The sequence below is a fragment of the Atlantibacter sp. genome, from assembly GCF_032062175.1.
Classification (GTDB): domain Bacteria; phylum Pseudomonadota; class Gammaproteobacteria; order Enterobacterales; family Enterobacteriaceae; genus Atlantibacter.
In genome coordinates, this window is sequence record NZ_DAMBQK010000001.1 from 286,135 (window position 1) to 401,477 (window position 115,343).

The window sequence follows — 115,343 nt, forward strand, 5'->3', positions numbered from 1 at the left end:
TAAAACGGCTTGTTTAAATTTTTTACCCGTCGATACGCCTTTATATAAATAAGGTGATGAACTATCAACTTCTTTGATTAGAAAATAATCATTATGTATGCGCTTGCTGGTGTTTCTACCCGTTTGATTATCTATAGGTAATTCCACGTTATGCATAAACTCGACTATTTCAATAGCGCCTTCACGATCTTTTACATCGACACAACCTTTTACCCTGTTGCCACCATCATCGTTCAACCATAAATAAACCGGGATCGCCATAATATTTCCTTAACTAACCAGAACCATAAAAAGAGCATTCGGCTCTCTTTCCGGGAATCCCTATGCTCATTACGAACCTAAACGAAAATAACACGGTGTGAGCAAGGGCTTGATAACTACAGGCGAGTGTAAAACGACCATTAATAATGTCACATATTGATGTGTGTTTTTTTAGATTTATTTGCGCGCGGATGTTTCAAAGATGGATGCCAATGATTAATTACACGTCATGCTGCTTATGAATAAATAAAAATACCTCCGTGTACCTTCAACGCAAATTGGTATCGAAGATGCCCATACTTACATGGGCATTATTGCGATGAGATTTACATTAAACGACAGGCGTCTGCTTCCCAGCGATACCCCACGCCGTACACTGCGCGGATAAACGACTGTTCTTCGTCGAGGGCTTCCAGCTTGCGGCGCAGGTTTTTAATATGGCTGTCGATAGTGCGGTCAGTCACCACCCGGTAATCGTCATACAGCTGGTTCAGTAACTGCTCGCGGGAAAATACTTTACCCGGCTCGTGCGACAGGGTTTTCAGCAGCCGAAATTCAGCGGGCGTCAGGTCTAATACTTTATTGCGCCAGCTCGCCTGGAAACGCCCTTCGTCTACCACCAGCGGGCTTTCGGCATCCTGCTTCGCCAGATCTTTTTGCGGTTTGCAGCGGCGCAGAATCGTTTTCACCCGCGCCACCACTTCCCGTGGGCTGTACGGCTTGCAGATATAATCATCCGCGCCAATTTCCAGCCCCAGCAGGCGGTCAATCTCTTCGATTTTGGCGGTGACCATCACAATTGGCACCTCGGAAAAACGGCGGATTTCCCGGCATAGCGTCAGCCCGTCGACGCCCGGCAGCATCAAATCCAGCAGGATCAGCGACGGCGGCGTCTGGCGCACATAATTTAATACCTTATCGCCATGATCGATAAGCGTCGGCGCATAGCCTGCCGCCCGCAGATAGTCGATTAACAGTTGCCCCAGCTTGGGCTCGTCTTCCACGATCAGTATGCGTGGCGTATTTTCATCTATCGGTAGCTCTGTCATGCGTCTCTCGGTAATTCGTCGTCGAGGGGTAGCGATACAGTAACGCTAATCCCCCCTAAAGGGGAGTGGTCGGCGCGCAGCGTGCCGTTATGGGCGGCGACGATATTAGCGCAGATCGCCAGCCCCAGCCCGGAGCCGCCGCTGGCGCGGTTGCGCGATCCTTCGGCGCGGTAAAAGCGCTCAAACAGCTTGCCGAGCTGCGCGTCGGTGACGCCGGGGGCGCTGTCGGAAAAGGCCAGCGCCAGGGTGTCAGTATCTATGCGCCCGTGGATCTGCAATCCGCCACCCGCATCGGTATAACGCAGGCTGTTCTCCAGCAGATTATTGAATAGCTGCATCAGGCGGTCGCCATCGCCAAACACCACCGCATTGTCGGGGAGCGACAGCGAAATCGTCAGCCCGCGCGCCAGAAAACGCTCGCGGAACGCGCCCGCCGCCACTTCCAGCAGGTTGACGATATCCACCGGCGCTTTCTGGTACGCCAGCGCGCCTTCGTCGGACAGCGAAAGCTGGTGCAAATCATCCACCAGCTTGGTGAGGGTGCCCACTTCCGCCTGCAACGACGCCACCGACTCCGGGGTAAACTGACGCACGCCGTCCTGAATCGCCTCCAGTTCGCCGCGCAGCACCGCCAGCGGGGTGCGCAGCTCATGGGAGATATCCGCCATAAAGTCGCGGCGCATCTGCTGGTTTTTCTCCAACGTACTGGCGAGCTGGTTAAAATCCTGGGCCAGTTTGCCGAGTTCATCCTGGCTGTTGGTGGTGACCCGGGTCGAGAAATTCCCGGCCGCCAGTTGATGGGTGCCTTCCACCAGCCGCTTAACCGGAGCCAGCAGACCGCGTGCCAGCAGCAGCGTGGCCGCCGCCGCCAGCAGCGTTGATAGCGCGACAATCAACCAGCTGGTGCGCCGCTGCTGTTTATCGAAATTGATATCGGTGGAGCGTGTCAGGCGCTCCACCGGTGAGGCGATCACCCAGCCGACGCTGGCGTTATTCACGGTAATCGCCCGGCGCATCCCGTCCGGCGGCACCGGCGAGCGCGGGCCAACCAGCACGGTCTGGTTTTCATCGACCACCCAGAACTGGGTGCGCCAACCGTGGGGCGGCAGACCGGTCGGGCGGCCACGCTCCTCGTCGGAATCCCGTTCGAGCGAGCGCAGGATTTGAAACACGAAGCGGTCGTTATGGCGTAAAAAATGCCAGTTGCCGTGTAGGGCATACTGCTCGCCCAGCGCGTCGCTCAGCAGTTCCAGACGCTGAGCGTTACCGTGTTTGATGTAATCAATAAAGCCGCGCTCAAAGCTAAACCGCACCGCCCAGTGCATGGTGATCAGCAACAAAATACAGGTGGCGAAAATCGCCAGAAACAGCTTTCCCGTAATGCCGGGCCGCCACAACTTCATTACTGACTCCTTCTGCGCCGGGCGATCACCACGTTTTTACGGGCATCGTCAGGAACGCGGGTAAACACCAGCGCGGGCAGCGCAATAATCACCGCCATGCTGAGATAGGTATAAAGAAACACGCTGTGCGCCGAGTCCGGCGTCAGATGCTGATGGCCGAACGCGCCGAGCAGTAGCCCGGCGACGGTGACGCCGAGGCTCATGGAAAGCTGCATCACCATCGACAGCAGGCCGTTGCCGCCGCTGGCAAGCTGATCGGGCAGATCTTTCAGCGTCAGGGTATTCATGGTGGAGAAGCGAATCGCGTTGATCACGCCCTGCAACAGCAGTACCACTGGCAATACCCAAATCCAGCCCAGCAGCGCAGTGCCCATAAACAGCAGCGTCACCAGCGCCAGCGCGAGAGTAGAGAACACCAGCACCCGGCGGTAGCCGACGCGGTTAACGATCTGCACCACGATGCGCTTAATCCCCATGCTGCCGAGCACCATCGGGATCATCATTAACCCGGCGTGAAACGGCGAGAATCCCAGGCCGATTTGCAAAAAAACTGGCGTCATAAACGGCAGCATCCCGCTACCGATGCGCCCGACTAAACTGCCCAGCAGCCCGATGGAAAAACTGCGCGTCTGGAACAGCTCCAGCCTGAACAGCGCCCGCTCGTTGCCCTGGGCGTGTTTGATGTACAGCCCCAGCGCCAGCAAACCGCCTGCCGCCATCAGGCCGATCCAGGCCACAGAGATGCCGAGCGTTTTTTGCCCGTCCAGCGCCAGGGTTAACGCCGCCATCCCGAAGGCCAGCAGCAGGAAACCGGAGAAATCGAAGCGCCGGGTTTGCATGGTGTAATTGGGCATCAGCCACAGCGTGGCGATGGCACCGACAATCCCCACCGGCAGGTTAATTAAAAAGATCCAGTGCCACGAGGCGTATTCCACCAGAATACCGCCCAGCGCCGGGCCGAGCAGCGGGCCGATTTGCCCCGGCAGGGTAACGAAGGTCATGGCCGCCATATACTGCTCGCGCGGCACGATTTTCATCACCGTCAGCCTGCCTACCGGCACCATCATCGCGCCGCCGATCCCCTGCACCACGCGCGCCATAATCAGCCCGTCCAGCGTGCTGGCCTGGGCGCAAAACAGCGAGCCAAGCGTAAACAGCACGATGGCGCTAAAGAAGATATTGCGTACCCCCACGCGGTCGGCGAGCCAGCCGCTGGCAGGCAGCATCACCGCCACCGTCAGCACATAGGAAACAATCACCATATGCATATGCAGCGGATCTTCACCAAGACTCCGCGCCATCGAGGGCAGGGCGGTGTTCACAATGGTGGTATCCAGCGTTTGCATAAAGAAACCAAACGCCACAATCCACAGCTGCCAGCGTACGCTTTTGGGCAATTCCGTCATCGGCTATTCACTCGTCGTTATGGCTTCACCTTCACGACGTTGACGCGTAAAGCGCAGTCGCAGTCGGTCAAAAAACAGATAAACCACCGGCGTGGTGTAGAGCGTCAACAGCTGGCTCATCACCAGACCGCCGACAATAGTGATGCCCAGCGGCTGGCGTAGCTCCGCGCCATCACCGCTGGAAATCACCAGTGGCAGCGCGCCAAACAGCGCCGCCAGCGTGGTCATCATGATTGGACGAAAGCGTAGCAGACAGGCCTGGAATATGGCCTGTTCCGGCGACAAATCGCCTTTACGCTGCGCTTCGATAGCAAAATCTACCATCATGATGGCGTTCTTTTTCACGATCCCGATCAACAGCATAATGCCGATCAACGCGATCAGGCTGAACGGCGCGCCGAACAGCGCCAGCGCCAGCAGCGCGCCGACGCCCGCCGAGGGCAGGGTAGAGAGAATGGTTAGTGGATGCACATAGCTTTCGTACAAAATCCCCAGCACGATATACACCGTGGCGATGGCCGCGAGGATCAGCAAAACCTGCGAGTTCATGGTGTCCTGGAACACCTGGGCGGTGCCTGCGTAGCTGCCGCGCACCGTGGATGGCACGCCGAGCGAAGTCATGGTGCGGTCGATGGCGTCGCTGGCCTCGGATAACGACACGCCGGTGGGCAGGTTAAACGCGATAGTCGAGGCCGCCGACAGGCCCTGATGGTTCACCGACAGCGGCGCGTTCGCCGGTTGCCAGTGGGCGAAGCTGGACAACGGGATCGGTTTGCCGTCGCTGTTGATGACAAACATCTGGTTCAGGGCGCTGATATCCTGGGTATAGCGCGGGTCGACCTGCATCACCACTTTGTACTGGTTCAGCGGCTGGTAGATAGTAGAAATTTGCCGCTGACCGAAGGCGTTGTTGAGCAGGCCGTTGGCATCCTGCACGCTGATCCCCAGCCGCGCCATGGTTTCGCGGTCGTAAATCAGGCTCATTTCCGCACCGTTGTCCTGCTGGTCAGAGTTAACGTCCGCCAGTTCCGGCAGTGTCGACAGCGCCTGGCGGATTTTCGGCTCCCACTCGCGCAGCGCGGCTAAATCATCGGACAAAAGCGTGTACTGATAGCTGGCGTTAGACTGCCGTCCGCCGACCCGGATATCCTGCACCGCCATTAAAAACAGGCTGGCGCCCGGCTCTTTGGCGAGCTTTTTACGCAGCCGGTCAATCACCTGCTGCGAGGTTTCATGGCGCTCGCCCAGCGGTTTCAGGGAGATAAACATCATCCCGCTGTTCACCCGCGAGCCGCCGGTAAACCCGGTGACGTTATCCACCGCCGGATCGTCGCGGATAATCTTCATAAAGTCTTCCAGCTTGCCGCGCATCGCCTGGAAGGAAATGCTCTGATCCGTCTGGATGCCGCCCATCAGGCGGCCGGTGTCCTGCTCCGGGAAAAAGGTTTTCGGGATGGCGATATACAGCCAGATATTGAGCGCTATGGTCGCGAGCAGCACCACGCCCACCAGCCGGGTATGGCGCAGCACCCAGTGCAGGGATGTGGCGTAACCCTCCTGCAAGGCGGTGAGCACCCGGCCAACCCCGCGCTTACGCGGCTGGGACTGGGGTTTGTTGGCTTTCAGCAGCCAGCCGCACATCATCGGCGTCAGGGTCAGGGACACCACCAGCGAAATGCCTATCGCCACCGAGAGCGTGACGGCGAATTCCCGAAACAGGCGGCCCGGCAGCCCGCCCATCAGCAACAGCGGCAGGAACACCGCCACCAGCGACAGGCTCATGGACAGCACCGTAAAACCCACTTCCCGCACGCCCTGGAGCGCCGCCTGAAGCGGCTTAACCCCCGCCTCCAGGTGGCGGGAAATATTCTCCAGCACCACGATGGCATCATCCACCACAAAGCCGGTGGCGATGGTCAGCGCCATCAGCGACAGGTTATTCAGGCTAAAGCCACACAGGTACATCGCCGTAAAGGTGCCGATTAACGACACCGGCACCGCAATGGCCGGGATAAAGGTCGCGCGCCCGGAGCGTAAAAACAGAAACACCACCAGGATCACCAGCGCCACCGAGATCACCAGTGTCTGCTCTACTTCTTCAAGAGAGGCGCGAATGGTCGGCGAACGATCCTGGGCGATTTGCAGATCGATAGAGGCGGGGATGATTTCCCGCAGCTCCGGCACCCTGGCGCGGATGCGGTCCACGGTTTCGATAATATTGGCTTCCGGCGCTTTACGGATCATCAGCAAAATCGCCGGTTTGGCGTTGGTCATCCCGGCGTTGCGCACGTCCTGCACCGAGTCGGTGACCGTTGCCACGTCCTGAAGTTTCACCGCCGCGCCGTTGTGGTAATGGATAATCAGCGGCTGGTATTCCGCGGCAGTTTTCAGCTCGTCATTGGTCTGGATCTGCCAGCGCCGATCGTTATCTTCCAGCGCGCCCTGCGGGCGGCGCACGTTGGCGTTGCTGATGGCGGTACGCACCGCGTCCAGCGACACGCCCTGATTAAACAGCGCCTGCGGGTTGAGATCGACGCGCACCGCGGGCAGGGAGCTGCCGCCGACGTCCACATCCCCAACGCCTTCAATTTGCGCGATGGTTTGCGCCAGTTGGGTCGAGGCGAAGTCGTACAGCGCCCCCTGGGACAACGTATCGGAGGTCAGCGTCAGAATGATGATCGGCGAATCGGACGGGTTAGCCTTGCGGTAAGTCGGGCGGCTCGGCATCCCGCTCGGCAACAGGCTCTGGGCCGCGCTGATCGCCGCCTGCACGTCGCGCGCCGCACCGTTGATATCGCGGTCAAAATCAAACTGTAAAATGATCCGGGTACTGCCGAGCGAGCTGGACGAGGTCATCTCGTTGACCCCGGCGATGCGCCCAAGCGCGCGCTCCAGCGGCGTCGCGACCGATGACGCCATCGTTTCCGGCGACGCGCCAGGCAGCGAGGCGCTGACCATAATCACCGGGAAATCCACCTGCGGCAGCGGGGCCACCGGCAGCAGTCGGAAGGCCAGCACGCCGCACAGCGTGACTGCCAGCGTCAGCAGGATGGTGGCGACAGGCCGGTAGATAAACAGGGCGTAAAATCGCACTTACGCCTCCTCGGTTTTACGGCTAAAACGCGCCCGGGTGTAATGAGACAGGCGGTCAAACAGCAGGTAAATTACCGGGGTGGTAAACAGTGTCAGCACCTGGCTCACCAGCAGCCCGCCCACCATGCCAATGCCCAGTGGGCGGCGCAGTTCCGCGCCAACCCCGGTACTCAACATCAGCGGCAACGCGCCGAGCAGCGCGGCGAGCGTAGTCATCAGGATCGGACGAAAACGCAGCAGGCAGGCCTGGTAAATCGCGTCATAAGGAGACAACCCCTGCTCACGCTCCGCCGCCAGCGCAAAATCGATCATCATGATGGCGTTTTTCTTGACGATGCCGATCAGCAGGATGATGCCGATAATCGCGATCACGTCCAGCTCGCTACCTGCCAGCATCAGCGCCAGCAGCGCGCCGACCCCCGCCGTAGGCAGGGTAGACAGAATGGTAATCGGATGAATAAAGCTCTCATACAGCACGCCGAGCACGATATACATCGCCACCACCGAGGCCAGGATCAGCCAGATGGTGTTGCCCAGCGCCGACTGGAAGGCGAGGGTGCTGCCCTGGAACGAGGTGGTGATGTCCGCCGGGAATTCAAGGGTTTTCTCGGCGTCCAGAATCGCGTTCACCGCCTGCTCCAGTGAGTAACCGTCCGTCACATTGAATGAAATGGTGGTGGAAGGGAACTGATCGAGATGGTTAATCGACATCGGCCCGTGGCGCTGTTCAACGTTCGCGATGGCGCTTAACGGCACGATGCCGCCGTCGGCGCTGGTCAAACGCACGGTGTCCAGCCCACTGATGCCCGGCGTGGTGTGGGTATCGTGCTCCAGCACCACCCGATACTGGTTCGCCTGGGTATAAATGGTGGAAATCAGCCGCTGACCGAAAGCGTTGTACAGCGCGTTGTCCACGTCGCTCATGCTGATACCGAGACGGCTGGCGCTGTCGCGGTCGACATTGACATACGCCACCAGCCCCTGATCCTGCCAGTCGCTGCTCACGTCCGACAGCGCGGGCAGGGTAGCGAGCTTGTCCATCAGCGCCGGAACCCAGGTGCTGAGCGCCTCCAGCGAGTTGGCCTGAAGGGTAAACTGGTACTGGGTGCGGCTGACCTGGGTATCAATAGTCAGATCCTGGGTGGGTTGCAGATACAGCGCCACCCCCGGCACGTTCGCTACCGCCTGTTGCAGCCGGGCAATCACCGGTTGAATACGGTCGTCGCGCTCATCCAGAGGTTTGAGATGGATTTGCAGACGGGCGCTGTTCAGCGAAGCGTTGGTGCCGTCCACGCCGACGAACGACGTCAGGCTTTCCACCGCCGGGTCTTTTAAAATCACGTCCGCCACCCGCTGCTGGCGCTCCGCCATACTGGCGAATGACGCCGACTGCGGGGCCTGTAATGTACCCTGAATAATGCTGTTATCCTGCACCGGGAAAAAGCCTTTGGGGATCATCATCCACAGCAGCGCCGTCAGCGCCAGGGTGCCCAGCGCCACGCCGAGGGTCAACCACGGATGGCTCAGCACCCGTCTTAATCCGCGTCCGTAGCTTTCAATCACCCGGTCAAAGAAGCGCTCGCTGGCGCGGGAGAAGCGGTTTTGTTTGCGCAGCGATTCGTGGCTTAACATGCGGGCGCACATCATCGGCGTCAGCGTCAGGGAGACGATTGCCGAGATCAGGATCGCTACCGCCAGGGTAATGGCGAATTCACGGAACAACCGGCCGACGATATCGCCCATAAACAGCAACGGGATCAGCACGGCGATTAAAGAGAACGTCAGGGAGATAATGGTAAAGCCGATTTCTCCCGCGCCTTTTAACGCGGCGGCGAGCGGTTTTTCACCTTTCTCGATATAGCGCGAAATGTTCTCGATCACCACGATGGCGTCATCCACCACAAAGCCAGTGGCGATAGTCAGTGCCATCAGCGTCAGGTTGTTGATCGAGAAATCGAAAAAGACCATCACTGCGAAGGTGCCGACCAGCGACAGCGGCACCGCTACGGCGGGAATAATGGTCGCCGGCACGTTGCGTAAAAACAGATAGATAATCATCACCACCAGCGCGATCGCCAGCATCAGCTCGAACTGGGTGTCGGTCACCGAGGCGCGGATATTGGTGGTGCGGTCGGCCAGCAGTTTCACTTCCACCGATTTCGGCAAGCTCTGCGTCAGCGTGGGCAGCATCTGACGCACGCTATCGGCGGTGGCGATAATATTTGCGCCGGGCTGGCGCTGAATATTCATCACGATGGCCTGCTGCTTGTTGGCCCATGCGCCGAGCCAGCGGTTTTCCGCGCCCTGTTCGATGATCGCCACATCGCCTAAGCGGATCGCCGCGCCGTTCTGGTAAGCGATAATCAGGTTGCGGTATTCATCTGCCGACTTCATCTGGTCATTGGCGGAAAGAGTGATGGCGCGCTCCGGGCCGTCGAGACTGCCTTTCGCGGAGTTGACGTTGGCATTGCTGATGGCGGTACGAACGGTTTCGCTGGTTACACCGAGAGCGGCCAGCGCCTGAGCATTAAGTTTGACCCGCACCGCCGGGCGTTGCCCGCCGGACAGCGTGACCAGCCCGACGCCGGAAACCTGGGAGATTTTCTGCGCCACCCGGGTTTCCACCATGTCTTCTACCTGGGTCATCGGCAGCGCACCAGACGTTACCGCCAGGGTCATAATCGGCGGGTCCGCAGGGTTCACTTTGCTGTACACCGGCGGGTTTGGCAGATCGTTGGGCAGCAGGTTGGTGGCGGCGTTAATGGCCGCCTGCACTTCCTGTTCCGCGACGTCCAGCGCTAACGAAAGCTGGAACTGGAGGGTGATGACGCTGGCACCCCCGGCGCTTTGCGAGGCCATCTGCTTCAGGCCGGACATCTGGCCAAACTGGCGTTCCAGCGGCGCGGTAATCGCCGAGGTCACCACATCCGGGCTGGCACCCGGATACAGCGTCACCACCTGGATGGTGGGGTAATCCACTTCCGGCAGCGCCGAGACCGGCAGAAAACGGTAACCCAACACGCCCGCCAGCATAATGGCGATCATCAGCAGCGTGGTGGCGACCGGGCGTAAGATAAACAGCCGCGACGGCCCGCCGGTAGCGCTCGGAGGTAACACCTGCATCAGGACTGCGCTCCCTGTCTTTTCTGTGTCGGGGCGTCTTTCGGCGAATCGGCCTGGGCGTTATGCGCTTCTACCACTTCCACACTGGCCCCTTCGGTCAGACGATCGATCCCGTCAGTGACGACGCGATCGCCTGCCGACAGCCCGGCAGTAATCACCACTTTTTCACTGTCCTGAATGCCGGTGGTCACTGTGTGTTTGCTGACTTTGTTATCGCTGTTCAGCACCCAGACGAAATGGCCGTCGTTGCCCATTTGCAAAGCGGCGGTGGGGATAACGATGGCGTCCTGTTGGGTATCTACCAGCATCCGGGCGTTAACGAACTGGTTAGGGAATAGCGCGTCATCCTGGTTATCAAAGCGGCCCTTCAGCTTAATGGTGCCGGTAGTGGCGTCGATTTGGTTATCCAGGCTGAGCAGGGTGCCGGTACTGAGTTTCTGTTTGTTGGTGCGGTCCCAGGCTTCTACCGTCAGGGTTTTCACGGCTTTTTGCGCCTGTACGATGGTAGCGATATCGCTTTCCGGCAGGGTAAACAGCACATCGATAGGATGCGTTTGGGTCAGCACCACAATGCCGTTGGTGTCGCCGCTGGAAATCTGATTGCCGATATCCACCTGTTTTAGCCCGACGCGCCCATCGACCGGGGCGGTGATGCGGCTCCAGGTCAACTGCAACTGTGCGCTGGCAACGGCGGCTTCATCGGCTTTAAGGGTGCCGAGGGTTTCATTCACCAGCGCCTGTTGGGCATCGAGTTCCTGGCGCGAAACCAGATTAGTTTTGCTCAACTGCTGATAGCGCGCTAAATCGCGCCGGGCATTGGCGAGCGTGGCTTTATCGCGGGCCAACTGGCCTTCGGCCTGGGCCAGCGCCACCTTAAACTGGCTGGGATCGATTTCTGCCAGCAGATCGCCCGCTTTCACCTGCTGCCCTTCCTGGAAGTGCAGCGCCATTAATTGCCCATCAACCCGGCTGCGCACGGTAACGGTGTTTGCTGCCGTGATGGTGCCAAGCCCGGAAAGATAGCGGGGAACTGCTTCACTGACCGCCGTTGCCGCCTGTACCGGGGCGAGCGCCCCGCGCATGCCAGGGCGGCCACCGCCCGTTTTACGCTGCTGGCCGGAAGCCTGCTGACCCGACGCCGCGTCTGGTTTTTGAGCGTGCCAGTACCACAAGCCCGCTACGATGGCGATAACAATAACGATGGGCCACATCCAACGCGATAAACCAGTACCTTTCATAAGTTAAACGTCTTCTTATCCTGAAACGATTAGGCGTAATGATACTAGTTTAGAGATTAGCGCCGGGAGAAAAATGGAGGAAATATGGAACAGGTTCAGGATTCCTCCTAATCAGCGCTTTTGTTCGAGATTTCTCGCAGGATCGACACGGGAATCAGCAGTACAAATTTTGACAGTTTAGAGTGTGGTTTAGGCAATAAATATAAATTACACTTTATGAGGTGGTTATGACATGGACGGTTGTATTTACGCCAGAGTTTGAGCAGTGGCTTTATGATCAGGAGCCTGGGTTGCAGAATCGTGTTAACGCAGCGCTAATAAGCCTTGAGTTAACCGGCCCGGCACTGGGTCGACCACGGGTGGATACGCTCTTCGGCTCCTTCTATCCCAATATGAAAGAATTACGCCTGCACTATGCTGGCGACCCATGGCGGATTTGTTTCGCCTTTGATGAGAGCCGACAAGCGATAATGCTTTACGGCGGAAAGAAAACGGGGCAGAAGCGCTTTTACTCAACATTGATTAAGCGGGTTGACGCGATTTTTGCGCGCTATCTTGCCCGCAAAAAGGATTGGGAATGAAAACATTACAGCAGCATCTTGCAGAACTTACCCCTGAACATCGGGCTGAAATCGAGCGTTTAGCCGAAGAGTTCGCCGCCGAAAACGGTTTGCCAACCATCCGGGAAATGCGCGCCATGTCGCAGCAGGAGCTTGCCGAACGGCTGGGCGTAACCCAGCCTGCGGTGGCGGCCATGGAGCGGCGCGGGGATGACATCAAAGTCTCCACACTGAAGCGCTATGCAGAAGCCTTAGGCGGTGAACTGAAGATCAGCATCGAACTGCCCGAAGGAAGCCGGGTGATTTCACTCTAAACGTCCTCCGGCAACTCAAGCCTTACCGAAACACCACGTTTGCCCAGCGCGCCAGCCCGGCGGTGACCGAGCCAAAATCGTCGCCGCCGCGGATCGGTGTTCCTGGCAAATACGCCGCCAGCAGATGACGAATCAACGGTGAGCGGGCGCTGCCGCCGGTGAGATAAATCACGTCCGGCGTGATATGGCTGGCTTCCAGCGCCAGCGTCACCTGTTCGATGATGCGTTGCAGCGGCTGCGTCAGCGCCTTTTCCAGTTCGATTTGCGAAATGGCGGCCTGCAAGCCGTCGCTGATAAACGGCATCCGGGCAAGGTGGTGATCATCGGAGGAGAGCGCGATTTTGCTCTCCTCAGCGACCCGCACCAGCCGGTAGCTCAGACGCTGCTGCCACACTTTACGCAACCTGGCGACCTCGTCCGGCGCTTTGGCGTCGCGAATTAAATCCAGCAGCAACCGGCCATTGGCGGCGCTGTAAAAATCGCTTTGCGCCGGGACGTCGTTAATCGCCACCGCGTTCCACCACGGTAGCGTCGGCAGGGCGATGCCTTTCTGAGTTTCGCCGCCCATGCCTAATAGCGGCATCAGCTGTTTAAAAGCAAGGGCGATATCCAGATCGTTACCGCCAATGCGACAGCCGCTGTGGCCTAACAGGCTGGCTTCACGATCGGATTGCATAGCCCACTGCGGCCCCATTAGCAGTACCGAGCAGTCGGTGGTGCCGCCGCCGATATCGACCACCAGCACCCGCGTTTCCTGGGTCAGGGTCGATTCAAAATCCAGCCCGGCGGCCACGGGCTCGTACTGGAAAACGACATCGCGAAAACCGGCGCGCTGAGCTGCGCGTTCGAGAATGCCCTGCGCCTGGGCGTTGGCATCGTCACCCCCCAGACCCTGGAAGTTAATCGGCCTGCCGATGACTGCCTGGTCAATGGCTTCGCCAATTTGCGTGGCAGCGGCATTACGGATATGCAGCATCATCGCGCACACCAGATCCTCAAATAGCGCCACCTGCTGCGGCTTCAGGCCACTTGCGCCGAGGAACGACTTCGGGGATTTAACGAACCAGACCTCTTCCGGGTCATCCATATAATGCTGCAAGGCCGCCAGCCCAAACTGTACGCTGGCCTCGGTTACCCGAATATCTTCCTCGCGATTGGCATTAATTGCCCGGCGCAGCAGCGCCTGGTTTTCCGCGCCCGGTGCCGGGGCATCGTGACAGCGGTACAGCCATTCGCTCACCGCCTCGCGGGTGGGTGCGCACAGCATTGACGGCAGCAGCGGCGACCCGTTTTCCAGCGTCAGCATCTGCGGTGCGCCGTCGCGCATCATCGCCACCGAACAATTCGCGGTGCCGTAATCAAAACCAATAAACATTTTCATCCCCATGCCTGTGAAGAAGGGGGGCGACTTTAGCCGAATGTGGTCCTGGCGGCAAACGGAATATGAAAGCAAGGCGAAACTGCTGGGATCAGGCTACCCTGAATCCAGTTATTCAAGGAGATAGCATGTTCATTATTGATTATCGCGGCCCGTATGACTGGCCGTGGATGTGCGGTTTTCTGCGCCACCGTACCGTCGAGGGCGTCGAGATCATTCACGACGATAGGCTGCAAAGGGTAATGGCCTTTGGCGATGCCCAAGGGCTGGCGACGATGGCTATCACCGGGAATAATCGGCTGCACGTCACCCTGAGCGACGGTCTGTTGCCGGTTGCCGACGAGGTGCTGGCGCGGCTGCGGCGCTGGCTGGATTTAGATACCGACCCGCAACCGATCATTGAAACCCTGGGCGAACTTGCCGCGCCGATACCGGGTTTGCGGCTACCCGGCTGTGTTGACCCGTTTGAGCAGATGATCCGCGCGGTATTAGGGCAACTGGTGAGCGTCGCGATGGCGGCGAAACTGACCAGTAAACTGGTGCAGGCCTACGGCGAGCCGCTGGACGGGGAGCCAGGCTGGCGTCGGTTCCCGGATGCGCAGATCCTTGCCAATGCCCGCTGGGAGGATTTAAAAGCCCTGGGGATGTCGAAAATGCGCGCCGACGCCATTATCAACCTGGCGCAGCTGTGTCTGGATGGGCAACTGATGCTGTCCCGCCCGGAGAATGTCGAGCACGGCATCAAAGCGCTAATGAAACTGCCGGGGATTGGCCGCTGGACGGCAAGCTATTTCGCGCTGCGCGGCTGGCAGAGCCCTGACGTGTTTTTGCCGGATGATTACGCGATCAAATTACGTTTCCCTGGCCTGACCCCGGCGCAGATCCGCCGTTACGCCGAGCGCTGGTCGCCCTGGCGCTCGTATGCGTTATTGCACATCTGGTATAACCACGGCTGGCAGCCGGATCAGTTAATCGCGAAATAGCCCTGGTTGAGTAGCATATCCAGCGGCTGGGTTTGGGCGATGGTATCGCCCCAAATCATATCAATGCCGATGCCGGAGAGCGTGTCCATAATCAGCGCCTGATCCGCCGGGCCTGCGATGCACTTCAGCCCCAGCCGCTGAGCGTGGCCCTGAATAATCGTCACCATCATCTCGTCCATCAGGTTGGTGTGAACATCGGTGACCAGTTCAGGCTCAATCATGATGTAGTCGCACATCTGGCGCGTCAGCTGGTTAAAAATCTCCATATCGCGCCCGACCTGGCTGACGATAACGCGGCAGCCGGCGTTACGCAGTTTGATCATGTTATTTTTTGCACGATCGTCCTCCGCCAGCAGAACGTCGCTGTGTAGGGTGAAATGGAGCAATCGCGGCGGCAGCGCACTGGTGCTCAGCGCTGCCAGCATCTCGTTGATCGTTTCATCATTGGCGATGCCCTGTGGCGATAAGGGCAGGGCGACGCCGAAGCCTTTCAGGGTGATGGCGGTCGCGTGGTTGCGCAGGAAATCTGTAAATACGCGGCGGTCCAGCTCGCACGCCAGTGCCGGGTCGCTCAGGCCGGAGCGAAACGCCGATTCTTCGAGTACGTTGCCTTCACTGGTCCACAGGCGCAGCGACAGCAGCCAGAAGTTAGTGGATTCAGGAATACGCGGCGACGCCACGGCGCGGGCCAGCAGCATCATATGGTTGTCGTTGATAATCCGCGCCTGCTCTTCATGGGCCAGCAACGTGCGCTGCTGTTGCAAATGCTGCTGCTGCGGCTCATAAACCGTCACCACGCCACGCCCCTTATTTTTCGAGGCGTAACAGGCGATATCCGCCTGAGACATGACTTCCGAGGCCAGATTGTTATTGGCGTCGATAAGCGTGATCCCGGCGCTGGCACCGATGCGGTGCAGGCGGCCTTCCCACATAAAGTGATAGTCGTTGACCGCCTGAATCAGCCGCGTGGAAATGGTATACGCGTTTTCAATGCCGCAGTCCGGCAGCAGCAGGCCGAATTCGTCGCCGCCGAGGCGCGCCAGAATATCGGTGGTGCGCAGCATCCCCAGCATCAGCGACGCCAGTTCACGCAGCAGGGCATCGCCTGCCGCATGGCCTGCGGTGTCGTTTACCGCTTTAAAACGGTCAAGGTCAATGCACACCAGCGCGTGGCGCTGATGGCTTTCGCCCACGCTTTGCAGCAGGCGTTTAAGATTATTTTCAAAGCTGACGCGGTTTGCCAGGTGGGTGAGGGCGTCGTGGGAGGCGCTGTAGCTTAACTGGCGCAGCATCTTGCGTGATTCGGTGACGTCCTGGATAACCAGCACCGAGCCGATGTTTTGCCCGTCCAGCGTGCTGAGCGGCGTCACGGTGTAGTGAATGTCGTAGCTTCCACCGTTGCGGCAGTGCAGTACCACGTCCTGTTCGATGGCGGTACGGCTGACGTCGCCGCTGTGGATGTTTTCCATCAGCGGGCCTTTATCGCCGAAGGTGATGCGCAACACCGACAGCAGCGGTTGGCCGATGGCCTGCTCCTGCGACCAGCCGCTCATTGTCTCGGCGACCGGGTTCATAAAGGTCACATTCATATCCACGTCGGTACAAATTACCGCTTCGCCGATGGAGTCGAGCGTAATATGCAGGCGCTCCTTTTCCTGGAATAGCGCTTCGTTAAGCTGCTTCACTTCGGTCATATCCATATTTACGCCCAGCAGGCGTTCCACGTCGCCCTGCTTATTAATGACGCGGTTGGCGAGGGCGCGAATATGGCGAATGCCTTCGCTGACCTGAATACGGAATTCGATTTTAAACGGGACGCGCGCTTTTAGCGCATCGCGGATAGTCATTTCCACCGACCCGAGATCTTCTTTTACCACCCGGGACGCCCAAAGTTGGTAGGTAGGCTTAATATGCGGCGGAATATCGTACAGTTCGAACATCCGTTTATCCCAGCTAATGATGTCCGGGCCGAGTTCCCATTCCCAGATGCCGATGCCGCCCGCTTCATTCGCCAGCGTAATACGCTCCATTAAGCGTTTATTCATCCACTCGGTATGTTTGAGATCGTTAATATCTTCAACCTGGGCGATGAAATAGAGCGGCACGCCGTTATTATCCCGGACCACGGAAACCGACATCAGCGCCCAGACCACGTCTCCGGCATGGTTAAAGTAGCGCTTTTCCATCGAGTAGCTGTTGATATCGCCTTTAATCAGGCTCTCTAACTGTTCCAGATCGTCATGCAAATCTTCCGGCCAGGTGATTTGCTGGAAGGTCATGCTGCACATTTTTTCCGGCGTATACCCCAGAAACTGGCACAGAGATTTATTGACCTGCAACCAGTGGCCGTCAATCGACACCAGCGCCATGCCGATGGAGGAATACTCCATGGCGTTGCGAAAACGGGTTTCGCTCTCGGAAATATGTTTGCGCTCTTCGCGAAACGCGTACATCACCATCGTCATGACATTGGCAGGCAGCAGAATCAGCAAAAACGGCAGCCAGGGCGCGTTCGCCATCACTGAGGGATGCGGAGCGATGAGCATTTCTGGATTGCGGGTCAGCGTCAGGGAAACCACCATCACTGTTGCCAGGAATATGGTGAACGCCTCCAGGCGCGGCAAGCGGATGGCGCTCCACATCAACAGCACAATAATGAAGGTAAACGGCCAGGGCAGAAAATGTAGCGCCAGCCAGCTCAGCACCAGCGTAATGCACAGCGACACAAGGGTTTCGATGAGCAGCCGGGGGTTGCGATGGCGCAGCAGATAACGGGATTTAAACAGCAGGCCAATCGGCACCAGCGCGATGGCGGCAATCGACTCCGATAATACCCAGACAAAAAACGTCCGTAGATTTTCGTCGTTTGGCGTAAAAATAACCGCCAGAACCGCGCCAAATAAGGGGGGAATAACCGCGCTGCCAATCGCCAGTTTTACCCAGTTGTTGAGATTTTGTAATGGATTGGCGGAGGGCAGAAGTTTACGCAGTAATATAGCCCCGAGCAGGGCTTCAAGAATATTGATAACAGGAAACGTTATTACAATTCGGCTTGAGGGAAATAAAACCAGTGACGCAAGTAAATTACCGGCCACGCACGCCACGGCGATTGCGGGCCAAAAAGAGGCCGGATGCCGATAAAAAGCCACCATCATAATGGCGGTGGGAAACCACAGCGGCGCAAGGGATGAGCCTAACAGCGTCAACTCAAGAGAAAAAAGGGTAAATAAGAAACTTAATAGCCCCAGACTTAGCAACCGTAATACGGGATGAGGCGTAGAAACTTCAACGCGCATGTTCTTTTTAATCATTACCGCTAATCCGTTATGGCATTGCCGCCAGGAGCAAAGCCCGGACGCATTATTCGACGTATCGGGCTATGCTAGTACAAACAATTTACAATTCCTATGCCGCCGACTGATAAATTCTCACTCCAGCAAGCTTTATTGTTTTAATCGCAATAGCCTGAATTATTAACTGAGATTATGGTTAAAAAAATGCGTTCCGGTGCCACTCTTTAAAAAAAGTTATTCACAGTGGCGCGACTGCGCACCTGCGACTGGTATCGGGGGGGCGAAGTCCCTATAATTGCCGCGTTTGGCGCTGCGGCGTCGTCCTTCCCCCTTATTCAGAAACCAGGTCGCTACATTTATGACTGACAAGTCTCATCAATGCGTCATCATCGGCATCGCCGGCGCATCCGCCTCAGGCAAAAGCCTTATCGCCAGCACACTTTATCGGGAGCTGCGCGACCAGGTCGGTGACGAACACATTGGTGTCATTCCAGAAGACAGCTACTACAAAGATCAGACCCATTTGTCCATGGAAGAACGGGTTAAAACTAACTATGACCATCCCAACGCCATGGACCACAGTCTGCTGTTTCAGCACCTGCAAACGCTGAAGTCCGGCAAGCCGATTGAACTGCCCGTCTATAGTTATGTCGAACATACGCGTACCCAGCAAACGGTACATATCGAACCGAAAAAAGTGATCATCCTGGAAGGGATCCTGCTGCTCACGGATGCGCGCCTGCGCCAGGAGATGAACTTCTCAATTTTCGTCGATACGCCGCTGGATATTTGCCTGATGCGCCGCATCAAGCGTGACGTGAACGAGCGTGGCCGCTCCATGGATTCGGTGATGACCCAGTACCAGAAAACGGTACGCCCGATGTTCCTGCAGTTTATTGAGCCATCGAAACAGTATGCTGACATCATCGTGCCGCGCGGCGGTAAAAACCGCATCGCGATTGATATTCTCAAAGCGAAAATCAGCCAATTCTTTGAATAACACGCAGTTAGCGTGTACCGTTCTAAGAGTCATTACTTATCTCCCGGCGCATTGCGGCCGGGAATTCAAGCACAACAGAGGAGCGTGCGATGCGTCTTTGCGACCGTGATATTGAAGCCTGGCTTGATGATGGCCGTTTAGCGATTACCCCGCGTCCTCCGGTAGAGCGCATCAATGGCGCGACGGTGGATGTGCGTCTGGGTAATAAATTCCGCACCTTCAGCGGCCATACCGCCGCGTTTATTGATTTGAGCGGGCCGAAGGCCGAAGTCAGCGCCGCGCTGGATCGCGTGATGAGCGATGAAATCGTGCTGGCAGAAGGCGACGCGTTTTTCCTGCATCCTGGCGAACTGGCGCTGGCGGTCACGCTGGAATCGGTAACTTTACCTGCGGATTTGGTGGGCTGGCTGGATGGCCGTTCGTCGCTGGCGCGTCTGGGGCTGATGGTCCACGTGACCGCGCACCGTATCGATCCCGGCTGGCAGGGCTGCATCGTGCTCGAGTTCTACAACTCCGGCAAACTGCCGCTGGCGCTGCGTCCGGGGATGGTGATCGGCGCGCTGAGTTTCGAGCCGCTCTCCGGGCCTGCCGCACGTCCTTATAATCGTCGTGAAGATGCCAAGTATCGGGATCAGCAAGGTGCGGTAGCCAGCCGTATCGATAAAGACTAATCCGGTTACTGACTGAGGATGCCATGAGACGACTTCTGACGACGCTAATGATTTTGCTGGTGGTAATCGTCGCCGGCCTGTCCGCATTAGTGCTGTTGGTCAACCCCAACGATTTTCGCGACTATATGGTTCGCCAGGTTGAGGCGCGTAGCGGATACCAGCTAAAGCTGGAAGGGCCGCTGCGCTGGCACGTCTGGCCTCAGTTAAGCATTCTTTCCGGGCGCATGAATCTCACCGCGCCGGGCGCGACCCAGCCGATGGTGACTGCCGATAACATGCGCCTCGACGTCAAACTGCTGCCGCTGCTGTCGCATCAACTGCACGTCCGCCAGGTGATGCTTAAAGGCGCGGTGGTTCAGTTGACGCCCGAAAGCGAAGCGCGTCATCCTAAAGACGCGCCGATTGGCCCGCAGGGGGGCGCTGCGCCCACCGACACCGATCGCGGCTGGAGCTTCGATATTTCTCGCCTGAAAGTGGCCGACAGCGTGCTGGTTTTCCAGCATGAGGGCGATGAGCAGGTCACGGTGCGCAACCTGAATCTTCAGATGGAGCAGGATGAGAAGCGCCAGGCACAGATAGATTTCAGCGCCCGGGTGTTGCGCGATCAGCGCACGCTGGATCTCTCATTCACCGCTGCGCTTAACGCCGCTGAATATCCTGAGGATCTCGCCGCCAACATCAGCAATCTCCAGTATCAGTTGAAAGGGGCTGATTTACCGTCTCAGGGCATAACCGGACAGGGCGCGTTTAACGCCAACTGGCAGGAAGGACAGAAAAAACTTAGCTTCAGCGAACTGCAACTTACCGCGAATGACAGCCAGTTAAGCGGCGACGGCAGCGTGATCCTGAAAAAGAACCCGGACTGGTTGCTGAATCTGGCTTTTGGCAAACTTAATCTGGAAAACCTGCTGCCAACCCAGACGGCCTCCGCCGCGCCGGTCGCCCAGCAGGCGCAGAGCCAACCTGTACTGCCGCGCCCGGTGATTGCCGATAACGCGTCTGAGCAGGATTACTCGGCGCTGCGCGGTTTTAATGCCAAAGCGAACATCACTGCGGCAAACGTGCTGTGGCGCGGGCTGAACTTCAGCAACGTGCGCGCGGCGCTGGCTAACAACAGCGGCTTGCTGACAATCTCGACCCTGGAAGGCAGTTTAGGCACAGGCCATATTTCCCTACCGGGCAGCCTGAATACCCGGCAACAGCCTGTGCAGGCGAAATTCATCCCAACGATTCAGAACATCGAAATCAGCCAGGTGCTTAAGGCCTTTAACTATCCGATAGCCCTGAGCGGCGCGCTGTCGATGACCGGCGATTTTTCCGGGGCGCAAATTGATGCCGACGCGTTCCGCCAGAACTGGCGGGGCGAGGCCATCGTTGAAATGACTAACTCGCGCCTCGAAGGAATGAACTTCCAGCAAATGATCCAGCAGGCGGTGGCGCGTAATAACGGTTCAGTGCAGGCTCAGCAGTTCGAAGAGAACGCCACCAAACTGGAGCAATTTACGACGGATGTGTCCCTCGACCACGGCAAACTGACGCTGAACAAAATGGAAGGGCGTTCATCAATGCTGGCGCTGAATGGCGAAGGCGCTATGGATCTGGTCAGCGAACAGTGCGATACCCTGTTCCAGGTGCGGGTACTGGATGGTTGGAAAGGCGACAGTAACCTGGTGGAATTCCTGAAGCAAACGCCGATCCCGCTGCGGGTTTACGGCTCCTGGAAACAGTTGAATTACTCGCTCCAGGTGGACCAGGTGCTGCGTAAGCATCTCCAGGATGAAGCCAAACGGCGCCTGAACGACTGGGCAGAACGCCACAAAGACAGCAGCAAGTCGAAAGACGTGAAAGAACTGCTGAAAAAGCTGTAATAAAAAACGGGGCCGAATGGCCCCGTTGGTTTTTGCGCTTAGCGGGCTTGCCAGCAGCGGCTCGCTTCGCCGTTGATCAGCAGGGTGCGGTGTTCTCCGGGCGGCAGGCTGACAGCCAGTTCGCGCCACGCAGGCTGATAATCGCCCCGGGTCGCGATATCCAGGCGAAGGGTGTTCGCGTCGCAGGTCATTTCCCACTCCAGCCACAGCGCATTGCCGTCCTGATAACCCCAGCTTTCGCCATCGTCTTCAAACAGCAGCCCGTTACTGACGCCGCAGCCCTTCAACGGGAACAGTTTCAGCTCACGGAAGGTATCGTCCGCCGGGCGGGTGTGCGCCAGGCGCGCGCTCATCGGCAGGCCCGCGCCTGCGCGTACCAGCAGCGGCAGCGTTTCCAGCGGTGCTGCCAGCGTGATCCACTGCCCGCCGCTGTACCAGCTTCCGCTGTAAAAATCGTACCAGCCATCGATATTCGCCGGCAGCCACAGGGTGCGCTCGCGTGCGCCTGGCTCGACGACGCTGGCGACCAGCAGATCCTTGCCGAGAATAAACTCGTCGCATTCCTCAAAGGTCTGCGGATCGTGCTCGTGATCGAGGAACGTCGGGCGCAGCATCGGCTCGTCATCGGCATGGGCCTGCCACAGCAGGGTGTAGAACCAGGGTAGCAGGCGGTAGCGCAATTCAATGGCGCTGCGAATGGCCGGCGTGATCGTCGGGTACATCCAGGGTTCATTGACGGTTTGGTCGTCATTCCAGGAGTGGATAGTGAAACGCGGGTGCATCACGCCATTTTGTACCCAACGCACAAACAGCTCCGGGTCAGGGCGATCCCCTGAGAACCCGCCCACGTCGTGGCCGACGTTATACAGCCCGGACAGGCTCATGCCTACGCCCATGCGGGTGTTAAAGCGCAACGTCTCCCAACTGGTGCGGTTATCGCCGCTCCAGGTTTGCACATAGCGCTGCATCCCGGCGCAGCCGGAGCGGGAAATCAAATACGGGCGTTTTTCCGGCGCGAAGCGCTGCTGCGCTTCCAGCGAGGCTCGCATCATCAGCAGCGGCATCACCGGGCGAATATATTTAATTGCAATCGGGTTGCCGAAGCCGTGGCAGCGCGCTTCCCCATCCCACACCTCAAACTCGTTGTTGTCGTTCCACGTGGAGTCGATGCCCATTTCCAGCAGTTGCGTGGTGACGCCGTTCTGCCACCATTTGATGGTATCCGGGTTAGTGAAATCGAGGTGGGAGCCTTCGTCGTCCCAGAAGCTGGAACGTTCTGGTTTATCCGACTCCGAATCACGAATAAACAGCCCCTGTTCCGCCACGTCGTTATAGCGTGGATGGTCCTGCAACAGGCAGGGCTTGATATTGGCCGCCAGCCGCAGGCCCGCATCGTGAAACGCCTGGCTCATCACTTTCGGCTGCGGCACTTTGTCGTAATTCCAGTTGAACACGTAGCGCTTGTTATTAATGGACGTATAGCCGGACGACAGCTGGAATGAATCGCATGGAATAGCGTGCTCTTTGCACAGGCGGATGAAATTCATCAGCTGCTGCTGGGCGTCCGGCGCATCGGTGTAGTGCATGGTCGAGCCGCTGTAGCCCAGGCTCCATTTCGGGCCAAAGAGTGTTTTCCCGGTCAGCCGCACGAAAGCCTTAGTGATATCCAGTACCCGCTTGCCGACGAACAGGTAGTAATCGATATCGCCAGCTTCCGCCTGCCAGCGCCGATAGGGGCGGTGGTAGTTGTCGATCTCTTTACCCATATCGAACCAGCAACTGCTCAGATTATCGTAAAACAGCCCGAAGCTCACGCCAGGACGTTGGGTGATGGTAAACGGAATATGCTTGTACAGCGGATCGGTATGGGCGGCGTTATAACCCATTGCATCCAGGTTACGCATCTCGTAGCGCTTACCGTTGCGCTGAAGCGGCCCCGCTTTTTCACCCAGCCCGTAATAGCGGTCACCCTCCAGCCTGTGCTGGTAGTGCGCCACGCCGTCGCCGTGAGCATTGATTAAATAGGCGCTGGTGGCGCGGTCGCTGGCCAGCAATTGCCACTCGCCCCGTTCGTCTTTGTAATGCCATTCGAGCCACAGCGGCTGATGCACCGTCACGCGCAAGGTGTCGGTAGCCACGACCAGGCGATCGTCCTGTTCCTCAATACGGAAGCCCGGGAGAGAAAAGCCGCTCAGATCGTCGCGGCTGCGCCCTTCCCACGGGACGTCCTGCTGCGGCGCAATGCTCCAGGTTTTATCCAGCGCCCAGCCGGTATTGCGGGAAATCGCCACGCGAAACAGGCCATCTTCCAGCACATACAGCGCCAGTCGGTAGCGGTTATCAATTTGCAGCGTGACGTGTGCGTGGTCTGCGTTAAGCAGGGTCCAGTTTTTCAGCGTTTTCATAATGTCCCTTATCTTCAGGCGCGACGCGCGCGGCGTTCAGCGATAAATGCCACCAGGAAGAAGGCCCCGATGAGATCGAAGAAGCCCATGGCGATAAACAGCGGGTTAAAACCGATCTTGTCGGCGGTAACGCCGATAAGCAGCGAGAACAGGAAGCTGGCGATCCATGCGCAAGAGCCACGCATGCCGTTAACGGTCGCCATCTGGCCTTTATCGAACGACTCCACCACCAGTGCGCTGAGCATGCAGGAGATGATCTGGTGCCCGAAGCCGCCGATGGAGATCAGAATGATGGTGATATACGGATCGCGGGTCAGGGCGACGATGGCCAGCGAAACCATTAAAAACGCGCCGGTGACCGAGCTGGCGACCACGGAGTTAACCCGGCTACAGCCAAACCAGCGCGTATAGAGCCGGGTTAAATAGCCGCTGGCGACGCTGCCGAGGTCGGCGGCTAAAAATGGCAGCCAGGCAAACATGGCGATCTGTTTCAGATCCATACCGTGCTCTTTCGCCAGATACAGCGGCACCCAGAAGCTCATCACCGCCCAGGCCGGTTCGGCCATAAACGCCGGAATAGCGATCCCGTAAAAGCGCTTGTTCTTGCCCACGGTTTTCAGGGCGGTAAAAAAGGGGAGTGTGACGGCAGGCGGTTCGTTATCCTGCTGGATATACGCCAGCTCATCTTTACTCAGGTTGGGATGCTTTTCCGGGTTATGGTAAAACAGCCACCACAGCAGCACCCACAGCAGCGCCAGCACGCCGGTAAACATAAACGCGCCTTGCCAGCCGAATGAGGCGTGGGCGAAATAAATAATCGGCGGTGCCAGCATCGCGCCAATCGAAAAACCCACGCCTGCCCAGCCCGCAGCAACCGGGCGCTCCTTTTTCGGGAACCATTCGCCGAGTGTTTTGGCATTGGCGGGCGTGGCTGCCGCACCGCCCATTACAAAGCGCAGCATCGCCAGTTGCAGCCAGCTTCCCGCACCGGCATGGAAAATACAGGTTAGCGCCCAGATGGAGGCGCAAATCAGAAAGCCGATTTTTAATCCGATGACGTCAATCAGCCAGCCGCAGAGGGGCTGGAAAACGGTATACGCCAGCTGGAACGCGCCGACAATCCACGAATACTGCTCAGTGGTAATGCCCAGGCTGTCTTTTAATTCCGGGGCGAGGATCCCCAGCGAGTTACGGGTGATGTAGTTAACCGTCACCCCCATCAAAAACAGGACTAGCACCCACCAGCGCAGGTTTTTCACAACGCGCCGGGTTTTTCCGGTCGCTAACGGTTCGTTCACACCCTGACTCATAACGGTCTCCAGACAGCGTTAATACGGTTTATTGGTATGACAACTCGCGGAACGGGGTTAACCGGACGGCACCGCGTGGATTTCATGTTCCTTTGAATTAGTGTTGATATCGGTCACACATACTGCGTATTGGTTGACCAATGTGAGACTAGTTAACGGTCTGGCGAGTAAAAAGCGGAAATTGTGCAAAAATTCTCATTAATGAGCCAAATTCCACGTTAAGTTATGTTAACCAATGAAAATTGGCTTATTTTTTGCGTGAAAATTTTTTCATTTCATGAACGGGCATGGATCACACAATGAGTAAAAACCTAAAAATCAGCCTGATTGCCCAACAAACGGGTTTGTCGATCAGTACGGTTTCGCGGGTACTGGCCGGGAAATCAAACACCAGCGAAGCGGCACGGGCGCGGGTGATGGACTGCGCCCGCCAGGTTGGCGTGCTTGAGGGAATGGCGGCGGGGCGGCTGTTGTTGAATAACCTGCTGGTGTTCGCGCCGCAGCACGCCTTTGATGAGCGTTCCGATATTTTTTATTACCGGGTGATCCAGAGCATCAATAAGGCGCTGGCTCCCCATGATGTGCGGTTGCGCTACTGTGCGCTGGAAGAAGAGGACAGCGACGCCAACTTGTTTCTGGCGCGGATGAACGAGCCGGATACCCAGGCTGCCCTCCTGCTGGGTATCGACAGCGCGCATATCCACGATCTGGCTGCCGATATCGGCAAACCCTGCGTGTTGATTAACTGCCGCGACCCGAAGATGCGCCTCCCGGCGGTGGCACCGGATCACCGCTCTATTGGCGAGGCCGCTGCCCGGTATCTGTTCGAGATGGGCCATAAGCAGGTGGTCAACCTGTTGTGCTTACGGCGTTACACCATGGATCTCAGACTGGCGGGCATTAAAGAGAGCTGGGAAGCGCACAACCTGACGTTTGATGACTCCCGGCACCTGATTGCCGCCAGCAGTTTCAGCGCAAAAGAGAGCGAGGCGCTGATCGGTGATTTTCTGGCGAACAATGCCGGACCGTTGCCCAGCGCGATTCTGGCGGGTGGCGACTTTATGGCGGCGGGTGCGGTCACGGCGCTGCAAAAAGCCGGGTTGCGGGTGCCTCAGGATATCTCCGTAATGAGCATCGACGCGTTTAACCTGGCGGCTATTCAGGATGTGCCGTTGACCGCAATGCATGTGCCGCGCGATGAGCTGGGGGAAGAAGCGGTGTTGATGCTGCAACAGCGGCTTATCCGGCCTCATGCGCCGTGCGGCACGCTGTTATTGAATGGCACTCTGGCGGTTAGAGAGTCGGTGCGCCGTATCCGCAGCGGCAAACACGCCGCCGGAGTACGGCACAACGGCTTATATGACGATTAATGGCCGCACACCTCGCACTGCGGGTTGCGCGCCAGCTTGATCTCGCGGAACTGGCAGGTCATGGCGTCATACATCACGATTTTCCCTGCGGCGCTTTTGCCGTACTGGGCAAGAATTTTGATGGCTTCCATGGCCTGCATCGCGCCAATCACCCCAACCAGCGGGGCCATCACGCCCGCTTCCACGCAGCTTAACGCGCCGTCGCCGAATAGCCGGCTCAGGCAGCGGTAGCAGGGCGCGTTTTCGCCCCAGGTAAATACCGTGATTTGCCCTTCCATGCGGATCGCCGCGCCGGAAACCAGCGGGATTTTTTCGGCGAACGCCAGCCGGTTGAGCTGATTACGCACCTCGACATTATCAGTGCAGTCCAGCACCAGGTCGTGGGCGGCGATTTGTTTCGCCATCGCCGCGTCGTCCAGCAGGATGGCGACGGTATCAATCACGGCGTTGGGATTGATGGCGGTGAGCTGTTCGCGCGCTGAATCCACTTTCAGCAGCCCGACTGTGGCGTCGCGGTGCAGCGTCTGGCGTTGGAGATTGGATACCGAAACCGTGTCGAAATCGAGCAGGGTTAACTGTCCGACGCCCGCTGCCGCCAGATACTGGCTGGCGGCGCAGCCCAGCCCACCCAGCCCGACAATCAGCACCCGCGCGGCTTTCAGGCGCTCCTGGCCTTCAAAATCGAACCCGCGCAGCACGATTTGCCGGTTATAGCGCATCATTTCCTGGTCGGTGAGCTGCTCCATGGTTAGCCTCCGAACAGATGATTGAACGGCTGGACCTCGACCCATTCACCGGCTTCTACGTTGCCGCGCTCGCGCTCCAGCACGACAAAACAGTTGCCCTGGCTGAATGAGCTGAAAATATGCGACCCCTGATGTCCGGTAGTGACCACTTCCGGCGTGCCGTCCGTGCCGCGCTGCAAAATGCCGCGCTGGAAGTCGAGGCGTCCGGGGGATTTTTTAAAGCGGCCACCGGCGCGTACCCGCAGGGTTTGCGGCAGGGAAGGCGAATGCTGACCGTTCAGCTTAGCCAGTAACGGGATCACCAGTTGATAGAACGTCAGCGCCGCCGAAACCGGGTTGCCCGGCAGGCCGCAGAACCAGCTATCCGGCAGGCGGCCAAACGCGAAGGGTTTGCCCGGCTTGATCGCCAGTTTCCAGAAAGTAATTTCCCCCAGTTCTTCCAGCAGGGTTTTGGTGTAATCCGCTTCGCCCACCGAGACGCCGCCGGAACTGAGCACCAGGTCCGCCTGGCTGTCGGCCTTGATAAACGCCGCGCGCAGCGCATCTTGATCGTCCGGGATAATCCCGAGGTTGATCACTTCGCAGCCGAGCTGTTCCAGCATCACATGGACCGCGAGGCGGTTGGTGTCATAAATCTGGCCGTCGCCGAGCGGCTGGCCCGGCAACTGAAGTTCATCGCCGGTGGAGAAAATCGCCACTTTGGTTTTACGCACCACATCCACATTCGGGATGCCGAGCGACGCCAGCATCGGCAGTTCGCCAACGGTGAGTTTGGTCCCGGCGGTCAGTACCGCCGCATCGCGCTGGATATCCTCCCCGCGCAGGCGAATGTTTTGCCCAGCGCGCACCGGATGCGGGAAACGCACGCCCGCGTCGTTGGCGTCGGCTTCTTCTTGCATGATCACCGCGTCGCAGCCTGCCGGAACCGGCGCGCCGGTCATAATGCGGATGCAGGTGCCCTGCGGCCATTCGCCCTGGAACGGCTGCCCGGCAAACGCTTTGCCCGCCACCGGCAGCACCGCGCCGTCTTTAACATCGCCCAGGCGCACCGCGTAGCCGTCCATTGCCGAATTATCGAAACCGGGAACGTCCATCGGCGAGGTCACATCGCGCGCCAGCACCCGGCCAAATGCCTGTTGCAGCGGTAAGGTTTCGGTATCGGTCAGCGGCGTAATACGGGCAAGCATCTGTCCACGGGCGTCATCAAGCGCCATCAGTCCAGCGGTGAAATCCATGAGCTCTCTCCAGGCGGGAAATAAAGGGTGCATTATGTCAGAAATCGCACGCCAGCGGGATGCCCCATCTGGGGGGAGGGGGCCAGGGCGCTTTACATCACATGTGGCACTTTCTATATTCAAATTCGATATGAATAAATTGCAACGATAATGATATTTATAAAGAAAACGTGGCAATGCCTTATTGATGCAGGATAAAGAGAGCATGGGAAAAGCGGTTATTGCCATACACGGCGGCGCGGGCGCGATTGCCCGGGCCAGCATGAGTACGGAGCGGGAACGGCAGTATATCGCCGCATTAGGCTCGGTTATTGAAGCCGGACAGGCGATTCTGGAGGCGGGTGGCAGCGCGCTGGATGCGGTTACCGAAGCCGTGCGGCTGCTGGAGGAGTGCCCGTTATTTAATGCCGGGATCGGCGCAGTATTCACCCGGGACGCCACCCACGAACTGGACGCCTGCGTGATGGAAGGCCATACCTTAAAGGCGGGCGCGGTGGCGGGAGTAAGCCATCTGCGTAACCCGGTGCTCGCAGCGCGGCTGGTGCTGGAGAAAAGCCCGCACGTGCTGCTGATTGGCGACGGGGCGGAAGCCTTCGCCCGCCAGCACGGGATGGACAGCATCTCGCCGGATATTTTTTCTACCCCGGAGCGGTTGGCGCAACTGCATCAGGCACAGGAACAGAACGCGGTTCAGCTTGACCACAGCGCGCCGCTGGATGAGCGGCAAAAAATGGGCACCGTCGGCGCGGTGGCGCTGGATCGCTACGGCAATCTCGCGGCGGCCACCTCAACCGGCGGGATGACCAATAAATTACCGGGCCGGGTAGGGGATTCACCGCTGCCGGGCGCAGGGTGCTATGCCAATAACGCCAGCGTGGCGGTCTCCTGTACCGGTACTGGCGAAGTCTTTATTCGCGCCCTGGCGGCCTATGATATCGCTGCGCTGATGGAGTACGCCGCACTCAGCCTGCCTGAAGCGGCGGAACGGGTAGTGATGGAGAAGATCCCGGCCCTCGGCGGCAGCGGCGGGCTTATTGCCATCGACCGGGAAGGCAACGTGGCAATGCCGTTTAACAGCGAAGGCATGTACCGTGGCTACGGCTATGTCGGCGATGCGCCTACGGTGGGTATTTATCCCGAAGCAGGAGGCCCTGGTGTCACAGAATGAAACTTTGGCGGACGACGACGTTCTCTCGGTTGAGGATCTCAATATTGCCTTCCGTCAGGAGCAGGGCGTTACCCAGGCAGTCAGTGGGCTGAATTTCTCGCTGCGGCGGGGTGAGACTCTGGCGATTGTCGGCGAGTCCGGTTCCGGGAAATCGGTCACCGCGCTGGCGCTGATGCGGTTAATTGAGCAGGCGGGCGGCGAAGTGACCAGCGGTCCGATGCGGCTGCGGCGGCGCAACGGCCAGATACTGGATCTCTCTACCGCCAGTGCGGGGCGGATGCGCGAAGTGCGCGGGGCGGATATGGCGATGATTTTCCAGGAGCCGATGACCTCCCTGAACCCGGTGTTTCCGGTGGGCGAGCAAATCGCCGAGTCTATTCGTCTGCACCAGGGGCTAAGCCATAACAGCGCGCTGGCGGAGGCGAAACGGATGCTCGATCTGGTGCGCATCCCTGAAGCCCAGTCGATCCTCTCCCGCTATCCGCACCAGCTTTCCGGCGGGATGCGCCAGCGGGTGATGATTGCAATGGCGCTCTCCTGTAAACCGGCAGTGCTGATTGCCGACGAACCGACCACCGCGCTGGACGTCACGATTCAGGCGCAAATCCTCCAGCTAATCCGCGTATTGCAGCAGGAGATGTCCATGGGGGTGATTTTTATCACTCACGACATGGGCGTAGTGGCAGATCTGGCGGATCGGGTGCTGGTGATGTATCAGGGCAAGGCGGTAGAAACCGCCCCGGTTAACGATATCTTTAGCCATCCTCAACATCCCTACACCAAAGCGCTGCTGGCGGCAGTGCCGCGTCTGGGGTCAATGAAAGGCCATCCGCTGCCGCGTAAATTCCCGCTGCTCAACGACGCGGCCGGCGATGAGAAGCGCCCGGAACGCGATACGGTGATTACCGATGAAGGCCCAATTTTGCAGGTGCGTGATCTGGTAACCCGCTTTCCGGTGCGCAGCGGCATTCTCAATCGCGTTACCCGGGAAGTGCATGCCGTCGAGCAGGTTAGTTTTGATCTGTGGCCCGGCGAAACGTTAGCGCTGGTAGGCGAATCCGGCTGCGGGAAATCCACCATCGGGCGCTCGCTGTTAAGGCTGGTAGAGAGCGAATCCGGCAGCATCACCTTCGAAGGCAAGCGCATTGACCGGTTAAGCCCGTCGGAAATGCAGCCGGTCCGCCGGGATATTCAGTTTATCTTCCAGGATCCTTACGCCTCTCTCGACCCGCGCCTGACGGTGGGGTATTCGATTATGGAGCCGCTGCTGGTGCATGGGCTGATGAAGGGCGAAGCCGCCGGGCAGCGCGTCGCCTGGCTGCTGGAGCGCGTGGGGCTCAAGCCGGAACACGCCTGGCGTTATCCGCATGAGTTTTCCGGCGGCCAGCGCCAGCGGATTTGTATCGCCAGGGCGCTGGCGCTCAACCCCAAAGTGGTGATTGCCGACGAGTCGGTTTCCGCGCTGGATGTGTCGATCCGTGCGCAGATCATCAACCTGCTGCTCGACTTACAGCGTGAATTCGGTATCGCCTTTTTATTTATTTCGCACGATATGGCGGTGGTAGAGCGCATCAGCCACCGTGTGGCGGTGATGTACCTCGGGCAGATTGTCGAGATCGGCCCGCGCCAGGCGGTATTTGAGAACCCGCAGCATCCGTATACCCGAAAACTGATGGCCGCCGTTCCGGTGGCTGACCCGGCGCACCGTCGACGCCAGCCGGTGCTGTTATCCGATGAAATACCCAGCGCCACCCGCAGGCGTGGCGATAACCCCTTTGTTGCGCCGCTGGTATCGGTCGGGCCTGACCACTTTGTGGCGCGCCATACCGTCGGTAACACGTAAATCTAACGATAAAAATGCAGGGATAATGAGGAAATAACATGACACAACCTATCACCCGTAAGTTACTGGTCGCAGCCAGCATCAGCGCGGCGCTGTTCGCCGGCTGTGCCTTCGCCGCGAAGGATGTCACCGTGGCGGTGGCGTCTAACTTCACGACGCTCGACCCGTATGACGCCAACGACACCCTGTCCCAGCAGGTCGCCAAATCGTTTTATCAGGGGCTGTTTGGCCTGGATAAAGAGATGAAAGTGAAAAACGTCCTGGCGGAAAGCTACACCGTTTCCGATGACGGGCTGGTATACACCGTCAAACTGCGCCAGGGCGTGAAATTCCAGGACGGCACTGACTTCAACGCCGACGCGGTAAAAGTGAATCTCGATCGCGCCAGCAACCCGGATAACAAACTCAAGCGCTACAACCTGTATAAAAACATCGCCAGCACCGAGGCGGTCGATCCTGCTACCGTGAAGATTACCCTGAAGCAGCCGTTCTCGGCGTTTATTAATATCCTCGCCCATCCGGCGACGGCGATGATTTCTCCGGCGGCGCTGGAGAAATACGGAAAAGAGATCGGCTTCCATCCGGTGGGCACCGGGCCGTATGCGCTGGACACCTGGAACCAAACCGATTTCGTCAAAGTGAAAAAGAATGATGGCTACTGGGAACAGGGGCTGCCGAAGCTTGATACCCTCACCTGGCGTCCGGTGGTCGACAACAACACCCGCGCGGCGATGCTGCAAACCGGCGAAGCGCAGTTTGCTTTCCCGATCCCTTACGAGCAGGCCGCTGTGCTCCAGAAGAACGACAAACTGGATCTGGTGACCACGCCGTCAATCATGCAGCGCTACATCAGCATGAACGTCACCCAGAAACCGTTCGACAACCCGAAAGTGCGTGAAGCCATTAACTACGCCATCAACCGCGATGCGCTGGTGAAAGTCGCCTTTGCCGGGTTTGCGACACCGGCAACTGGCGTGGTGCCGCCCGCTATCGCCTTCGCCGAACCGTTTAAAGCCTGGCCTTACGATCCGGCCAAAGCGCGCGCATTGCTGAAAGAGGCGGGGTATCCGAACGGTTTTGAAACCACTCTGTGGTCGTCCCATAATCACAGCACCGCGCAGAAAGTGTTGCAGTTTACCCAGCAGCAGTTGGCGCAGGTGGGCGTGAAGGTGAAACTCACCGCTATGGATGCCGGGCAGCGCGCAGCGGAAGTAGAAGGCAAAGGCCAGAAAGAGAGCGGCGTGAGAATGTTCTACACCGGCTGGTCGGCGTCAACCGGTGAGGCCGACTGGGCGCTGTCGCCGCTGTTTGCTTCCCAGAACTGGCCGCCGACGCTGTTCAACACCGCGTTTTACAGCAATCCGCAGGTCGATAAAGACCTGACCGAGGCGCTGAAAACCACCGATAATGCCCAGAAAGCGAGCCTGTATCAAAACGCCCAGCAAATTATCTGGAAAGAATCGCCGTGGGTGCCGCTGGTGGTGGAAAAACTGGTTTCCGCGCACAGCAAAACGCTCAGTGGTTTTTACATGATGCCGGACACCGGCTTTAGTTTCGAAGACGCGGATATTAAATAATGGCGCCCCCCCCGCAACGGGGGAGACGCACGCTAAAGGATCGCGATGTTCAGTTATGTGGTGAAACGCCTGCTGGGATTAATCCCGACGCTGTTTATTGTGGCGGTGCTGGTGTTTTTATTTGTTCACCTGTTGCCCGGCGATCCGGCGCGGCTGATTGCCGGGCCGGAGGCCGACGCACAGGTCATTGATATGGTGCGCAGCCAGTTGGGTCTCGATAAGCCTCTCTGGTCGCAGTTTTTGAGCTATATGGGCAACGTGGTCCAGGGCGATTTCGGCACCTCACTGGTGTCGCGCCGTCCGGTTTCTGAGGAGATCGCCAGCCGCTTTATGCCCACGCTGTGGCTAACGATCACCAGTATGGTCTGGGCGGTATTGTTTGGCCTGGCGGCGGGGGTGATTGCGGCGGTATGGCGCAACCGCTGGCCGGATCGCCTGAGTATGACCCTGGCGGTATCCGGCATCTCCTTCCCGGCGTTTGCCCTCGGGATGTTGCTGATGCAAGTGTTTTCCGTGGAGCTGGGCTGGCTGCCGACGGTGGGGGCCGATAGCTGGCAGCATTACATTCTGCCGTCCATCACCCTGGGCGCGGCGGTGTCGGCGGTAATGGCGCGCTTTACCCGCGCGTCGTTTGTCGATGTGCTGGGTGAAGACTACATCCGTACCGCGAGGGCCAAAGGCGTCAGCGAACGTTGGGTAGTAATGAAACATGCGCTACGCAACGCCATGATCCCGGTGGTCACCATGATGGGGCTTCAGTTTGGCTTCCTGCTTGGCGGCTCGATTGTGGTGGAGAAAGTGTTTAACTGGCCGGGGCTCGGGCGCTTGCTGGTCGATTCGGTGGAAATGCGTGACTACCCGGTGATTCAGGCGGAGGTGCTGCTGTTTTCTCTGGAGTTTATTCTTATCAACTTAGTGGTGGACGTGCTTTACGCCGCCATTAACCCGGCTATCAGGTACAAGTAAGGATGCGACTTTTTAACTGGCGCCGACAGGCGGTACTCAACGCGATGCCAACCCTGCATCCTCATCAGGTGCGAACCCCGTGGTCGGAATTCTGGCGGCGGCTCAAGCGCCAGCCGGTGGCGATGATCGCTGGCGGTTTTGTGCTGTTGCTGATTGTGCTGGCAGTAGCGGCCCCGTGGCTGGCACCGTTTGATGCAGAAAACTACTTCGACTATGACCGGCTCAACGACGGCCCGTCGTTAATGCACTGGTTCGGCGTCGATTCCCTGGGGCGCGATATTTTCAGCCGGGTGCTGGTCGGTTCGCGCATTTCACTGGCCGCCGGGGTGCTGGCGGTGCTGGTAGGCGCGGCGATTGGCACGGTATTTGGCCTGCTGGCGGGGTATTACGAAGGCTGGTGGGATCGCATCATCATGCGCATCTGCGATGTGCTGTTCGCTTTTCCGGGGATTTTACTGGCCATTGCCGTGGTGGCGGTGATGGGTAGCGGGATGACCAACGTGATCATCGCGGTGGCGATCTTCAGCATTCCGGCCTTTGCCCGCCTGGTGCGCGGTAATACCCTGGTTCTCAAACACCAGACTTTTATCGAATCGGCACGCAGCATTGGTGCATCGGATTTTACCCTCCTGTTCCGCCATATTTTGCCGGGCACGGTATCGTCGATTGTGGTCTATTTCACCATGCGTATCGGCACCTCAATTATCTCCGCTGCCAGCCTGTCGTTCCTCGGTTTAGGCGCGCAGCCGCCCACGCCGGAATGGGGCGCGATGCTCAATGAGGCCCGCGCCGACATGGTGATTGCACCGCACGTGGCGCTATTCCCAAGCCTGGCGATATTCCTGACGGTGCTGGCGTTTAATTTATTAGGCGACGGACTGCGGGATGCGCTGGACCCGAAAATAAAAGGATAAAAAAAGGCTGCCCCGGCAGCCTTTTTTGAGGGTAGCGCGCTTAAACGCGACTGCCCCACAGATCGTATTCGTCAGCGTTTTCCACTTTCACGCGGATAATATCGCCCGGCTTGACGCCAGTTTCGCCGTTCAGGTAGACCGCACCGTCGATTTCCGGGGCGTCCGCCATGCTGCGGCCAATCGCGCCTTCTTCGTCCACTTCATCAATAATAACCATGATTTCGCGGCCCACTTTTTCCTGTAGACGCTCGGCAGAAATCTGCTGCTGCAACTGCATAAAGCGGTTCCAGCGCGCTTCTTTCACCTCTTCCGGGATTTGGTCCGGCAGTTCATTAGCGCCAGCGCCTTCAACCGGGCTGTACTTGAAGCAGCCAACGCGGTCCAGACGGGCTTCTTTCAGGAAATCGAGCAGCATCTGGAAATCTTCTTCGGTTTCGCCAGGGAAGCCGACGATAAAGGTCGAGCGCAGGGTTAGTTCCGGGCAAATCTCACGCCACTGTTTAATGCGCTGTAGCTGGCGATCCACCGAACCTGGGCGCTTCATCAGTTTTAAAATACGCGGGCTGGCGTGCTGTAACGGGATATCCAGGTAAGGCAGCACTTTGCCTTCGGCCATCAGCGGGATCACATCGTCGACGTGCGGATACGGGTAAACGTAATGCAGGCGCGTCCAGATACCCAGTTTCGCCAGCTGTTCACACAGGCCGACCATACTGGTTTTCACCGGCTCGCCGTTGTGGAAGCCCATACGGTGTTTCACGTCGACGCCGTAAGCGGAGGTATCCTGGGAGATCACCAGAATCTCTTTCACGCCCGCGTCCGCCAGACGTTTGGCTTCCGACAGCACCTCGCCAATCGGGCGGCTAACCAGATCGCCGCGCATCGACGGGATAATGCAGAAGGTGCAGCGATGGTTACAGCCTTCAGAAATTTTCAGATACGCATAGTGGCGCGGGGTCAGCTTGACGCCCTGTTCAGGCACCAGGCTTAAAAATGGGTTGTGCTTCGGTTTCGGCACATAGTGATGCACATGTTCCAGCACCTGCTCGTAGCTGTGCGGCCCGGTGATTTCCAGCACCTTCGGGTGCACTTCGCGGATCTGGTCTTCTTTCGCGCCAAGGCAGCCGGTCACAATAACTTTGCCGTTCTCGTTTAACGCTTCGCCAATGGCTTCCAGCGACTCCTGCACCGCGCTGTCGATAAAGCCGCAGGTATTGACGATCACCATATCGGCGTTGTCATAGCTCGGCACCACGTCATACCCTTCGGTACGCAGTTCAGTCAGGATACGTTCAGAGTCCACCAGATTTTTCGGGCAGCCCAGGGAGACGAAGCCGATTTTCGGCTGGTGTGATACATTGCTCATAAGGTCAAAAAATAGTCAGTTATCGAATAGTCAGGGCAAGGATTGTACGGATTTCCTTGATGAATTTATACAGATCTGTGCGTTAAAGCGGTGAAAGCCGTTGAGCGCCGCTGTGCTTTCAAATGAAGCGCGATATCAAAGCGTTAACCGGGCAGTAAAACGCGTATTTGTTCAAAGAGTTAGCCATTAAGTAATACTTATTTCGCCTTTGCGTTTCACTAATGGGTTTATGAGCGTAAGCAGGTTACTTTGTATTCAGTCACCCACGCTTACGAGGTACTTAATGAAAAGTTTAGATTTACTGGCGAAATTAGAAATGGCAAAAACGCTTCATAACCACGGGGTTGATTTAATTCAAATCGCAACCGCGACGGGGCTAACGCGACCTGAATTAATCGCTGCGCTTAAAATTATTTTCAGGGATGAAATAGACAGCCATCGGAAACAGGCTACCCATGCCGCTTCTGCTGTAGCGCAGGCTTAATTAACCTTACAGGCTGGTTAGTAACCACTGCACCATTTTATTGGTTTCTTTACGGGAGGAACAAAAAAGACTGAATTGCGGTAAAGGGAAGGGCGTTTCCAGTTTTCTTAATTGATACATTTCGGCATAGGTGGCGAATACCTTTTCCGGGATAATCCCCAAACAATTGGTTTTAGAAACGATCAATAGCAGAGAGGAAAATGATGTCGTCAACAGGCATCGTTCACTCGATCTAAATTTTTTATCAACGATGCTACGGTGGTAAATGATTTTTTCGTTTTTAGTATTATAACCAATCAGATTGGCATCTTTAAACAACGCCTCAGTAACCGTATCACCATAGTGTTGATTCTGTTGTGAGACAATCACTACCAGTTTCATATCAGCCAGCTTCTGGCAGGTGATATGACTGTTCTCTACCGCAAACGTGGAAAAAACGACGTCAGCCTGGCGCATATTTAACAGCTCTGTGATCTTATGTTCATTGAGATCGGCAGTGCGGTGCAACAGGCTGATGTCGGAATGCGTCGTGATGATTTTCTGCGTTAATTCAGGAATGACCAGCGGTGAAATAAATGATTCGGTATACAGCGTTAATCTTTTCTTTTTAACGAATGTCGATAGCGGAAGTAAATTCGACAGGTTATCCAAAACAGGCAAGATATTATCGTAGAGCTCATCGGCATAGACGGTGGGCAGCAGCATATTCCCGCTACGAACAAATAAATTGTCGCCCATTAACTCTCGCAATTTTTTCAGCGACTGGCTGACGGCCGAGGCGGAAATGTCCAGCATATCTGCAACCTTGCTAATACTCCCCATGCTGTAAATCAAACAGAAAATCGCCAGTAGGTTGAGGTCAATTTTCGTTAATGCGCAGGTTTGTTCTGAAACTGAATTAATGGACATAGATCCCTCAGCATCGACATGGGTGGACTGCCGGGCATGTTTTTTAACATAGCAGAGAATAACACCGCCGATGGGGTCAGCGGTCGAAAGAGTTACGTCGGTTAGAGAACGCTACAATTCATTCATTCCTGGTATTGACCCCAAACGGTGAGTGGCTTCGCTTCCTGCCGCTTCGCTAAGGTTGTGTCAATGTAAATAATGTTAATGTGTGATAGAAACTTGATTTAAAACATGTGAACGGTCAAAAATTAGCCATACTCTGTCTGTGCATGATAGATGTCGCACAGGGAGGATACCGTTATGTCCGTTGCCAGACTCAAACACGATCTTTACCAGAAGTTGATCGTGGCCAGAAATGCACTTTCTGCGTACCTGAAGTTGAGAAAAGCGAAGGGATATATGTCGGTGGCTGAGAGCAATCATCTGCGCGATAGTTTGTTCGATTTATGCGCTATCTGGCGGGAAAAATACCCGCGTTTGAAACTGGCGCTTCGCGAAGATGAACTGGCGGCATTACACCGCGGGCTGGATGCCATATCCAGCGCGGCGGTGTGTTTAATGACCGGCAGCCACGATTGCCCGCTCTATATTACGGTAGATGCCGATAAGCTGGAGCGCACCATCGACACATTGAACCTGAGCATTCATCAACTCACCCACCATCAGGCTCCCGCAGAGGCCTGACCCCGGGGGAGCGTAGCTCCCCCGATTTGTTAAAGGTTTTGTAAAAATCCCGCCCTCCGCCGGCACGCTGGCTAACCTTATCGAAAACTGAGGAGAGAGCCATGAAAGCGCGCGTGTCCATTCTTGCCGCCCTGTTATTCGTCAGTGTTTCCACCCAGGCGCAGGACGTAAATGTTGAGGTCCTGCAAAGTAAGCTCGATCATCCGTGGTCGCTGGCGTTTTTACCGGATAATCAGGGCATGCTGATCACGCTGCGCGACGGTCAGCTTAAGCGCTGGCAGCCAGGGGAAGGGCTCTCCGATCCCATCGTCGGCGTGCCCGATGTCTGGGCCGAAGGGCAGGGTGGGCTGCTTGATGTGGTACTGGCACCCGATTTCACCCAAAGCCGCCGGGTCTGGCTGAGCTATTCGGAAGCGGGCAGCGACGGCAAAGCGGGCACCGCCGTGGGCTATGGCCGCCTGAGCGATGACGTTAAACGGCTGGAAAATTTCACCGTGGTATTCCGCCAGAATCCAAAGCTCTCGACCGGCAATCACTTCGGCGGGCGAATGGTGTTTGACGGCAAAGGCTATTTGTATATTGCCTTAGGTGAAAATAACCAGCGCCCAACCGCCCAGGAGTTAGATAAACATCAGGGCAAGCTGATCCGCCTGACCGATCAGGGCAAAGTGCCGGACGATAATCCGTTCGTCAATCAACCGGGCGCGAAACCGGAAATCTGGGCGTACGGCATCCGCAACCCGCAGGGGCTGGCGATGAACCCGTGGAGCAACGCCCTGTGGCTTAACGAACATGGCCCGCGCGGCGGGGATGAGATCAATATTCCTGAACGCGGCAAAAACTACGGCTGGCCCATTGCTACCTGGGGCATCAACTACAGCGGGTTAAAGATCCCGGAAGCCAAAGGTGGGAAAGTGGCGGGCACCGAGCAGCCAATTTTCTGGTGGGAGCACTCCCCGGCGCTCAGCGGTATGGCGTTTTATAACGTCGATAAATTCCCGCAGTGGAAAAACAAATTGTTTATCGGCGCGCTGAAAGACAAGAATCTGATTGAAATGACGGTTAACGGCAACAGCGTTAAAGAGGACGGGCGCTTGTTGGATACGCGCAAACAGCGTATCCGCGATGTGCGCGTCGGGCCGGATGGTTATTTGTATGTGCTGACCGACGAATCCGACGGTCAGCTTTTGAAGCTATCGCCGAAAAGCTAATCAGCTTACCGGGATCATCACGGTATGACGGAACGCCGCGCGCTCGCTAAGCTGCTGATACCAGCGCTGCAGATTAAGACGCGGCGTAAGCTCGATATCGATATTCCACAGATTGTAAACATAGGGCGCAACAGCGATGTCGCCCGGTCCGAACTGATCGCCGGACAACCACGGCAGATGGGCCAGTTCGGCGTCCAGCATCCCCAGCAGTTTATCGCATTGGGCAATGCCCTCTTCGATTTGCGCCATATTGCGCTGCTCCGGCGGGGTTCTCACCAGGCCAAACAGCACAATACGGTGGGCGGGCGGCAAGGTCGACGCCGCCCAGTCCATCCATTTTTCGCCCTGGGCGCGGACGGCGGGCGAATCAAACCAGATACGGTTTTGCCCATATTGCGCGGCTAAGTAACGCACAATGGTATTCGATTCCCACAGCGTAATGCCGGTTTCGTCATCACGCAGGCAGGGAATCAGCCCGTTGGGGTTCATCGCCAGATACGCCGGCTCGTTATTGAGGCCAAACTTTCCGCCTGCGGGGATGGCGTGATAAGGGAGTTCCAGCTCTTCCAGACACCACAGTACCTTTTTCACATTGGTGGAATTCTCTCTGCCCCAAACGGTAATCATGGTTCGCTCCTTAGATGCGCAATAAAGTGTCAACATCATACTCTGCCATGTTCGCCTCTGGCGTGAAAGAACGCGAACAATTCATCAACACACGCTAAAAAAATGACCCGCGCGGCGGCATCGTCGCGTTAATTCGCATAAACTTTAAAAACTTTACCAACACAGTGTTTCTTTACGAGGATGAGTGGGTGACACTCACCGCTCATTGCGATGCATTTGATTTAATTTGTTTTGTTGAAAGGATACTCGGGTGGTACCTATGAACCAGAAAACGCGACTGACAATGATGCGTGTATGGGCTGCGGGCTCTGCGCTGTTACTGATTTCCTCCACGGCGGCCTATGCCGCAGAACAGGTTCAAACACCCGATGCGCCACCGGTGGAAGCCAGGGCGTGGATCCTGATGGATTACGCCAGCGGCAAAGTGCTTGCCGAAGGCAATGCCGATGAAAAACTCGATCCGGCCAGCCTGACCAAACTGATGACCAGCTACGTGGTGGGCCAGGCGCTGAAAGCGCAGAAAATTCATCTTAACGATATGGTTACCGTAGGCAAAGACGCATGGGCGACGGGTAACCCGGCACTGCGCGGTTCTTCGCTGATGTTCCTGAAACCGGGCGACCAGGTCTCAGTGGCGGATTTGAACAAAGGGGTGATTATCCAGTCAGGCAACGATGCCAGCATCGCCATTGCGGATTATGTGGCGGGCAGCCAGGACTCGTTCGTCAGCCTGATGAACAGCTATGCGACCAAACTGGGGCTGACCAACACCACCTTCAAAACGGTTCACGGCCTGGATGCGCCGGGCCAGTTCAGTACCGCGCGGGATATGGCGCTGCTGGGCAAGGCGCTGATTCACGATGTGCCGGAAGAGTACGCCATCCATAAAGAGAAAGAGTTTACCTTCAATAAAATCCGCCAGCCAAACCGTAACCGGCTGCTGTGGAACACCACCATGAACGTCGACGGCATGAAAACCGGCACCACCGCCGGGGCGGGTTATAACCTGGTCGCGTCTGCAACCCAGGGCGACATGCGTTTGATTTCTGTGGTGCTGGGCGCGAAAACCGACGGCGTGCGTTTTCGCGAATCTGAAAAACTGCTGACCTGGGGCTTCCGCTTCTTCGAAACCGTGACGCCGATTAAGCCGGACGCCACTTTTGTGAACCAGCGCGTCTGGTTTGGCGATAAATCTGAGGTGAAACTGGGTGCGGGCGAAGCCGGTTCAGTGACTATCCCGAAAGGCCAGCTGAAAAACCTGAAAGCCACCTACACCCTGACCGAACCGCAGCTCACCGCACCGCTGAAAAAAGGCCAGGTGGTGGGCAATATTGATTTCCAGTTGAACGGCAAATCGATTGAACAGCGTCCGCTGATGGTGATGGAAGCGGTGGAAGAGGGTGGCTTCTTTAGCCGGATGTGGGATTTTGTGCTGATGAAATTCCACCAGTGGTTTGGCGACTGGTTCTAATCAGTAAAATGCTTCCCGCCCGCGGGCGGGAAGCCATTCCTGTTACCACATCAGCGTAATGTTTTTTTCCTGGGCGTAACGCACAAACTCTTCTTCCGGGCGGCTATCGGTGATCAGCGTATCGAACGCCGTGAGTGGGCCCATACAGGCCGAACGCACTTTCCCGAACTTACTGGCATCTGCCACCAGCACATGACGCTGGGCCATCTCCAGCGCCCAGTGTTTTACCGGCAGTTCATCAAGATTAAAACAGGTTGCCCCGTGGCGAATGTGAATACCCGCCGCTGAGAAAAACGCGATATCCGGGCACAAATTACGCAGGGTTTCGTGGAAATTAAGCGGCTTGAAAATGGCGTTGCTGGCGTGGAATTCGCCACCGCACAGGATCACCCGGCACAGCGGTTTTTCCTGCAATGCCAGGAAGGTGTTCAGGGAATAACACACGCCGGTGAAGGGCATGTCGTCGTCCAGCGCGTCAATAATCCACGGCGTGGTGGTGCCGCAGTCGAAAAACAGCGTGTGATGCGGGCGGACCAACTCCGCTGCGTGACGAGCGGCTTTGCGCTTCTCTTCCACCAGGCGGGTTTTCTGGTCGCTCAACAGATAATGACTTACAGCGGAGCTGCGCGGCTCCAGCACGATATAGCCGCCCAGCAGCACTACCGGCGCATTGTTGCCGCTCAGGTCGCGGCGAATGGTCATTTCCGAAACGCCCAGCAACGCCGCCGCTTCTTTGAGATGGAGTTTGTCGCTGCGCTTTAATGCCTGCAACAGCTGCCCGATTCGATCGCCACGCCGTGTTTCCATATCACCTCTGTTATTGTCTTTACCCTGTCTGTGGGCCACGGCCTTCACCGCCAGCGGGCAATTTTACGCGTCGATGCCGCGTTAGTCACGCACCCAACCCTTGCGGATGGGCAGCGCGAAGCAGAATCGATAAATACGGCACAAAAACCGGTACAGCGCACTGCCGCACAGGTTCCAGATTATCTGGGTGCTGAGGCAGGCCAGCAGGCCGACCAGCAGACCGCCCAGCATGTCCAGCGGCCAGTGCACGCCGAGGTAAACCCGCGACCAGGCCACGGCGCAGGCGATAACAAACAGCGCCGCCCCCGACCACAGGCGATGCCAGAACAAAAACGCCAGCGCGAAGGTAAAAATCACCGTGCCGTGATCGCTGGGCCACGAATAATCCGGCGCGTGGTGCAGGAAGTTATAGCCGATCCCTTCAACGAAAGGCCGTTCATGGGGGAACGTTTGCCCCAACACCCAGGAGACCGACATGCTGATAGCCAGGGCGATGGCGGTGCGGATCACCAGATGGCGCTGATAATCAACCTGATGGCGAGGCCCCCACAGCCAGAGCGCCACAATCAGCACCGGCACAATATGAATTAAATCTTTGGCGATAAAAATCGCAGCCTGGATAAGCCAGGCGGGGGAAGCCGGCGTGGCGTTGATCAGGTCAAACAACGACAGGTTCAGGGTTTCCATCATAATCCAGTCCTTAACGGTCCCGCGATCGGCGCTAGGGCGCGGCGCGAAAGGGGATAAACATAAAAGCGCAGCGCTGGCCGGTAAAGGGGTATTGTCTTAGTTATCGGTATGTTGTGTAACAACAGATAACCCCACACGCCTGATTAAAAACCTGCGATGCTGAATGAAACCTTAACGCCACGCGAAAACGTGCGTTTTCAGGATTTGTCGCACACAATTCACTATCTGAATCGCCCCCGTTTCATTACACTCTGCGCGATTTTCAATGGATGACTTTTACGCATGCAAACAACAACTTCTTCAGCCAAACGGCTGGGACGGCAAGCGCTGCTGTTCCCGCTCTGTCTGGTGCTTTATGAATTCTCGACGTATATCGGCAACGATATGATCCAACCCGGTATGCTGACGGTGGTGGCGCAGTATCAGGCGGGCGTGGAGTGGGTGCCGACGTCGATGACCGCTTATCTGGCGGGTGGGATGTTTTTACAGTGGCTGCTCGGGCCGCTTTCTGACCGCGTGGGCCGCCGCCCGGTGATGCTGTGGGGCGTGGTGTGGTTTATCGTCACCTGCCTGGCGACGCTGCTGGCGCAGAATATCGAGCAGTTTACGCTTTTGCGTTTTCTACAGGGGATAAGTCTGTGCTTTATCGGCGCGGTGGGTTATGCCGCGATCCAGGAGTCGTTTGAGGAGGCGGTGTGTATCAAGATCACCGCGTTAATGGCGAACGTGGCGCTGATTGCGCCGCTGCTCGGCCCGCTGGTCGGCGCGGCCTGGATCCACGTCGCGCCCTGGGAAATGATGTTTGTGCTGTTTGCCGTGCTGGCAGCGATCGCCTTCTTCGGGCTGTGGCGCGCCATGCCGGAAACCGCCACCCGCCTCGGCGAAAAGCTGTCGATGAAAGAGCTGGGGCGCGATTACCGTGAAGTGATGAAGAATGTACGCTTCATGGCGGGCGCGTTGTCAATTGGCTTTGTCAGCCTGCCGCTGTTGGCCTGGATAGCCCAGTCGCCGGTATTGATTATCAGTGGTGAAAAGCTCAGCACCTACGAATATGGCCTGTTGCAGGTGCCCATTTTCGGCGCACTGATTATCGGTAACCTGGTGCTGGCGCGCCTGACCTCGCGCCGTACCGTACGGGCGTTAATTATTATGGGCGGTTGGCCTGTCGTGATAGGGCTGGCGGTGGCTGCGCTGGCGACGGTGGTTTCGTCCCATGCGTATTTATGGATGACCGCCGGGCTGAGCATTTACGCCTTCGGCATTGGCCTGGCTAATGCCGGACTGGTGCGCCTGACGCTGTTTGCCAGCGATATGAGTAAAGGTACGGTTTCCGCCGCCATGGGGATGCTGCAAATGCTGATCTTCACCGTCGGGATTGAGCTCAGCAAACACGCCTGGCTATTGGGCGGCAACGGGCTGTTCAGCCTGTTCAACCTCGCCAACGGGCTGCTGTGGCTGGGGCTGATGGTGGTGTTCCTGAAAGACAAAACCGTAGGCAGCGGGTTACAGCCGCAGTAAAAAAATCGCCCTCTGTTGAGGGCGATGTGTTAATTGAAGGGCGCTTCGCGATTCAGGACTTTATCAATCACATCAAGCACCGCCTGATGGTTGTTGTGTCCGGCCTGATAGCGGGCAATCGCGCGGATGTTCTCCGGCGCGTTCTGCATCGCAAACCCGTATCCCGCCTGGGTGAGCATTTCGATATCGTTGCCGCCGTCGCCGAACGTCACCACTTCGTGGTCTTCAATTCCCCAGCGTTGCTGAACGATGCGCAGGCCGTTGGCTTTATGCAAGCCGGGGATAATCAGATCGATAGAGCCGTGCCCGCTGGTCACCGGCACCACAATGCCCTCCAGCGATTCGCCCAGCGCAATCATGGTTTCAGCGAGAATATCGTCCGGCAGGTTAAGGGCGAATTTAAAGAACACATCGTCGATGCCGGTAAAGCTGTCGACTTCTTTCAGGCGGTGGTAATAGCGTGCCGCCAACAGCTTAAATGCCGGGTCGTAGCTTTTCAGTATGTAACCCCACTGCTTGCCGCAGGCAATCACTTCGATATCCGGCAGGGTCAACAGGTGGTCCACCACAGTGTTGTACTCCTGAACGGTAAACTCACCGTTGAACATATCGTCGCCCTCACAGACCACCCACGCGCCGTTATCGGCCACAAAGGCGATCTCATGGGCGATTTCCGGGAAGAACGAGTACAGCTGGAAATACTGGTTGCCGCTCGCCACCGCAAAGCGGATGCCTTGCTCCTTCATGCGGGCGTACTGCGCTAAAAAGCGCGGACGGTTGTACTGCTTCAGATCATCAAGAAAGGTGCCATCCATGTCGACAGCGATCAGTTTCACGCTCATCTGCATTGCTCCGTTGAACTTTCACTATGAGATTCAGGTTTTGCCACCGCACGGGCGACCAGCGCGGCGATAATCACCAGCGACAGCACCACAATCATGGCGCTGCGCAGACCGTAATGCTCGCCCAGGAACCCTAACAGCGGCGGGCCGACCAGGAAAGCCAGGTAGCCGGTGGTGGCGACCACGCTAACGCGCGTTGCGGCATCGGGGCCGGTATCGCTGGCGGCGGAAATGGTCAGCGGGAAGCCGAGCGATGCGCCAAGCCCCCACAGTAACACCGATGCGCCCGCCAGCCAGGGGTTATCGACAAACACGATAATCGCAATCCCCAGCGCGCCCATCACGGCGCTGGCGCGCACCACCGCCACGCGGCTATAGCGGTCGATAAACCAGCCGCCGGTGAAGCGGCCTACCGTCATGCCCAGCGTAAATCCGGCATAGATAATCGAGCCAGAAGTGGCGCTAAATCCGTGGCCGTCCACCATCAACAGCGGCAGCCAGTCGTTGGCCGAGCCTTCGGCGAACGCCATTGCCAGCACGATCAGGCCAATCAGTAGCAACTGGAAATCTTTATAAAACGGCACGCGCTGCTGGGCGTTGGCCTGTTTTTCCTGCTTAGACTCTTTCCCCACGCCATCGGGAATAGCGCGCATGGCGTAAATCATCGGCGCGATAGTCACCAGCCCGGCCAGCAGAATATGCCCATCGGCGCGGATATTGATCGCGGTCAGTGCCATACCCACGCCCGCGCCCGCCAGCGTGCCGAGGCTGTAGAAACCGTGCATCATCGGCAGAATGGTCTTGTTGCTTTCACGTTCAACCACCGCGCCTTCGATATTCAACGCCACTTCGGATGAGCCGAGACCCGCGCCAAAAAGCGCCAGGCCGCTGGCAAACACAAAAGCGGTGGAAATGGCAAGCCCGCCGCACATCAACAGGATGCCGGCAATCGCCAGGATCATACTGTTGCGGATCACGATACGGGTGCCAAATCGCTTAACCAGCCAGGCGGAACTGAGTACGCCACTCATGGAACCGATCGACAGGCCAAACAGCACCACGCCCATTTCTGCGGTGGACACGGCGAGGCCGTCGCGGATAGCCGGGGTGCGGGTGGCCCAGGAGGCCATCAATAAACCGGGTAAAAAGAAAAAGATAAACAGCGCCCAGGTGCGGCGACGCAGGGCCTGACGTGCGGTTAACGGCATTTACTAACCTGGATTCAGGAAAAGGTAAGACAACACTAGCAAGGAAGTGTACATTTGTACATATTACATTGACCAATCCGAGGTCGGGATGAGTAAATCAGAATCCACGCCAGCCGGGCGGCGAGACATTATTTTAGACGCCACATTAGATGCCGTGGCGGAATATGGCATTAACGGCGTGACCCATCGCAAAATCGCGGCGCTGGCCGGGGTGCCGCTGGGGTCAATGACCTACTATTTCACCGGCATTGAAGACTTACTCGAAGAGGCGTTTTGCCGCTTTGCCGATCGCATGTCAGACAGTTATACCCATCATATTGGCCAGGCGACCAGCCCTGCGATGGCCTGCGATGCCCTGACCGATCTGATCTGCGGTGCGTACATGACGACGCCGCGCAACATGGTATTGATGTATCAACTCTATGCCTATGCTGCCTGTCGGCCCGGTTTAAAACTGGTGATGCAGGCCTGGATGCGCCGCAGCCAGGCGCTGCTGGAACACTGGTTCGACCCGGTAACCGCACGGGCGCTGGATGCGTTTGTCGAGGGGATGACGCTGCATTATGTTACCGATAGCGCGCCGCTGGAACGCGATCAATTACGAGAGTTATTAGGACGGATTGCGGGGGAGGAGGGGCGTAACCGCTGAATTTCAGGCAACAAAAAACCCATCAACCTTGAACCAAAACGGCGGGGTTGATGGGCTCCACAAATTGGGGACATCAAAGAAAAGCAGTGGCACTAATTCAGACTGCGGCTGCCTTCAAAAGTTCGCCCCTAAGTTAAAAAAATCACAAAAATTTTTAACGTCCTACCAACCCAACCCCGGCCAGATGATAACAATCAGCGTTCCCGCCAATGTTAACAAGACGTTAGCGATAGCGTAGGTGCCTGCGTAACCCAGCGCCGGAATATTGCTGCGGGCGGTATCGCTGATAATTTCCATGGCGGGCGCGCAGGTACGCGCGCCCATCAGGGCACCAAACAGCAGGGCGCGGTTCATTTTCAGCACCCAGACGCCAAACATAAAGCTGATCACCACCGGCAGCAGGCTGACGATAAGCCCGGCAATAAGCATTTGCCCGCCTACCGCGCCCAGGCTGTGGCCGATGCCGCTGCCTGCGCTTAACCCCACGCCCGCCATAAATACCATCAGGCCAAACTCTTTCACCATCATCAGCGCGCCCTGCGGGATATAGCCGAAGGTCGGATGGTTGGCACGCAAAAAGCCCAGCATAATCCCTGCGAACAGCAGACCCGCCGCGTTGCCGATGCCAAAGCTAAAGGAGCTGAACTGGAAGGTGATCATCCCAATCATCAGGCCGATAATAAAGAAGGCGCAGAAGGCCAGCAGGTCGGTAACCTGGCTGTGAATCGAGATAAACCCGATGCGGTCGGCGATAGTTTTGACGCGGCGCGCGTCGCCGCTCACCTGCAATACATCGCCTTTGTTGAGCACGATATTGTCGTCGATGGGCATTTCAATCTGGCTGCGGATCACGCGGTTCAGGAAGCAGCCGTGATCGGTGAGTTTCATTTGCCCCAGGCGACGACCCACCACGTTATGGTTTTTCACCACGATCTCTTCGGTCACGATGCGCATGTCCAGCAGATCGCGGTCAAACACCTCTTTACCGTTGCGAAAGCTCGGGTCGAGACGAGCATGGGCGTCCGGGTAACCTACCAGCGCGATTTCGTCCCCTTGCTGCAACACCGCGTCGCCATCCGGGTTTGCCAGAATGCCGTTGCGGCGGATGCGTTCGATATAGCAGCCGGTCTGGCGGTAGATACCCAGCTCGCGTAAGTTTTTACCGTCGGCCCAGGCCACCAGCTCTGGGCCGACCCGGTAAGCGCGAATCACCGGTAGATAGACTTTGCGGTTGGAATCGGTATCCAGCCCACGCTCACGGGCGATTTGCTGGGCGCTGGTCTGCAAATCCTGGTGCTGTAGTTTCGGTAAGTAGCGCGCGCCGAATATCAGGCTCACTAAGCCAATCAAATAGGTAAGGGCGTAACCGAGGCTGAGATGATCGAGCGCGGTGCTGAGCGAATTGCCTTCCATACCGGAGTGGCGCAGCGTATCTCCCGCGCCGACCAGAACCGGGGTTGACGTCATCGAACCGGCGAGCATCCCCGCCGTGAGGCCGATATCCCAGCCGAAAAGTTTGCCGAGGCCGAGGGCGATCAGCAATGCGCTGCCGACCATCACCGTGGCTAACATTAAATAATTCTTACCATCGCGAAAAAAAATAGAGAAAAAGTTCGGCCCGGCTTCTACGCCGACACAAAAAATAAACAGCATAAAGCCCAAATTTAGGGCGTCTGTGTTAATAGAAAAATTGTGCTGGCCTAATAATAGCGAGACGACTAAAACGCCAATAGAATTACCCAGTTGGACCGAACCGAGCCGTAATTTGCCAAGACAGAGTCCTAAAGCCAGTACAACAAATAATAACAGGATGTAATTCCCGCTTAACAAATCTGCGACGTTTATATTCACGGCGGCTAACTTCTCGTTTACCAGTAACCTATTGAAATGGGTGATGTTTTACGCTAATGTTTTGGCCCATAATCGAAGATATGCTGATTGTTCATTCATCACATTAATATCTCGGGCAAAAACTAACGATGGGCGGTAGTTTAATCGGATTACCGAAGGTCGGCTAGCGAGAAATAGTGTCGTGAATCGTTTTAGGCAGGGATTGCCGCAGTGCTTATTCTAACTGGGTAACCCGTATTTCCGGGTGATTGTTTTAAGTTTGATATGGGCAATGTCAGGGGATATCGGTGATGAAAGCGCCTTTTTGGCCGGGTACGGTATGCAGCTTCATACTTTTTCTGGTCGTATTTATTCTGCATAAGCTTTCGGTATCGGGATACTATCCCGTTCAGAAGCATCTCGATCTCGGTATGCTGTGCTTTATTTTGCCGGGAATGATTGCCAGTTTCTTCTCTCGCGACGATCGCCTGTTTAAACCGCTGCTGGGCGCGATGCTGGCGGCTCCGTTATGTCTGCTGTTGGTCTTTATTACGCCGATCCCTGAACGTTCGCTGCTTCAGGAAGTGGCCTGGCTGTTCGGTGCGGTGTTCTGGTGTGGGCTGGGTGCGCTCTGCCATCTGTTCGCGCGAAAGCTATTAAAACTGTCAGAATAAAAAAACCGGCTCAGTGAGCCGGTTTTTTTGTGTGCGTTGAATCAGGCGGTATAAAGAGAAAGGTTCGCTTTCGCCCAGGCTTCAAAATCAGTGCAGCCGCCGATGTGGGTCGAATCAACGAAAATCTGCGGTACGGTTTCTACCGGTTTGCCGACGGTTTTTTCCAGGTCAGCTTTGGTGATGCCTTCTGCGTGAATGTCTACGTAGCGGAAGTTAAAGTCGTCGCGCTCGGCGGTCAGTTTCTCAGCCAGTTCTTTAGCGCGAACGCAGTAAGGGCAGCCCGGACGACCAAAAATAACGGCAAACATGATAGCTCCTTGATAACGAGTGCCTGTCGGCGAATGCGGCTATCATGCCATAACCCTAAGTAATGAAAAGCAGGTTACGCCTCTTACTTTGATACCTGTCATCTTTCATCGGCTATTTTTATCGCGCCTTTATGGCTAAAAAGGGCCGGGTGGTTTTCAGGTTATACTCCTCACTTTAACCGCAGGAGAAAAACGATGCGCTCACTGGGTGCGTTACCCAAACCGGTGCTTGTACTGGAAGCCGTCGGCATGGTCTTGCTGGGCCTGGCCTGGCTATCCCTGAAAGACTATGTCGATTTGCCTGCGCCGTTTAACAGCAATACCTGGGGCATCGTGATGGTGTTCCTCGGCGTTCTGCTGATGCTCCCCGCCGCCGTGGCGCTGGTGTGGAACATGGGCCAGAACATGGCGCCGCTGCTGTTTAAATCATCTGCAAAATCAAAAACCTCGCAAGATAAGGATTCACATCATGACGCCAACCATTGAGCTGCTGTGTTCACACCGCTCGATCCGCCACTTTACCGACCAGCCGATTACCGACGCGCAGCGCGAGGCGATCTTTGCCGGGGCCCGTGCGGCGTCCAGTTCCAGCTTTTTACAATGCAGTTCGATTATCCGCGTCACCGACCCGGCGCTGCGCGAAAAACTGGTGCCGTTAACCGGCGGTCAGCAGCACGTGGCGAAAGCGCCGGAGTTTTGGGTGTTCTGCGCCGATTTTAATCGTCACTTGCAGATAAGCCCTGACGCGCAGCTTGGCCTTGCCGAACAGTTGCTGTTAGGCGTGGTGGATACCGCCATGATGGGGCAAAACGCGATGGTCGCGGCGGAATCGCTGGGGCTGGGCGGGGTATATATAGGCGGCATCCGTAACAATATTGAAGCGGTAACCGAGCTGCTGGGCCTTCCCCAACAGGTGTTGCCGCTGTTCGGCCTGTGTCTTGGCTGGCCTGCCGATAACCCGGATGTTAAACCGCGTTTGCCGACGTCTATCGTGGTGCATGAAAACCGCTACCAGCCGCTGGATCGCGATGCGCTGGCCGCTTATGACGACGATCTGGCGCACTATTATCTCACCCGTGGAAGCAATAACCGCCGCGATACCTGGAGCGACCATATCCGCCGCACCATCATCAAAGAGAATCGCCCGTTTATTCTCGACTTTTTGCACAAGCAGGGATTTGCGACGCGTTAATTGTCCTGGCTCGCTACGCAGCGACTAACGGGCCGTGTATGATGTGCCGGTTGATACCAGTGAGAGCGAGGTGAAGGATGAAAATCGCCGTTTTATCCCGGGATGGAACCCTGTGGTCCTGTAAGCGGCTGCGGGAAGCTGCGATGCGGCGTGGTCATATTGTGGAAATCCTCGACCCGCTCTCCTGTTATATGAATATCAATCCGCTGTCGCCCTCGATGCACTACAAAGGGCGGCAACTGCCCCATTTTGATGCAGTTATTCCACGTATCGGTTCCGCTATCACCTTTTACGGCACCGCCGTACTGCGCCAGTTTGAAATGATGGGCAGCTATCCGCTCAATGAATCTGTCGCCATTACCCGCGCACGCGACAAGCTGCGCTCGCTTCAACTGATGGCGCGCCAGGGCATCGACCTGCCGGTCACCGGCATCGCCCATTCGCCGGATGACACCAGCGATCTTATCGATATGGTCGGCGGCGCGCCGCTGGTGGTGAAGCTGGTGGAAGGCACCCAGGGTATCGGCGTGGTGCTGGCAGAAACGCGCCAGGCGGCGGAAAGCGTGATTGACGCGTTTCGCGGGCTCAACGCCCATATTCTGGTGCAGGAATATATCAAGGAAGCCAAAGGCCGCGACGTGCGCTGCCTGGTGGTGGGCGATCGGGTGGTCGCGGCGATTGAGCGCCAGGCGAAAGAGGGCGATTTTCGCTCGAATCTGCACCGTGGCGGCGTGGCGCGGGTGGCGGATATTTCTGCCCGGGAGCGGGACATCGCCTTACGCGCGGCCAGCACCATGGGGCTGGACGTGGCGGGTGTAGATATCCTGCGGTCCGATCGCGGCCCGCTGGTGATGGAAGTTAACGCGTCGCCAGGTCTGGAAGGCATTGAAAACACTACCGGCATTGATATCGCCACCCTGATGATTCAATGGATTGAGAAAAACGCCCGGCCTGGTTTTTGTCTAAAAATTGGCGGTTGAAGCGTGACGCAGGTTTGCGTCTGAGTAAAAGGATGCGCCCATAAGCATAGAAACAGGGGTGCTTTTTGCGTAAGCTATCGGCCGATTATCATTCACAGCACATCGCGAACCGCGAAAAAGAGGTATCAGTTTTTATGGATTCACTCGTCGTCCCCAGTCTGGACACACTGCGCCACTGGCTTGAACAGTTAGAGGTGAGTTTCTTCGAGTGCGATACCTGCCAGGCGTTGCATTTGCCCCACATGCAAAATTTTGACGGCATTTTCGATGCCAAAATCGATTTGCTGGATAACACCATTTTGTTCTCGGCGCTGGCGGAAGTGAAACCGTCGGCACTGCTGCCGCTGGCCTGCGATCTGTCGGCGATTAACGCCAGCTCCCTGACGGTGAAAGCCTTTCTGGATATTCAGGACGATAACATGCCGAAAATGGTGGTTTGCCAGTCGCTTTTCGCCAGCGTGGGCGTGACATTCGAGCAGTTCGCGGCGTTTTTCCGTCAGAGCGAAGAGCAGATCTCCATGGTGATTCTGGAGGCCGGATCGCATCATTTACTCTTTACCAACGAAGACGAAGAGAAAAATAGCGTCGAAATGCATACCCATTTTCTTCACTAACGCTGCTCAATCATGCCGCAGTCGCTGCCAGGGCGACTGCGTATCACATTTTATTATTCTGCCGTTAACCGTCTCTTAAAGAACATTTCACTACCTTTGTCCCCTTTTAAGCCGAGGTGATAGAGCGATTCAGTCTAAAAAATTGATAAAACGCATTTTTTCTACCGGGCTATAGTCCTGGACATATCCTACAGTTATTCTTGCGAAGCGAAAAAAGCCTGCATTGTCTGCCGAAGGATGGTCACTCCTTTTTCTGTGCAGCATGACCAAATATGCATGGAAATTGCATATGTTTCATTGCAGATGTGTAATTGCGTAAATTTAGCTCGGAAAACAACGAGTTTTTACCCTTTATTCAGAAGGAAACAGATATGTTCACCCAAAGAAAAAAATGGTTGTCGGGTGTGGTTGCCGGTGCGCTGATGGCAGCCTCTGCAAGCGTCATGGCTGCCGAACAAAAAACACTGCACGTGTATAACTGGTCAGACTATATTGCCCCGGACACCATCGAAAACTTCACCAAAGAAACCGGTATTAAAGTGGTTTATGACGTGTTCGATTCCAACGAAGTGCTGGAAGGTAAATTAATGGCGGGCAGCACCGGTTTCGACCTGGTGGTGCCATCTGCAAGCTTCCTTGAGCGCCAACTGGCTGCCGGCGTGTTCCAGCCGCTGGATAAAAGCAAACTGCCGAACTGGAAAAACCTCGACCCTGAACTGCTGAAACTGACCGCCAAACACGACCCGGAAAACAAATACGCCATGCCGTATCTCTGGGCGACCACCGGCATTGGCTATAACGTCGATAAAGTGAAAGCCGCGCTGGGCGGTGACGTGCCGCTGAATAGCTGGGATCTGGTGCTGAAACCGGAAAACCTCGAGAAGCTGAAAAGCTGCGGCGTTTCCTTCCTCGACGCGCCTGAAGAGGTGTTCGCCACCGTGCTGAACTACCTGGGCAAAGATCCGAACAGCGAAAAAGCCAATGATTACACCGGCCCGGCGACCGATCTGCTGCTGAAGCTGCGTCCGAATATTCGTTATTTCCACTCGTCCCAGTACATCAACGATCTGGCGAACGGCGACATTTGCGTAGCCATCGGCTGGGCCGGTGACGTCTGGCAGGCGGCGAATCGCGCCAAAGAAGCCAAAAACGGCGTTAACGTTTCCTACATCATTCCTAAGGAAGGGGCGCTGGCCTTCTTCGACGTCTTCGCTATGCCGACCGACGCCAAAAACAAAGATGAAGCCTATCAGTTCCTCAACTACCTGATGCGTCCGGACGTGATCGCCCATATCAGCGACTACGTGTTCTACGCCAGCGCCAATAAAGAAGCCACCCCGCTGGTCAGCGCCGACGTGCGCGACAACCCTGGCATTTATCCGCCTGCGGACGTGATGGCGAAACTGTTCACGCTGAAAGTGCAGGACCCGAAAATCGACCGCGTTCGCACCCGTGCGTGGACCAAAGTGAAGAGCGGCAAGTAATTACCGCGGATAACTGCAGGGCTGCCCTGAAGTGGGGCAGAGGCGACCCGGTCTCTGCCCCGTTATTAGTGCGACAACCGGGCCGCACAGGTATTCATGCTTTTGCCGGAGAGCAATAATTGAACGACGCTATCCCTCGCCCACAGGCGAAAACCCGCAAAGCGCTCACCCCGCTGCTGGAAATCCGCAACCTGACTAAATCCTTCGACGGCCAGCATGCCGTGGATGATGTCAGCCTGACTATCTACAAAGGCGAAATTTTCGCTCTGCTCGGTGCCTCCGGGTGCGGGAAATCAACTCTGCTGCGGATGCTGGCGGGTTTTGAGATCCCGACTCACGGCCAGATTTTGCTGGATGGCGTGGATTTGTCCCGCGTACCGCCGTACCAGCGCCCAATCAATATGATGTTCCAGTCCTACGCGTTGTTCCCCCATATGACAGTGGAACAAAACATCGCGTTCGGCCTGAAGCAGGACAAACTGCCGCGTGGCGAGATTGCCGCGCGGGTAGAAGAGATGCTGACTCTGGTGCATATGCAGGAGTTTGCCAAACGCAAGCCGCATCAGCTTTCCGGCGGCCAGCGCCAGCGTGTGGCGCTGGCGCGCAGCCTGGCGAAGCGCCCGAAACTGCTGCTGCTGGATGAGCCAATGGGCGCGCTGGATAAGAAACTGCGCGACCGGATGCAGCTCGAAGTGGTGGATATCCTGGAGCGCGTGGGTGCCACCTGCGTGATGGTGACTCACGATCAGGAAGAGGCCATGACGATGGCCGGACGTATCGCGATTATGAATCGCGGTAAGTTCGTGCAGATTGGCGAACCGGAAGAGATTTACGAGCACCCGACCACCCGCTACAGCGCAGAGTTCATCGGCTCGGTGAACGTGTTCGACGGCCTGCTGAAATCCCGCGAGGAAGACGGCCTGGTGATCGACTCCCCTGGCCTGATGCACCCGCTGAAAGTCGACCCGGACTCCTCGGTGGTAGACGGCGTACCGGTACACGTGGCGCTGCGCCCGGAAAAAGTGATGCTCTGCGAACAACCGCCAGCCGATGGCTATAACTTTGCCGTGGGTGAAGTGGTGCATATCGCCTATCTGGGGGATTTGTCGATCTATCACGTCCGCCTGAAAAGCGGGCAGATGATCACCGCCCAGTTGCAGAACGCGTATCGCTACCGCAAAGGCGCGCCGACCTGGGGCGATGAAGTGCGTCTGTGTTGGGATGCCGACAGCTGTGTGGTTCTGACGGTTTAAGGAGGCGTGATGAGTCATTTACCTGAACGCCGCGAAGTCCAGCACGTCACCGGCTTTAAGGCCTGGCTGGCGCGGGTGCAGATGGCCCATGGCCGTAAGCTGGTGATCGCGCTGCCGTACCTGTGGCTGATCCTGCTGTTTATGCTGCCGTTCCTGATTGTGTTCAAAATCAGCCTGGCGGAAATGGCGCGGGCGATCCCGCCGTACACCGATCTGGTGAGCGTCGAAGATTCGCAACTGTCGATCATGCTGAATCTCGCTAACTTTCTGCAACTGACTGACGATCCGCTTTATTTCGAAGCTTATTTACAGTCATTGCAGGTGGCAGGGATCTCGACGCTGTGCTGTTTGCTGCTCGGTTATCCGCTCGCCTGGGCGGTGGCGCACAGCAGCCCGTCGACGCGCAACATCCTGTTGCTGCTGGTGATCCTGCCGTCGTGGACCTCGTTCCTGATCCGCGTGTATGCCTGGATGGGCATTCTCAAGGAAAACGGGGTGCTGAATAACGTGCTGCTGTGGCTGGGGGTTATCGATCAGCCGTTAACCATCCTGCACACCAATCTGGCGGTGTATATCGGCATTGTGTATGCCTATCTGCCGTTTATGGTGTTGCCGATCTACACTGCGCTGACGCGTATTGATTACTCGCTGGTGGAAGCGGCGCTGGATCTGGGCGCGCGCCCGTTAAAAACCTTCTTCACGGTGATTGTGCCGTTGACCAAAGGCGGCATTATCGCCGGCTCGATGCTGGTATTTATCCCGGCGGTAGGGGAGTTTGTGATCCCGGAACTGCTGGGCGGCCCGGACAGCATTATGATTGGCCGCGTGCTGTGGCAGGAGTTCTTTAACAACCGCGACTGGCCGGTGGCCTCAGCGGTGGCGATCACCATGCTGGTGATCCTGATTGTGCCGATTATGTGGTTCCACAAGCACCAGAACAAATCCACGGGAGATCACGCATGAATAATTTACCCGTCGTGCGTTCCCCCTGGCGCATTTTGATTCTACTGATCGGCTTTACCTTCCTGTACGCGCCGATGCTGATGTTGGTGATCTACTCCTTCAACAGCTCCAAACTGGTAACGGTGTGGGCTGGCTGGTCGACGCGCTGGTACAGCGAGCTGTTCCAGGATAGCGCGATGATGAGTGCGGTCGGGCTCAGCCTGACCATCGCTGCATTAGCCGCCACCATGGCGGTAGTGCTCGGGACGATTGCCTCGGTGGTAATGGTGCGCTTTGGGCGTTTTCGCGGGGCCAACGGTTTTGCGTTTATGCTGACCGCGCCGCTGGTGATGCCGGATGTGATCACCGGGCTGTCGCTGCTGCTGCTGTTCGTGGCGCTGGGCAACGCCATCGGCTGGCCGTCAGAGCGTGGGATGCTCACCATCTGGCTGGCGCATGTCACCTTCTGTACCGCTTATGTTGCGGTGGTGATCAGCGCCCGCCTGCGCGAACTCGACCGCTCCATTGAAGAAGCCGCAATGGATCTGGGAGCCACCCCGGTGAAAGTGTTCTTCGTGATCACCCTGCCGATGATCATGCCAGCGATTTTATCTGGCTGGCTACTGGCGTTTACCCTGTCGCTGGATGATCTGGTGATCGCCAGCTTCGTCTCCGGACCGGGGGCGACGACCTTGCCGATGCTGGTGTTCTCCAGCGTGCGTATGGGGGTCAACCCGGAGATCAACGCCCTGGCGTCGATCATTCTTGGGGTGGTGGGGATTATCGGTTTGATCGCCTGGTATCTTATGGCGCGCTCCGAAAAACAGCGCCAGAAAGACATCCAACGTGCAAGAACCGGCTGAAGATTCTAAAATCTGAGATTATTAGCTAACAGTGCCGCGTTCGTCGCGGCACTGTGATTCAGGGATGCCAGAAACATAGCGATGATCTTCACACGGTCACATCACAATCATGCCCGCCTCAATGTACCCACGCTGGTATATATCGCGGCTATTGCCATTATCACCACCCGCTGTGTCGACCTGCTGATGGTGTTCAATATGCTGGGGCTGCGCGGCGCGCTGGATTTTATTCACCGCAGCGTTCAGACCTGGAGCCTGACGCTGGTTTTCCTGTCCAGCCTGATATTGTTATGCATTGAATTCCGCTGCGCATTCGCCATCATCAAAGGGCGTAACTGGGGGCGCTGGATTTACCTGCTCTCGCAGATCGCCGCCAGCGGCTACCTGTGGGCCGCGTCGCTGGGCTGGGGCTACCCTGAACTGTTCAGCATTGCCGGAGAAACCAAACGGGAAATTCTCCATTCGCTGGTGATGCAGAAAACGCCGGACATTATGATCCTCGTACTGCTGTTTTTGCCCATCCAGAGCCGCCGGTTTTTCCAGTTGCAATAACGGTGGTACAATCCTGCGCCCTCCGTTTCTAAGGTTATTGTATGCAGTGCGCTCTCTATGATGCCGGGCGCTGTCGCTCCTGCACGTGGATTGAAAAATCCCGGCAGCAACAGCTCCAGGACAAAATGACCGATCTCCGCCAGTTGCTCGGCGATCTCCCCGTTGGCCAGTGGTGCGACCCGGTGGCGGGGGAGGAGCGCGAATTTCGCAATAAAGCCAAAATGGTGGTCAGCGGCAGCGTAGAAAAACCGCTGCTCGGCATTCTGAACCGCGACGGCAGCGCGGTGGATTTAACCGGCTGCCCGCTCTATTCCGACGCGTTTCGCCGGGTGTTCTCTGTGCTGAAGCCGTTTATCGCCCGCGCTGGCTTAACGCCCTATAACGTGGCGCGTAAGCGCGGCGAACTGAAATACCTGCTGCTGACCGAAAGCACGCTGGATGGTGGGATGATGCTGCGTTTTGTGCTGCGTTCTGACGCCAAACTTGCCCAGCTTGAAGCGGCGCTGCCGTGGCTGCGGGAGCAGTTGCCACAGCTCAGGGTGATTTCCGCCAATATCCAGCCGGTGCATATGGCGATTATGGAAGGGGAGCGGGAGAGTGTATTCACCGTGGAGCGCGCGCTGGAAGAAAATTTCAACGGTGTGCCGCTGTGGATCCGTCCGCAAAGCTTTTTCCAGACCAACCCGCAGGTAGCGAGCCAGCTGTATGCCACTGCCCGCGACTGGGTGCGTGCATTGCCGGTGAACCATATGTGGGATCTGTTCTGCGGCGTGGGCGGTTTTGGGTTGCACTGCGCGACGCCGCAGATGCGGCTCACCGGGATTGAGATTGCGCCTGAAGCCATCGCCAGCGCCACGCAGTCCGCCGCCATGCTGGGCCTGACCGACGTGCATTTTCAGGCGCTGGATTCTACCCGTTTTGCCACTGCCCAGCAGGATATTCCTGACCTGGTGGTGGTGAACCCGCCGCGGCGCGGGGTTGGCGCTGAGCTGTGCGAGTTTTTGGCGGCGATGGCGCCGGAGACGATTCTTTATTCAAGCTGTAATGCGCAGACAATGGCGAAGGATATTCGCATGCTGCCGGGGTATCGGATTGTCAGGACTCAGTTGTTCGATATGTTTCCGCATACCGGGCATTATGAGGTGTTGACGCTGTTACAGCGGGGGTAAAGGGGGGTATATCGTGGAATTGTTCCGTTTAGTTTGTTTAGTGGAATTGTTCCGTTTAGTTTGTTCAGTGGAATTGTTCCGTTCGTCTGGGCTTTCGCGTCAGTCTCGGGCGCCGTAGCACGCGAACGGGTTGGGGGCGCTCGCCGCCGCGCCCCCAACACCCCCGGCTCCCCCGAGCGAAATCGCCGCTTCGCGGTGCCCTCGGCTTATCGCGTCCGGCTCCGGGTCGGGCGCGATGCTACATCCTGTAGCTCGCCCCCTCTGGCGGCATCCATGCCGCCAGCCCCGGCCTCCCGCGAACGCCTCGGCGATTTCGATGGGGAGGAAAACCCCCGCAATACGTTCAGGTTTTCAATGAAACCAAAGTGTTGCTGACAGTTTTTAAATAGAACTCACAGCGACAAAGACAGCTTTGTAAAAAATAAAAAACTTAAAGTTGGGGGTGTTGAGTCCGGCATCAAAATCGCCGAGGCGGAATTGACGAGCCAGGTCAGACCCGCAGGGATGCGGGGCTGAGGTCGAGAGCTACAGGATGTAGCATCACGACCGACCTGAAGCGAGGAGATGGAGCCGAGGGCAGCGGCGAAGCCGCCGATGTTGCTGGCCGGGAGCCTGGGGGGTCGGGGACGCGGCGGCGAGCGTCCCTGACACGTTCGCCGTCACTGGAGCCACATAGATGAACAAAGTCTTGAGCGAACGGAACCCTTCCACCGAACGGATCAATTACTGTGCCGGGAACCAGTTATCATTAATCTGCTGATAAGTACCATCCGCTTTAATCGCCGCCAACGCATCGTTGAATTTCTTCAGCAGCGCCACATTATCCGGGCGCACCGCGATACCCAGCCCCGTACCGAAATACTGCGGGTCGGTCACTTTCGGCGTCGCCACACCCAGTTGCGGGTTGGTCTTCAGCCACTCGTTCACCACGGCGGTGTCGCCGAACACCCCGTCAATACGGCCATTCTTCAGGTCGATAATCGCATTCTGATAGCTGTCATACGCCACGGTCTTCACTTCAGGATGCTTATCCTGCAAGTATTTCTGGTGCGTGGTGCCGTTTTCCATCCCAATACGCTTGCCTTTCAAATCGTCGAACGATTTGTAAGTATCTTTCTTCGCGATCACCAGCGCGGAGTTAGCGTAGTACGGTTCGGTAAACGCCACCTGCTTGCTGCGCTCAGGCGTAATGTCCATACCGGAAATCACCGCGTCGTATTTTTTGAATTTGAGTGACGGGATCAGGCTGTCAAACGCGTGGTTAGTAAATGTGCATTCCGTCTGCATTTGTTTGCATAACGCTTTGGCGAGATCGATATCGAAACCGACGATCTGGTTATTGGCATCCAGCGATTCAAAAGGCGGGTAGGTGGCCGAGGAGCCGAAGCTGATTTTCTCTGCCGCGCCCGCAGACATCGCAACCGTAGAGAGGATTGCCGCTAAGAGTAACTTTTTCATTGTAGAGCTCCCGTCTGTCAATTTTTTATTCTGGATCACCGTTTACCCGGCGTGAATACACCATGCCAGTAAATGAATTTATATGCAATAAAAATGTATAATTATATTTTAACGGTAAGTGGAGAGTCGTTCTGGAAAGATAAAACGGTGAGGAAAATGCAGAAGAGAATCGTCCATAAATCGGCCCGGGACAGGGTGTCTCGGGCCGGGTAAACGGCATCAGTTACGGCGTTCAAACGCCAGCGCGCGGCGTTCAATCAAACGCATCATTAAGGTCAACAATCCGTTAACGATCAGGTAGATAAGACCCGCTGCGCCAAATACCATCACATCGTAGGTTCTGCCGTACAGCAGCTGGCCGTGACCCATCACTTCCATCAGGGTGATGGTGTAGGCCAGCGAGGTACTTTTGAACACCAGCACCACTTCGTTGGAGTAGGACGACAGGGCGCGCTTAAATGCATAAGGAAGCAAAATCGCCAGGGTGTCTTTTTTGCTCATGCCCAGCGACTGGCAGGACTGCCATTGCCCTTCCGGGATGGCGCGGATCGCCCCGTAAAACAGCAGCGTAGTATACGCCGCCGAGTTAAGCGACAGCGCCAGCAGGGCGCACAGCCACGGCTCAGACAGCAGATGCCACAGCCCCGGATATTCCTGGAGCGTCGGGAACTGCCCCGGCCCGTAGTAAATCAGGAAGATCTGCACCAGCAGCGGCGTGCCGGTAAACAGCGTAATGTAACCGCGCACCACCCACGACAGCACCGGGGTTTTCAGGGTCAGCACCACGGTGAACAGCAGCGCCAGGATCAGCGCCACAATCAATGACGCCACGGTGAGCGTCAGGCTGGTTTGCAGGCCTTTGAGGAGTTCGGGTAAATATTCCAGCATCAGCCTGGTCTCCGCTCAAAGCGCGTAGCGCGCCGATCGATCTGTTTCAGGATGTACTGGCTGATAAGCGTAATCACTAAATAAATCGCCGCCGCCACGATATACCAGGTAAACGGCTCCTGGGTGCGGGTGGCAATGCTTTTGGTTTGCAGCATTAAATCGTTCACGCTAATTAACGACACCAGCGCGGTGTCTTTGAGCAGCACCAGCCACTGATTGCCAAGACCGGGCAGCGCATGGCGCCACATTTGCGGCATCACCAGCCGGAAGAAAATCGCGACCTTTGACAAACCCAACGCCTGGCCGGATTCCCACTGGCCCACCGGCACTGCTTTTAGCGCGCCGCGCAGCGTTTGCGAGGCATAGGCGGCATAGAGCAGCGACAGGGCAATGACGCCGCACAGGAACGGGCTGACGTCGAAGTTTTCAATCTGCATCTGCACCGGGATTTGGGCAAAACCGAGATTCAGGGTGAAGCCATCGGAAAGCAGAAGCAGCAGCTGTGACGAGCCAAAATAGATAAACAGCACCACCAGAATTTCCGGCAGCCCACGGAACATCGTGACCAGGCCGGTGGCGATCCAGGCAAAAGGCCGCCATTTAGCGGACTCCCAAACCGCGAAGATCATCGCCAGCACCAGGCCAATGATCAGCGCGCAAACGGCAAGGCCGACGGTCATCCCGGCGGCGCTTGCTAAAGGAAACATTTCGTTCATTCAGCTATTACTTCTGGAACCATTTGCTATAGATAGTTTCGTAGGTGCCGTCTTTCTTCACTTTCTCCAGCGCGGTGTTGAATTTCTGCTGGAGTTCGGTGTTGCCCTGACGAACCGCGATGCCCAGGCCGGTGCCGAAGTAATCTTTATCGGTGACTTTATCGCCGACGGCAGCCAGTTTATCGTTGCTTTTCAACCACTCGGTTACCACGGCGGTGTCGCCGAATACCGCGTCAATACGGCCATTTTGCAGATCCAGCTTGGCATTCTGGTAGCTGTCGTACGGTACGGTGGTGATTTCCGGATGCTTATCGTTAATGAATTTCTGGTGGGTGGTGCCGTTCTGGACGCCCACTTTTTTGCCTTTCAGCTGATCGATGCTGGCGACTTTACCCTGCTGGCCCACGAACAGCGCGGAGTTGTCGTAGTAAGCATTGGTGAACAGCACCTGTTTTTCACGCTCAGGAGTGATATCCATCCCTGCCATCACCGCGTCGAAACGGCGGAATTTCAGGCTGGGGATCAGGCTGTCGAACGCCTGATTGGTGAAAGTACAGGTGGCGTCGATCTCTTTACACAGCGCATTGGCTAAATCCACGTCAAAACCGACGATCTCGTTTTTGTCGTTCATGGATTCAAACGGAGGGTAGGAGGCTTCCGTGGCAAAACGAATGGTCTGCGCCGCCGCGGCGGACAGGCTCATGCTGGCAAGCAGCGTGGCAATCAGTACTTTTTTCATTGTCATTGTCCCGATCAACATCAGTGAGATAAGTAGTATTTAAACGCGTCGGTCTGCGGGTGAGTAAAGCAACGCGCATCCCCTTGCTCGATGATATGGCCGTTTTCCATATACACCACGCGGCTCGCGGTTTTGCGCGCCACTTCGACTTCATGGGTAACGATAACCTGTGTGATGCCGGTTTGCGAAAGTTCGCGGATGATGCTGACGATTTGCGCGGTAATTTCCGGGTCCAGCGCCGCTGTCGGTTCGTCGAACAGCAGGATCTGCGGCTCCATCATCAGGGCGCGGGCAATGGCCACGCGCTGCTGTTGGCCGCCGGAAAGGTGCAGGGGATAGCGATCCACATACGGCGTTAAGCGCAGGCGCTCCAGCAGTTTGTCGGCGCGGGCGCGGGCTTCTGCTTTGCTAAGGCCCAATACGCGGCACGGCGCTTCAATCAGGTTTTGCAGCACCGTCAAATGGGGCCACAGATTGTACTGTTGAAAGACCATGCCCACGTTCTGGCGCAGTTCACGAATTGCGTTATCATCCGGCGTTTTGACGAAGTCAAAATGGTTACCGGCGATAGTGAGCTGCCCGGAGCGCGGCATCTCAAGCAGGTTGAGTACGCGCAGCAGCGAACTTTTTCCCGCGCCGCTTGGACCAAGCAGCACCAGCGTTTCGCCCTGAGGGCAATTTAGGGTGATGTCAAACAGCGCCTGATGTGCGCCGTAGAAGCAATTAATGCCGTTTAGTTGAATACTCATGCGAAACTGTTGAATAGCAATTGAGACCGCGAATAGTAACGTTAGCAGAATAGTTATGCAATATTTGTGGGTTAAAACTTAAAAATATCCCCTGTTGCGCCTTAAACTTAGCACAAAATAACGGGGCAGGAGGGAGGCGAGAATAAAAATCCAGTTTATGCAGTAAAGTCAGACTATTTTCGAACCCGCCATTCCCATCCCGCTGGCAGCGCCGGTTAGCTGCGCAGATCGTCTTCAACCGACTGGCGCAACGTGCCTGCCGGGGCGTGGACCGAGCCGCCAAGATAGCGCACATCGTCTACCGCCCAGCACTGGCCTTCGCGGATCATCAGCACTTCATCCTGCCAACGCTCGCTACCCTGGTTTAACGCCACACGTAGCGGAATATTTCGTGCATCAGTATTCGGGATGGTGGAAGCGCTCGATACGCTGGCCTGGGAGGGTGCCGTGGTGCGGCTGGAGAAAATATCGCTGCGCAGGAAAGTGTTATTGGCGCTATCGGTGCTGGCTTTTTGCAGTTCCGCGTACAGATCGTCACTCAGATACGGACGCAGCGCGCCGAGAGTGCGGGTTCCGGCAGTGGGATTTGCGATGCGATAGTCATAGAATTTTTGCGCGACGCTGTCCGGGCCGCCTTCAACGCAGGGGCCGCTGCGGGTGCCGATATCCTTAAATGCCGTGGTCGAGTCGGTGGCGCAGGCGCTGAGTAACAGCGCGCAGGGCAAAACAAGAGTCAAAGCTAATGGGCGCATTTTATTTCCTTATCTTCTCTGAAGGACTACGGTATTTGTCAGAGCATTGCTTAGGTTGAGCCCGCAATGCCGGAGCACCAGCGGGCTTCAGGTAAGCATAGCGTATCGATTCATACCCGTGTCTGATAATCTGTGCTAACGCATTGATAGCCAAAGAAGGAGCGATTATGCAATTTTCCACTACCCCAAATCTTGAAGGGCACACCATTGTCGAGTACTGCGGCGTGGTGACCGGCGAGGCAATCCTCGGGGCCAATATCTTCCGCGATTTTTTCGCGGGCATCCGCGACATCGTCGGTGGGCGTTCCGGCTCCTATGAAAAAGAGCTGCGTAAAGCCCGGGAAATCGCCTTTCGCGAGCTGGAAGAGCAGGCCCGGGGGTTAGGGGCCGACGCGGTGATCGGCATTGATATCGATTATGAAACCGTCGGCAAAGACAGCAGCATGCTGATGGTCAGCGTCACCGGAACGGCGGTGAAAACCCGTCGATGAGCATGCGCGGTTTACTGCTCTTGCTGGCCGCGCTATTGGCGGGCTGTGCGGGTGAAAAGGGGATTGTTGACCGGGGTGATTACCAGGTGGATTTACGTCGCCCGGCCCAGGCGGCATACTCGCGCATCAAAGTGCTGGTGATCCACTACACTGCCGACGATTTTGACAGCTCCCTCGCTACACTGACCGATCGCAACGTCAGCGCCCATTATCTGGTGCCGGATAACCCGCCGGTGCGCAACGGTAAACCGGTGATCTGGCAACTGGTGCCGGAACAGGAGCTGGCGTGGCATGCGGGCATCAGCTACTGGCGCGGCACCAACCGGATTAACGATACCTCGATTGGCATCGAGCTGGAAAACCACGGCTGGCGGCTGCAGGGCGGGCAAAAGCAGTTCTCCCCGTTTAACCCGGTGCAAATCGAGGTGCTGGCGAAACTGGCGCGGGATATCATTAATAGTTACAACATACTACCGGTGAACGTGGTCGCGCATTCCGACATCGCGCCCCAGCGCAAAGACGATCCCGGCCCGCTGTTTCCGTGGGCAGAACTGGCGAAGCAGGGTATCGGCGCATGGCCCGATCCGACGCGGGTGAATTTTTGGCTAATGGGCAGAAATCCGTATCAACCGGTGGACAGCGGCGACCTGCTGGCGCTGCTGGCTCAATACGGTTATGAAGTGACGCCGAAGATGACGCCCGCCCAGCAAAAACGGGTGATTGAGGCCTTTCAGATGCATTTCCGGCCCGCGCGCTATGACGGCGTGGCCGATGCAGAAACCCAGGCCATCGCCCAGGCGTTACTGGAAAAATACGGACGGAGTTAACGCAGCGTACCGTGATCCTTCAGCCACAGCGCGGTACGGCTGATCCCTTCATCCAGGCTGACGAGGGGCTGGTAACCCAGCTCGTTTTCGGCGCGGGTAATATCCAGCGTAAAGTCGAAATTGAGCTTGGAAACACCGTAATGGGTGAGGGCAGGCTCTTTTTCCGACTTGTTGCCCATGCGCTCCAGGCTGCGGGCAATGATATCCAACATCGGATACGGCACTGAACGTATGCGGCAGCGAATGCCCAGTTCGGCAATCAATTGCTCAACGATCTGGCGCAGCGGGCGCGCCTCGCCGTTAGTGATGTTAAACGCGCGCCCGGACGGCAACGCATCGCAGCTGGCGGAACTGGCCAGCCACATCGCATGGACTGCGTTCTCGTGATAAGTCATATCTACCAGCGCCTCCCCGCCGCGCGGCAGTAAAATGCTGCCGTAGTGGCGCATCATCTGCACCAGACGCGGGAAAAACACTTTATCGTGCGGCCCGAACAGGCTTTGCGGACGCAAAATGGTAAACCGGGTATTGGGGTTGGCTTGCGCCAGCAGTTGAATGACCTCTTCCGCTGCCGCTTTACTGCGGGCGAACTCATTGGCGAAGCGCGCCGGGCGGAACTCTTCGTTGATATCGCGATGATGGTGATAATCGAAATAGAGCGATGGCGAGGAGATATGCACTACATTGCGCACGCCCCAGGCAACCGCCCATTCGCCGAGACGACGGGTGGCGCGCACGTTAGCCATATCAAATGCCTGCTGGGTGCCCCACGGCGAGGTAAAGCCGGAGCAGTGCCACAGCGTATCGATACCCGTCAGCATCTGTTTGGCCTGGGAGGAAACCAGTTCGGTTAAATCGGCGTGGATAAATTCCGCGCCCATTTTTTGCAGCAGCTTGCCCATGGCCTCGTTGCGCCCGGTGGCCCGGACGCTTACCCCTTTCTGGCGTAAATACTCGACCGCGTTTCGGCCTAAACCGCTGGTGGCGCCCGTGACCAGTACCTTCATTGCTGCCCGCTCTGTAAGAGAAAATAACGCCGCGCATTCTTTCGTGAAATCAACGGCTATGCAATCAGAATAGCGAAAGATTCAGAGTTAGCGCCGAAGTTTTTGCTCTTCCTGTTCGGCAAGCCGGCAAATCTGACGCGCCATGCCGCGAAAGATGAACAAATGCGCTGGGATCATCACCAGCCAGTAGAATAATCCGGGGGTGCCGTGGGGGTGCCACCAGGCGCGGACGTCCAGCGACCGTTCCGGCCCCAACTCGCGTAAATTGAACGACAACCGCCCCAGTCCGGGCGCTTTCATACCGAACAGCAGCGTCAATTGCGCTTCCGGCTCGACGATAATCACCTTCCAGCTGTCCACGGCGTCGCCGACCTGCAACAGCGCCTTTTCCGGGCGGCCCTTCGCCAGCTTATGACCGAGCAGCAGATCAATTCCGGCGCGGGTGCTCCACAGATAATTGCCGAAAAAGTAGCGCTCCTTTTTACCGCCGATACGGTTAACGACGTTCCACAGCGATTCGAGGCTGGCGGAAGTTTTCAGCGTACAGCCCGCCTGTTTTGGGTAGTAGCCGTATTCGGGACGCCAGCGGGCAAACGCCTGGGCGTCATAGCCCCAGTCGCTGGAATTTACCAGTTTATCTTCTTCTTTCAGCGTCTCACGAACCGCGTCGTCAAAGGAAATCAGCTGCTGCGGGATTAATTCACGCAGGGCGGTGTCGTCCGCCAGAAGATCGTGTTTCAACCCCTGGATCAACGCCCGGGCAATGGCAGGTGGCACCGAGGTGATCATGTTGAGAAACCACACCGAGATCCAACTGGTGGGGAAGGGGATGGGGATCAACGGACGAGGGCGGCCGCTGATTTTCATAAACCGCTCGAACTGTTCCTGATAGCTCAGCACTTCCGGCCCAGCGGCTTCCAGAATGCGGTGCTCAGTGGACGGGTAATCAAGCAGCTTCAGCAGATACACCAGCAGGTTTTCCAGCGCGATAGGCGTGGTGCGTGAGCGCACCCAACGCGGCGGCGTCAGTACCGGCAGGTTGTAAACCATGTCGCGCATCACCTCAAAGGCGGCGGAGCCTGCGCCGATAATAATGCCCGCCCGCAATTCAGTCACCGGCACCCCGGAATCGCGCAGCGTATCGGCGGTCAATTGGCGCGCCCGCAGATGATCCGAGGGCGCGTCTTTACTTTGTAAAGAGCTTAAAAATATCACCTGGCGCACCGGCGCCTGGCGCAGCGCATCGCGCAGATTCAGCGCCGCCTGGCGCTCTTTCTCCACGAAATCCCGCCCGTCGCCCATGCTGTGCACCAGATAATAGAGCGTGTCGACACCCGCCAGTAGGTCGGGCAAGTTTTCTGGCCACAATAAATCCAGGGTGTGGCAGGTCACGCCCGGTAGCTGGCGCTTTTCCAGCCGTTCGACATTGCGTGCAGCGGCAATGACCTGATGCCCTTCAGCGCTCAGCCTGGGGAGTAAATGTTGGCCAATATACCCGCTGGCCCCCAGAACCAGTATCCGCTGCGACTCGCTCATCCCTGCTCCTCGTTACCGTTGTTGAAACTGCTGCCAGCTGTCGACCACTTCCGCTAACTGCTCGCGACTGACGTCCAGATGCGTCACCAGGCGCGTCACCGGCGCGGCGCTAATCAGAATATCGCGGCGCTTCATAAACTCGCGCAGTTCGGCGACATCCTGCTGCGGCACGCGCACAAACAGCATATTGGTGTCCTGACGACGCACGTCCGCGCCGATCTCTTTCAGCGCCCCGGCCAGCCATGCGGCGTTATCGTGATCGTCTTTCAGGCGAGCCACATTGTTTTGCAAGGCGTACATTCCCGCCGCCGCCAGGATCCCGGCCTGGCGCATACCGCCGCCGACCATTTTCCGCCAGCGGGTAGCGCGTTTGATGTAGTCGTGGCTGCCGACCAGCAGCGAACCCACGGGCGTGCCCAGACCTTTGGAGAGGCAGATAGTGAACGAATCGCAGTAGCGAACCACTTCTTCCAGCTCGCAGCCGTAGGACACCACGGCGTTAAAAATACGCGCGCCATCGACGTGCAGCGCCAGCCCGCGCTCTCGGCTGAATTCCCAGGCCTGCTGGAGATAGTCGCGCGGCAGCACTTTGCCGTTGTGGGTATTTTCCAGCGCCAGTAAACGGGTGCGGGCAAAGTGGATATCGTCAGGTTTAATTTTAGCGGCCACCTTATCCAGCGCCAGCGTGCCGTCCAGCTCCGCCTCAATGGGCTGCGGCTGGATGCTGCCTAACACCGCCGCGCCGCCGGCTTCGAACAGGTAGTTATGGGCCGCCTGGCCGACGATGTATTCTTCGCCGCGCTCGCAGTGGCTCAGCAGCCCGACCAGGTTGGCCTGGGTGCCGGTAGGAAGGAATAAGGCGGCTTCTTTTCCGCTGAGTTGTGCAGCGTAAGCCTGAAGTTCATTAACGGTGGGGTCGTCCCCGTAGACGTCATCCCCAACCGGGGCCGCCATCATCTGTTCCAGCATGGCGCGCCCTGGCCGGGTTACGGTATCACTGCGTAAGTCAATCACGGCATATCCTTTTAATTATCGAGGAGATGCCCTACTTTTTACCGGAACCAGTTGGTTTTAGCCAGCTCCAGCACTTCGTCGCCGCGCCCGCTGATGATGGCGCGCAGCATATACAGGCTGAACCCTTTGGCCTGTTCCAGTTTGATTTGCGGCGGGATGGCCAGTTCTTCTTTCGCCACTACCACATCCACCAGCACCGGCCCGTCGGTTTTAAACGCCTGGTTCAGCGCCGCGTCCAGCTCCTCGGGTTTTTCAACGCGAATTCCGGTGATGCCGCAGGCGTTGGCGATGGCGGCGAAATTGGTCTGATGCAGATCGGTGCCGTCAGTGAGATAGCCGCCGGCTTTCATCTCCATCGCCACAAATCCCAGCACGCTGTTATTAAACACCACGATTTTGATCGGCAGATTCATCTGCACCACCGACAGGAAATCGCCCATCAGCATGCTGAACCCGCCGTCGCCGCACATCGCTATCACCTGGCGGTCAGGCGCGCTGGCTTTCGCGCCCAGCGCCTGCGGCATGGCGTTGGCCATCGAACCGTGGTTAAACGAGCCCAGCAGGCGGCGTTTACCGTTCATTTTCAGATAGCGCGCCGCCCAGACGGTCGGCGTACCCACGTCGCAGGTAAAAACGGCGTCGTCATCGGCGAACTGGCTAATCTGTTGGGCCAGATATTGCGGGTGAATTTGCTTGTCGCCTGGCTTCGCCAGATCGTCCAGCCCCTTGCGCGCTTCCTGATAATTCTCCAGCGCTTTGTCGAGGAATTTACGGTCGGTTTTCTCTTCCAGCATGGGTAGCAGAGCGGTAAGGGTAGCGCGAATATCGCCCACCAGCGCGATATCCACTTTACTGTGCGCCCCGATGCTACCCGGATTGATATCAATCTGGATGATTTTGGCATCGGTGGGGTAAAACGCCCGGTAAGGGAACTGCGTGCCCAGCAAAATCACCGTGTCGGCGTTCATCATGGTGTGATAGCCCGAGGAAAAACCAATCAACCCGGTCATCCCCACATCGTAGGGGTTGTCATATTCCACATGTTCTTTGCCGCGTAGCGCGTGGACGATAGGCGCTTTAAGTTTTTCGGCAAAGGCGATCAGCGGTTCGTGCGCCCCGGCGCAGCCGCTGCCGCACATCAGCGCGATATTGCTCGAATAACGCAGCACCTGGGCCAGTTTTTGCAGTTCGCTTTCTTCCGGTACGACAACCGGCTGCGGGGCTGAATACCAGTGAGTACTGGCGGTTTCCGGCGCAGGCTGTAGCGCCACGTCCCCCGGCAATACCACTACCGACACGCCGCGATTGAGCACCGCTTTGCGCATCGCTATCGCCAGCACCTGCGGGATTTGCTCCGGGTTGGACACCAGCTCGCAATAATGGCTGCATTCGCGAAACAGCTCTTGGGGATGGGTTTCCTGAAAATAACCGCTGCCGATTTCGCTCGACGGAATATGCGCGGCAATCGCCAGCACCGGCACATGGTTGCGGTGGCAATCAAACAGGCCGTTAATCAGATGGAGATTCCCCGGCCCGCAGGAGCCCGCGCACACCGCCAGTTTGCCGGTAAGCTGCGCTTCCGCGCCCGCTGCAAACGCTGCCACTTCTTCATGGCGCGTCGGCATCCAGTCGATGGTGCCCATGCGGTTTAAGCTGTCGCTCAACCCGTTTAATGAATCCCCGGTCACCCCCCAGATACGCGCTACGCCAGCCTGCTCCAGGGTTTTGGCGATATACGCCGCCACGGTCTGTTTCATTGGATCTCCTTTTATGCATTCTGATTTCGCTTAAAGCGTAGTCCATTACCGGATGCAGACCGGGTAACCTCTCATTTTCAGCAGCTCACTGCCGATAATAATTAAGTGTAAATTATTCTCATCTAACAAAAAAACGGAGGTTCACATGGTAGCGAAGGTGATAGGGGCGGTGGATAACGCACTCAGCAAGGATGATTTGGGCAAGCTGTTGTTACGGCTGAGCGTGGGCGGTCTGATGCTGTTTCACGGCCTGCATAAGCTGTTTGGCGGCGTGGATGGCATTGCGGGCATGCTGACCGCGCACGGCATTCCGGGGTTTGTCGCTTACGGCGTGCTGTTGGGGGAAGTGGTCGCGCCGGTGTTGATTATTCTCGGCGTGCTGACGCGGCTGTCCGCGCTGGGGCTGGCGTTTACTATGGTGGTGGCCTGGCTGCTGGTGGGGCTGGATAAAACCTTTATGCTCGATAAAGTCGGGGCGTGGGCGATTGAAAGCCTGGTCTACTTCTTCGTGGCGGCGCTGGCGGTGGCGTTTCTCGGCGCGGGAAGGTATGCGCTGGGCGGGACGTGGCGGTAATGGAAACCAAATCTTGCTCATTTGCGGGATTTAACGATTTTTAAGCGCTGCTGAAAATCGTTAAATCTTATTAAACAAAGTAGGATTAATTAAATCATTTTTATTAATCCTACTGAGTTACTGTACCATTGCTCACATCAAGGAGGTAGCAATGTAAGTATCTTAAATGAGGGCTGCATTATATTTTAAACAATATGCCGGAATTATTCATAAATTAAAAGCGAGGATTCTGTATTACGTCTATGATTCGATATGCACTCATTCCTCATCTTAATGAATTTCAAGTAGTAATATTGTTTAAATTAATATGATTAATTGTTTCAAATTATCATGGGAAGAATGCTTGTTTAGAAGTAAACGGATATATTGATTCGGCAATAAAATAGGGCGCATTGATGTGGGGATGGTTGTGGTGTTTTTTATAAAGTCAACGTAAAGCCCCATTCCATATAGTAAATCTAGCCAATGATATAAACTGGAAATAATGAAAAAAAGAAATTTGTTTTTTATATTACTTATGTTCAGCGCTCCCTTTGCCGCAAAGGCAGGCACTCTCAGCACGATTATTTCAGACCCCATAACGAATGGGTTTGTCATGGTTAATTTCATACTGACAATTTTTTTTGCCTTTGTCCGTTTCGACAGATTTGCAGTCTCACATGGACCCGAAGTCCTCACCACAGTTGGAATCCTGGGCTGCTTCGTCGGAATTGCAGCTTCATTATTGCATTTTGATGCGACGAATGTAGCTGAAAGCGTACCCCATCTCCTTGAGGGTGTAAAAACGGCGTTCCTCGCATCGCTTAGCGGTGTAGGTGGCTCGCTGATTATTCGCGGGCGACATTATTTTCGAAAAGAACCGATACCTCAAAGTCAAGGCACTCCTAAAGCGGCAAATTTGGATGATGTTGTCGCTGCGACTCAGGCTCTTCAACTTAGCCTTTCGGGTAACGAAGATGGCAGTTTGCTCTCACAACTTAAATTAATGCGCCAGGAGCAAGTTGATGAACTCCGCTCTTTGAAAATGTCCTTCGATAACTTTTCTCAAAAAATGGCTCAGGATGGTTCTACTGCTCTTATCGACGCTTTAAAAGAAGTTATTCGCGATTTTAATGCAAAAATCAGTGAGCAATTTGGCGAAAATTTTAAGCATTTAAACGCCAGTGTTGAAAAGCTGGTTACCTGGCAACAGCAGTACAAAAATGAACTTGATAATCTTCAGAGTTTGCAAAAATCATCAGCCGATGATCTCCGTGCCGCTTCCTCCGGATTAGCATTATTTATTGATAGGGCAGCCAGTTTTTCCCAAACAGCGGATGCGCTTGAGTCGACCTTAAAAGGACTGTTTCAGCAGCAGCAACAAATAGAAGAATCTCAATATTCTTTAACTGAAGTGCTTTCAAAGATGAGAGACGTTACGCCTCAATTTTCGCTAAAAATTGATGAAATGACAGACTCAATAGCCAAAGGTGTCATGAAAATTCAAGCCGATGTAAGTGATATCGTTAAAAACTTCGGTGCGCAGTACCAATCTTCATCAGCAGAAATGAAACAATTACTGACCGAGACCCTCCGCAAATCGCAGTCTGAAGTTAATGATGGTCTTGTTACCTCGATGGAGGCTGTACGCCAAAGCGTGATTACCCTCGATAAAGGTCTGCAAGAAGAGCTGACCAAAAGTTTGGAATCTCTTGGTCGCCAACTTGCCTCATTATCCGAAAAATTTGTCTCCGACTACACCCCCCTTACTGAACAGCTACGAGAAGTTGTACGGATTGCTTCAGCTACGAGATAAAAATGGAAACAGTACAAAGTAACCAATCGTATTGGATACCCCTTGCAGACCTGATGACTGGTTTGATGATGGTATTTATGTTGTTAACCGCTGCTTTCATGCTTCGCGTTGAACAGACCACGACACTCGTCGTAAAAGAATATGAGATGACAAAGCGAGATATGCAGCTGGCTTTACAAAAAGAATTTTCTAAGGACTTAAAACAGTGGAATGCTGAAATACTGGGCGACATGACAATTCGTTTTAACGATCCCTCTGTTCTTTTTGCCACAGGATCGTCAGAACTTCGTCCCCGTTTCAAGCAAGTGCTGGAAGAATTCTTTCCACGCTATATAGCATTACTGAATTCTGTGAAGTTTAAAAATGCTGTTAAGGAAATCCGTATAGAAGGTCACACAAGTGCTTTTTGGAATGGAGCAACCGACGAAAAGCAGGCTTATTTTAAAAATATGGAATTATCGCAGGCAAGAACACGAAGTGCGCTTGAATATCTGATGTCTCTACCTAAGGTACAAAACAGTCAAGAGTGGCTTATTCAACATATGACCGCAAATGGGCTTTCATCTTCTCACCCATTGTCATCAGAAGCCTCTATGGCAGCAAACCAACGAGTAGAGTTTCGTATTGTCACGAACGCAAACGAAAAGATGGATCTCATTGCGGATAAGTTATCAAAAAAATGACGTTCAAACTGCCAGATTTTCTTAACTCGGCGTTGCTGAATGGGTTACGCCATTCAATGAATGCCCCTCTTACTCAAAATCCTGAACTAAAAATTGTTATCCCAGGCAGCGAATTTACCACGCTTGAGCGACTCAGGACAGGAATCGTCGATATTAGTCTCGACGACGTTAAGATACATGTTGATAGGACTTTGATTTATAAAGGTTATAGGGTGTTGCTTTACATAAGGGATATTAATTCGGTTGCAGGAAAGTCAACTATGCCGAAATACCACCTTGCTTTTTGTAGCGCCCTCGAAAAAATGACTAAAATCCATAGATTTGAAAAATACGTAGTTGCTAACGGAGATTCTGGAGAATTCAGCGTTAATTTCATTAATAATGGTATTGAAACGCAAAAAGTGAGGTTGAATGTTTGTCAGAACTGTCTGGATATTCTTCGCTGGAAAGGATTTGATATGCAAAAAATGCCCCGTCCGGCACGCCTCTCTTTAGTTACGCATTTTTCACTTCAAGAGTTTTTTACAGAATATCCACGAGATCTTATTGCCGTTAAACCGTCTCATACGTCTGATTCCGCACCAGCAAACATGTATCCTAAAGAATGGAACCAGATATCTCATAAAATAAAAATGCTGCGTGGGTCAAAGTGTAAAGATTGCGGTGTCGTACTGACGGACAACGATGCAAAGTTCCTTCATGTCCATCATCGCAATGGTTTGAAGTATGATAACAATGACTCAAATCTGGTTGTCCTTTGCATAGCATGCCATGCCGAGCAACCGAAACATGGACACATTAAAATCTCGCCAGAGTACAAAGCATTTATGACCCGATATCAACGCTAATGAATAGGATATAAGTCTCGACGGGAACAAAGATGTTTTCACAACTAAAACGGCAGAACATACTTGTAAAAATAGGCTAACAGGACATATCAAAAAAACGCCCAATGTTATACATCAGGCGTTTAATCGGTTTAATTATACGTAATTGCTATCACTTCAGAATCAAGCCAGCACTAAATCCCCTTGCGGGTGGCACGAACAGGCCAGCACATAGCCTTCGGCGATTTCCCGCTCGGTCAGCGTCATGGTGCTGTTAACCGTATACTCGCCAGACACCACGCGGGTTTTGCAGCAGCCACAAACCCCGGCGCGACAGGCGGCGTTAACCGGCACCTTGTTGCTTTCCAGCGCTTCCAGCAGGGTGGTGCCCACCGGGCTGTAGAATTCACGGGCTGGGGTCAGCGTAGTGAATTTCAGGCCGCTGGTGGCCGCTTCGGCAACCGGTGTAAAGAACTTCTCTTTGAAGAACTGGGTCACGCCCAGCGCTTTTACATTCTCTTCAACCGCGTCCATGTACGGTGCCGGGCCGCAGGTCATTACGGTGCGTGATGCGATATCCGGCACGGCGGCCAGGATTTCGCGGGTTAAGCGGCCTTCGATGAAACCCGGTTCGTTGGTCACTTCCGCCACCAGGGTGACCGGGTAGTTTTTCCACTCTTGCGCAAAAATCACGTCTTTCGGTGAACGTACATTGAAAATCACCTGCACGTCCGCTTCCGGGCGGTTTTTCGCCAGCCAGCGGCGCATCGACATAATCGGCGTCACGCCGCAGCCTGCCGCCAGCAGCAGGAAGCGGTCGGTGTTTTTATCTTCACAGATAAAGTCGCCCTGGGCGTCCGACAGCCAGATATAGTCGCCGCGTTTCACTTCACCGGTCAGCCATTGCGAGCCAACCCCCTCGTCGATACGGCGGATAGTCAGCGTTATAAACGGGCTGACGCCAGGCGTTGACGAAATCGTATAGGCTCGCAGTGTGTCTGCGCTGTTACGGATACTCACCAGCGCATACTGTCCGGCTTTGTACGAATAATGATCGTGGCAGAACAGCGACAGGGTCCAGACATCCGGGGTTTCCTGTTGGATGTGGTGTACCTGCATCCGCCACGGGCATTGAGAGGTTGGCATCGTCATAGGTTCTCCTTACGCGCTCAGCAACTGCTGCATATCTTCTTCAACGGTGGTCACGGAACGCAGACCAAACTTCTCGTTAAGCACCGCCAGCAGATCCGGCGTCAGGAAGCCTGGGGCCGTCGGGCCGGTGACGATATTGGTCACACCCAGCGACAGCAGGGTCAGCAGGATCACAATCGCTTTCTGTTCGAACCAGGAGAGCACCAGCGACAGCGGCAGATCGTTAACGCCGCAGCCGAGTTTTTCCGCCAGGGTCACGGCAAGGATGATGGCAGAGTACGCATCGTTACACTGACCGGCATCCACCAGACGCGGCAGGCCTTCGATGTTGCCGAAGTCCAGTTTGTTGAAACGGTATTTACCGCACGCCAGGGTCAGGATCAGGCAGTCCTGCGGAACGCTGGTAGCGAAATCGGTGAAGTAGTTACGCTCGCCGCGCGCGCCGTCGCAGCCGCCGATCAGGAAGATGTGGCGCAGTTTTTCGCGGCTCACCAGGTCGATCAGGGAATCGGCAGCGCCCAGCAGGGTTTCACGGCCAAAGCCGACGGTGATCAGGTGTTCGATTTCGCTGTAGGTGAAGCCTGGCAACTGTTGCGCCTGCTCGATAACCGGGCTGAAATCGTCGCCTTCCAGGTGGTTCACGCCCGGCCAACCGACAATACTGCGGGTCCAGATGCGGTCGTCGTAGCTGCCTACGGTCGGGTCGATGATGCAGTTAGAGGTCATCACGATCGGGCCAGGGAAGCGAGCAAACTCAGTCTGCTGGTTCTGCCAGCCGCTGCCGTAGTTGCCGACCAGGTGTTTAAACTTACGCAGTTCCGGGTAGCCGTGCGCTGGCAGCATTTCGCCGTGGGTGTAGACGTTGACGCCGGTGCCTTCAGTCTGTTCCAGCAGGTTGTGCAGATCCAGCAGGTCGTGGCCGGAAATCAGGATGCACTTGCCGGCAACGGGCTTAACGTTAACCTGCGTCGGAGTCGGGTGGCCGTATTTACCGGTTTCGCCTGCGTCCAGGATGCTCATTACTTTGAAGTTCATCTGGCCGATGCCCATAGAGCATTCCAGCAGGGCATTCATATCGGAAGGCCAGGTGCCCAGCCACGCCATAAACTGGTGGTACTGCGCGTAGATTTCGTTGTCGTACTGGCCCAGCACATGCGCGTGTTCCATGTACGCCGCCGCGCCTTTCAGGCCGTACAGGCAGAGTAAGCGCAGGCCGAGAATGTTTTCGCCGATGTCGGCTTTGTCGCGGTTCGGGGTAAATTCCGCTGCCTGACGCTGTAAATCGCCCAGATCGGCGCTGACCAGCTGGAGGTCAGCCATCGGATTATCAACGGTGGCAGTGGCGTCTACCGCCAGGCAGCGCGCTTTCAGCGCTTCGCGTTTTTCGATAGCTTCACGGGCGTAGCCAACGATGCGCGGGGAGTCGAAGTTGACGTTGGTCAGGGTAGAGAAAAACGCGCGCGGGGCGAAGTTATCGATTTCATGATCGATAATGCCCAGTTCACGCGCTTTAACCGCCCATGCGGACAGGCCTTGCAGTGCGGCGATCAGTAAGTCTTGCAGGTCGGATGTTTCGGCAGTTTTGCCGCACATACCCTGAGCGTATGAGCAGCCGTTGCCGGCAGGAGTACGGATGGTTTGTTCACATTGCACACAAAACATAATGATACCTTAAAGTTATATTTGATATACATGTTTAAGATTATGCGTCTGTGAAAAGGGTTAAAAGTGATTTTTACTGCAATATGACCGGAGATTGATTTAGCGCAATTTTGGCGATACTTATGCATCGCCAGAAAGAAATCAGGCGGCGAAAAATGCCATTAATAACGGCACCAGCAGGCTGAGAATAAAGCCGTGAACAATCGCGGCGGGCACCATCTCCAGGCCGCCGCTGCGTTGCAGTACGGGCAGGGTAAAATCCATCGAGGTTGCGCCGCACAGACCCAGCGCCGCCGAACGGCTGCGGCGCACCAGACCGGGGATCAGCATAATCGCCACCAGTTCGCGGGCCAGATCGTTAAAGAAGGTCGCGCTACCGATCACCGGACCGTAGGATTCGGTCATTAATATCCCCGAAAGCGAATACCAGCCGAAACCCGATGCCATTGCCAGACCGGTGCGGATCGGCAGGTCGAGAATAAAAGCATTGATTACGCCGCCTACCAGCGAACTGCCGACAACCAGCACCGCCACGATCATGCCCCGGCGATTAAGTACGATTTGACGCAGCGTCATACCGTTGTTGCGCAGCTGGATCCCGATCAGGAATAACAGGAAGATAAGGGTATATTCGCTGGCCTCAGTGGCGTGGATAAGAAAATTCATGCCGGTTAACCCGAGCGCGAAACCCAGCACCACCACGCCGCACAGTTTAAGCGACTCCAGCGCCATAGCGATGCGCGACGGTAATTTTTCCTGATGGTGGTTATGCCGCCAGGGCAGGGATTTATCAAGCCAGAACAGGGCTGCGCAGTTACACAATAAAATCACCACCACGCTGACGGCGGAGTAATGAAAAATCGCCAGCAGGTTACTGCTCAGGTTATCGAGGAACGCCAGGCTTATCCCCATAAAAAACAGGATTACGTAAACAATCCAGCTCAGCAGGCGGTTAATGGTTTTTAACGCGGCGGTATTTTTGAGGGGAATAAGATAACCGGCGATGAGCGGCACTAAAATAATCAGTAATCCTGACAACATGAGAAATCGAGGTCCTTGCAGAAAGTGAGCCTCATAACACTACCCAAAGCCAGGAAATGAGTAAAGCATCAAAAAATAGAGATTTTTATGCAAAAGGCCTGCGTTTAGCAGGCCTTTCAGGGATTAGCTGCGTTTTTCAAGCAGCGTGCGGTAAATAACGCCGCCGAAAATGCCGCCGATAATGGGCATTACCAGGAACAGCCAGACCTGTTGCAGCGCCCATCCACCCTGGAAAATGGCCACCGCCAGACTGCGTGCCGGGTTTACTGAGGTGTTGGTCACTGGAATGCTGATCAAATGGATTAATGTCAGCGCCAGGCCGATAGCAAGCGGCGCAAAACCGACCGGAGCGTTTTTATCCGTCGCGCCATGAATAATCATCAGGAATGCGCAGGTTAATACAAATTCAATAATCATCGCGGATTGCAGGGAATATCCGCCAGGTGAATGTTCACCATAACCATTAGAAGCAAAACCGCTGGCAGCGGCATCAAAACCCGCTTTCCCGCTGGCGATTAAATAAAGCACGGCTGCCGCGAGAATACCGCCGATAATTTGCGCAATAATATAACCGAGAATATCTTTCGCCGGGAAACGACCGCCTGCCCATAATCCTAACGTTACTGCCGGATTAAAATGGCCGCCGGAAATATGACCTACCGCATACGCCATCGTTAACACCGTTAAGCCAAATGCCAGTGCCACACCGGTAAAGCCAATTCCCAGTTCAGGAAATGCCGCTGCCAGTACGGCGCTGCCGCAGCCGCCAAATACCAGCCAGAAGGTGCCAAACCCTTCAGCCATTAATTTCTTAAACATACCCACCTCAGTATTTAATAGATAAACATTTCTAATCAGTTGCGATTGATTATTGTGATTTTAAAAGACACTATTCAACGATCGCTAAATAGTAAAAGCGGCAGTATTTTAAGGAGGGTCACTCAATAATGACCAGATAAATAAATGCCCTTAATTTGACCAAAAACAAATTGATTATTCGTGGTTTAATCTCTTTCCTATTGATCACGATATTCTCAGGGGCTTTTCTTATTAAAAAATATAAAAATTAACCAACGCTCAATAATATATCAATACGACGGCATAAATCATTCAACATGCTTTGCGCGTTACGGTGACAGCGATGAAAACCTGCCGCTATACTGCCATGCTATAAAGGACAGAAAGCTACAACGGGAGAGAATATGTTCCTTGAGCGCGTAGAGATAGTGGGTTTTCGCGGCATCAATCGATTGTCGTTAATGCTGGAACACACCAATGTGCTGATTGGTGAAAACGCCTGGGGTAAATCAAGCCTGCTGGACGCATTGACATTGCTACTGGCACCGGGTGCCGATCTCTACCATTTTACGCGCGATGACTTTTGGTTCCCGCCAGGGGATATTCATGGCCGGGAACATCATCTGCATATCATTCTGACCTTCCGCGAAACCCAGCCAGGCCGCCATAACGGGCGGCGCTACCGCCATCTGAACGAGGTCTGGGATCGCGGCGATGATGGCTACGCGCGGATTTATTACCGTCTGGAAGGCGAACTGGCCGACGATGGCGCGGTCATGACGCTGCGCAGCTTTCTCAATAGCCGGGGCGAGCCGCTGGACCTGGATGATATCGATAATCTGGCCTGCCATCTGATTCGCCTGAACCCGGTACTGCGTTTACGTGATGCGCGTTTTATGCAGCGTATCCGCACCGGTACCTTGCCTGGCGCACCGGAAGTGGAAGTCACTGCCCGCCAGCTCGATTTTTTGGCCCGCGAACTGGTGGCGCGCCCGCAAAATCTCACCGATGGTCAGATCCGCCAGGGGCTGTCGGCGATGGTGCAATTGCTGGAACACTATTTCGCCGAGCAGAGCAGCGACCAGGCGCGCCACCGTTTGCTGCGTCGCCGTTCTCATGACGAACAACGCAGTTGGCGCTACCTGGACGTGATAAACCGCATGATCGACAAGCCAGGCAGCCGCACCCACCGAGTGATCCTGCTGGGCCTGTTTTCCACGCTGTTACAAGCGAAAGGAACGGTAAAACTGGATCGCGACGCGCGTCCGCTGCTGCTGGTGGAAGACCCGGAAACCCGGCTGCATCCGATCATGCTCTCCGTGGCCTGGCAACTGCTGAATTTACTGCCGCTGCAAAAAATCACCACCACCAACTCCAGTGAACTGCTGTCACTGACGCCTGTTGAACAGGTGTGCCGCCTGGTGCGTGAGTCTGCGCGGGTTTCTGCCTGGCGTCTGGGGCCGGGCGGCCTGAATGCCGAAGACAACCGCCGCATTGCGTTTCATATCCGTTTTAACCGCCCGGCGGCGCTGTTTGCCCGCTGCTGGTTGCTGGTGGAAGGGGAAACCGAAGTCTGGGTAATTAACGAACTGGCGCGCCAGTGCGGCCACCATTTCGATGCCGAAGGGGTCAGGGTGATTGAATTTGCCCAGTCGGGTTTAAAACCGCTGATTAAATTCGCCCGGCGGATGGGTATCGAATGGCACGTGCTGGTGGACGGCGACGAAGCCGGTAAAAAATATGCCGCTACGGTACGCAGCATCCTGAATAACGACCGCGACCATGAACGCGAACATCTCACCGCGTTGCCCGCCATGGATATGGAACACTTTATGTATCGCGAAGGCTTCTCTGATGTCTTTCACCGCGTGGCGCAACTGCCGGAAAACATCCCGATGAATATGCGCCGGGTGATCGCGAAGGCGATCCACCGCTCTTCAAAACCGGACCTGGCGATTGAAGTGGCGCTGGAAGCAGGGCGGCGGGGCGTGGACGCCGTACCGCACCTGCTGCGCAAAATGTTTTCCCGCGTGCTATGGCTGGCGCGGGGACGTGCCGATTAACGCGTGCTGATGCCTGAGACAACCTGCGCCGCAAGGCTATCGAGAAGCTCATAGCGGCGACGGTATTCGGCGCGCTTCTTACTGGCGATCTCCTCCATGGGTTTACGGGTGATCGCGTTTGGCAGCATAAAATACCCGTCATCGCCGGGATCGCCGCCCATCGACAGCCAGAAGCTGTCGTAATCTGCATGCAGCTTGTCTTTTTTCTTTTTGGCGTAGCGCCAGTTGCGGTAAATATGCGTGTCATTACCCACGGCCTGAATCTGCGTGGCTTTCAACAGCGGCGCTAAATGGCAGGCAGTTTCCAGCAGCAGACGCTTCGGGAACAGCCCGTGACAGGCTTTGGTGGCGGTCTGGATGTTTTCATGCGGCACCCAGTTTTTCGCGCCCTGCAATCCACCGATAAACAGCGTCGGTTTGCCGTTGCGCTGGCACAGCGTAAAGGTCATTTCCGCCAGCACGGTGTCATTGTGATCACAAAAGACCAGCGTAGACTCGCCTTCTTTATCCAGCATCGACAGTGCCGCGAGCTGGATGCGGTACTGCTCCCCGTTCTTGCCGGTTAACTGCGCCAGGCTTGCGCCCTGACTTGACCAGTGCGACAGCAAAAGCGTTGCGGGTAAAAGCTGGATTAATTGTTTATAGTGAAAATCCAGCGCCGCCTGCGCCTGATGTCGGCTGGTATTCACTGACAGATAGGGGCGGTGTAACCGGCAAGGCAAGCCTGGTTGCGCCTGCAACAGCGCGTCCAGATGCGGCTGGCTGGCCAGTAAATTGAGCAACTTTTTTGTCGCTACTGGCGTGGCTAATGCGCGCAGCAGAAATTTTTGGCGGTAGCGGCGGTTTTGCCAGGCGCTGCCGGGCATCCACTGGCCTGTTACGAGCAATTTAAACAGCTGCCAGCCGGTGCGTGGTGCGTATTGTTCGAAGTGAGTAGTGTCGATAAAAGTGGACATGGCAGTAGCTCGATAGTTAAACGAGCCTGTATTTGAGCAGAGCCAAATTCAATGAAAATTCAATAAGTACGGGCGTAGCAGGGTAGAATCGTTCTTGTTGAGGGTGCGTTTAGCTAAACGCAATGGACAGATGACTAAAGAGACCCGGGATTTATGCGTTTTAAGGGAAAATTCAAAAAGCGGTATCTGGTGTTGGCGGTTGTGGTATTGCTCGCGGGGATAGGGGCCTGGAAAACGTTGAACGCGCCGCAGCCCCAGTACCAGACCCTGATTGTCCGCAAAGGCGATCTGGAGCAAACCGTGCTGGCGACCGGCAAACTCGACGCGCTAAAAAAAGTCGACGTAGGTGCGCAGGTCAGCGGTCAGCTTAAAACGCTGTCGGTAGAAATTGGCGATAAAGTGAAAAAAGACCAGCTTTTGGGGGTAATTGACCCTGAACAGGCGGAAAACCAGATTAAAGAAGTGGAAGCGACGTTGCAGGAACTGCGCGCGCAGCGCCAGCAGGCAATGGCGGAAATGCAGCTGGCGAAAGTTACCCTGGGCCGCCAGCAGGCGCTGGCTAAAACCCAGGCCATTTCCCGCCAGGATCTGGATACTGCGGCCACCGAGCTCACCGTCAAGCAGGCGCAAATCGGCACCATCGACGCGCAAATCAAGCGTAACCAGGCTTCTCTGGATACCGCCAAAACTAACCTTGATTTCACCCGGATCATCGCCCCGATGGCGGGCGAAGTGACGCAAATTACCACGCTGCAAGGCCAGACGGTGATCGCAGCGCAACAGGCACCGAACATTCTGACGCTTGCCGATCTCAGCACTATGCTGGTGAAAGCCCAGGTGTCGGAAGCGGATATTATTCATCTGCGTCCGGGGCTGAAGGCGTGGTTTACCGTGCTGGGCGACCCGTTAACCCGCTATGAAGGGGTGCTGAAAGATATCCTGCCGACGCCGGAAAAAGTGAATGACGCGATTTTCTATTACGCCCGTTTTGAAGTGCCGAATCCGCAAAGCGTACTGCGGCTGGACATGACTGCCCAGGTCCATATCCAGCTCAGCGGGACGAAAAACGTGTTGACGATACCTCTGTCGGCGCTGGGCGACCCGATCGGCGATAACCGCTACCGCATCACTATTATGCGTAACGGCGAGACCCGCGAGCGCGAGGTGACTATCGGCGCGCGTAACGATACCCAGGTACAAATCGTCAAGGGCCTGGAAGAGGGTGAAGAAGTGGTCACCGGTAAAACCATGCCCGGAGCGGCACAATGACGGCATTGCTTGAACTGACCGATATCCGCCGCCAGTATCTTTCTGGCGGCGAACCGGTCGATGTGCTGAAAGGCGTGACGCTAAGTATTCACGCCGGTGAAATGGTGGCGATTGTCGGTGCCTCCGGCTCGGGCAAATCCACTCTGATGAATATTCTCGGCTGCCTTGATAAGCCGACATCTGGCCGTTACCGCGTGGCGGGCGTTGACGTTTCAACGCTCAACAGCGATGAACTGGCGCAGCTGCGTCGCGAGCATTTTGGTTTTATCTTCCAGCGCTACCACTTGCTGTCGCACTTAACGGCGGCGCAAAACGTCGAGATCCCGGCGATCTACGCAGGCGCTGGCCGTAAAGCCCGCCAGCAGCGCGCCCGTGAACTGCTCGAGAGGTTAGGGCTGGCGGCACGTGTGGATTACTCACCGTCGCAGCTGTCCGGCGGCCAGCAGCAGCGCGTCAGTATCGCCAGGGCGCTAATGAACGGCGGCCAGGTGATCCTCGCCGACGAACCCACCGGCGCGCTGGACAGCCATTCCGGCGAAGAGGTGATCGCCACGCTGAAACAGCTGCGCGATAACGGTCATACGGTCATTATCGTTACCCACGATCCGGCGGTGGCTGCCCAGGCCGAGCGAGTCATCGAAATCCGCGACGGCGAAATCATCAGCAACCCGCCCGCCGTAACGGGCCGCGCCGCAGCGAAGATTGAGCGCACGCCGATAGAAAGCGGCTGGCAGCAGTTTACCAGCGGCTTTCGCGAGGCGTTCACCATGGCGTGGCTGGCGATGGCGGCCAATAAAATGCGCACCCTGCTGACCATGCTGGGGATAATCATCGGCATCGCGTCGGTGGTGTCTATCGTGGTGGTGGGCGACGCGGCGAAGCAACTGGTGCTGGAGGATATTCGCTCTATCGGCACCAACACCATTGATATTTATCCCGGTACTGATTTCGGTGATGACGATCCGCAGTACCAGCAGGCGCTGAAATACGACGATCTGGTGGCGATTCAGAAACAACCCTGGGTGCGTTCAGCGACGCCTGCGCTGTCCAGCAACCTGCGGGTGCGTTACGAAAATAAAGACGTGGCGGCCAGCGCCAACGGCGTCAGCGAGCAGTATTTTAACGTTTATGGCATGACCTTCAGCGAAGGCGGCACCTTCAATCAGGCGCAGCATCAGGGCCGCGCCCAGGTGGTGGTGATTGATGAAAACACCCGCCGCCAGCTATTCCCCAATAAGCTCAACGTGGTGGGCGAGGTGATCCTGGTGGGTAATATGCCTGCGACCATCATCGGCGTGGCCCAGGAGAAACAGTCGATGTTCGGCAGCAGTAAAATCCTGCGCGTCTGGCTGCCGTACTCTACTATGTCGGGCCGGGTAATGGGCCAGTCATGGCTCAACTCCATTACCGTGCGGGTCAAAGAGGGCTATAACAGCCAGGAAGCCGAGCAGCAGCTTGCGCGCCTGATGTCCCTGCGCCACGGCAAAAAAGATTTCTTCACCTGGAATATGGACGGCTTCCTGCAAACGGCGGAACGAACCACCCGTACGCTACAGCTGTTTTTAACCCTGGTGGCGGTGATTTCGCTGGTAGTTGGCGGGATCGGCGTGATGAACATCATGCTGGTGTCCGTTACTGAACGGACGCGGGAAATCGGCATCCGGATGGCGGTTGGCGCGCGGGCCAGCGATGTATTACAACAGTTTCTCATCGAGGCGGTGCTGGTCTGCCTGGTCGGCGGCGCACTGGGCATTGGGCTATCCTTACTTATCGCTTTTACCTTACAGTTGTTCCTGCCCGGCTGGCAGATCGGCTTTTCGGGGCTGGCGCTATTAACGGCGTTTGTCTGTTCTACCGCCACCGGTATCTTGTTTGGCTGGCTGCCGGCGCGCAACGCCGCGCGGTTAAATCCGGTGGATGCGCTGGCGCGGGAGTAATCTCAGAAAAAGTAAAATGCCAGCGCGGAGGCTGGCATTTTAGGTGTGGGATGTACACAATAAAACAGACGCGTTAAGCGACTGCCGTCTCTGCTTCCAGAGGAACGATGAGGCTGGCATGGTTGCCTTTGGGCCCCTGATGTACATCAAACCTGACAACTTGTCCGGCTTTGAGCGTACGGTAACCATCCATCTGGATGGTGGAATAGTGGGCGAATATGTCTTCGCCGCCGCCTTCAGGGCAGATAAAACCAAACCCTTTGGCATTATTGAACCACTTAACAGTACCCGTCTCCATGCTTCGACATCCTTCATGAATCTTATAAGTAAGATGGAATGAACCGGTGGGTGAGGGTGCGCTGTTCAAAACCTCGCCAACTCACGCCTGTACAATTTAGAGAAATCAGGCAACGCGTCAAGCGTCTGACGGGGTGAAATGGACAAGAATCAGTCAAAATTTTGAAGCAGTTAACGCTATTGCCATTAATGTGACAATGTTCGCGGATAGCAACGATAGATGATAGTTATCTGTAAGTTAAGGTAGATTCAAATGGCGTATAACTGGATGAGCAGCGGGCTGACGGCCTGCTTACTGTTTAGTTAACCAGCGATGAAAGTGGGCAATGGGTAAGACGAACGAATGGTTGGATTTTGAGCGACTGGCGGAAAATAAGCTCGATGAGGGGCTAAAACCGCCATCTATGTATAAAGTTATGTTAATGAACGATGATTACACGCCAATGGAATTTGTTATTGACGTGCTACAAAAGTTCTTTTCTTATGATGTAGAGCGTGCAACACAATTGATGCTGACGGTTCACTATCAAGGGAAAGCCATCTGCGGCATTTTCACCGCAGAAGTCGCTGAGACCAAAGTGGCGATGGTGAATCAATATGCCAGGAAGCACGAGCATCCGTTGCTGTGTACGCAGGAACTAGCCTGAACGGCGAATTATATTGAGGGGGGTGCCTATGCTCAACCAGGAACTGGAACTCAGTTTAAACATGGCTTTCGCCAGAGCGCGCGAGCACCGACATGAGTTTATGACCGTCGAGCATCTGTTACTGGCTTTGCTCAGTAACCCATCGGCCCGCGAAGCGCTGGAAGCGTGTTCTGTGGATCTGGTGGCGCTGCGACAGGAACTTGAAGCCTTCATCGAACAAACCACGCCCGTGCTCCCGGCGAGCGAAGAGGAGCGCGACACCCAGCCGACGTTGAGTTTTCAACGCGTGCTGCAACGCGCCGTATTCCACGTACAGTCGTCAGGCCGTAGCGAAGTGACAGGCGCGAACGTGCTGGTGGCAATTTTCAGCGAGCAGGAATCCCAGGCTGCCTATCTGCTGCGTAAACATGAAGTCAGCCGTCTTGACGTGGTGAACTTCATTTCTCACGGCACGCGCAAAGATGAACCGCATCAATCCAGCGGCTCAGAAAATCCAGTTAACGAAGAGCAAGCAGGCGGGGAGGAGCGTATGGAAAACTTCACCACCAATCTCAACCAGCTTGCGCGCGTCGGCGGAATAGACCCGCTGATTGGCCGTGATAAGGAGCTGGAGCGGGCAATCCAGGTGCTGTGCCGCCGTCGGAAAAACAACCCGCTGCTGGTGGGTGAATCCGGAGTCGGTAAAACCGCCATCGCCGAGGGCCTCGCCTGGCGTATTGTTCAGGGTGACGTGCCGGAAATCATGGCAGACTGCAATATCTATTCGCTGGATATCGGTTCGCTGCTGGCGGGCACCAAATACCGCGGCGATTTTGAAAAACGCTTTAAAGCCCTGCTTAAACAACTGGAGCAGGATACCAACAGCATCCTGTTTATTGATGAGATCCACACCATTATTGGTGCGGGCGCGGCGTCGGGCGGGCAGGTGGATGCCGCCAACCTGATTAAACCGCTGCTTTCCAGCGGCAAAATCCGCGTGATCGGCTCTACCACCTATCAGGAATTCAGCAATATTTTTGAAAAAGACCGCGCTCTGGCGCGTCGCTTCCAGAAAATTGACATTACTGAGCCGTCGGTCGAAGAAACGGTGCAGATCATTAACGGTCTGAAACCGAAATACGAAGCGCATCACGATGTGCGTTATACCGCCAAAGCAGTGCGTGCCGCCGTGGAGCTGTCGGTCAAATACATCAATGACCGCCATCTGCCGGATAAAGCTATCGACGTCATCGACGAAGCCGGTGCCCGTGCTCGCCTGATGCCGGTAAGCAAGCGCAAGAAAACCGTCAACGTGGCGGATATCGAATCGGTGGTGGCGCGTATTGCCCGTATCCCGGAGAAAAGCGTCTCGGCCAGCGATCGCGATACCCTGAAGAGCCTTGGCGACCGCCTGAAAATGCTGGTATTCGGCCAGGATACCGCTATTGAGGCCTTAACCGAAGCCATCAAGATGAGCCGTGCCGGTCTGGGTCACGACCGTAAGCCGGTGGGTTCATTCCTGTTCGCCGGGCCGACCGGGGTGGGGAAAACCGAAGTCACCGTCCAACTGGCGAAATCGCTGGGGATTGAACTGCTGCGCTTTGATATGTCCGAGTATATGGAACGCCATACCGTCAGCCGTTTGATTGGCGCGCCTCCGGGCTATGTCGGGTTCGACCAGGGCGGGCTGCTGACCGATGCCGTTATCAAGCATCCCCATGCGGTCCTGCTGCTTGATGAAATCGAAAAAGCGCATCCGGACGTGTTTAACCTGCTGTTGCAGGTGATGGACAACGGTACGCTGACCGACAACAACGGCCGCAAGGCGGATTTCCGCAATGTGATCCTGGTGATGACCACTAACGCCGGTGTCCGTGAAACCGAGCGTAAGACCATCGGTCTTATCCAGCAGGACAACAGCACCGACGCGATGGAAGAGATCAAGAAGATCTTCACGCCGGAATTCCGTAACCGTCTGGATAACATTATCTGGTTCAACCATCTCAGCACCGAGGTGATTCATCAGGTGGTCGACAAGTTTATCGTCGAACTCCAGGTGCAACTGGATCAGAAAGGCGTTTCTCTGGAAGTGAGCCAGGAATCGCGTGACTGGCTGGCAGAGAAAGGGTACGACCGGGCGATGGGCGCACGTCCAATGGCGCGCGTTATCCAGGACAACCTGAAAAAACCGTTGGCTAACGAACTGCTGTTCGGTTCGCTGGTGGATGGCGGCCAGGTAACGGTGGCGCTGGATAAAGAGAAGGGCGAATTGACCTATCACTTCCAGAGCGCGCAAAAGCACAAGCCGGAAGCGGCGCACTAATTGCGGTCACGTTGAAAACCCGGGCATTAGTCTTAATGCCAATCGGTTAGGAATTGGTTGACCGATCCGGTAGCTGTGCAAAATCCGTAATCTCGCAGGGATTACGGATTTTTTATGCTATATGATGCAGCCTTTAGGCGAACCGCTAACTGACAAGTATTAGGCATTAGCCCGGTTTTTTATGCGGGATTGATTATAAACCCAGGCAAGGCAGACCAGGTGCTGGCTTGCTACGTTGGCGCTCAGGCTGGCCGCGTTAATCCACCAGGGTTGAGACGCTAACCAGGAAAAAAAGGCGTTACAGCTGGATACCGACACAAGCGAGGGGATTGTGGTCCCAGGCTGGCCAGTCAATAACCCCACCATTTTAGTCGACGCCCCGTTTCCCCACTGTTGCCACACATTATCCCACCATCCGATGCGCCATGTGCCGTTGTGGTTTAGGGGGCCTTGTGGCGTGCCTGGAGGCATAGATTCTTCCACCACAAACCAAAGGTGCGTTGCACCAGCCCGAACTTCCTGCGCCCAGGCGGTGATAGCCGCGCCGCGTAAAACGCATTCATGGACAAGATAATGTTCGTCGACACAAGCGAAACGGCGCTTAAGACGCTGGAAATGCCCATGGATAGCGATGACGGGGCGAACGATATCCCCCCGATCGTTGCGTTTGAGGACGGCACTTCCGTAATTAATCTCATCAAACTGGCTGCGCTTCATGAACTGAACTTCCTGAAGCTTTACTCTTTCCAGCACTGGCTTGAAATCAGCTTGAGCAGCGGGTGCGGATAAATGCGCGGAAGGCTGATAGTGCAGCGTCTCGTCAGCACGCCAGGCAGCATAGTTGGTTGTGACTTGTAAAATATCGCCTGTGATTGCATCCGCGCTAACGATGATATAAAGCAGCTGATTCGCTTTTTGCCCCTGAAAGGCAATCCGCCCGGTTCCCGTCGCCATTTTTGTTACGCTTGCAGGCGAAGGGCACAAGCGTTGTTCGCACCAAAGGGCCGCCAGGGAAAGTTCGCGATAATGCGTGGTATCGTTACGGTGAATCCCCTGGCGAAGCTGTGCCAGTATGCGGGTTATCTTTTCGTTGTTAACTGACGTCGTCTGCTGTGGGGTAAAGACTTTTTTGCAGCGTCGGCACTGGAGCCGGGTTTTTCCAGCCCTGGTTCTCCCGTACCGAATAGTCTCGGTGCTATAACAGCCTGGGCAGCCTTGTCCGGTTGCGCCGAGATTTCTCTGCATAAAATGCGAGAACCAGTGATTGCACGCTTGTTCATCGAACCACGGCGGCAAGCCTCCACACTTTACGCACTCCAGCGCTTTATAGCCCAGACGGTAAACAGGAAAAACATAGTCGACAGCATCCGCTATCCCCAGATTAGGGCAGGACCAGCTTTTACACACATTTAAACGGATCTTAAAATTGCTTTCCATCGCCTTAAACCAACTCATATTGTTTGTTCATGATTTTTATAGGCTGCAGAAATAAGCTGTCGTGAACAGAGTCACAAATTTCATTCACCTGTTTATGAAAATAGCTATCTCTTTTTTTAATTAAGGATGAACGATGAAACGCACAGTGATTTCTACTCTGTTAATGATGAGTTTTTCTGCAAGCGTTATGGCGCAGGATGTCACTATTATTTACACTAACGACCTGCACGCGCATGTTGAGCCTTATAAAGTCCCATGGATAGCAAAAGGTGAAAGACCAGTGGGTGGATTTGCCAATATTTCCACGCTAGTTAAGCAGGAAAAAGCCAAAAATAAAGCAACGTTTTATTTTGATGCGGGTGATTATTTTACCGGGCCTTATATCAGTAGCATGACGAAAGGCAAAGCAATAATTGATATTATGAATACGATGTCCGTGGATGCCGCATCAGTCGGTAATCATGAATTCGATCATGGTTGGGATAACACGCTATTGCAGTTGAGTCAGGCGAAATTCCCTATCCTGCTTGGCAATGTCTTTTATCAAAACAGCCAGCTACCGTTCTGGAATAAACCGTATACCATCCTGGAAAAAGACGGGGTAAAAATTGGTGTTATCGGTTTGCACGGTGTATTCGCATTTAATGATACGGTGTCAGCGTCGATGCGTCAGGGCATTGAAGCGCGAGATGAAGTCAAGTATCTCCAGCACTATCTCGATGAATTACACAATAAAGTGGATCTTACGGTTGCGCTGATTCATGAAGGCGTACCGGCCCGTCAGTCAAGTATCGGCAACACCGATGTAAAACGTGCGCTGGATAAAGATATTCAAACTGCAAAAAATGTGAAGGGCCTGGATATTCTAATCACTGGGCATGCTCATGTTGGTACGCCGGAGCCTATCAAAGTCGGAAATACTTTGATTCTCTCGACAGATAGCGGCGGGATTGATGTCGGTAAATTGGTATTGGATATCAACCTGAAAACCCATCGCCATGAAACGAAGAATTTTGAGCTTAAAACGATCTATGCCGATCAGTGGAAACCCGATCCCGTCACCCAGCAGGTGATTGATGACTGGAATAAAAAACTCTCCAAAACCGTTCAGCAAAAAATTGGTGAAAGTCCGATTAACCTGACCAGGGCGTATGGCGAATCTTCGCCGCTGGGTAATTTATTCACTGATGCGATGATAGCGGCGGCACCGGATGCGCAAATCGCCCTCACTAATTCCGGCGGGTTGCGCGCCGATCTGAATGCTGGCCCTGTTACGCTTGGCGACATTATCAGCGCGTTTCCTTTCCCCAATGAATTAACTGTGATGGACTTAACGGGGAAATCCTTACGCGACCTGATGGAGCATGCTGCTTCGCTTAGCAATGGCGTATTACAGGTCTCTCAAGGCGCAGAGATGCGTTATGACACACATAAGCCAGCCGGGCAGAAAGTTGTCTCTTTTACCCTTGATGGCAAACCTATTGAAGATTCAAAAACCTACCGTGTTGCAACCAACAGTTTTCTTGCTCCGGGCGGGGATGGTTTTACCGCATTCACTGAAGGGAAAAATAAGCAAGTACGCGGAGGCTATAACCTGTCGGATGCCGTTATCGAATATCTGAAAAAAGGTCATACCATCGATCCTCAGAAGGTTAACGAAATGCGTGTGGCTGAAAGTAAATAATATTTCTTAATCAGATGGTCATTTGACGTTATTTCATAAAAAGGAGAATCATATGTCGGTTGTTTATATTGGAACTACGCTCGCCCCGGCGAACAATCAGTTGGCTGCTTATGTTAGCTTTACCAGCGATGAACCGGTAATTTATTCTTATAAAGTGATAAAACGGTCGACCAGTTCAACCAGTATGGATTTTAACTATACGCATAATGAATGGGTTACTACTATTAACAGCGTGATAAAAGTCCCTGTTATTGGCCTTTATGCAAATTATAACAATGAAGTTCAGTTTATATTCACAAACGAGGCTGGTGCCGAGGTCTACAACAAGGTGATCAACATCAGCACCCTTGGGCAGAGCTATCGTGAGTCGACAATATTTCATCTCGCTATCAACCAAACCGATCCGGAAAAATTTTCAACTGTATGGGACAACAGTTGGTTAATGACCACACTTTGCGATGGCTACGATCAGAACGGTGATTTACGTTGTTATTACGCGTTGCCTTATCGAAACCAAATGTTAAAAACCCATAATGGGTATTTCTACATCGGCAGTGACGAAGATGAACACTGGTATGGGCGGCGTTTTTATAAAATAGATATTCTGGGAAACGAAATTCTTGAGTATCAATTACGCGATTCCGATGGCAACCTCTATGCCAATACACACGATTTGGTATGGGATTCCACAGGGGCGCTATATATGATTGGTAACGATAGCCCTGACCGGTCCACCAATACCATGCGACAGGATGCGTGGATTTTAAAATTCAACGATCTGACGGGGAAAATGATTTGGGCGAAGAATTATACCCGTGAATTTGATGATGCTAATATCCTGAATAACAGCCCAACCAATGATGCCCATCTTAATTCGCTGTGCTGGCTTCCCGCGAGTAGCGTGAATAGCGAAGCAATTATTGTCCATACCCGTTCTACAAGTGTTACTTTCGGAATATCGCCTGATGATGGGCGTATTTTATGGACAATCAATACCGGGGGGGTCAATCCCCAGTTCCCGAAAGGTCAAGCGGTAACCCGGTTAGACACCGCGGGGATCATCAATAAAGAGAATGGTGCGCATACTGTTTTGATTACCGCTAACAGTGCATTTGATGGTTTTACTACCTCAGGCCCAGGAAAATTTGTCTTTTCTGTTTTTGATAATCGATCCTGTATGGACAGTGACGGCGTACCCGTCACGCGACCCATTACAGAAGATGCCAGTTCAGCCGCCTTCCAGACTAAACCGGCGCGGGTACTGTTTTATCGAGTCGATCTTAACGCGAACACGGTGGTGGAGGATACGCATTCGCCCATCGAATTACCTGCAACGCCGGTTCCACAGATCACCGATTTTATGGGGGCGGTATTTGATCACAACGATCACTACACAATATACACAAACCATGCGCGTTCGTTTTTCATCAGCGATGTTAACGGGAATATTATCGCCAGTATTTATGATGTGATCTGCACGCTAGACGGCTATCCCGAATTCCCCGGTGAATGCTACCGGGCCAGGCTTTTTGCCCGCAATGAGCTGACTGACTTAGTGAATACAGCGGTTGTGGCAGCTAATGGCTAAGCCTGTTTGACACCAGGGTAGTAAGTATAAAAATAAAGCCGGGTTACCCGGCTTTATTATTTTAGAAAGTCACGGCCTGTGCATGTGCTGACGCGTTGTGACCGACAGGCTGTACGCTGAGTGCGTACAGTAAAAATGCTTAGCGACTACGGAAGACAATGCGGCCTTTGCTCAGGTCGTACGGGGTCAGTTCAACAGTCACTTTGTCGCCCGTCAGAATGCGGATGTAGTTTTTGCGCATTTTACCGGAAATATGAGCAGTAACCACGTGACCGTTTTCCAACTCAACGCGGAACATGGTATTAGGCAACGTTTCCAGAACGGTACCCTGCATTTCAATATTGTCTTCTTTGGCCATCTAATCCTCTGGGGTATCACTACCAATGTTTTGAACCGGCAAGATAATGCCCAAGTTCACCAAATATGTAAAGATTTTGCGGTTGATAAACCGGCAAAGTTGATTCTTCGCATGACCCGATGATACGGGATTAACCGCATCCAGAACGCAAACGTAAAGGGGAAGTAGAGCCTAAACAGGGGATCCTAAACGGCGGCGGGTAATGTGAAGAGTTTTCTCTGCGGGCAAGAGTATAGCACTCTCCCATAAAATATGCGGAAAACATTATTTATTGCCGGTATCAAACAGCACTTTAGGTACCCAGCAGTGCGACGGCAGCGGCTGTGGTTTCAGCAGGCTGAGGTAGTTCAGGTAATCGCGCCGGGCAATCTCCACCGCGCCCAGCGACGCGGTATGGTTATTCAGTACCTGGCAATCAATCAGCTTGCCGCCCTGACGGATAAAATAGTCACAAAATACCAGCAGCGCGGTTTTAGACGCATTCTCGCGGCGGCTGTACATCGACTCGCCGCAAAACAGCGCGCCCTGCGCGACGCCGTACATGCCGCCCACCAGCCGATCCTGATGCCACACTTCAATCGAATGCGCATGGCCGAGTTCGTGCAGCCGTACGTAAGCGGCCAGCACCTCCGGTGTGATCCACGTGCCTTCGCTACGATCGCTGGCGCAGGCGTCGATCACCTCGTCGAAAGCGTGATTGAGCGTCACCCGGTAGGGCGAGTGGTTGTGAAAGCGCCGCATGCTGCGGCTAAGATGAAACTGGTCGGGGAACAGCACGGCACGCGGATCGGGCGACCACCACAAAATCGGATCGCCCGGCGAAAACCACGGGAAAATACCACGCTGATAGGCCATTAACAGACGCGCAGGGCTGAGATCGCCTCCGAGGGCCAGCAGGCCATTCGGCTCCCGCAATGCACCTTCCGGCGACGGGAAGGTGATTGACTCACGAGAAAGCTGAACCAGACGCATCTTACCAGGCTCCACCGCAGGACGTTATCGTTCAATCATAGACTACGGAGGATTGGCGAAACTGGTAATATCGACCCTGTTTCGCCATCAATTCGTCATGATTTCCACTTTCAATAATTTGGCCATTATCCATCACCACGATTTGGTTGAAATCAGCCAAACCGCGCAGACGATGGGTGATCATTAATACGGTTTTATTGGCCGTCACCTTATCCAGCAGGGCTAAAATTTGCTGTTCGGTTTCGGCGTCCAGCCCTTCCGTGGGTTCGTCCAGTAGCATCATTGGCGCATCATGGAGCAGGGCGCGGGCAATCGCCAGACGGCGCAGCTCGCCGCCGGAAAGCTGGCGGCCACCTTCGCCCAGCCAGCTGTTTAAGCCGCTGTCTTCCAGCAGCTTATCAAGACCCACCAGGCGCAGCGTATCGGCAAGCCGCGCGTCGCTGGCCTGCGGCGCGGCAAGCAGCAGGTTATCGCGCAGTGTGGCGCTAAACAGATGTACGCGTTGCGGCACCACGCTCATGCTGGCGCGCAACGCGTCTTCGCAGTATTGCGTCAGCGGGCGGCCTGCAAGCGTGATTTCGCCAGACTGCGGGTCCCAGGCGCGGGTAAGCAACTGCAACAGCGTTGATTTACCGCAGCCGGTTCGGCCCAGCAGCGCCACGCGCTCCCCGGCGTTCAGAGTCAATGACACCTGATAGAGCGCCGGTTGCGCCTGCTGAGAGTAGCGGAAACTCACGTTATTGAATTGGACAGCCGTCTGCTCTGGCGCGGCAATTGTCGCGTCAGTAAAGGTGACGTCAGGTTGCTGTTCAGTCAGTTGCGTCACGCGCAACGCGCTGGCGATCACCTGGCCTAAATGCTGGAATGCGCCTGTCACCGGGGCCAGCGCTTCAAACGCCGCCAGCGCACAGAACACGAACAGCGCAATCAGCGCGCCAGGCTGGGTATTGCCGCCCACGCCGCCCGCCGCCATCCACAGCATCAACACCACGGTCATACCGCTAATCAGCATCATCACGCCCTGCGACAGAGCCGTCAGCCCCGCCTGGCGGCGCTGGGCTTCCTGCCACTCGCTTTCCGTGGCATCCAGCGTCTCGCGATAGCGATCGGCGGCGTTGAAAATGGTCAGCTCCGCATGGCCGATCAGCCACGCCGTTAATTGTTGGCGATACTGCGCACGCAGCGAGGTGAGCGCTTCGCCAGTCCCTTTACCGGCGCGATAGAACAGCGGAGGCAGCAGCAGTACGGTCAGAAACATAATTCCGCCAAGCGTCATCGCCAGCGTCACGTCCAGCACCGACAGCCCAACGGCAACCACCAGAATCACCACCAGTGCCCCCACCAGCGGCGAAATCACCCGCAGATAGAGATGGTCAAGCGTGTCCACGTCTGCCACCAGGCGGTTAAGCAACTCGCCCTGGCGAAAACGGGCAATACCGGAAGGGGAGAGCGGCAGCACTTTGGTAAAGGTGTACACCCGCAGATGGGCCAGCACCCGGAACGTGGCGTCATGGCTCACCAGACGCTCGAAATAACGCCCCGCAGTACGGGTGATCGCCGCGCCGCGCACCCCGGCGGCGGGTAGCATGTAGTTAAAGCTGTAAACCCCGGCCACGCCCACTACGGCGGAGGCGGATAAGAACCAGCCAGACAGCGTCAGCAAACCGATGCTGGCCAACAGGGTAATAATCGCCAGCACCACGCCGAGGCTGAGCATCCATTTATGACGCTTATACAGCGCCAGGTAGGGAATCAACGCGCGCATTTAAATTTCCTCCTGACGATGGGCGAGCAATGCAGCAAAGTGACTATTCGCACTGGCGAGCATGTCGAAACGACCCTGTTCGACGATATGGCCGTTACGCATCACCCAGATCTCATCCCACTCGCTGATGTAATCGAGCTGATGGGTTACCAGCAATGTGCTTTGGTTGCGCGACGCCGCGTTAAGCGCCTGCATGACTTTCATTTCGCTATGGGCGTCAAGGCTGGCGGCGGGTTCATCCAGCATCAACAGTTTGCACGGCGTCAATAACGCGCGCGCCACGGCGACGCGCTGGGCTTGCCCCACGGATAAACCTGCGCCCTGGTCGCCAATTGGCGTGTCAATGCCCTGGGGTAACTGCGCGATAAACTCGTTAACCGAGGCGTTCTCCAGCGCGTTTTGCAGCGCGTGCTCGCTGGCATCAGGTGCGGAAAGCAGCACATTGTCGCGCAACGTGGCGGCAGGCAACTGGGGATTTTGCCCCACCCAGCTTAAAACCTCGCGCCAGGCCTGCGGATCGAGATCGCGCAGCTCAATATCATTGACCGTCAGCGAGCCTTCATAAGGCAAAAAGCCCGACAGAACATTGAGCAACGAACTCTTGCCCGCGCCGCTTTGCCCGACAATGGCGACTCGCTGGCCCGCGCCAAGCGTAAAGGTGAGCGGGCCCGCCAGCGCATTGCCTTCCGGCGAAAGCACAATCAAATTATGGGCGCGCAGCGTGATCGGGTCGTTATTGCTGAGCTTAAAGGTGCCGCGCGTCGCGCTTTGTAGCGGCGATTCGAGGAACGTCTTCAGGCTATCCGCCGCGCCAACCGCCTGGGCTTTCGCGTGGTAGAACGTGCCGAGATCGCGTAGCGGCTGGAAAAATTCCGGTGCCAGAATCAGTGTCAGGAAGCCTGCGAACAGCGTCACGCCGACGCCATAGTGGCCGAAATCGAGCTCGCCCAGATAGGAAAAGCCGAAATATACCGCCACCAGCGCAATGGATAATGAGGTGAAAAACTCCAGCACACCGGAGGACAAAAACGCCAGGCGCAGCACTTCCATGGTGCGGCGGCGGAAATCTACCGACGCCTCGCGGATATTTTCGGTTTCCGCTGCGCCACGGTTAAACAGCCTCAGGGTTTCCAGACCGCGTAAGCGGTCAAGAAAGTTGCCGCTCAGACGCGCCAGCGCGGCAAAGTTGCGGCGGTTCGCATCGGCAGCACCCATACCCACCATCGCCATAAACATGGGAATTAACGGCGCGGCGCATAACAAAATCAGCGCGGCGGCCCAGTTCACCGGGAAAATCACCAGCACGATTAACAGCGGAACCGCCCCTGCCAGCGCCATTTGCGGCAGATAGCGAGCATAGTAATCATGCATGTCATCAATTTGTTCAAGGATTAATGTGGCCCAACTGCCAGCGGGTTTACCGCTGATCCAGGCCGGACCTGCTTCCTGGAGACGGTCCAGTACCAGGCGGCGTACTTCCCGGCGAATATGTACCCCAGCGCGAAAGCCCACCTTTTCCCGCACCCACACCAGCCAGGCGCGCAGAATAAAAATCAGCACCAGCAGGACGAAAGGCAGCAGCAGTGCTTCCCTGGGGATGTTTTCCATGATCATGTGGTTAAGGATGCGGGCCAGAATCCAGGCCTGGGCAATGATCAACAGCCCGGTCACCACGCCCAGCAGACGCGAGAGATTCAGCCAGCGACGGGAAATTACACTTTGCTGTTTTAACCAGCGGATCAATTCTTGTTGGCGGGATTTATTCATCGGGTTGTAAGCAGGCGAAAGTCCAGTGAACTAAGGATGTGAAAGAGCGCAGCCATGTTACAACGACAAAAAAAGAAAGGCGACTTATTCAGTCGCCTTATTTAACTTACAGAATTATTTATTGTTTTCCGCCAGCCCGTCCAGGTAGCGTTCGGCATCCAGCGCCGCCATACAGCCGGTTCCGGCGGAGGTGATCGCCTGGCGATAGATGTGGTCCATCACATCGCCTGCGGCGAATACGCCCGGTACGCTGGTCTGCGTGGCGTTGCCATGAATACCAGACTGAACTTTGATGTAGCCGTTTTCCAGTTCCAGTTGGCCTTCGAAAATCCCGGTGTTTGGGCTGTGGCCGATGGCGACAAACAACCCGGCGACATCGATAGATTCCACGTTATCCGTGTTCAGGGTGTCGCGCAGGCGCACGCCGCTCACGCCCATCTGATCGCCCGTCACTTCTTCCAGCGTGCGGTTGGTGTGCAGCACGATATTGCCACTGGCGACTTTATCCATCAGGCGCTTGATCAGGATTTTCTCCGCACGGAAGCTATCGCGGCGGTGAATCAAATGGACTTCAGAGGCGATGTTCGCCAGGTACAGTGCTTCTTCCACTGCGGTGTTGCCGCCGCCGATGACCGCGACTTTTTGGTTACGGTAGAAGAACCCGTCGCAGGTGGCGCAGGCGGAAACGCCGCGGCCTTTATACGCTTCTTCAGACGGCAGGCCTAAATAGCGCGCCGATGCGCCGGTGGCGATGATCAGCGCATCGCAGGTGTACTCGCCGTTATCACCGAACAGACGGAACGGTTTGTTCTGTACATCAACTTTATTAATGTGATCGAACAGAATTTCGGTTTCGAATTTGGCGGCATGCTCGTGCATGCGTTCCATGAGCGCAGGGCCGGTCAGGTCGTGCGGGTCGCCAGGCCAGTTTTCCACTTCGGTAGTGGTGGTAAGCTGACCGCCTTTTTCCATACCGGTGATCAGTACCGGGTTCAGATTCGCGCGCGCTGCGTAGACCGCAGCGGTATACCCCGCAGGGCCGGAGCCTAAAATTAGCAGCTTACTGTGTTTAGCTGTGCCCATGAGGTCCTCATTGTAGTTGGCAAACAATGGGCAGGATTGTAGGGAATTTGCCGGGCTAATAAAAGAGTGCAGCGATTTTGTTAACGATATGTGTAATAGCCTAAAGCAATCTGGCGAAGGGCATTTACGCGGCGAAGTATTAGGGATTCGAATGAAATCCTGTCCGATATTAGGTGATAAAATGAGGAATAATCCCCACCCGTAATCAATATCTGGCACGTTCTACTAAAAATCGATGTTTTGCTTTGACAATCCCCTGCGCATTTGCGAAAACATTCGAGGAAGAAAAAAGCATTTGCGCGGGTAGACCCTTTTTACCTTTTTCAGCTTATGTATTTTACCGGGCAATTGAAATCTACGCATGGCGTGGACAGACGCCATGCGTGATGTCGATAGCTGCCTGACGGCAACGGGCTTCTCAATATATATACCCTAAATAATTCGCGTTGCAGGAAGGCGGCAAGTAAGAGAACGTCCAGGAGCTTACATCAGTAAGGGACTGGGATGAACGAGCGCAGCCAGCGCATCTGCAATGTGAAGTATGACGGGTAAAAGACCCTGGACAATGACGTTGAACGGGTAGTGGCAGGTGTAGGGAAGGAACAGAGAGAGACAATAATAATGGTAGATAGCAAGAAGCGCCCAGGCAAAGATCTCGACCGCATCGATCGTAACATTCTTAATGAGCTGCAAAAGGATGGGCGTATTTCCAACGTCGAGCTTTCTAAAAGAGTGGGACTTTCACCGACGCCTTGCCTCGAGCGTGTGCGTCGACTGGAACGTCAGGGTTTTATTCAGGGCTATACCGCTCTGTTGAACCCACACTATTTAGACGCATCACTGCTGGTTTTCGTTGAGATTACTCTGAATCGTGGCGCGCCAGATGTGTTTGAACAATTTAACGCCGCTGTGCAAAAACTTGAAGAAATTCAAGAGTGTCATCTGGTTTCAGGCGATTTCGACTACTTGTTGAAAACGCGTGTGCCAGATATGTCTGCGTACCGTAAATTGCTTGGTGAAACCTTGCTGCGTCTGCCGGGTGTGAACGACACCCGTACCTACGTGGTAATGGAAGAAGTGAAACAGAGCAATCGTCTGGTAATTAAGACTCGCTAATGCGGAACAGGTGCAAAGTCGCTGTAGTTTGATTACACTCCTGTTAATCCATACAGCAGCAGTGCCGGGGCGACCCGGCACTGCTGTCCGTTTTAGCTCTAAGAACCTGGAGAGCCTTTCTTGAGCCAGGAATACACTGAAGACAAAGATGTTACCCTGACAAAGCTGGATAGCGGTCGTCGACTCCTGGAAGCTTTGCTCATTGTTGTTGCCCTTTTTGCCGTCTGGTTGATGGCGGCGTTACTCAGTTTTAATCCTTCCGATCCCAGTTGGTCGCAAACGGCCTGGCATGAGCCTATCCATAATTTAGGCGGCGCGCCCGGAGCCTGGCTGGCTGATACCCTGTTCTTCATTTTCGGCATTATGGCCTATACGCTGCCCGTCATTATGATCGGCGGATGCTGGTTCGCCTGGCGTCATCGCGCTAATGAAGATTACATCGACTATTTTGCTGTCGCGCTGCGCCTGATCGGCGTAATGGCGCTGATCCTCACTTCCTGCGGGCTGGCGGCAATTAACGCCGACGATATCTGGTATTTCGCTTCCGGTGGGGTGCTGGGGAGCCTGTTAAGCACCGCCATGATGCCGTTGCTGAACAGCAGCGGCGGAACCATCGCGTTGCTGTGTGTCTGGGCCGCAGGGCTGACACTGTTTACCGGCTGGTCCTGGGTCGGCATCGCTGAAAAAATCGGCAGCGTGGTGTTAAGCGTATTAACCTTCGCCACCAACCGTACCCGCCGCGATAACACCTGGCAGGATGATGACGAATACGAAGACGACGAATATGAAGACGACAGTGAAGAGGTCGTCGCGAAAGACTCGCGTCGTGCGCGCATTCTGCGTGGGGCACTGGCACGCCGTAACCGTTTGGCCGAGAAATTCGCAAACCCGGTAGGCCGTAAAACCGACGAAGCGTTGTTCTCCGGCAAGCGTATGGATGAACCCGAAGACGTTCACTATCGCGCTGGCGGCGTTGAGCTTGACCCTGATGACGTGCTGTTCTCCGGGCAAACTGCGTTAGCCCCGGAAGAGGAAAACGATCCGCTATTAAGCGGTTATTCGGTCGTGCCGACGGCGGTTCCTGCTGCTGTCCAGCCTGTTGCACCAGTTGCGGCAACCACGCCGCAGCCCGTTCAATACACCGCTGCGCCGCAACCACAGGACCCTGTCGTTGAGTGGCAGCCTGCGCCGACCACGTTAACCCCGGAAGCGACCATAGCGCCTGCGCCGGAGCACTACGATCGTGCGCCGGTAACGCCGCCGGTGGATATGCACGCCCAGCCGGCTTATCAGCCTTATCCGCTGGAGCAAAACGCGCCTTATCAACCTGCCCAGGCATGGCCTGCTGAAGACGCGCCTTATATCGCGCCAGCAGTTGAAGCAGCGCCCGCCGTTGCGCCAGAAGAACCCCCCGCGCCGGAAGTGAAGCAAACCCGCCCGCCGCTGTATTACTTTGAAGAGGTGGAAGAAAAACGCGCCCGCGAGCGTGAGCAACTGGCGGCATGGTATCAACCGATCCCGGAACCGGCCCAGCCCGTCAATGAACTGAAACCGACTGTGGCCCCGGCCATGCCAGGGGATATAGCCACGCCGCCGGATATCACGCCGGTTGCGTCACAGGTCCAGGCGGCCACGCAGGCGGCTACCGCTGCGGCGGCCTTTACCCCGGTATTCAGCATTGCCAGCGACGCGCCGCGCGCTCAGGTGAAAGAGGGCATTGGCCCGCAATTGCCGCGCCCGAATCGCGTTCGCGTGCCCACGCGCCGCGAGCTGGCCTCATACGGTATCAAACTGCCTTCCCAGCGAATGGCGGAGCAGCAGGCGCGTCATGCGCAGCAACCGCTGAGTGAAGATGAAGCGGATGCACAGCAGCAGGATGAACTGGCCCGTCAGTTTATGGCGCAGCAACAACAGCGCTATCAGGAAGAAGACGGCCTGCCGCAGGAGCTGGATGATACCGACGATGAACAGACGGAACTGTCGCGTCAATTTGCCGCACAACAGCAGCAGCGCTATGCGGGTGAACAGCCGTCCGGGGCTATGCCTTTCTCTCTGGACGACTTCTCACCGATTAAAGCGCTGGTGGATGATGGCCCAAGCGAGCCGTTGTTTATGCCGAGCCCGGTGGTGGATGAGCCTCAGGTGGCGCAGCCGCAGCAGCCTGTACAACAACAGCATCCGGCTTACGCTACGCCAGCACAGCCGCAACAGCCCATGCAACAACAGCATCCGGCTTACGCCGCGCCAGCACAGCCGCAGCAGCCCATCGAGCCGCCGCGTGAGAGCCTGATCCATCCGTTATTAATGCGTAACGGCGACAGCCGTCCATTGCAAAGACCGTCAACGCCGTTACCGTCGCTTGATCTGTTAACGCCGCCGCCAGCCGAAGTTGAACCGGTCGATACCTTCGCGCTGGAGCAAATGGCGCGCCTGGTTGAAGCGCGCCTGGCGGATTTCCGTATCAAAGCTGACGTCGTGAACTACTCACCCGGCCCGGTGATCACCCGTTTCGAGCTGAACCTTGCGCCGGGCGTCAAGGCGGCGCGGATCTCTAACTTGTCCCGCGACCTGGCGCGTTCGCTCTCCACCGTGGCGGTGCGCGTGGTGGAAGTGATCCCCGGCAAGCCTTACGTGGGTCTGGAATTGCCGAACAAAAAGCGCCAGACGGTATATCTGCGTGAAGTGCTGGATAACGCCAAATTCCGTGACAACCCGTCGCCGCTGAGCGTGGTATTGGGCAAAGATATTGCGGGCGATGCGGTCGTGGCCGATTTGGCGAAAATGCCTCACCTGTTAGTGGCGGGTACTACCGGTTCCGGTAAATCCGTGGGGGTCAACGCCATGATCCTCAGCATGCTGTATAAAGCCACGCCGGAAGAAGTGCGCTTTATCATGATCGACCCAAAAATGCTGGAACTCTCGGTCTATGAAGGTATTCCGCATCTACTGACCGAAGTGGTCACCGATATGAAAGACGCGGCCAACGCTCTGCGCTGGAGCGTCAATGAGATGGAACGCCGCTACAAACTGATGTCGGCACTGGGCGTGCGTAATCTCGCCGGTTATAACGAGAAAATCCTCGAAGCCGAACGCATGGGCCGCCCGATCCCGGATCCCTACTGGAAACCGGGCGACAGCATGGACGCCACCCATCCGGTACTGGAAAAACTGCCGTACATCGTGGTGCTGGTAGACGAATTTGCCGACCTGATGATGACGGTAGGTAAAAAAGTAGAAGAGCTGATTGCCCGTCTGGCGCAAAAAGCCCGTGCAGCAGGTATTCACCTGGTGCTGGCGACTCAGCGTCCTTCGGTGGATGTGATTACCGGTCTGATTAAGGCCAACATCCCAACCCGTATCGCCTTTACCGTGTCGAGCAAAATCGACTCGCGCACCATTCTTGACCAGGGCGGCGCAGAATCGCTGTTGGGCATGGGTGATATGCTGTATTCCGGCCCGAACTCTACCAGCCCGGTGCGTGTTCACGGCGCGTTTGTGCGTGACCAGGAAGTGCATGCGGTGGTGCAGGACTGGAAAGCGCGCGGTCGTCCGCAATATGTTGACGGCATCACCTCTGACAGCGAAAGCGAAGGTGGCGGCAATGGACTGGACGCTGGCGAAGAGCTGGATCCGCTATTCGATCAGGCGGTGTCGTTCGTGGTAGAGAAACGCAAAGCCTCTATCTCCGGCGTACAGCGTCAGTTCCGCATCGGGTACAACCGTGCGGCACGCATCATCGAACAAATGGAAATGCAGGGCATCGTCAGCGAGCAGGGCCACAACGGCAACCGCGAAGTGCTGGCTCCGCCGCCGTTCGATTAACATCACCGGCACTTTACCGTTCTGCAAAGATCGGTAAAGTGCTGAAAATCAGCTTTTTCTTCTTTCGGGATCGCGGCTGCCAGCGCTACAGTTAACGACACCTGTTGCCCGTGTCGGGCCTGGCGCATGTTGAGGAATCATAAAAAATGAAAAAAATTGTAATGACCTGCGCGCTTGTTGCGGCGTTCGCCACCAGCTCGGTTTGGGCGGATGCAGCGAGCGATTTAAAAAGCCGTCTGGATAAAGTCGGCAGCTTCCACGCCAGCTTTACCCAAAAAGTGACCGACGGCAGCGGCGCTGCGGTTCAGGAAGGCCAGGGCGATCTGTGGGTTAAACGCCCGAACCTATTTAACTGGCATATGACCCAGCCGGATGAAAGTGTGCTGGTTTCCGATGGTAAAACGCTGTGGTTCTATAATCCTTTTGTTGAGCAGGCGAGCGCGACCTGGCTGAAAGACGCCACCGGTAATACACCGTTTATGCTGATCGCCCGTAACCAGGCCAGCGACTGGCAGCAGTACAATATCAAGCAAAGCGGCAATGATTTTATTCTGACGCCAAAAACCAGCGCGGGTAATCTGAAGCAGTTTACGATTAACGTTAGCCCGGATGGCACCATCCATCAGTTCAGCGCCGTGGAGCAAGACGATCAGCGCAGCAGCTATCAGCTGAAGTCCCAGCAGAACGGCGCGGTTGATATGAGCAAGTTTAGGTTCACACCGCCGCAGGGCGTTACCGTGGACGACCAACGTAAATAGAGGTGTGAGTGAGTAACCTGTCGCTCGACTTTTCTGATAACGCTTTTCAACCTCTGGCCGCGCGTATGCGGCCAGAAAATTTAGCGCAGTACATCGGGCAACAGCATCTGCTGGCTCCCGGCAAACCGCTGCCGCGCGCGATTGAAGCAGGTCACCTGCATTCAATGATCCTCTGGGGGCCGCCAGGCACCGGGAAAACGACCCTTGCCGAAGTGATTGGCCGCTACGCTAATGCGGATATTGAGCGCATTTCAGCGGTGACGTCAGGCGTGAAAGAGATCCGCGAAGCGATTGAACGTGCCCGGCAAAATCGCAACGCCGGACGGCGCACCATTCTGTTTGTCGATGAGGTGCACCGCTTCAATAAAAGCCAGCAGGACGCGTTTCTGCCGCATATTGAAGATGGCACCATTACTTTTATCGGCGCTACCACTGAAAACCCCTCGTTTGAACTGAATTCGGCGCTGTTATCGCGGGCCCGCGTTTACCTGTTGAAATCCCTGACGACAGAAGATATTGAGCAGGTTTTAGACCAGGCGATGAATGACGCGAAACGCGGTTACGGCGGCCAGGACATCATATTGCCGGACGATACGCGCCGGGCGATTGCCGAACTGGTCAACGGCGACGCCCGCCGTGCGCTTAATACGCTGGAGATGATGGCGGATATGGCGGAGCTGGATGATTCCGGCAAGCGGGTGCTGAAGGCGGAATTGCTCACCGAAATCGCAGGCGAACGCAGCGCGCGGTTTGATAACAAAGGCGATCGGTTTTATGACCTGATTTCCGCCTTGCATAAATCGGTACGCGGCTCGTCGCCGGATGCTGCGCTGTACTGGTATGCTCGGATCATTACCGCAGGCGGCGATCCGCTGTACGTGGCGCGCCGCTGTCTGGCGATTGCCTCTGAAGATGTCGGCAACGCCGATCCGCGCGCCATGCAGGTGGCGATTTCCGCCTGGGACTGTTTTACCCGCGTTGGCCCGGCGGAAGGGGAAAGGGCGATTGCCCAGGCGATCGTCTACCTGGCCTGCGCGCCGAAAAGTAATGCCGTCTATACCGCATTCAAAGCCGCGCTATCTGATGCGCGCGACCGCCCTGACTATGATGTTCCGGTTCATTTACGCAACGCCCCGACCAGGCTGATGAAAGACATGGGTTATGGAGAAGAGTACCGTTACGCTCACGATGAGCCCAATGCTTACGCCGCCGGAGAAGTCTATTTTCCGCCTGAAATGGCACAAACACGCTATTACCGGCCGACAAACAGAGGTCTTGAAGGGAAAATTGGCGAAAAGCTCGCCTGGCTTACTGAACAGGATCAGAAAAGCCCCACAAAACGCTACCGCTAATGCAGGCGTTGCGGTAAGGTTATCAGGACTATAGGTGGTCGCAGGCTGTGGCCACTTTCTCCCTTTCAATTCGATAAGCACAGGATAAGCATGCTCGATCCCAATCTGCTGCGTACCGAGCCAGACGCAGTCGCAGAAAAACTGGCACGCCGGGGCTTTAAGCTGGACGTAGATAAGCTGCGCGCTCTTGAAGAGCGTCGTAAAGTTTTGCAGGTCAACACGGAAAATCTGCAGGCTGAGCGTAACTCGCGATCGAAATCCATCGGCCAGGCCAAAGCGCGTGGGGAAGATATCGAGCCGCTACGCATGGAAGTGAATAAACTGGGTGAAGAGTTAGATGCGGCGAAAGCCGAACTGGAAACTTTGCTGAACGAAATTCGCGATATCGCACTGGCTATTCCCAACATCCCGGACGACAGCGTACCGGTGGGTAAAGACGAGCATGATAACGTTGAAGTCAGCCGCTGGGGTACGCCTCGCCAGTTCGATTTCGAGATCCGCGATCACGTCACCCTCGGTGAAATGCATGGCGGACTGGATTTTGCGAACGCGGTTAAACTGACCGGCTCACGCTTTGTCGTGATGAAAGGCCAGATCGCGCGTCTGCATCGCGCCCTGGCGCAATTTATGTTGGATCTCCATACCGAAGAGCACGGCTACAGCGAAAATTATGTGCCGTATCTGGTTAACCACGCCACCCTGTACGGAACCGGGCAGTTGCCGAAATTTGCCGGCGATCTGTTCCACACTCGTCCGCTGGAAGAAGAAGCGGACAGCAGCAACTATGCGCTGATCCCGACGGCGGAAGTGCCGTTGACCAACCTGGTGCGTGACGAGATCCTCGAAGAAGAATCGCTGCCGCTGCGCATGACCGCGCATACGCCGTGCTTCCGTTCAGAAGCGGGTTCTTACGGTCGCGATACCCGTGGTCTGATCCGTATGCACCAGTTCGATAAAGTCGAAATGGTTCAGATCGTGCGTCCGGAAGACTCTATGGATGCGCTGGAAGAGATGACCGGCCACGCCGAGAAAGTTCTCCAGTTGCTGGGTCTGCCGTACCGCAAAGTGCTGCTGTGCACTGGCGATATGGGCTTTGGCGCATGCAAAACCTACGATCTGGAAGTGTGGGTGCCGGCGCAGGATACTTACCGCGAAATCTCTTCCTGTTCTAACGTATGGGATTTCCAGGCTCGCCGTATGCAGGCGCGCTGCCGCACCAAAACCGACAAAAAACCGCGTTTGGTTCATACCCTGAACGGTTCAGGCCTGGCGGTTGGCCGTACCCTGGTGGCGGTAATGGAAAACTATCAGCAGGCAGATGGGCGTATCGCCATTCCTGACGTACTGAAGCCGTACATGAAAGGTCTGGAATTTATCGGTTAATCTCACCCAGCCTGATAAAAAGCGCCCTCAGGGCGCTTTTTTTATGCCGTTTATTTCCCTTTCAGGGAATCGTAACTGGTCATCAAATTGCGGTAATCAGGAATATGATTGGAAAACAGCGTCGCCAGGCCCTCCACATCGTTGCGCCAGTCGCGGTGCAATTCACAGGCGACGCCAAACCAGGTCATTAACTGCGCCCCCGCCTGAGACATTCGATCCCAGGCAGAAAGCCGGGTCAATTCGTTGAATGTTCCCGATGCGTCCGTCACCACAAATACATCAAATCCCTCTTCAATCGCCGATAGCGCCGGAAAGGCCACGCACACTTCTGTCACCACGCCGGCAATAATCAGCTGCTTTTTGCCGGTGGCCTTTACGGCGTTAACAAAGTCTTCGTTATCCCAGGCGTTGATATTTCCCGGACGGGCAATATAGGGCGCATCCGGAAACTGCGCTTTCAGTTCCGGCACCAGCGGGCCGTTAGGGCCGGTTTCAAAGCTGGTGGTCAGGATAGTCGGCAAATTAAAGTATCTCGCGAGATCGCCGAGTGCCAGAACGTTGTTTTTGAATTTATCGGGTTCGATATCCCGGACGAGGGAAAGCAATCCGGCCTGATGATCGACAAGCAAAACAGCCGCTTCATTTTTATCGAGACGAACGTAAGGTTTACTCATTTGCGGTTACCTTTGCAGGGTGGGATAAAAGCGCATCGTCACTAAGAATAGATTAAAAATCGCGCAGCCGGAGACGCTGCGGCTTCGATGAAATTTTTCGACTGAATTATCTTGTTATGGCTTTTAAAAAATCCATGAAAACAAGGCGATAACTCAAAAAGCGTTACAAGCATTGATAAGCTAAATGAATAACTTATATCGACATCGTTAAAAGCCCATTTTGCGCTTAACGAGCCGATTGACTTTGTTTTTGGCGGTGGCATGATGCGCGTGAATTTTGAACTTCCTCACGGTTTATTCCATGTCCACGTATACCCGGCCAGTGCTGCTTCTGCTCTGTGGCCTACTTTTGTTGACCCTGGCTATCGCGGTGCTTAACACCCTGGTGCCGCTTTGGCTCGCCCATGAAAGCCTTCCTACCTGGCAGGTTGGGGTCGTCAGTTCCGCCTATTTCACCGGTAATCTGGTGGGAACGTTACTGACCGGGAGCTTAATTAAGCGTTGGGGTTTTAACCGCAGCTATTATTTTGCATCTCTGCTATTTGCGACGGGCTGCGTTGGCCTGGGCCTGATGGTGGGCTTCTGGAGCTGGATGACCTGGCGGTTTATTGCTGGCGTCGGCTGCGCCATGATCTGGGTAGTAGTGGAAAGCGCGCTGATGTGCAGCGGCACCTCGCGCAACCGCGGTCGCCTGCTGGCGGCCTATATGATGATTTACTATGTCGGTACGGTTCTGGGCCAGATCCTGGTCAGCAAGCTTTCTACCGAGCTGATGGATGTGTTGCCGTGGGTGACTGGCTTAACGCTGGCGGCAATTTTACCGCTGCTGTTTACCCGCATCGTGAACCAGAACAGCGAGCATCAGGAAAATACCCCGGTGTGGTCGATGTTCAAGTTGCGTCAGGCGCGTCTGGGCGTTAACGGCTGTATCATTTCGGGGATCGTGCTCGGTTCGCTATATGGCCTGATGCCGCTATATCTCAACCATCAGGGCGTCAGTAACGCGGGGATTGGCTTCTGGATGGCGGTGATGGTTAGCGCCGGTATTGTCGGGCAGTGGCCGATTGGCCGTCTTGCCGACCGCTTTGGCCGGCTGCTGGTGCTGCGAGTGCAAGTATTTGTGGTGATCCTCGGCTGCCTGGCGATGCTGAGCAATGCGGCGATGGCACCTGCGCTGTTTATCCTCGGTGCGGCGGGTTTTACCGTCTATCCAGTGGCGATGGCCTGGGCCTGTGAAAAAGTCGAGCACCATCAACTGGTATCGATGAACCAGGCACTGTTATTGAGCTATACCATCGGTAGCCTGCTGGGCCCGACGCTGACCGCGATGCTGATGCAGAAGTATTCTGACAATCTGCTGTTTATCATGATCGCCAGCGTGTCGTTCGTTTATTTGCTGATGCTGTTGCGCAAAGCTGGCCAGCATCCGACCCCGGTGGTGCATGCCTGAAACTAAAAACCCCCGATTTGCGTCGGGGGTTTTTGGTTAACTGCGGCGGATGTTAGTACATCACTTTGTGACCGTACTGCTCCAGAATCCCTTTCACCCGCTCCATGGTCTCTTTTTTCGGTGGTTTCACGCCATCCAGCTTGTACTCTTCGCCCATCGCCACCCATTTGTGTTTGCCCAATTCATGATAAGGCAGTAATTCGATTTTCTCGATATTGCCCATCTCGCGGGTAAACTCGCCGAGGCGATGCGCAGAGTCATCATCGTCTGACCAGCCCGGCACCACTACATAGCGAATCCAGGTTTTAATCCCTTTATTGGCGATGTAGCGGGCGAATTCCAGGGTGCGATGGTTGGAAACACCCACCAGGTTCTGATGGATTTCGTCGTTCATTTGCTTCAGGTCCAGCATCACCAGATCGGTGACTTCCAGCAATTCATCCACCACCGGGTCATAACGGCGCACAAAGCCGTTGGTGTCCAGGCAGGTATGGATACCTTCTTTATGACAGGCGCGGAACCAGTCGCGCACGAATTCGGCTTGCAGCATGGCTTCGCCGCCGGATGCGGTCACACCGCCGCCGGACGCGTTCATAAAGTGTCGATAGGTAACGACCTCTTTCATCAGCTCGTCGACGGTGATTTCTTTACCGCCGTGGGTATCCCAGGTATCGCGGTTATGGCAATACAGGCAGCGCATCAGGCAGCCCTGGAAGAAGGTAATGAAGCGGATGCCCGGGCCGTCAACGGTCCCGCAGGATTCAAAGGAGTGTATGCGACCAATAACTGACATTGCGGTGTTTTCTCCAGATGTGGCCCATCCGGGGCCTGTGTGCGCACAACTCATAAAGGTTGTGTCGAGTCTGTTTTGGCAGTCATCCATCTTAGTATAGATAGCTGGCAAAGCAGGCTGTGGGGCGGGGCAGTAACTGATAAAAAGGCCCCACGGATGTGGAGCCTTTATTGTACGCTTATTCAGCCAGACAGTGAATTACATGGTCTGAGTGAAGGTACGGGTAATAACGTCCTGCTGCTGTTCTTTAGTCAGGGAGTTAAAACGTACCGCATAACCAGAAACGCGGATGGTCAGCTGCGGATATTTTTCCGGGTTTTCCATCGCATCAAGCAGCATTTCACGGTTCATCACGTTCACGTTCAGGTGCTGACCGCCTTCGATGGACGCTTCGTGGTGGAAGTAACCATCCATCAGACCGGCCAGGTTGGTTTTACGCACTTCGTCGTCTTTACCCAGTGCATTCGGAACGATAGAGAAGGTGTAAGAGATACCATCTTTAGCGTAAGCGAACGGCAGTTTAGCAACGGAAGTCAGAGAGGCAACTGCACCTTTCTGGTCACGACCGTGCATCGGGTTAGCACCCGGTCCAAACGGAGCGCCAGCGCGACGGCCATCCGGGGTGTTACCGGTTTTCTTACCATAAACCACGTTAGAGGTGATGGTCAGAACAGACTGGGTCGGGATAGCGTTGCGGTAAGTAGTCAGTTTCTGGATTTTCTTCATGAAACGTTCTACCAGGTCAACCGCCAGGTCATCCACGCGAGCGTCGTTGTTACCGAACTGCGGGTATTCGCCTTCGATTTCGAAGTCAACAGCCAGGCCGTCTTCGTCGCGAATCGGTTTAACTTTCGCGTACTTGATTGCAGACAGGGAGTCAGCGGCGACGGACAGACCGGCGATACCACACGCCATAGTGCGGATAACGTCACGGTCATGCAGCGCCATCAGAGAGGCTTCGTAGCTGTACTTGTCGTGCATGTAGTGGATGATGTTCAGCGCGGTCACGTACTGCTTAGCCAGCCAGTCCATGAAGTGATCCATGCGATCCATGACTTCGTCGAATTTCAGCACGTCTGCTTTGATTGGCTCAGATTTCGGACCAACCTGCATTTTCAGTTTTTCGTCCACGCCGCCGTTGATGGCATACAGCATGGTTTTCGCGAGGTTTGCACGTGCGCCGAAGAACTGCATTTGCTTACCAACAACCATCGGGCTTACGCAGCAAGCGATCGCGTAGTCGTCGTTGTTGAAGTCAGGACGCATCAGATCATCGTTCTCGTACTGCAGAGAAGAGGTATCGATGGAGACTTTCGCAGCGAATTTTTTGAAATTCAGCGGCAGTTTTTCAGACCACAGAATCGTGATGTTCGGCTCCGGAGACGGGCCCATAGTGTACAGGGTGTTCAGGAAACGGAAGCTGGTTTTGGAAACCAGAGTTCGGCCGTCAACGCCCATACCGCCGATGGATTCGGTTGCCCAGATCGGGTCGCCAGAAAACAGCTCATCGTATTCCGGGGTACGCAGGAAGCGCACCATACGCAGTTTCATCACCAGGTGGTCGATCATTTCCTGCGCTTCGGCTTCAGTGATTTTGCCTGCTTTCAGGTCGCGTTCGATGAACACGTCCAGGAAAGTAGACACACGACCGAAGGACATTGCCGCGCCGTTCTGGGATTTCACTGCAGCCAGGTAGCCGAAGTAAGTCCACTGTACCGCTTCTTGCGCGTTGGTCGCCGGGCCAGAGATATCGCAGCCATATTTCGCTGCCATTTCTTTGATTTGACCCAGAGCGCGGTGCTGTTCAGCGATTTCTTCACGTAGACGGATAGTCGCTTCCAGGTTTACGCCGTTTTCCAGATCGGATTGCAGAGACAGGAACTGCGCGTATTTGTCTTTCAGCAGGAAGTCGATACCGTACAGTGCAACGCGACGGTAGTCACCGATGATACGACCACGGCCATAGGCATCCGGCAGACCGGTCAGCACGCCAGATTTACGGCAGTTCAGGATGTCTTTAGTGTAGACATCGAACACGCCCTGGTTGTGGGTTTTACGGTATTCGGTGAAGATTTTTTTCAGAGCCGGGTCCAGCTCGCGGTCATACGCTTTGCAGGAACCTTCAACCATTTTGATGCCACCAAACGGGATAATCGCACGTTTCAGCGGAGCATCAGTTTGCAGGCCAACGATTTTCTCCAGGCTCTTGTTGATGTAGCCAGCGTCATGAGAGGTGATGGTAGAAGCCAGGTCGGTATCGAAATCAACTGGCGCGTGAGTGCGGTTTTCCAGTTTGATGCCTTCCATAACTTTGTCCCACAGGGAAGTGGTCGCTTCCGTGGCGTCAGCCAGGAAGGATTCGTCACCTTCATACGGGGTATAGTTTTTCTGGATGAAGTCACGGACGTTAACTTCATTCTGCCAGTCACCTTTGGCAAAACCTTCCCAGGCTGTGGCTAACTTTTCATTAAGTTCAGACATTTAACACCTACCTTCTTAAGTGGATTTTTTCTTTCTGCCCGAGCCGACCTTAGTGGTGGTCGTCGCCGCGCAGATAAATGACCCAGTACGTCAACCCAACTAACAAACCACCACCGATGATATTGCCGATCGTAACCGGAATCAGATTATCAATGATGAAGTTCATCACAGTCAGATGAGAAAAATTGTCCGGTGAGGAACCGATAGCGGTCCAGAATTCCGGGCTGGCGAAGTTACGAATCACAATACCAAACGGGATCATGAACATATTTGCGATACTGTGCTCAAACCCGCTGGCGACGAACATGCCAACAGGGAGGATCATGATGAACGCTTTGTCGAACAGGCTACGGCCAGAGTAGCTCATCCATACCGCAAGGCACACCATCAGGTTCGCCAGAATACCGAGCGCGACGGCCTCGATAAAAGTATGGTGGAGTTTATGGTCAGCGGTTTGTAAAACATTTAAACCCCAGCCGCCATTTGCGACCATATGCTCGCCCGCCAGCCACATCAGCAGTACAAACAATAACGCGCCTATCAGGTTGCCGATATAGACATTCAGCCAGTTACACGCCAGTTGGCCCCAGGTGATCCTGCCGCTCGCTTTAGCGACCACAATCAGCACCGTAGAGGTGAACAGGTCCGCGCCGCAAATCACGCATAGAATAAGGCCTAAAGAGAAGCACATCCCGCCGATGAGTTTTGCGATGCCGTAAGGCATGGTCGCAGTACCGGTGGTGGCAGTAATGTAGAAAACAAACGCGATGGAGATAAAGACGCCCGCAGTGATCGCCAGATAAAAGGTCTTCAGCGGTTGTTTCGTTGCTTTATAGACACCCGCTTCTTCGGCAACTTTTGCCATGGCAGCGGGAAGTAATAAATCGAAAGGGTTGTCAGCTTTCACACTAACTCTCTCTATATTTAATCGGCGACGAGATACTAACAAAGCATTATACAGCAAAATTTGATATCGATCATATCTCGCCGGAGTTGTAGACCTGCAAAACGTGGTGTTATTGCAAATTTTTGCGTTAACCTTATGAAAATAAAGCTAAAAATAATTTTTAAAGTTTATTATTTAAGTTGAATGACACCGCTCCGCCTCATAGCCAACAGTTAATTAATATGGAGTATTTATTAAAATAAGTAACACTAAAAGCCAGTAATGACTTTGAATGTTCACTCATATTTAACTTTAAAATTACATTTGAAATAATTAACGCCAAAATAAAAAAAAGGGGCAATTAAATCGCCCCGTAATATAGCTGAGGTATGCACAATCGCATACGTTTTTTGAGTGACTTCAGGTTAAGACACTTTCCAGAAAGCCGCTTTGGCGCGCTGTAGTTTCTCATACGCGGCCAGCAGCGCCTGATGCGCCGGGAAGGCTTTCAGGTCGGCATCCACCGCTTGCAGGCC

Annotated in this window: 97 protein-coding genes (2 of these 97 only partly in view); 48 read left to right on the forward strand and 49 right to left on the reverse strand. The window is 55.5% G+C overall.

The window, feature by feature from the left end:
- The 7 genes from RT120_RS01325 to RT120_RS01355 all read right to left on the reverse strand — a co-directional run.
- Positions 1-261: the 5' portion of a type VI secretion system tube protein TssD gene (locus RT120_RS01325; RefSeq protein ID WP_312978509.1), read on the reverse strand. 231 nt of this gene lie to the left of the window's left edge; 261 of the gene's 492 nt are visible here — the first part of the coding sequence; the start codon lies at positions 259-261; the stop codon falls past the left edge of the window.
- Positions 262-587: 326 nt separating this feature from the next.
- Positions 588-1,310, reverse strand: coding sequence for a two-component system response regulator BaeR (gene baeR, locus RT120_RS01330; RefSeq protein WP_312978511.1), 723 nt, complete (start codon positions 1,308-1,310; stop codon positions 588-590).
- Positions 1,307-2,713 (reverse strand): two-component system sensor histidine kinase BaeS, encoded by a 1,407-nt coding sequence (gene baeS / locus RT120_RS01335; protein WP_312978513.1) that lies wholly within the window; start codon positions 2,711-2,713, stop codon positions 1,307-1,309. The genes baeR and baeS overlap by 4 nt, the downstream gene beginning before the upstream one ends.
- Positions 2,713-4,119 (reverse strand): MFS transporter, encoded by a 1,407-nt coding sequence (locus RT120_RS01340; RefSeq protein WP_312978515.1) that lies wholly within the window; start codon positions 4,117-4,119, stop codon positions 2,713-2,715. The genes baeS and RT120_RS01340 overlap by 1 nt, the downstream gene beginning before the upstream one ends.
- A gap of 3 nt (positions 4,120-4,122) precedes the next feature.
- Complete coding sequence (gene mdtC, locus RT120_RS01345; protein WP_312978517.1) at positions 4,123-7,212, reverse strand: multidrug efflux RND transporter permease subunit MdtC; 3,090 nt, start codon at positions 7,210-7,212, stop codon at positions 4,123-4,125.
- Positions 7,213-10,335: an MdtB/MuxB family multidrug efflux RND transporter permease subunit gene (locus tag RT120_RS01350; protein WP_312978519.1), complete on the reverse strand. Its 3,123-nt coding sequence runs from the start codon at positions 10,333-10,335 to the stop codon at positions 7,213-7,215.
- Positions 10,335-11,573 carry an MdtA/MuxA family multidrug efflux RND transporter periplasmic adaptor subunit gene (locus RT120_RS01355; RefSeq protein WP_312978521.1) on the reverse strand — a complete coding sequence of 413 codons (1,239 nt, stop codon included), beginning with the start codon at positions 11,571-11,573 and terminating at the stop codon, positions 10,335-10,337. The genes RT120_RS01350 and RT120_RS01355 overlap by 1 nt, the downstream gene beginning before the upstream one ends.
- 227 nt (positions 11,574-11,800) lie before the next feature.
- Here RT120_RS01355 and RT120_RS01360 point away from each other — a divergent pair, with 227 nt between their 5' ends.
- Together RT120_RS01360 and RT120_RS01365 are read left to right on the forward strand one after the other, a co-directional pair.
- Positions 11,801-12,154, forward strand: a complete 354-nt coding sequence (locus RT120_RS01360) for a type II toxin-antitoxin system RelE/ParE family toxin (RefSeq protein ID WP_312978523.1) — start codon at positions 11,801-11,803, stop codon at positions 12,152-12,154.
- Positions 12,151-12,447: a helix-turn-helix domain-containing protein gene (locus RT120_RS01365; RefSeq protein WP_125291701.1), complete on the forward strand. Its 297-nt coding sequence runs from the start codon at positions 12,151-12,153 to the stop codon at positions 12,445-12,447. The genes RT120_RS01360 and RT120_RS01365 overlap by 4 nt, the downstream gene beginning before the upstream one ends.
- Positions 12,448-12,469: 22 nt before the next feature.
- Here RT120_RS01365 and yegD read toward each other — a convergent pair whose 3' ends face one another.
- On the reverse strand, positions 12,470-13,822 hold the full coding sequence (yegD, locus tag RT120_RS01370) for a molecular chaperone (RefSeq protein WP_312978820.1): 1,353 nt from the start codon (positions 13,820-13,822) through the stop codon (positions 12,470-12,472).
- Between the two features lie 131 nt (positions 13,823-13,953).
- On the opposite strand from yegD, the gene alkA reads away from it, so the two are divergent.
- A complete protein-coding gene (alkA, locus tag RT120_RS01375) occupies positions 13,954-14,808 on the forward strand; it encodes a DNA-3-methyladenine glycosylase 2 (RefSeq protein WP_312978525.1) in 855 nt (284 codons plus the stop codon).
- Here the strand turns inward: alkA and RT120_RS01380 are convergent.
- Positions 14,790-18,119: a diguanylate cyclase gene (locus tag RT120_RS01380; protein WP_312978527.1), complete on the reverse strand. Its 3,330-nt coding sequence runs from the start codon at positions 18,117-18,119 to the stop codon at positions 14,790-14,792. The two genes, alkA and RT120_RS01380, sit on opposite strands and share 19 nt — an antisense overlap.
- 340 nt (positions 18,120-18,459) lie before the next feature.
- On the opposite strand from RT120_RS01380, the gene udk reads away from it, so the two are divergent.
- From udk to asmA, 3 genes are all read left to right on the forward strand, one after another.
- On the forward strand, positions 18,460-19,101 hold the full coding sequence (gene udk / locus RT120_RS01385; RefSeq protein WP_125291704.1) for a uridine kinase: 642 nt from the start codon (positions 18,460-18,462) through the stop codon (positions 19,099-19,101).
- 89 nt (positions 19,102-19,190) lie between these two features.
- Entirely contained in the window at positions 19,191-19,772 is a 582-nt protein-coding gene (gene dcd / locus RT120_RS01390; protein WP_312978529.1) for a dCTP deaminase, read from the forward strand.
- A 23-nt stretch (positions 19,773-19,795) separates the two neighbouring features.
- The gene (gene asmA / locus RT120_RS01395) at positions 19,796-21,640 is read left to right on the forward strand and encodes an outer membrane assembly protein AsmA (protein ID WP_312978531.1); all 1,845 of its coding nucleotides are present in this window, start codon (positions 19,796-19,798) and stop codon (positions 21,638-21,640) included.
- A gap of 38 nt (positions 21,641-21,678) precedes the next feature.
- Here the strand turns inward: asmA and RT120_RS01400 are convergent, their stop codons facing one another.
- Positions 21,679-24,045 (reverse strand): glycoside hydrolase family 31 protein, encoded by a 2,367-nt coding sequence (locus tag RT120_RS01400; protein WP_312978533.1) that lies wholly within the window; start codon positions 24,043-24,045, stop codon positions 21,679-21,681.
- 14 nt (positions 24,046-24,059) lie between these two features.
- Entirely contained in the window at positions 24,060-25,355 is a 1,296-nt protein-coding gene (locus tag RT120_RS01405) for an MFS transporter (RefSeq protein ID WP_312978535.1), read from the reverse strand.
- 299 nt (positions 25,356-25,654) lie between these two features.
- On the opposite strand from RT120_RS01405, the gene RT120_RS01410 reads away from it, so the two are divergent.
- Positions 25,655-26,725 (forward strand): LacI family DNA-binding transcriptional regulator, encoded by a 1,071-nt coding sequence (locus RT120_RS01410; protein WP_312978538.1) that lies wholly within the window; start codon positions 25,655-25,657, stop codon positions 26,723-26,725.
- Here RT120_RS01410 and moeB read toward each other — a convergent pair.
- A complete protein-coding gene (moeB, locus tag RT120_RS01415; RefSeq protein ID WP_312978540.1) occupies positions 26,722-27,471 on the reverse strand; it encodes a molybdopterin-synthase adenylyltransferase MoeB in 750 nt (249 codons plus the stop codon). The two genes, RT120_RS01410 and moeB, sit on opposite strands and share 4 nt — an antisense overlap.
- A gap of 2 nt (positions 27,472-27,473) precedes the next feature.
- The gene (gene moeA, locus RT120_RS01420) at positions 27,474-28,706 is read right to left on the reverse strand and encodes a molybdopterin molybdotransferase MoeA (RefSeq protein WP_312978542.1); all 1,233 of its coding nucleotides are present in this window, start codon (positions 28,704-28,706) and stop codon (positions 27,474-27,476) included.
- Between the two features lie 205 nt (positions 28,707-28,911).
- On the opposite strand from moeA, the gene iaaA reads away from it, so the two are divergent.
- The 5 genes from iaaA to gsiD are packed head-to-tail and all read left to right on the forward strand — an operon-like array spanning position 28,912 to position 35,174.
- Complete coding sequence (iaaA, locus tag RT120_RS01425; protein WP_312978544.1) at positions 28,912-29,874, forward strand: beta-aspartyl-peptidase; 963 nt, start codon at positions 28,912-28,914, stop codon at positions 29,872-29,874.
- Positions 29,819-31,717 (forward strand): glutathione ABC transporter ATP-binding protein GsiA, encoded by a 1,899-nt coding sequence (gene gsiA / locus RT120_RS01430; RefSeq protein ID WP_409515015.1) that lies wholly within the window; start codon positions 29,819-29,821, stop codon positions 31,715-31,717. The genes iaaA and gsiA overlap by 56 nt, the downstream gene beginning before the upstream one ends.
- 38 nt (positions 31,718-31,755) lie before the next feature.
- The gene (gene gsiB / locus RT120_RS01435; RefSeq protein WP_312978548.1) at positions 31,756-33,294 is read left to right on the forward strand and encodes a glutathione ABC transporter substrate-binding protein GsiB; all 1,539 of its coding nucleotides are present in this window, start codon (positions 31,756-31,758) and stop codon (positions 33,292-33,294) included.
- Positions 33,295-33,339: 45 nt separating this feature from the next.
- A complete protein-coding gene (gsiC, locus tag RT120_RS01440; RefSeq protein WP_312978550.1) occupies positions 33,340-34,260 on the forward strand; it encodes a glutathione ABC transporter permease GsiC in 921 nt (306 codons plus the stop codon).
- Positions 34,261-34,262: 2 nt separating this feature from the next.
- A complete protein-coding gene (gene gsiD / locus RT120_RS01445; protein ID WP_312978552.1) occupies positions 34,263-35,174 on the forward strand; it encodes a glutathione ABC transporter permease GsiD in 912 nt (303 codons plus the stop codon).
- A gap of 40 nt (positions 35,175-35,214) precedes the next feature.
- Here gsiD and rimO read toward each other — a convergent pair whose 3' ends face one another.
- Complete coding sequence (rimO, locus tag RT120_RS01450; RefSeq protein ID WP_312978554.1) at positions 35,215-36,540, reverse strand: 30S ribosomal protein S12 methylthiotransferase RimO; 1,326 nt, start codon at positions 36,538-36,540, stop codon at positions 35,215-35,217.
- A gap of 283 nt (positions 36,541-36,823) precedes the next feature.
- On the opposite strand from rimO, the gene RT120_RS01455 reads away from it, so the two are divergent.
- Positions 36,824-37,024 carry a hypothetical protein gene (locus RT120_RS01455; protein ID WP_312978556.1) on the forward strand — a complete coding sequence of 67 codons (201 nt, stop codon included), beginning with the start codon at positions 36,824-36,826 and terminating at the stop codon, positions 37,022-37,024.
- Between the two features lie 6 nt (positions 37,025-37,030).
- On the opposite strand, the gene RT120_RS01460 is transcribed toward RT120_RS01455, so the two are convergent.
- Entirely contained in the window at positions 37,031-37,933 is a 903-nt protein-coding gene (locus RT120_RS01460) for a LysR family transcriptional regulator (protein ID WP_312978558.1), read from the reverse strand.
- 300 nt (positions 37,934-38,233) lie between these two features.
- Between RT120_RS01460 and RT120_RS01465 the strand changes: the two genes are divergently transcribed.
- Positions 38,234-38,617, forward strand: a complete 384-nt coding sequence (locus RT120_RS01465) for a biofilm formation regulator BssR (protein ID WP_312978560.1) — start codon at positions 38,234-38,236, stop codon at positions 38,615-38,617.
- Between the two features lie 101 nt (positions 38,618-38,718).
- Entirely contained in the window at positions 38,719-39,828 is a 1,110-nt protein-coding gene (locus RT120_RS01470) for a PQQ-dependent sugar dehydrogenase (RefSeq protein ID WP_409515012.1), read from the forward strand.
- Here RT120_RS01470 and RT120_RS01475 read toward each other — a convergent pair whose 3' ends face one another.
- Positions 39,829-40,455: a glutathione S-transferase family protein gene (locus RT120_RS01475; RefSeq protein ID WP_312978562.1), complete on the reverse strand. Its 627-nt coding sequence runs from the start codon at positions 40,453-40,455 to the stop codon at positions 39,829-39,831. It abuts the gene before it with no gap.
- Positions 40,456-40,738: 283 nt separating this feature from the next.
- Between RT120_RS01475 and dacC the strand changes: the two genes are divergently transcribed.
- On the forward strand, positions 40,739-41,926 hold the full coding sequence (gene dacC / locus RT120_RS01480; protein WP_409515016.1) for a serine-type D-Ala-D-Ala carboxypeptidase: 1,188 nt from the start codon (positions 40,739-40,741) through the stop codon (positions 41,924-41,926).
- A gap of 42 nt (positions 41,927-41,968) precedes the next feature.
- Here dacC and deoR read toward each other — a convergent pair whose 3' ends face one another.
- Both deoR and ybjG read right to left on the reverse strand, forming a co-directional pair.
- Complete coding sequence (gene deoR, locus RT120_RS01485; RefSeq protein ID WP_312978566.1) at positions 41,969-42,733, reverse strand: DNA-binding transcriptional repressor DeoR; 765 nt, start codon at positions 42,731-42,733, stop codon at positions 41,969-41,971.
- A gap of 81 nt (positions 42,734-42,814) precedes the next feature.
- Entirely contained in the window at positions 42,815-43,423 is a 609-nt protein-coding gene (gene ybjG / locus RT120_RS01490; protein ID WP_312978568.1) for an undecaprenyl-diphosphate phosphatase, read from the reverse strand.
- Positions 43,424-43,705: 282 nt separating this feature from the next.
- Between ybjG and RT120_RS01495 the strand changes: the two genes are divergently transcribed.
- The gene (locus RT120_RS01495; RefSeq protein WP_312978570.1) at positions 43,706-44,941 is read left to right on the forward strand and encodes an MFS transporter; all 1,236 of its coding nucleotides are present in this window, start codon (positions 43,706-43,708) and stop codon (positions 44,939-44,941) included.
- Positions 44,942-44,970: 29 nt separating this feature from the next.
- On the opposite strand, the gene RT120_RS01500 is transcribed toward RT120_RS01495, so the two are convergent.
- Complete coding sequence (locus RT120_RS01500) at positions 44,971-45,783, reverse strand: Cof-type HAD-IIB family hydrolase (protein WP_312978572.1); 813 nt, start codon at positions 45,781-45,783, stop codon at positions 44,971-44,973.
- Positions 45,780-46,991: an MFS transporter gene (locus tag RT120_RS01505; RefSeq protein ID WP_312978574.1), complete on the reverse strand. Its 1,212-nt coding sequence runs from the start codon at positions 46,989-46,991 to the stop codon at positions 45,780-45,782. Before RT120_RS01505 ends, RT120_RS01500 begins: the two co-directional genes overlap by 4 nt.
- A gap of 88 nt (positions 46,992-47,079) precedes the next feature.
- On the opposite strand from RT120_RS01505, the gene RT120_RS01510 reads away from it, so the two are divergent.
- Positions 47,080-47,640 (forward strand): TetR family transcriptional regulator, encoded by a 561-nt coding sequence (locus tag RT120_RS01510; RefSeq protein WP_312978576.1) that lies wholly within the window; start codon positions 47,080-47,082, stop codon positions 47,638-47,640.
- A gap of 162 nt (positions 47,641-47,802) precedes the next feature.
- Here the strand turns inward: RT120_RS01510 and RT120_RS01515 are convergent, their stop codons facing one another.
- Positions 47,803-49,491 carry an aspartate:alanine antiporter gene (locus RT120_RS01515; protein WP_312978578.1) on the reverse strand — a complete coding sequence of 563 codons (1,689 nt, stop codon included), beginning with the start codon at positions 49,489-49,491 and terminating at the stop codon, positions 47,803-47,805.
- 290 nt (positions 49,492-49,781) lie between these two features.
- Between RT120_RS01515 and ybjM the strand changes: the two genes are divergently transcribed.
- Entirely contained in the window at positions 49,782-50,144 is a 363-nt protein-coding gene (gene ybjM / locus RT120_RS01520) for an inner membrane protein YbjM (protein ID WP_312978580.1), read from the forward strand.
- 41 nt (positions 50,145-50,185) lie between these two features.
- On the opposite strand, the gene RT120_RS01525 is transcribed toward ybjM, so the two are convergent.
- A complete protein-coding gene (locus RT120_RS01525; protein ID WP_125291731.1) occupies positions 50,186-50,452 on the reverse strand; it encodes a GrxA family glutaredoxin in 267 nt (88 codons plus the stop codon).
- A gap of 195 nt (positions 50,453-50,647) precedes the next feature.
- Here RT120_RS01525 and RT120_RS01530 point away from each other — a divergent pair, with 195 nt between their 5' ends.
- From RT120_RS01530 to rlmC, 10 genes are all read left to right on the forward strand, one after another.
- Positions 50,648-50,938, forward strand: a complete 291-nt coding sequence (locus RT120_RS01530; RefSeq protein ID WP_312978581.1) for a YbjC family protein — start codon at positions 50,648-50,650, stop codon at positions 50,936-50,938.
- The gene (gene nfsA / locus RT120_RS01535) at positions 50,922-51,644 is read left to right on the forward strand and encodes an oxygen-insensitive NADPH nitroreductase (protein ID WP_312978582.1); all 723 of its coding nucleotides are present in this window, start codon (positions 50,922-50,924) and stop codon (positions 51,642-51,644) included. The genes RT120_RS01530 and nfsA overlap by 17 nt, the downstream gene beginning before the upstream one ends.
- Positions 51,645-51,721: 77 nt before the next feature.
- Positions 51,722-52,624: a 30S ribosomal protein S6--L-glutamate ligase gene (rimK, locus tag RT120_RS01540; RefSeq protein ID WP_312978583.1), complete on the forward strand. Its 903-nt coding sequence runs from the start codon at positions 51,722-51,724 to the stop codon at positions 52,622-52,624.
- Positions 52,625-52,758: 134 nt separating this feature from the next.
- Positions 52,759-53,238 carry a YbjN domain-containing protein gene (locus tag RT120_RS01545; RefSeq protein WP_312978585.1) on the forward strand — a complete coding sequence of 160 codons (480 nt, stop codon included), beginning with the start codon at positions 52,759-52,761 and terminating at the stop codon, positions 53,236-53,238.
- A 371-nt stretch (positions 53,239-53,609) separates the two neighbouring features.
- Positions 53,610-54,722 (forward strand): spermidine/putrescine ABC transporter substrate-binding protein PotF, encoded by a 1,113-nt coding sequence (gene potF / locus RT120_RS01550; protein WP_312978587.1) that lies wholly within the window; start codon positions 53,610-53,612, stop codon positions 54,720-54,722.
- A 119-nt stretch (positions 54,723-54,841) separates the two neighbouring features.
- On the forward strand, positions 54,842-55,975 hold the full coding sequence (potG, locus tag RT120_RS01555) for a putrescine ABC transporter ATP-binding subunit PotG (RefSeq protein WP_312978589.1): 1,134 nt from the start codon (positions 54,842-54,844) through the stop codon (positions 55,973-55,975).
- Positions 55,976-55,984: 9 nt separating this feature from the next.
- Positions 55,985-56,938, forward strand: coding sequence for a putrescine ABC transporter permease PotH (gene potH, locus RT120_RS01560; RefSeq protein WP_312978591.1), 954 nt, complete (start codon positions 55,985-55,987; stop codon positions 56,936-56,938).
- Positions 56,935-57,780 carry a putrescine ABC transporter permease PotI gene (gene potI / locus RT120_RS01565; protein WP_125291739.1) on the forward strand — a complete coding sequence of 282 codons (846 nt, stop codon included), beginning with the start codon at positions 56,935-56,937 and terminating at the stop codon, positions 57,778-57,780. The genes potH and potI overlap by 4 nt, the downstream gene beginning before the upstream one ends.
- 81 nt (positions 57,781-57,861) lie before the next feature.
- Positions 57,862-58,332: a YbjO family protein gene (locus RT120_RS01570; RefSeq protein ID WP_312978594.1), complete on the forward strand. Its 471-nt coding sequence runs from the start codon at positions 57,862-57,864 to the stop codon at positions 58,330-58,332.
- A gap of 41 nt (positions 58,333-58,373) precedes the next feature.
- The gene (rlmC, locus tag RT120_RS01575) at positions 58,374-59,501 is read left to right on the forward strand and encodes a 23S rRNA (uracil(747)-C(5))-methyltransferase RlmC (protein ID WP_312978596.1); all 1,128 of its coding nucleotides are present in this window, start codon (positions 58,374-58,376) and stop codon (positions 59,499-59,501) included.
- Between the two features lie 723 nt (positions 59,502-60,224).
- Here the strand turns inward: rlmC and artJ are convergent.
- The 6 genes from artJ to RT120_RS01605 form a co-directional block, all read right to left on the reverse strand.
- Positions 60,225-60,959 (reverse strand): arginine ABC transporter substrate-binding protein ArtJ, encoded by a 735-nt coding sequence (gene artJ, locus RT120_RS01580; protein ID WP_312978598.1) that lies wholly within the window; start codon positions 60,957-60,959, stop codon positions 60,225-60,227.
- Between the two features lie 219 nt (positions 60,960-61,178).
- Positions 61,179-61,847 carry an arginine ABC transporter permease ArtM gene (artM, locus tag RT120_RS01585; protein WP_312978600.1) on the reverse strand — a complete coding sequence of 223 codons (669 nt, stop codon included), beginning with the start codon at positions 61,845-61,847 and terminating at the stop codon, positions 61,179-61,181.
- A complete protein-coding gene (gene artQ, locus RT120_RS01590; RefSeq protein ID WP_312978602.1) occupies positions 61,847-62,563 on the reverse strand; it encodes an arginine ABC transporter permease ArtQ in 717 nt (238 codons plus the stop codon). The genes artM and artQ overlap by 1 nt, the downstream gene beginning before the upstream one ends.
- A gap of 7 nt (positions 62,564-62,570) precedes the next feature.
- Positions 62,571-63,302: an arginine ABC transporter substrate-binding protein ArtI gene (gene artI, locus RT120_RS01595; RefSeq protein WP_312978604.1), complete on the reverse strand. Its 732-nt coding sequence runs from the start codon at positions 63,300-63,302 to the stop codon at positions 62,571-62,573.
- 20 nt (positions 63,303-63,322) lie between these two features.
- Complete coding sequence (gene artP / locus RT120_RS01600; RefSeq protein WP_312978606.1) at positions 63,323-64,051, reverse strand: arginine ABC transporter ATP-binding protein ArtP; 729 nt, start codon at positions 64,049-64,051, stop codon at positions 63,323-63,325.
- Positions 64,052-64,266: 215 nt separating this feature from the next.
- Positions 64,267-64,803 carry a lipoprotein gene (locus RT120_RS01605; protein ID WP_312978609.1) on the reverse strand — a complete coding sequence of 179 codons (537 nt, stop codon included), beginning with the start codon at positions 64,801-64,803 and terminating at the stop codon, positions 64,267-64,269.
- 167 nt (positions 64,804-64,970) lie between these two features.
- Between RT120_RS01605 and RT120_RS01610 the strand changes: the two genes are divergently transcribed.
- Positions 64,971-65,294 carry a heavy metal-binding domain-containing protein gene (locus tag RT120_RS01610; RefSeq protein WP_183169132.1) on the forward strand — a complete coding sequence of 108 codons (324 nt, stop codon included), beginning with the start codon at positions 64,971-64,973 and terminating at the stop codon, positions 65,292-65,294.
- Positions 65,291-66,121, forward strand: a complete 831-nt coding sequence (locus RT120_RS01615) for an N-acetylmuramoyl-L-alanine amidase (protein WP_312978611.1) — start codon at positions 65,291-65,293, stop codon at positions 66,119-66,121. Before RT120_RS01610 ends, RT120_RS01615 begins: the two co-directional genes overlap by 4 nt.
- Here RT120_RS01615 and RT120_RS01620 read toward each other — a convergent pair.
- The 4 genes from RT120_RS01620 to poxB form a co-directional block, all read right to left on the reverse strand.
- Positions 66,118-67,128 carry an NAD(P)-dependent oxidoreductase gene (locus RT120_RS01620; protein ID WP_312978613.1) on the reverse strand — a complete coding sequence of 337 codons (1,011 nt, stop codon included), beginning with the start codon at positions 67,126-67,128 and terminating at the stop codon, positions 66,118-66,120. The genes RT120_RS01615 and RT120_RS01620 overlap by 4 nt on opposite strands.
- A gap of 87 nt (positions 67,129-67,215) precedes the next feature.
- Positions 67,216-68,664 (reverse strand): DUF2867 domain-containing protein, encoded by a 1,449-nt coding sequence (locus RT120_RS01625; protein ID WP_312978615.1) that lies wholly within the window; start codon positions 68,662-68,664, stop codon positions 67,216-67,218.
- Positions 68,665-68,676: 12 nt separating this feature from the next.
- Positions 68,677-69,678, reverse strand: a complete 1,002-nt coding sequence (gene ltaE / locus RT120_RS01630) for a low-specificity L-threonine aldolase (protein ID WP_312978617.1) — start codon at positions 69,676-69,678, stop codon at positions 68,677-68,679.
- Positions 69,679-69,716: 38 nt separating this feature from the next.
- Entirely contained in the window at positions 69,717-71,435 is a 1,719-nt protein-coding gene (gene poxB / locus RT120_RS01635) for a ubiquinone-dependent pyruvate dehydrogenase (RefSeq protein WP_312978619.1), read from the reverse strand.
- Between the two features lie 145 nt (positions 71,436-71,580).
- Here poxB and RT120_RS01640 point away from each other — a divergent pair, with 145 nt between their 5' ends.
- The 4 genes from RT120_RS01640 to RT120_RS01655 all read left to right on the forward strand — a co-directional run bounded on the left by RT120_RS01640 (position 71,581) and on the right by RT120_RS01655 (position 75,335).
- Positions 71,581-72,009, forward strand: a complete 429-nt coding sequence (locus RT120_RS01640) for a DoxX family protein (RefSeq protein WP_312978621.1) — start codon at positions 71,581-71,583, stop codon at positions 72,007-72,009.
- A 484-nt stretch (positions 72,010-72,493) separates the two neighbouring features.
- A complete protein-coding gene (locus RT120_RS01645; protein ID WP_312978623.1) occupies positions 72,494-73,804 on the forward strand; it encodes a hypothetical protein in 1,311 nt (436 codons plus the stop codon).
- A 2-nt stretch (positions 73,805-73,806) separates the two neighbouring features.
- A complete protein-coding gene (locus RT120_RS01650) occupies positions 73,807-74,487 on the forward strand; it encodes an OmpA family protein (RefSeq protein WP_312978625.1) in 681 nt (226 codons plus the stop codon).
- Positions 74,484-75,335 carry an HNH endonuclease signature motif containing protein gene (locus tag RT120_RS01655; protein ID WP_312978627.1) on the forward strand — a complete coding sequence of 284 codons (852 nt, stop codon included), beginning with the start codon at positions 74,484-74,486 and terminating at the stop codon, positions 75,333-75,335. The genes RT120_RS01650 and RT120_RS01655 overlap by 4 nt, the downstream gene beginning before the upstream one ends.
- A gap of 162 nt (positions 75,336-75,497) precedes the next feature.
- On the opposite strand, the gene hcr is transcribed toward RT120_RS01655, so the two are convergent.
- From hcr to aqpZ, 4 genes are all read right to left on the reverse strand, one after another.
- Positions 75,498-76,466 carry an NADH oxidoreductase gene (gene hcr, locus RT120_RS01660; protein ID WP_312978628.1) on the reverse strand — a complete coding sequence of 323 codons (969 nt, stop codon included), beginning with the start codon at positions 76,464-76,466 and terminating at the stop codon, positions 75,498-75,500.
- Positions 76,467-76,475: 9 nt separating this feature from the next.
- Positions 76,476-78,128, reverse strand: coding sequence for a hydroxylamine reductase (gene hcp, locus RT120_RS01665; protein ID WP_312978629.1), 1,653 nt, complete (start codon positions 78,126-78,128; stop codon positions 76,476-76,478).
- Positions 78,129-78,269: 141 nt separating this feature from the next.
- On the reverse strand, positions 78,270-79,169 hold the full coding sequence (locus tag RT120_RS01670) for a lysine exporter LysO family protein (RefSeq protein ID WP_125291758.1): 900 nt from the start codon (positions 79,167-79,169) through the stop codon (positions 78,270-78,272).
- 123 nt (positions 79,170-79,292) lie between these two features.
- A complete protein-coding gene (gene aqpZ / locus RT120_RS01675) occupies positions 79,293-79,988 on the reverse strand; it encodes an aquaporin Z (protein ID WP_312978632.1) in 696 nt (231 codons plus the stop codon).
- A 383-nt stretch (positions 79,989-80,371) separates the two neighbouring features.
- Here aqpZ and RT120_RS01680 point away from each other — a divergent pair, with 383 nt between their 5' ends.
- Positions 80,372-82,030 (forward strand): ATP-dependent endonuclease, encoded by a 1,659-nt coding sequence (locus RT120_RS01680; RefSeq protein WP_312978634.1) that lies wholly within the window; start codon positions 80,372-80,374, stop codon positions 82,028-82,030.
- Here RT120_RS01680 and RT120_RS01685 read toward each other — a convergent pair.
- Positions 82,027-82,986 carry a VirK/YbjX family protein gene (locus tag RT120_RS01685; RefSeq protein ID WP_312978636.1) on the reverse strand — a complete coding sequence of 320 codons (960 nt, stop codon included), beginning with the start codon at positions 82,984-82,986 and terminating at the stop codon, positions 82,027-82,029. The two genes, RT120_RS01680 and RT120_RS01685, sit on opposite strands and share 4 nt — an antisense overlap.
- Positions 82,987-83,139: 153 nt before the next feature.
- Between RT120_RS01685 and macA the strand changes: the two genes are divergently transcribed.
- Positions 83,140-84,255, forward strand: a complete 1,116-nt coding sequence (gene macA, locus RT120_RS01690) for a macrolide transporter subunit MacA (protein WP_312978638.1) — start codon at positions 83,140-83,142, stop codon at positions 84,253-84,255.
- A complete protein-coding gene (gene macB / locus RT120_RS01695) occupies positions 84,252-86,192 on the forward strand; it encodes a macrolide ABC transporter ATP-binding protein/permease MacB (RefSeq protein ID WP_312978640.1) in 1,941 nt (646 codons plus the stop codon). The genes macA and macB overlap by 4 nt, the downstream gene beginning before the upstream one ends.
- Positions 86,193-86,265: 73 nt before the next feature.
- On the opposite strand, the gene cspD is transcribed toward macB, so the two are convergent.
- Entirely contained in the window at positions 86,266-86,490 is a 225-nt protein-coding gene (gene cspD / locus RT120_RS01700; RefSeq protein ID WP_312978642.1) for a cold shock-like protein CspD, read from the reverse strand.
- A 325-nt stretch (positions 86,491-86,815) separates the two neighbouring features.
- On the opposite strand from cspD, the gene clpS reads away from it, so the two are divergent.
- Together clpS and clpA are read left to right on the forward strand one after the other, a co-directional pair.
- The gene (gene clpS, locus RT120_RS01705; RefSeq protein WP_312978644.1) at positions 86,816-87,136 is read left to right on the forward strand and encodes an ATP-dependent Clp protease adapter ClpS; all 321 of its coding nucleotides are present in this window, start codon (positions 86,816-86,818) and stop codon (positions 87,134-87,136) included.
- Positions 87,137-87,164: 28 nt separating this feature from the next.
- The gene (gene clpA, locus RT120_RS01710) at positions 87,165-89,438 is read left to right on the forward strand and encodes an ATP-dependent Clp protease ATP-binding subunit ClpA (RefSeq protein WP_312978646.1); all 2,274 of its coding nucleotides are present in this window, start codon (positions 87,165-87,167) and stop codon (positions 89,436-89,438) included.
- Positions 89,439-89,597: 159 nt separating this feature from the next.
- On the opposite strand, the gene RT120_RS01715 is transcribed toward clpA, so the two are convergent.
- Positions 89,598-90,893 carry a cytoplasmic protein gene (locus RT120_RS01715; RefSeq protein ID WP_312978647.1) on the reverse strand — a complete coding sequence of 432 codons (1,296 nt, stop codon included), beginning with the start codon at positions 90,891-90,893 and terminating at the stop codon, positions 89,598-89,600.
- A gap of 115 nt (positions 90,894-91,008) precedes the next feature.
- Between RT120_RS01715 and RT120_RS01720 the strand changes: the two genes are divergently transcribed.
- Positions 91,009-92,559, forward strand: a complete 1,551-nt coding sequence (locus RT120_RS01720) for a bifunctional UDP-sugar hydrolase/5'-nucleotidase (RefSeq protein WP_312978648.1) — start codon at positions 91,009-91,011, stop codon at positions 92,557-92,559.
- 52 nt (positions 92,560-92,611) lie between these two features.
- On the forward strand, positions 92,612-94,147 hold the full coding sequence (locus RT120_RS01725) for an aryl-sulfate sulfotransferase (protein ID WP_312978650.1): 1,536 nt from the start codon (positions 92,612-92,614) through the stop codon (positions 94,145-94,147).
- 139 nt (positions 94,148-94,286) lie between these two features.
- Here the strand turns inward: RT120_RS01725 and infA are convergent, their stop codons facing one another.
- The 5 genes from infA to trxB all read right to left on the reverse strand — a co-directional run bounded on the left by infA (position 94,287) and on the right by trxB (position 100,092).
- Positions 94,287-94,505 (reverse strand): translation initiation factor IF-1, encoded by a 219-nt coding sequence (infA, locus tag RT120_RS01730; RefSeq protein ID WP_001040187.1) that lies wholly within the window; start codon positions 94,503-94,505, stop codon positions 94,287-94,289.
- Between the two features lie 264 nt (positions 94,506-94,769).
- Positions 94,770-95,477: a leucyl/phenylalanyl-tRNA--protein transferase gene (gene aat, locus RT120_RS01735; RefSeq protein ID WP_312978652.1), complete on the reverse strand. Its 708-nt coding sequence runs from the start codon at positions 95,475-95,477 to the stop codon at positions 94,770-94,772.
- A 31-nt stretch (positions 95,478-95,508) separates the two neighbouring features.
- Positions 95,509-97,242, reverse strand: a complete 1,734-nt coding sequence (gene cydC / locus RT120_RS01740; protein ID WP_312978654.1) for a heme ABC transporter ATP-binding protein/permease CydC — start codon at positions 97,240-97,242, stop codon at positions 95,509-95,511.
- On the reverse strand, positions 97,243-99,009 hold the full coding sequence (gene cydD / locus RT120_RS01745) for a heme ABC transporter permease/ATP-binding protein CydD (protein WP_312978656.1): 1,767 nt from the start codon (positions 99,007-99,009) through the stop codon (positions 97,243-97,245). It lies immediately after the preceding gene.
- 114 nt (positions 99,010-99,123) lie between these two features.
- Complete coding sequence (trxB, locus tag RT120_RS01750) at positions 99,124-100,092, reverse strand: thioredoxin-disulfide reductase (protein ID WP_312978658.1); 969 nt, start codon at positions 100,090-100,092, stop codon at positions 99,124-99,126.
- 621 nt (positions 100,093-100,713) lie between these two features.
- Between trxB and lrp the strand changes: the two genes are divergently transcribed.
- From lrp to serS, 5 genes are all read left to right on the forward strand, one after another.
- On the forward strand, positions 100,714-101,208 hold the full coding sequence (gene lrp, locus RT120_RS01755) for a leucine-responsive transcriptional regulator Lrp (protein WP_000228469.1): 495 nt from the start codon (positions 100,714-100,716) through the stop codon (positions 101,206-101,208).
- 120 nt (positions 101,209-101,328) lie between these two features.
- Positions 101,329-105,030 carry a DNA translocase FtsK 4TM domain-containing protein gene (locus RT120_RS01760; RefSeq protein WP_312978659.1) on the forward strand — a complete coding sequence of 1,234 codons (3,702 nt, stop codon included), beginning with the start codon at positions 101,329-101,331 and terminating at the stop codon, positions 105,028-105,030.
- 146 nt (positions 105,031-105,176) lie between these two features.
- Positions 105,177-105,788, forward strand: a complete 612-nt coding sequence (gene lolA / locus RT120_RS01765; RefSeq protein WP_312978661.1) for an outer membrane lipoprotein chaperone LolA — start codon at positions 105,177-105,179, stop codon at positions 105,786-105,788.
- An 8-nt stretch (positions 105,789-105,796) separates the two neighbouring features.
- Complete coding sequence (gene rarA / locus RT120_RS01770; protein ID WP_312978663.1) at positions 105,797-107,140, forward strand: replication-associated recombination protein RarA; 1,344 nt, start codon at positions 105,797-105,799, stop codon at positions 107,138-107,140.
- 90 nt (positions 107,141-107,230) lie between these two features.
- Positions 107,231-108,523 (forward strand): serine--tRNA ligase, encoded by a 1,293-nt coding sequence (gene serS / locus RT120_RS01775; protein ID WP_312978665.1) that lies wholly within the window; start codon positions 107,231-107,233, stop codon positions 108,521-108,523.
- A gap of 50 nt (positions 108,524-108,573) precedes the next feature.
- Here serS and ycaC read toward each other — a convergent pair whose 3' ends face one another.
- Entirely contained in the window at positions 108,574-109,197 is a 624-nt protein-coding gene (gene ycaC / locus RT120_RS01780) for an isochorismate family cysteine hydrolase YcaC (protein WP_312978667.1), read from the reverse strand.
- A gap of 301 nt (positions 109,198-109,498) precedes the next feature.
- Between ycaC and RT120_RS01785 the strand changes: the two genes are divergently transcribed.
- The gene (locus RT120_RS01785; RefSeq protein WP_312978669.1) at positions 109,499-110,647 is read left to right on the forward strand and encodes an MFS transporter; all 1,149 of its coding nucleotides are present in this window, start codon (positions 109,499-109,501) and stop codon (positions 110,645-110,647) included.
- 52 nt (positions 110,648-110,699) lie between these two features.
- Here RT120_RS01785 and pflA read toward each other — a convergent pair whose 3' ends face one another.
- The 4 genes from pflA to ycaO all read right to left on the reverse strand — a co-directional run.
- Positions 110,700-111,440 carry a pyruvate formate lyase 1-activating protein gene (gene pflA / locus RT120_RS01790; RefSeq protein ID WP_312978671.1) on the reverse strand — a complete coding sequence of 247 codons (741 nt, stop codon included), beginning with the start codon at positions 111,438-111,440 and terminating at the stop codon, positions 110,700-110,702.
- 198 nt (positions 111,441-111,638) lie between these two features.
- Complete coding sequence (gene pflB, locus RT120_RS01795) at positions 111,639-113,921, reverse strand: formate C-acetyltransferase (protein ID WP_312978673.1); 2,283 nt, start codon at positions 113,919-113,921, stop codon at positions 111,639-111,641.
- A gap of 49 nt (positions 113,922-113,970) precedes the next feature.
- Positions 113,971-114,828, reverse strand: coding sequence for a formate transporter FocA (gene focA, locus RT120_RS01800; protein WP_312978675.1), 858 nt, complete (start codon positions 114,826-114,828; stop codon positions 113,971-113,973).
- Positions 114,829-115,232: 404 nt separating this feature from the next.
- Positions 115,233-115,343: the final stretch of a 30S ribosomal protein S12 methylthiotransferase accessory factor YcaO gene (gene ycaO / locus RT120_RS01805; protein ID WP_312978677.1), read on the reverse strand. 1,653 nt of this gene lie beyond the right edge of the window; 111 of the gene's 1,764 nt are visible here — the last part of the coding sequence; its start codon lies off the right edge, out of view; it ends in the stop codon at positions 115,233-115,235.

What these genes read in the sequence shown, in the direction of transcription:
- asmA (WP_312978531.1), top strand. Translation starts at nt 19,796, where the DNA reads ATGAGACGACTTCTGACGACGCTAATGATTTTGCTGGTGGTAATCGTC.
- ybjG (WP_312978568.1), bottom strand. Translation starts at nt 43,423, where the DNA reads ATGATGGAAACCCTGAACCTGTCGTTGTTTGACCTGATCAACGCCACG.
- cydC (WP_312978654.1), bottom strand. Translation starts at nt 97,242, where the DNA reads ATGCGCGCGTTGATTCCCTACCTGGCGCTGTATAAGCGTCATAAATGG.
- RT120_RS01625 (WP_312978615.1), bottom strand. Translation starts at nt 68,664, where the DNA reads ATGAGCGAGTCGCAGCGGATACTGGTTCTGGGGGCCAGCGGGTATATT.
- gsiA (WP_409515015.1), top strand. Translation starts at nt 29,819, where the DNA reads ATGCGCCTACGGTGGGTATTTATCCCGAAGCAGGAGGCCCTGGTGTCA.
- yegD (WP_312978820.1), bottom strand. Translation starts at nt 13,822, where the DNA reads ATGTTTATTGGTTTTGATTACGGCACCGCGAATTGTTCGGTGGCGATG.
- lolA (WP_312978661.1), top strand. Translation starts at nt 105,177, where the DNA reads ATGAAAAAAATTGTAATGACCTGCGCGCTTGTTGCGGCGTTCGCCACC.
- RT120_RS01785 (WP_312978669.1), top strand. Translation starts at nt 109,499, where the DNA reads ATGTCCACGTATACCCGGCCAGTGCTGCTTCTGCTCTGTGGCCTACTT.
- cydD (WP_312978656.1), bottom strand. Translation starts at nt 99,009, where the DNA reads ATGAATAAATCCCGCCAACAAGAATTGATCCGCTGGTTAAAACAGCAA.
- deoR (WP_312978566.1), bottom strand. Translation starts at nt 42,733, where the DNA reads ATGGAAACACGGCGTGGCGATCGAATCGGGCAGCTGTTGCAGGCATTA.
- RT120_RS01725 (WP_312978650.1), top strand. Translation starts at nt 92,612, where the DNA reads ATGTCGGTTGTTTATATTGGAACTACGCTCGCCCCGGCGAACAATCAG.
- RT120_RS01365 (WP_125291701.1), top strand. Translation starts at nt 12,151, where the DNA reads ATGAAAACATTACAGCAGCATCTTGCAGAACTTACCCCTGAACATCGG.
- gsiD (WP_312978552.1), top strand. Translation starts at nt 34,263, where the DNA reads ATGCGACTTTTTAACTGGCGCCGACAGGCGGTACTCAACGCGATGCCA.
- baeS (WP_312978513.1), bottom strand. Translation starts at nt 2,713, where the DNA reads ATGAAGTTGTGGCGGCCCGGCATTACGGGAAAGCTGTTTCTGGCGATT.
- dacC (WP_409515016.1), top strand. Translation starts at nt 40,739, where the DNA reads ATGATGCGTGTATGGGCTGCGGGCTCTGCGCTGTTACTGATTTCCTCC.
- trxB (WP_312978658.1), bottom strand. Translation starts at nt 100,092, where the DNA reads ATGGGCACAGCTAAACACAGTAAGCTGCTAATTTTAGGCTCCGGCCCT.
- RT120_RS01500 (WP_312978572.1), bottom strand. Translation starts at nt 45,783, where the DNA reads ATGAGCGTGAAACTGATCGCTGTCGACATGGATGGCACCTTTCTTGAT.
- RT120_RS01455 (WP_312978556.1), top strand. Translation starts at nt 36,824, where the DNA reads ATGAAAAGTTTAGATTTACTGGCGAAATTAGAAATGGCAAAAACGCTT.
- RT120_RS01340 (WP_312978515.1), bottom strand. Translation starts at nt 4,119, where the DNA reads ATGACGGAATTGCCCAAAAGCGTACGCTGGCAGCTGTGGATTGTGGCG.
- RT120_RS01620 (WP_312978613.1), bottom strand. Translation starts at nt 67,128, where the DNA reads ATGAAGGTACTGGTCACGGGCGCCACCAGCGGTTTAGGCCGAAACGCG.
- RT120_RS01685 (WP_312978636.1), bottom strand. Translation starts at nt 82,986, where the DNA reads ATGTCCACTTTTATCGACACTACTCACTTCGAACAATACGCACCACGC.
- nfsA (WP_312978582.1), top strand. Translation starts at nt 50,922, where the DNA reads ATGACGCCAACCATTGAGCTGCTGTGTTCACACCGCTCGATCCGCCAC.
- RT120_RS01495 (WP_312978570.1), top strand. Translation starts at nt 43,706, where the DNA reads ATGCAAACAACAACTTCTTCAGCCAAACGGCTGGGACGGCAAGCGCTG.
- RT120_RS01465 (WP_312978560.1), top strand. Translation starts at nt 38,234, where the DNA reads ATGTCCGTTGCCAGACTCAAACACGATCTTTACCAGAAGTTGATCGTG.
- hcp (WP_312978629.1), bottom strand. Translation starts at nt 78,128, where the DNA reads ATGTTTTGTGTGCAATGTGAACAAACCATCCGTACTCCTGCCGGCAAC.
- RT120_RS01350 (WP_312978519.1), bottom strand. Translation starts at nt 10,335, where the DNA reads ATGCAGGTGTTACCTCCGAGCGCTACCGGCGGGCCGTCGCGGCTGTTT.
- iaaA (WP_312978544.1), top strand. Translation starts at nt 28,912, where the DNA reads ATGGGAAAAGCGGTTATTGCCATACACGGCGGCGCGGGCGCGATTGCC.
- gsiB (WP_312978548.1), top strand. Translation starts at nt 31,756, where the DNA reads ATGACACAACCTATCACCCGTAAGTTACTGGTCGCAGCCAGCATCAGC.
- RT120_RS01545 (WP_312978585.1), top strand. Translation starts at nt 52,759, where the DNA reads ATGGATTCACTCGTCGTCCCCAGTCTGGACACACTGCGCCACTGGCTT.
- RT120_RS01655 (WP_312978627.1), top strand. Translation starts at nt 74,484, where the DNA reads ATGACGTTCAAACTGCCAGATTTTCTTAACTCGGCGTTGCTGAATGGG.
- macB (WP_312978640.1), top strand. Translation starts at nt 84,252, where the DNA reads ATGACGGCATTGCTTGAACTGACCGATATCCGCCGCCAGTATCTTTCT.
- artM (WP_312978600.1), bottom strand. Translation starts at nt 61,847, where the DNA reads ATGCTGGAATATTTACCCGAACTCCTCAAAGGCCTGCAAACCAGCCTG.
- hcr (WP_312978628.1), bottom strand. Translation starts at nt 76,466, where the DNA reads ATGACGATGCCAACCTCTCAATGCCCGTGGCGGATGCAGGTACACCAC.
- rimK (WP_312978583.1), top strand. Translation starts at nt 51,722, where the DNA reads ATGAAAATCGCCGTTTTATCCCGGGATGGAACCCTGTGGTCCTGTAAG.
- RT120_RS01505 (WP_312978574.1), bottom strand. Translation starts at nt 46,991, where the DNA reads ATGCCGTTAACCGCACGTCAGGCCCTGCGTCGCCGCACCTGGGCGCTG.
- RT120_RS01610 (WP_183169132.1), top strand. Translation starts at nt 64,971, where the DNA reads ATGCAATTTTCCACTACCCCAAATCTTGAAGGGCACACCATTGTCGAG.
- RT120_RS01410 (WP_312978538.1), top strand. Translation starts at nt 25,655, where the DNA reads ATGAGTAAAAACCTAAAAATCAGCCTGATTGCCCAACAAACGGGTTTG.
- rimO (WP_312978554.1), bottom strand. Translation starts at nt 36,540, where the DNA reads ATGAGCAATGTATCACACCAGCCGAAAATCGGCTTCGTCTCCCTGGGC.
- RT120_RS01670 (WP_125291758.1), bottom strand. Translation starts at nt 79,169, where the DNA reads ATGTTGTCAGGATTACTGATTATTTTAGTGCCGCTCATCGCCGGTTAT.
- infA (WP_001040187.1), bottom strand. Translation starts at nt 94,505, where the DNA reads ATGGCCAAAGAAGACAATATTGAAATGCAGGGTACCGTTCTGGAAACG.
- RT120_RS01460 (WP_312978558.1), bottom strand. Translation starts at nt 37,933, where the DNA reads ATGTCCATTAATTCAGTTTCAGAACAAACCTGCGCATTAACGAAAATT.
- artQ (WP_312978602.1), bottom strand. Translation starts at nt 62,563, where the DNA reads ATGAACGAAATGTTTCCTTTAGCAAGCGCCGCCGGGATGACCGTCGGC.
- RT120_RS01510 (WP_312978576.1), top strand. Translation starts at nt 47,080, where the DNA reads ATGAGTAAATCAGAATCCACGCCAGCCGGGCGGCGAGACATTATTTTA.
- RT120_RS01400 (WP_312978533.1), bottom strand. Translation starts at nt 24,045, where the DNA reads ATGAAAACGCTGAAAAACTGGACCCTGCTTAACGCAGACCACGCACAC.
- RT120_RS01570 (WP_312978594.1), top strand. Translation starts at nt 57,862, where the DNA reads ATGATCTTCACACGGTCACATCACAATCATGCCCGCCTCAATGTACCC.
- RT120_RS01380 (WP_312978527.1), bottom strand. Translation starts at nt 18,119, where the DNA reads ATGATTAAAAAGAACATGCGCGTTGAAGTTTCTACGCCTCATCCCGTA.
- RT120_RS01715 (WP_312978647.1), bottom strand. Translation starts at nt 90,893, where the DNA reads ATGAGTTGGTTTAAGGCGATGGAAAGCAATTTTAAGATCCGTTTAAAT.
- baeR (WP_312978511.1), bottom strand. Translation starts at nt 1,310, where the DNA reads ATGACAGAGCTACCGATAGATGAAAATACGCCACGCATACTGATCGTG.
- clpS (WP_312978644.1), top strand. Translation starts at nt 86,816, where the DNA reads ATGGGTAAGACGAACGAATGGTTGGATTTTGAGCGACTGGCGGAAAAT.
- poxB (WP_312978619.1), bottom strand. Translation starts at nt 71,435, where the DNA reads ATGAAACAGACCGTGGCGGCGTATATCGCCAAAACCCTGGAGCAGGCT.
- potI (WP_125291739.1), top strand. Translation starts at nt 56,935, where the DNA reads ATGAATAATTTACCCGTCGTGCGTTCCCCCTGGCGCATTTTGATTCTA.
- clpA (WP_312978646.1), top strand. Translation starts at nt 87,165, where the DNA reads ATGCTCAACCAGGAACTGGAACTCAGTTTAAACATGGCTTTCGCCAGA.
- gsiC (WP_312978550.1), top strand. Translation starts at nt 33,340, where the DNA reads ATGTTCAGTTATGTGGTGAAACGCCTGCTGGGATTAATCCCGACGCTG.
- serS (WP_312978665.1), top strand. Translation starts at nt 107,231, where the DNA reads ATGCTCGATCCCAATCTGCTGCGTACCGAGCCAGACGCAGTCGCAGAA.
- artP (WP_312978606.1), bottom strand. Translation starts at nt 64,051, where the DNA reads ATGAGTATTCAACTAAACGGCATTAATTGCTTCTACGGCGCACATCAG.
- aat (WP_312978652.1), bottom strand. Translation starts at nt 95,477, where the DNA reads ATGCGTCTGGTTCAGCTTTCTCGTGAGTCAATCACCTTCCCGTCGCCG.
- RT120_RS01720 (WP_312978648.1), top strand. Translation starts at nt 91,009, where the DNA reads ATGAAACGCACAGTGATTTCTACTCTGTTAATGATGAGTTTTTCTGCA.
- pflA (WP_312978671.1), bottom strand. Translation starts at nt 111,440, where the DNA reads ATGTCAGTTATTGGTCGCATACACTCCTTTGAATCCTGCGGGACCGTT.
- RT120_RS01360 (WP_312978523.1), top strand. Translation starts at nt 11,801, where the DNA reads ATGACATGGACGGTTGTATTTACGCCAGAGTTTGAGCAGTGGCTTTAT.
- RT120_RS01615 (WP_312978611.1), top strand. Translation starts at nt 65,291, where the DNA reads ATGAGCATGCGCGGTTTACTGCTCTTGCTGGCCGCGCTATTGGCGGGC.
- ycaC (WP_312978667.1), bottom strand. Translation starts at nt 109,197, where the DNA reads ATGAGTAAACCTTACGTTCGTCTCGATAAAAATGAAGCGGCTGTTTTG.
- artI (WP_312978604.1), bottom strand. Translation starts at nt 63,302, where the DNA reads ATGAAAAAAGTACTGATTGCCACGCTGCTTGCCAGCATGAGCCTGTCC.
- RT120_RS01650 (WP_312978625.1), top strand. Translation starts at nt 73,807, where the DNA reads ATGGAAACAGTACAAAGTAACCAATCGTATTGGATACCCCTTGCAGAC.
- RT120_RS01640 (WP_312978621.1), top strand. Translation starts at nt 71,581, where the DNA reads ATGGTAGCGAAGGTGATAGGGGCGGTGGATAACGCACTCAGCAAGGAT.
- RT120_RS01645 (WP_312978623.1), top strand. Translation starts at nt 72,494, where the DNA reads ATGAAAAAAAGAAATTTGTTTTTTATATTACTTATGTTCAGCGCTCCC.
- RT120_RS01680 (WP_312978634.1), top strand. Translation starts at nt 80,372, where the DNA reads ATGTTCCTTGAGCGCGTAGAGATAGTGGGTTTTCGCGGCATCAATCGA.
- cspD (WP_312978642.1), bottom strand. Translation starts at nt 86,490, where the DNA reads ATGGAGACGGGTACTGTTAAGTGGTTCAATAATGCCAAAGGGTTTGGT.
- lrp (WP_000228469.1), top strand. Translation starts at nt 100,714, where the DNA reads ATGGTAGATAGCAAGAAGCGCCCAGGCAAAGATCTCGACCGCATCGAT.
- RT120_RS01605 (WP_312978609.1), bottom strand. Translation starts at nt 64,803, where the DNA reads ATGCGCCCATTAGCTTTGACTCTTGTTTTGCCCTGCGCGCTGTTACTC.
- potF (WP_312978587.1), top strand. Translation starts at nt 53,610, where the DNA reads ATGTTCACCCAAAGAAAAAAATGGTTGTCGGGTGTGGTTGCCGGTGCG.
- RT120_RS01525 (WP_125291731.1), bottom strand. Translation starts at nt 50,452, where the DNA reads ATGTTTGCCGTTATTTTTGGTCGTCCGGGCTGCCCTTACTGCGTTCGC.
- alkA (WP_312978525.1), top strand. Translation starts at nt 13,954, where the DNA reads ATGTTCATTATTGATTATCGCGGCCCGTATGACTGGCCGTGGATGTGC.
- RT120_RS01405 (WP_312978535.1), bottom strand. Translation starts at nt 25,355, where the DNA reads ATGAGTCAGGGTGTGAACGAACCGTTAGCGACCGGAAAAACCCGGCGC.
- RT120_RS01470 (WP_409515012.1), top strand. Translation starts at nt 38,719, where the DNA reads ATGAAAGCGCGCGTGTCCATTCTTGCCGCCCTGTTATTCGTCAGTGTT.
- artJ (WP_312978598.1), bottom strand. Translation starts at nt 60,959, where the DNA reads ATGAAAAAGTTACTCTTAGCGGCAATCCTCTCTACGGTTGCGATGTCT.
- RT120_RS01355 (WP_312978521.1), bottom strand. Translation starts at nt 11,573, where the DNA reads ATGAAAGGTACTGGTTTATCGCGTTGGATGTGGCCCATCGTTATTGTT.
- moeA (WP_312978542.1), bottom strand. Translation starts at nt 28,706, where the DNA reads ATGGATTTCACCGCTGGACTGATGGCGCTTGATGACGCCCGTGGACAG.
- dcd (WP_312978529.1), top strand. Translation starts at nt 19,191, where the DNA reads ATGCGTCTTTGCGACCGTGATATTGAAGCCTGGCTTGATGATGGCCGT.
- aqpZ (WP_312978632.1), bottom strand. Translation starts at nt 79,988, where the DNA reads ATGTTTAAGAAATTAATGGCTGAAGGGTTTGGCACCTTCTGGCTGGTA.
- macA (WP_312978638.1), top strand. Translation starts at nt 83,140, where the DNA reads ATGCGTTTTAAGGGAAAATTCAAAAAGCGGTATCTGGTGTTGGCGGTT.
- ybjM (WP_312978580.1), top strand. Translation starts at nt 49,782, where the DNA reads ATGAAAGCGCCTTTTTGGCCGGGTACGGTATGCAGCTTCATACTTTTT.
- udk (WP_125291704.1), top strand. Translation starts at nt 18,460, where the DNA reads ATGACTGACAAGTCTCATCAATGCGTCATCATCGGCATCGCCGGCGCA.
- moeB (WP_312978540.1), bottom strand. Translation starts at nt 27,471, where the DNA reads ATGGAGCAGCTCACCGACCAGGAAATGATGCGCTATAACCGGCAAATC.
- RT120_RS01475 (WP_312978562.1), bottom strand. Translation starts at nt 40,455, where the DNA reads ATGATTACCGTTTGGGGCAGAGAGAATTCCACCAATGTGAAAAAGGTA.
- pflB (WP_312978673.1), bottom strand. Translation starts at nt 113,921, where the DNA reads ATGTCTGAACTTAATGAAAAGTTAGCCACAGCCTGGGAAGGTTTTGCC.
- rlmC (WP_312978596.1), top strand. Translation starts at nt 58,374, where the DNA reads ATGCAGTGCGCTCTCTATGATGCCGGGCGCTGTCGCTCCTGCACGTGG.
- potH (WP_312978591.1), top strand. Translation starts at nt 55,985, where the DNA reads ATGAGTCATTTACCTGAACGCCGCGAAGTCCAGCACGTCACCGGCTTT.
- RT120_RS01530 (WP_312978581.1), top strand. Translation starts at nt 50,648, where the DNA reads ATGCGCTCACTGGGTGCGTTACCCAAACCGGTGCTTGTACTGGAAGCC.